Source organism: Actinotalea sp. JY-7876 (assembly GCF_014042015.1).
GTDB lineage: Bacteria > Actinomycetota > Actinomycetes > Actinomycetales > Cellulomonadaceae > Actinotalea.
The window spans coordinates 2,410,249-2,523,880 of the sequence record NZ_CP059493.1 but is presented as its reverse complement, the minus strand read 5'-3'; the positions used below and the strand labels follow the sequence as shown (position 1 = coordinate 2,523,880).

105 protein-coding genes, 2 tRNA genes, 1 riboswitch and 1 other annotated feature (2 of these 109 running past the window's edge) are annotated in these 113,632 nt (G+C 74.0%); of the genes, 46 read left to right on the top strand and 61 right to left on the bottom strand.

The window, feature by feature from the left end; genetic code table 11:
* The 3 genes in view from H2O74_RS11740 to H2O74_RS11730 are tightly spaced (at most 19 nt apart) and all read right to left on the bottom strand, a layout consistent with a single transcriptional unit that may run on beyond the window.
* Positions 1-51 carry the 5' portion of a hypothetical protein gene (locus H2O74_RS11740; RefSeq protein WP_182111754.1) on the bottom strand. 2,295 nt of this gene lie to the left of the window's left edge, so 51 of the gene's 2,346 nt are visible here — the first part of the coding sequence; its start codon is at positions 49-51; the stop codon falls past the left edge of the window.
* On the bottom strand, positions 48-992 hold the full coding sequence (locus H2O74_RS11735) for a glycosyltransferase family 2 protein (RefSeq protein WP_182111753.1): 945 nt from the start codon (positions 990-992) through the stop codon (positions 48-50). The genes H2O74_RS11740 and H2O74_RS11735 overlap by 4 nt, the downstream gene beginning before the upstream one ends.
* A gap of 19 nt (positions 993-1,011) precedes the next feature.
* Positions 1,012-1,512 carry a GtrA family protein gene (locus tag H2O74_RS11730; RefSeq protein ID WP_182111752.1) on the bottom strand — a complete coding sequence of 167 codons (501 nt, stop codon included), beginning with the start codon at positions 1,510-1,512 and terminating at the stop codon, positions 1,012-1,014.
* A gap of 50 nt (positions 1,513-1,562) precedes the next feature.
* Between H2O74_RS11730 and rffA the strand changes: the two genes are divergently transcribed.
* Together rffA and H2O74_RS16700 are read left to right on the top strand one after the other, a co-directional pair.
* Positions 1,563-2,711, top strand: a complete 1,149-nt coding sequence (rffA, locus tag H2O74_RS11725) for a dTDP-4-amino-4,6-dideoxygalactose transaminase (RefSeq protein WP_182111751.1) — start codon at positions 1,563-1,565, stop codon at positions 2,709-2,711.
* Positions 2,711-3,511: a GNAT family N-acetyltransferase gene (locus H2O74_RS16700; RefSeq protein WP_182111750.1), complete on the top strand. Its 801-nt coding sequence runs from the start codon at positions 2,711-2,713 to the stop codon at positions 3,509-3,511. The genes rffA and H2O74_RS16700 overlap by 1 nt, the downstream gene beginning before the upstream one ends.
* On the opposite strand, the gene H2O74_RS16695 is transcribed toward H2O74_RS16700, so the two are convergent.
* Positions 3,504-4,553, bottom strand: coding sequence for a hypothetical protein (locus H2O74_RS16695; RefSeq protein WP_182111749.1), 1,050 nt, complete (start codon positions 4,551-4,553; stop codon positions 3,504-3,506). The two genes, H2O74_RS16700 and H2O74_RS16695, sit on opposite strands and share 8 nt — an antisense overlap.
* A gap of 132 nt (positions 4,554-4,685) precedes the next feature.
* On the opposite strand from H2O74_RS16695, the gene H2O74_RS16690 reads away from it, so the two are divergent.
* Genes H2O74_RS16690 through H2O74_RS11700 form a run of 3 tightly spaced genes read left to right on the top strand, consistent with a single transcriptional unit; the run spans position 4,686 to position 7,391 of the window.
* On the top strand, positions 4,686-5,360 hold the full coding sequence (locus tag H2O74_RS16690) for a glycosyltransferase family 2 protein (protein WP_255491589.1): 675 nt from the start codon (positions 4,686-4,688) through the stop codon (positions 5,358-5,360).
* Between the two features lie 5 nt (positions 5,361-5,365).
* Positions 5,366-5,764 carry a DUF2304 domain-containing protein gene (locus H2O74_RS11705; RefSeq protein ID WP_182111748.1) on the top strand — a complete coding sequence of 133 codons (399 nt, stop codon included), beginning with the start codon at positions 5,366-5,368 and terminating at the stop codon, positions 5,762-5,764.
* Complete coding sequence (locus H2O74_RS11700) at positions 5,742-7,391, top strand: DUF2142 domain-containing protein (protein ID WP_182111747.1); 1,650 nt, start codon at positions 5,742-5,744, stop codon at positions 7,389-7,391. The genes H2O74_RS11705 and H2O74_RS11700 overlap by 23 nt, the downstream gene beginning before the upstream one ends.
* Here H2O74_RS11700 and rfbA read toward each other — a convergent pair.
* Together rfbA and H2O74_RS11690 are read right to left on the bottom strand one after the other, a co-directional pair.
* Positions 7,336-8,208 (bottom strand): glucose-1-phosphate thymidylyltransferase RfbA, encoded by an 873-nt coding sequence (gene rfbA, locus H2O74_RS11695; protein ID WP_182111746.1) that lies wholly within the window; start codon positions 8,206-8,208, stop codon positions 7,336-7,338. The genes H2O74_RS11700 and rfbA overlap by 56 nt on opposite strands.
* Before the next feature lie 55 nt (positions 8,209-8,263).
* Positions 8,264-9,235, bottom strand: a complete 972-nt coding sequence (locus H2O74_RS11690) for an FkbM family methyltransferase (protein ID WP_182111745.1) — start codon at positions 9,233-9,235, stop codon at positions 8,264-8,266.
* Between the two features lie 158 nt (positions 9,236-9,393).
* On the opposite strand from H2O74_RS11690, the gene manA reads away from it, so the two are divergent.
* Entirely contained in the window at positions 9,394-10,590 is a 1,197-nt protein-coding gene (gene manA, locus H2O74_RS11685) for a mannose-6-phosphate isomerase, class I (protein ID WP_182111744.1), read from the top strand.
* Between the two features lie 3 nt (positions 10,591-10,593).
* On the opposite strand, the gene H2O74_RS11680 is transcribed toward manA, so the two are convergent.
* Positions 10,594-11,382 carry a TIGR03089 family protein gene (locus H2O74_RS11680; RefSeq protein ID WP_182111743.1) on the bottom strand — a complete coding sequence of 263 codons (789 nt, stop codon included), beginning with the start codon at positions 11,380-11,382 and terminating at the stop codon, positions 10,594-10,596.
* A 198-nt stretch (positions 11,383-11,580) separates the two neighbouring features.
* On the opposite strand from H2O74_RS11680, the gene H2O74_RS11675 reads away from it, so the two are divergent.
* The 3 genes from H2O74_RS11675 to H2O74_RS11665 are packed head-to-tail and all read left to right on the top strand — an operon-like array spanning position 11,581 to position 16,974.
* Positions 11,581-11,922, top strand: a complete 342-nt coding sequence (locus tag H2O74_RS11675) for a WhiB family transcriptional regulator (protein WP_182114236.1) — start codon at positions 11,581-11,583, stop codon at positions 11,920-11,922.
* 46 nt (positions 11,923-11,968) lie between these two features.
* Positions 11,969-15,322 carry a glycosyltransferase gene (locus tag H2O74_RS11670; RefSeq protein WP_182111742.1) on the top strand — a complete coding sequence of 1,118 codons (3,354 nt, stop codon included), beginning with the start codon at positions 11,969-11,971 and terminating at the stop codon, positions 15,320-15,322.
* Positions 15,319-16,974: a DUF5719 family protein gene (locus H2O74_RS11665; RefSeq protein ID WP_182111741.1), complete on the top strand. Its 1,656-nt coding sequence runs from the start codon at positions 15,319-15,321 to the stop codon at positions 16,972-16,974. Before H2O74_RS11670 ends, H2O74_RS11665 begins: the two co-directional genes overlap by 4 nt.
* Before the next feature lie 4 nt (positions 16,975-16,978).
* On the opposite strand, the gene H2O74_RS11660 is transcribed toward H2O74_RS11665, so the two are convergent.
* Entirely contained in the window at positions 16,979-17,839 is an 861-nt protein-coding gene (locus H2O74_RS11660; RefSeq protein ID WP_182111740.1) for a glycosyltransferase family 2 protein, read from the bottom strand.
* A 41-nt stretch (positions 17,840-17,880) separates the two neighbouring features.
* On the bottom strand, positions 17,881-18,327 hold the full coding sequence (locus tag H2O74_RS11655) for a metallopeptidase family protein (RefSeq protein WP_255491588.1): 447 nt from the start codon (positions 18,325-18,327) through the stop codon (positions 17,881-17,883).
* 95 nt (positions 18,328-18,422) lie between these two features.
* Between H2O74_RS11655 and H2O74_RS11650 the strand changes: the two genes are divergently transcribed.
* The 4 genes from H2O74_RS11650 to H2O74_RS11635 are packed head-to-tail and all read left to right on the top strand — an operon-like array spanning position 18,423 to position 20,773.
* Positions 18,423-18,788 carry a DUF3499 domain-containing protein gene (locus H2O74_RS11650; protein ID WP_182111739.1) on the top strand — a complete coding sequence of 122 codons (366 nt, stop codon included), beginning with the start codon at positions 18,423-18,425 and terminating at the stop codon, positions 18,786-18,788.
* Between the two features lies 1 nt (position 18,789).
* The gene (locus H2O74_RS11645; RefSeq protein ID WP_182111738.1) at positions 18,790-19,041 is read left to right on the top strand and encodes a hypothetical protein; all 252 of its coding nucleotides are present in this window, start codon (positions 18,790-18,792) and stop codon (positions 19,039-19,041) included.
* Positions 19,042-19,079: 38 nt separating this feature from the next.
* The gene (locus tag H2O74_RS11640; RefSeq protein ID WP_182111737.1) at positions 19,080-20,570 is read left to right on the top strand and encodes a phosphomannomutase/phosphoglucomutase; all 1,491 of its coding nucleotides are present in this window, start codon (positions 19,080-19,082) and stop codon (positions 20,568-20,570) included.
* A complete protein-coding gene (locus H2O74_RS11635) occupies positions 20,567-20,773 on the top strand; it encodes a Trm112 family protein (protein ID WP_182111736.1) in 207 nt (68 codons plus the stop codon). The genes H2O74_RS11640 and H2O74_RS11635 overlap by 4 nt, the downstream gene beginning before the upstream one ends.
* A gap of 16 nt (positions 20,774-20,789) precedes the next feature.
* Here H2O74_RS11635 and H2O74_RS11630 read toward each other — a convergent pair whose 3' ends face one another.
* Genes H2O74_RS11630 through H2O74_RS11620 form a run of 3 tightly spaced genes read right to left on the bottom strand, consistent with a single transcriptional unit; the run spans position 20,790 to position 23,838 of the window.
* Positions 20,790-21,704, bottom strand: a complete 915-nt coding sequence (locus tag H2O74_RS11630; protein WP_182111735.1) for a glycine betaine ABC transporter substrate-binding protein — start codon at positions 21,702-21,704, stop codon at positions 20,790-20,792.
* Positions 21,705-21,757: 53 nt separating this feature from the next.
* Positions 21,758-22,627 carry a proline/glycine betaine ABC transporter permease gene (locus tag H2O74_RS11625; protein WP_182111734.1) on the bottom strand — a complete coding sequence of 290 codons (870 nt, stop codon included), beginning with the start codon at positions 22,625-22,627 and terminating at the stop codon, positions 21,758-21,760.
* The gene (locus H2O74_RS11620; protein WP_182111733.1) at positions 22,624-23,838 is read right to left on the bottom strand and encodes a glycine betaine/L-proline ABC transporter ATP-binding protein; all 1,215 of its coding nucleotides are present in this window, start codon (positions 23,836-23,838) and stop codon (positions 22,624-22,626) included. The genes H2O74_RS11625 and H2O74_RS11620 overlap by 4 nt, the downstream gene beginning before the upstream one ends.
* Positions 23,839-24,461: 623 nt before the next feature.
* On the opposite strand from H2O74_RS11620, the gene ahcY reads away from it, so the two are divergent.
* Both ahcY and H2O74_RS11610 read left to right on the top strand, forming a co-directional pair.
* A complete protein-coding gene (gene ahcY, locus H2O74_RS11615) occupies positions 24,462-25,967 on the top strand; it encodes an adenosylhomocysteinase (RefSeq protein ID WP_182111732.1) in 1,506 nt (501 codons plus the stop codon).
* 132 nt (positions 25,968-26,099) lie between these two features.
* Positions 26,100-26,666, top strand: a complete 567-nt coding sequence (locus H2O74_RS11610; protein WP_182111731.1) for a dihydrofolate reductase family protein — start codon at positions 26,100-26,102, stop codon at positions 26,664-26,666.
* A 36-nt stretch (positions 26,667-26,702) separates the two neighbouring features.
* On the opposite strand, the gene H2O74_RS11605 is transcribed toward H2O74_RS11610, so the two are convergent.
* Entirely contained in the window at positions 26,703-27,521 is an 819-nt protein-coding gene (locus H2O74_RS11605) for an RDD family protein (protein ID WP_182111730.1), read from the bottom strand.
* 74 nt (positions 27,522-27,595) lie between these two features.
* On the opposite strand from H2O74_RS11605, the gene H2O74_RS11600 reads away from it, so the two are divergent.
* Complete coding sequence (locus H2O74_RS11600) at positions 27,596-28,591, top strand: stage II sporulation protein M (RefSeq protein WP_182111729.1); 996 nt, start codon at positions 27,596-27,598, stop codon at positions 28,589-28,591.
* A gap of 265 nt (positions 28,592-28,856) precedes the next feature.
* Entirely contained in the window at positions 28,857-30,302 is a 1,446-nt protein-coding gene (locus H2O74_RS11595) for an HNH endonuclease signature motif containing protein (RefSeq protein WP_182111728.1), read from the top strand.
* On the opposite strand, the gene H2O74_RS11590 is transcribed toward H2O74_RS11595, so the two are convergent.
* From H2O74_RS11590 to H2O74_RS11570, 5 genes are read right to left on the bottom strand one after another with little or no spacing between them, the layout of a single operon-like run.
* Positions 30,269-31,561 (bottom strand): DUF58 domain-containing protein, encoded by a 1,293-nt coding sequence (locus tag H2O74_RS11590; RefSeq protein WP_182111727.1) that lies wholly within the window; start codon positions 31,559-31,561, stop codon positions 30,269-30,271. The two genes, H2O74_RS11595 and H2O74_RS11590, sit on opposite strands and share 34 nt — an antisense overlap.
* 20 nt (positions 31,562-31,581) lie before the next feature.
* Positions 31,582-32,649: a MoxR family ATPase gene (locus H2O74_RS11585; RefSeq protein WP_255491587.1), complete on the bottom strand. Its 1,068-nt coding sequence runs from the start codon at positions 32,647-32,649 to the stop codon at positions 31,582-31,584.
* Positions 32,646-33,914 (bottom strand): DUF4350 domain-containing protein, encoded by a 1,269-nt coding sequence (locus H2O74_RS11580; protein ID WP_182111726.1) that lies wholly within the window; start codon positions 33,912-33,914, stop codon positions 32,646-32,648. Before H2O74_RS11580 ends, H2O74_RS11585 begins: the two co-directional genes overlap by 4 nt.
* A complete protein-coding gene (locus H2O74_RS11575) occupies positions 33,911-34,597 on the bottom strand; it encodes a DUF4129 domain-containing protein (RefSeq protein ID WP_182111725.1) in 687 nt (228 codons plus the stop codon). The genes H2O74_RS11580 and H2O74_RS11575 overlap by 4 nt, the downstream gene beginning before the upstream one ends.
* A gap of 1 nt (position 34,598) precedes the next feature.
* Positions 34,599-35,897, bottom strand: coding sequence for a hypothetical protein (locus H2O74_RS11570; protein WP_182111724.1), 1,299 nt, complete (start codon positions 35,895-35,897; stop codon positions 34,599-34,601).
* A 136-nt stretch (positions 35,898-36,033) separates the two neighbouring features.
* Between H2O74_RS11570 and mtrA the strand changes: the two genes are divergently transcribed.
* The 7 genes from mtrA (at position 36,034) to secA (ending at position 46,304) form a co-directional block, all read left to right on the top strand.
* Positions 36,034-36,717 (top strand): MtrAB system response regulator MtrA, encoded by a 684-nt coding sequence (gene mtrA / locus H2O74_RS11565; RefSeq protein ID WP_182111723.1) that lies wholly within the window; start codon positions 36,034-36,036, stop codon positions 36,715-36,717.
* 7 nt (positions 36,718-36,724) lie between these two features.
* Positions 36,725-38,452: an MtrAB system histidine kinase MtrB gene (gene mtrB, locus H2O74_RS11560; protein ID WP_182111722.1), complete on the top strand. Its 1,728-nt coding sequence runs from the start codon at positions 36,725-36,727 to the stop codon at positions 38,450-38,452.
* On the top strand, positions 38,452-40,161 hold the full coding sequence (locus tag H2O74_RS11555; protein WP_182111721.1) for an LpqB family beta-propeller domain-containing protein: 1,710 nt from the start codon (positions 38,452-38,454) through the stop codon (positions 40,159-40,161). Before mtrB ends, H2O74_RS11555 begins: the two co-directional genes overlap by 1 nt.
* 46 nt (positions 40,162-40,207) lie before the next feature.
* Positions 40,208-40,984: a ComF family protein gene (locus tag H2O74_RS11550; protein ID WP_255491586.1), complete on the top strand. Its 777-nt coding sequence runs from the start codon at positions 40,208-40,210 to the stop codon at positions 40,982-40,984.
* 285 nt (positions 40,985-41,269) lie between these two features.
* On the top strand, positions 41,270-41,905 hold the full coding sequence (gene hpf, locus H2O74_RS11545) for a ribosome hibernation-promoting factor, HPF/YfiA family (RefSeq protein WP_182111720.1): 636 nt from the start codon (positions 41,270-41,272) through the stop codon (positions 41,903-41,905).
* A gap of 45 nt (positions 41,906-41,950) precedes the next feature.
* Positions 41,951-43,201, top strand: coding sequence for a winged helix-turn-helix domain-containing protein (locus H2O74_RS11540; protein ID WP_182111719.1), 1,251 nt, complete (start codon positions 41,951-41,953; stop codon positions 43,199-43,201).
* A gap of 154 nt (positions 43,202-43,355) precedes the next feature.
* Positions 43,356-46,304, top strand: coding sequence for a preprotein translocase subunit SecA (secA, locus tag H2O74_RS11535; RefSeq protein ID WP_182111718.1), 2,949 nt, complete (start codon positions 43,356-43,358; stop codon positions 46,302-46,304).
* Between the two features lie 50 nt (positions 46,305-46,354).
* On the opposite strand, the gene H2O74_RS11530 is transcribed toward secA, so the two are convergent.
* The gene (locus H2O74_RS11530) at positions 46,355-46,885 is read right to left on the bottom strand and encodes an Rv3235 family protein (RefSeq protein ID WP_182111717.1); all 531 of its coding nucleotides are present in this window, start codon (positions 46,883-46,885) and stop codon (positions 46,355-46,357) included.
* Positions 46,882-47,652 carry a LysM peptidoglycan-binding domain-containing protein gene (locus tag H2O74_RS11525; protein ID WP_182111716.1) on the bottom strand — a complete coding sequence of 257 codons (771 nt, stop codon included), beginning with the start codon at positions 47,650-47,652 and terminating at the stop codon, positions 46,882-46,884. The genes H2O74_RS11530 and H2O74_RS11525 overlap by 4 nt, the downstream gene beginning before the upstream one ends.
* A 143-nt stretch (positions 47,653-47,795) precedes the next feature.
* On the opposite strand from H2O74_RS11525, the gene H2O74_RS11520 reads away from it, so the two are divergent.
* Positions 47,796-48,326, top strand: a complete 531-nt coding sequence (locus tag H2O74_RS11520) for a hypothetical protein (protein WP_182111715.1) — start codon at positions 47,796-47,798, stop codon at positions 48,324-48,326.
* 30 nt (positions 48,327-48,356) lie between these two features.
* Here H2O74_RS11520 and H2O74_RS11515 read toward each other — a convergent pair whose 3' ends face one another.
* Together H2O74_RS11515 and H2O74_RS11510 are read right to left on the bottom strand one after the other, a co-directional pair.
* The gene (locus tag H2O74_RS11515) at positions 48,357-49,364 is read right to left on the bottom strand and encodes a cation diffusion facilitator family transporter (RefSeq protein WP_182111714.1); all 1,008 of its coding nucleotides are present in this window, start codon (positions 49,362-49,364) and stop codon (positions 48,357-48,359) included.
* 75 nt (positions 49,365-49,439) lie between these two features.
* Positions 49,440-49,670 carry a helix-turn-helix domain-containing protein gene (locus H2O74_RS11510; RefSeq protein ID WP_182111713.1) on the bottom strand — a complete coding sequence of 77 codons (231 nt, stop codon included), beginning with the start codon at positions 49,668-49,670 and terminating at the stop codon, positions 49,440-49,442.
* 158 nt (positions 49,671-49,828) lie between these two features.
* Here H2O74_RS11510 and H2O74_RS11505 point away from each other — a divergent pair, with 158 nt between their 5' ends.
* The 3 genes from H2O74_RS11505 to H2O74_RS11495 are packed head-to-tail and all read left to right on the top strand — an operon-like array spanning position 49,829 to position 52,302.
* Positions 49,829-50,530 carry a hypothetical protein gene (locus tag H2O74_RS11505; RefSeq protein ID WP_182111712.1) on the top strand — a complete coding sequence of 234 codons (702 nt, stop codon included), beginning with the start codon at positions 49,829-49,831 and terminating at the stop codon, positions 50,528-50,530.
* Positions 50,527-51,819: a hypothetical protein gene (locus H2O74_RS11500; protein ID WP_182111711.1), complete on the top strand. Its 1,293-nt coding sequence runs from the start codon at positions 50,527-50,529 to the stop codon at positions 51,817-51,819. Before H2O74_RS11505 ends, H2O74_RS11500 begins: the two co-directional genes overlap by 4 nt.
* A 15-nt stretch (positions 51,820-51,834) precedes the next feature.
* Positions 51,835-52,302 carry a hypothetical protein gene (locus H2O74_RS11495; protein ID WP_182111710.1) on the top strand — a complete coding sequence of 156 codons (468 nt, stop codon included), beginning with the start codon at positions 51,835-51,837 and terminating at the stop codon, positions 52,300-52,302.
* Positions 52,303-52,390: 88 nt separating this feature from the next.
* Here the strand turns inward: H2O74_RS11495 and hisN are convergent, their stop codons facing one another.
* From hisN to H2O74_RS11475, 4 genes are read right to left on the bottom strand one after another with little or no spacing between them, the layout of a single operon-like run.
* Complete coding sequence (gene hisN / locus H2O74_RS11490) at positions 52,391-53,188, bottom strand: histidinol-phosphatase (protein ID WP_182111709.1); 798 nt, start codon at positions 53,186-53,188, stop codon at positions 52,391-52,393.
* Between the two features lie 35 nt (positions 53,189-53,223).
* Positions 53,224-54,297, bottom strand: a complete 1,074-nt coding sequence (gene rsgA, locus H2O74_RS11485; RefSeq protein ID WP_182111708.1) for a ribosome small subunit-dependent GTPase A — start codon at positions 54,295-54,297, stop codon at positions 53,224-53,226.
* Between the two features lie 7 nt (positions 54,298-54,304).
* The gene (gene aroA / locus H2O74_RS11480) at positions 54,305-55,657 is read right to left on the bottom strand and encodes a 3-phosphoshikimate 1-carboxyvinyltransferase (protein WP_182111707.1); all 1,353 of its coding nucleotides are present in this window, start codon (positions 55,655-55,657) and stop codon (positions 54,305-54,307) included.
* Between the two features lie 50 nt (positions 55,658-55,707).
* Positions 55,708-56,295, bottom strand: coding sequence for a DoxX family membrane protein (locus H2O74_RS11475; protein WP_182111706.1), 588 nt, complete (start codon positions 56,293-56,295; stop codon positions 55,708-55,710).
* 81 nt (positions 56,296-56,376) lie between these two features.
* On the opposite strand from H2O74_RS11475, the gene H2O74_RS11470 reads away from it, so the two are divergent.
* On the top strand, positions 56,377-57,084 hold the full coding sequence (locus tag H2O74_RS11470; RefSeq protein ID WP_309232730.1) for a sigma-70 family RNA polymerase sigma factor: 708 nt from the start codon (positions 56,377-56,379) through the stop codon (positions 57,082-57,084).
* Positions 57,081-57,371 (top strand): mycothiol system anti-sigma-R factor, encoded by a 291-nt coding sequence (gene rsrA, locus H2O74_RS11465; RefSeq protein ID WP_255491584.1) that lies wholly within the window; start codon positions 57,081-57,083, stop codon positions 57,369-57,371. The genes H2O74_RS11470 and rsrA overlap by 4 nt, the downstream gene beginning before the upstream one ends.
* Before the next feature lie 51 nt (positions 57,372-57,422).
* Here rsrA and H2O74_RS16925 read toward each other — a convergent pair whose 3' ends face one another.
* Positions 57,423-57,497, bottom strand: coding sequence for a 50S ribosomal protein bL37 (locus H2O74_RS16925; protein ID WP_155859599.1), 75 nt, complete (start codon positions 57,495-57,497; stop codon positions 57,423-57,425).
* Positions 57,498-57,608: 111 nt separating this feature from the next.
* Between H2O74_RS16925 and H2O74_RS11460 the strand changes: the two genes are divergently transcribed.
* A complete protein-coding gene (locus H2O74_RS11460; RefSeq protein ID WP_182111704.1) occupies positions 57,609-58,697 on the top strand; it encodes a type IV pilus twitching motility protein PilT in 1,089 nt (362 codons plus the stop codon).
* Positions 58,698-58,707: 10 nt separating this feature from the next.
* Here H2O74_RS11460 and H2O74_RS11455 read toward each other — a convergent pair whose 3' ends face one another.
* Positions 58,708-59,313, bottom strand: coding sequence for a GDSL-type esterase/lipase family protein (locus H2O74_RS11455; protein WP_182111703.1), 606 nt, complete (start codon positions 59,311-59,313; stop codon positions 58,708-58,710).
* Positions 59,314-59,400: 87 nt separating this feature from the next.
* A complete protein-coding gene (locus tag H2O74_RS11450) occupies positions 59,401-59,565 on the bottom strand; it encodes a hypothetical protein (RefSeq protein WP_182111702.1) in 165 nt (54 codons plus the stop codon).
* A gap of 94 nt (positions 59,566-59,659) precedes the next feature.
* Between H2O74_RS11450 and H2O74_RS11445 the strand changes: the two genes are divergently transcribed.
* A complete protein-coding gene (locus H2O74_RS11445) occupies positions 59,660-60,631 on the top strand; it encodes a GlxA family transcriptional regulator (RefSeq protein WP_182111701.1) in 972 nt (323 codons plus the stop codon).
* A 57-nt stretch (positions 60,632-60,688) separates the two neighbouring features.
* Here the strand turns inward: H2O74_RS11445 and H2O74_RS11440 are convergent, their stop codons facing one another.
* From H2O74_RS11440 to H2O74_RS11420, 5 genes are all read right to left on the bottom strand, one after another.
* A complete protein-coding gene (locus tag H2O74_RS11440; RefSeq protein ID WP_182111700.1) occupies positions 60,689-64,549 on the bottom strand; it encodes a multifunctional oxoglutarate decarboxylase/oxoglutarate dehydrogenase thiamine pyrophosphate-binding subunit/dihydrolipoyllysine-residue succinyltransferase subunit in 3,861 nt (1,286 codons plus the stop codon).
* Between the two features lie 142 nt (positions 64,550-64,691).
* Positions 64,692-65,507: an ABC transporter permease gene (locus H2O74_RS11435; RefSeq protein ID WP_182111699.1), complete on the bottom strand. Its 816-nt coding sequence runs from the start codon at positions 65,505-65,507 to the stop codon at positions 64,692-64,694.
* Positions 65,504-66,448, bottom strand: a complete 945-nt coding sequence (locus H2O74_RS11430) for an ABC transporter ATP-binding protein (RefSeq protein WP_182111698.1) — start codon at positions 66,446-66,448, stop codon at positions 65,504-65,506. Before H2O74_RS11430 ends, H2O74_RS11435 begins: the two co-directional genes overlap by 4 nt.
* Before the next feature lie 36 nt (positions 66,449-66,484).
* A complete protein-coding gene (locus H2O74_RS11425) occupies positions 66,485-67,561 on the bottom strand; it encodes a HAMP domain-containing sensor histidine kinase (RefSeq protein ID WP_182111697.1) in 1,077 nt (358 codons plus the stop codon).
* A 1-nt stretch (position 67,562) separates the two neighbouring features.
* The gene (locus H2O74_RS11420; protein WP_182111696.1) at positions 67,563-68,291 is read right to left on the bottom strand and encodes a response regulator transcription factor; all 729 of its coding nucleotides are present in this window, start codon (positions 68,289-68,291) and stop codon (positions 67,563-67,565) included.
* Positions 68,292-68,428: 137 nt separating this feature from the next.
* Between H2O74_RS11420 and H2O74_RS11415 the strand changes: the two genes are divergently transcribed.
* From H2O74_RS11415 to H2O74_RS11405, 3 genes are all read left to right on the top strand, one after another.
* Positions 68,429-69,748, top strand: coding sequence for a hemolysin family protein (locus tag H2O74_RS11415; RefSeq protein WP_182111695.1), 1,320 nt, complete (start codon positions 68,429-68,431; stop codon positions 69,746-69,748).
* Positions 69,745-70,791: a hemolysin family protein gene (locus H2O74_RS11410; protein ID WP_182111694.1), complete on the top strand. Its 1,047-nt coding sequence runs from the start codon at positions 69,745-69,747 to the stop codon at positions 70,789-70,791. Before H2O74_RS11415 ends, H2O74_RS11410 begins: the two co-directional genes overlap by 4 nt.
* 275 nt (positions 70,792-71,066) lie before the next feature.
* On the top strand, positions 71,067-71,774 hold the full coding sequence (locus tag H2O74_RS11405; RefSeq protein ID WP_182111693.1) for a M15 family metallopeptidase: 708 nt from the start codon (positions 71,067-71,069) through the stop codon (positions 71,772-71,774).
* Positions 71,775-71,820: 46 nt separating this feature from the next.
* On the opposite strand, the gene H2O74_RS11400 is transcribed toward H2O74_RS11405, so the two are convergent.
* From H2O74_RS11400 to adhE, 3 genes are all read right to left on the bottom strand, one after another.
* Positions 71,821-72,774 (bottom strand): aldose 1-epimerase family protein, encoded by a 954-nt coding sequence (locus tag H2O74_RS11400; RefSeq protein ID WP_255491583.1) that lies wholly within the window; start codon positions 72,772-72,774, stop codon positions 71,821-71,823.
* Positions 72,775-72,825: 51 nt separating this feature from the next.
* Positions 72,826-73,272 carry a hypothetical protein gene (locus H2O74_RS11395; RefSeq protein WP_182111692.1) on the bottom strand — a complete coding sequence of 149 codons (447 nt, stop codon included), beginning with the start codon at positions 73,270-73,272 and terminating at the stop codon, positions 72,826-72,828.
* An 84-nt stretch (positions 73,273-73,356) separates the two neighbouring features.
* Positions 73,357-76,026, bottom strand: a complete 2,670-nt coding sequence (gene adhE, locus H2O74_RS11390; RefSeq protein ID WP_255491582.1) for a bifunctional acetaldehyde-CoA/alcohol dehydrogenase — start codon at positions 76,024-76,026, stop codon at positions 73,357-73,359.
* A 289-nt stretch (positions 76,027-76,315) separates the two neighbouring features.
* Here adhE and H2O74_RS11385 point away from each other — a divergent pair, with 289 nt between their 5' ends.
* Both H2O74_RS11385 and H2O74_RS11380 read left to right on the top strand, forming a co-directional pair.
* Positions 76,316-76,792, top strand: coding sequence for an Hsp20/alpha crystallin family protein (locus tag H2O74_RS11385; RefSeq protein ID WP_182111690.1), 477 nt, complete (start codon positions 76,316-76,318; stop codon positions 76,790-76,792).
* Positions 76,793-76,883: 91 nt separating this feature from the next.
* Positions 76,884-76,959, top strand: a riboswitch (cyclic di-GMP riboswitch).
* An 18-nt stretch (positions 76,960-76,977) separates the two neighbouring features.
* Positions 76,978-77,208, top strand: a complete 231-nt coding sequence (locus H2O74_RS11380) for a BldC family transcriptional regulator (protein ID WP_182111689.1) — start codon at positions 76,978-76,980, stop codon at positions 77,206-77,208.
* An 88-nt stretch (positions 77,209-77,296) separates the two neighbouring features.
* Here the strand turns inward: H2O74_RS11380 and H2O74_RS11375 are convergent, their stop codons facing one another.
* Positions 77,297-78,070: an SDR family NAD(P)-dependent oxidoreductase gene (locus H2O74_RS11375; RefSeq protein WP_182111688.1), complete on the bottom strand. Its 774-nt coding sequence runs from the start codon at positions 78,068-78,070 to the stop codon at positions 77,297-77,299.
* A 1,125-nt stretch (positions 78,071-79,195) separates the two neighbouring features.
* Between H2O74_RS11375 and H2O74_RS11370 the strand changes: the two genes are divergently transcribed.
* Genes H2O74_RS11370 through H2O74_RS11360 form a run of 3 tightly spaced genes read left to right on the top strand, consistent with a single transcriptional unit; the run spans position 79,196 to position 81,962 of the window.
* Positions 79,196-80,194 (top strand): hypothetical protein, encoded by a 999-nt coding sequence (locus H2O74_RS11370; protein WP_182111687.1) that lies wholly within the window; start codon positions 79,196-79,198, stop codon positions 80,192-80,194.
* Positions 80,195-80,202: 8 nt separating this feature from the next.
* Positions 80,203-81,279, top strand: a complete 1,077-nt coding sequence (locus H2O74_RS11365; protein ID WP_182111686.1) for a hypothetical protein — start codon at positions 80,203-80,205, stop codon at positions 81,277-81,279.
* On the top strand, positions 81,279-81,962 hold the full coding sequence (locus H2O74_RS11360; protein ID WP_182114231.1) for an ABC transporter ATP-binding protein: 684 nt from the start codon (positions 81,279-81,281) through the stop codon (positions 81,960-81,962). The genes H2O74_RS11365 and H2O74_RS11360 overlap by 1 nt, the downstream gene beginning before the upstream one ends.
* Positions 81,963-82,452: 490 nt before the next feature.
* On the opposite strand, the gene H2O74_RS11355 is transcribed toward H2O74_RS11360, so the two are convergent.
* From H2O74_RS11355 to H2O74_RS11335, 5 genes are all read right to left on the bottom strand, one after another.
* Positions 82,453-82,552: transfer RNA gene (locus H2O74_RS11355), tRNA-Arg, on the bottom strand.
* A gap of 250 nt (positions 82,553-82,802) precedes the next feature.
* Positions 82,803-83,075: a hypothetical protein gene (locus H2O74_RS11350; protein WP_182111685.1), complete on the bottom strand. Its 273-nt coding sequence runs from the start codon at positions 83,073-83,075 to the stop codon at positions 82,803-82,805.
* Positions 83,076-83,101: 26 nt separating this feature from the next.
* Complete coding sequence (locus H2O74_RS11345; protein ID WP_182111684.1) at positions 83,102-83,596, bottom strand: hypothetical protein; 495 nt, start codon at positions 83,594-83,596, stop codon at positions 83,102-83,104.
* Positions 83,597-83,607: 11 nt separating this feature from the next.
* Positions 83,608-83,712 (bottom strand) — a sequence feature (AL1L pseudoknot).
* Positions 83,673-83,939: a transposase gene (locus H2O74_RS11340; RefSeq protein WP_255491580.1), complete on the bottom strand. Its 267-nt coding sequence runs from the start codon at positions 83,937-83,939 to the stop codon at positions 83,673-83,675. Its footprint overlaps the feature before it by 40 nt.
* Positions 83,917-85,005 (bottom strand): EcsC family protein, encoded by a 1,089-nt coding sequence (locus tag H2O74_RS11335; RefSeq protein ID WP_182111682.1) that lies wholly within the window; start codon positions 85,003-85,005, stop codon positions 83,917-83,919. The genes H2O74_RS11340 and H2O74_RS11335 overlap by 23 nt, the downstream gene beginning before the upstream one ends.
* A 436-nt stretch (positions 85,006-85,441) precedes the next feature.
* Between H2O74_RS11335 and H2O74_RS11330 the strand changes: the two genes are divergently transcribed.
* Positions 85,442-85,714: a DUF3892 domain-containing protein gene (locus H2O74_RS11330; RefSeq protein ID WP_182111681.1), complete on the top strand. Its 273-nt coding sequence runs from the start codon at positions 85,442-85,444 to the stop codon at positions 85,712-85,714.
* Positions 85,715-86,629: 915 nt separating this feature from the next.
* Here the strand turns inward: H2O74_RS11330 and H2O74_RS11325 are convergent.
* The 6 genes from H2O74_RS11325 to H2O74_RS11300 all read right to left on the bottom strand — a co-directional run bounded on the left by H2O74_RS11325 (position 86,630) and on the right by H2O74_RS11300 (position 97,347).
* Positions 86,630-89,383, bottom strand: a complete 2,754-nt coding sequence (locus tag H2O74_RS11325) for a class I SAM-dependent DNA methyltransferase (protein WP_182111680.1) — start codon at positions 89,381-89,383, stop codon at positions 86,630-86,632.
* Positions 89,380-92,652 carry a helicase-related protein gene (locus H2O74_RS11320; protein ID WP_255491579.1) on the bottom strand — a complete coding sequence of 1,091 codons (3,273 nt, stop codon included), beginning with the start codon at positions 92,650-92,652 and terminating at the stop codon, positions 89,380-89,382. The genes H2O74_RS11325 and H2O74_RS11320 overlap by 4 nt, the downstream gene beginning before the upstream one ends.
* Positions 92,653-92,842: 190 nt before the next feature.
* A complete protein-coding gene (locus tag H2O74_RS11315) occupies positions 92,843-93,154 on the bottom strand; it encodes a helix-turn-helix transcriptional regulator (protein ID WP_182111679.1) in 312 nt (103 codons plus the stop codon).
* 9 nt (positions 93,155-93,163) lie between these two features.
* Entirely contained in the window at positions 93,164-93,397 is a 234-nt protein-coding gene (locus H2O74_RS11310; RefSeq protein WP_182111678.1) for a hypothetical protein, read from the bottom strand.
* A 67-nt stretch (positions 93,398-93,464) separates the two neighbouring features.
* Positions 93,465-96,533: a recombinase family protein gene (locus H2O74_RS11305; RefSeq protein ID WP_182111677.1), complete on the bottom strand. Its 3,069-nt coding sequence runs from the start codon at positions 96,531-96,533 to the stop codon at positions 93,465-93,467.
* A gap of 463 nt (positions 96,534-96,996) precedes the next feature.
* On the bottom strand, positions 96,997-97,347 hold the full coding sequence (locus H2O74_RS11300) for a hypothetical protein (RefSeq protein WP_182111676.1): 351 nt from the start codon (positions 97,345-97,347) through the stop codon (positions 96,997-96,999).
* A 414-nt stretch (positions 97,348-97,761) separates the two neighbouring features.
* Here H2O74_RS11300 and H2O74_RS11295 point away from each other — a divergent pair, with 414 nt between their 5' ends.
* Positions 97,762-97,917: a hypothetical protein gene (locus tag H2O74_RS11295; RefSeq protein ID WP_182111675.1), complete on the top strand. Its 156-nt coding sequence runs from the start codon at positions 97,762-97,764 to the stop codon at positions 97,915-97,917.
* A 200-nt stretch (positions 97,918-98,117) separates the two neighbouring features.
* Here the strand turns inward: H2O74_RS11295 and H2O74_RS11290 are convergent, their stop codons facing one another.
* The 12 genes from H2O74_RS11290 to H2O74_RS11235 form a co-directional block, all read right to left on the bottom strand.
* Positions 98,118-98,663 (bottom strand): SMI1/KNR4 family protein, encoded by a 546-nt coding sequence (locus H2O74_RS11290; RefSeq protein WP_182111674.1) that lies wholly within the window; start codon positions 98,661-98,663, stop codon positions 98,118-98,120.
* 31 nt (positions 98,664-98,694) lie between these two features.
* Positions 98,695-100,032, bottom strand: a complete 1,338-nt coding sequence (locus H2O74_RS11285; protein WP_182111673.1) for a WXG100 family type VII secretion target — start codon at positions 100,030-100,032, stop codon at positions 98,695-98,697.
* A complete protein-coding gene (locus tag H2O74_RS11280; RefSeq protein WP_182111672.1) occupies positions 100,029-100,355 on the bottom strand; it encodes a hypothetical protein in 327 nt (108 codons plus the stop codon). Before H2O74_RS11280 ends, H2O74_RS11285 begins: the two co-directional genes overlap by 4 nt.
* A 161-nt stretch (positions 100,356-100,516) precedes the next feature.
* Positions 100,517-100,807 carry a hypothetical protein gene (locus H2O74_RS11275; protein WP_182111671.1) on the bottom strand — a complete coding sequence of 97 codons (291 nt, stop codon included), beginning with the start codon at positions 100,805-100,807 and terminating at the stop codon, positions 100,517-100,519.
* Positions 100,808-101,176: 369 nt separating this feature from the next.
* Positions 101,177-101,809 (bottom strand): DUF4760 domain-containing protein, encoded by a 633-nt coding sequence (locus tag H2O74_RS11270; protein ID WP_182111670.1) that lies wholly within the window; start codon positions 101,807-101,809, stop codon positions 101,177-101,179.
* A gap of 934 nt (positions 101,810-102,743) precedes the next feature.
* Complete coding sequence (locus H2O74_RS11265) at positions 102,744-103,430, bottom strand: hypothetical protein (protein WP_182111669.1); 687 nt, start codon at positions 103,428-103,430, stop codon at positions 102,744-102,746.
* A gap of 353 nt (positions 103,431-103,783) precedes the next feature.
* Complete coding sequence (locus H2O74_RS11260) at positions 103,784-104,080, bottom strand: hypothetical protein (protein ID WP_182111668.1); 297 nt, start codon at positions 104,078-104,080, stop codon at positions 103,784-103,786.
* Between the two features lie 9 nt (positions 104,081-104,089).
* Positions 104,090-104,449, bottom strand: coding sequence for a hypothetical protein (locus tag H2O74_RS11255; RefSeq protein ID WP_182111667.1), 360 nt, complete (start codon positions 104,447-104,449; stop codon positions 104,090-104,092).
* Positions 104,450-104,704: 255 nt separating this feature from the next.
* A complete protein-coding gene (locus tag H2O74_RS11250) occupies positions 104,705-106,489 on the bottom strand; it encodes a site-specific integrase (RefSeq protein ID WP_182111666.1) in 1,785 nt (594 codons plus the stop codon).
* Positions 106,486-106,809 carry a hypothetical protein gene (locus H2O74_RS11245; RefSeq protein ID WP_182111665.1) on the bottom strand — a complete coding sequence of 108 codons (324 nt, stop codon included), beginning with the start codon at positions 106,807-106,809 and terminating at the stop codon, positions 106,486-106,488. The genes H2O74_RS11250 and H2O74_RS11245 overlap by 4 nt, the downstream gene beginning before the upstream one ends.
* 212 nt (positions 106,810-107,021) lie before the next feature.
* Positions 107,022-107,094 (bottom strand) — tRNA-Arg (locus tag H2O74_RS11240).
* A gap of 58 nt (positions 107,095-107,152) precedes the next feature.
* Positions 107,153-107,896 carry a FadR/GntR family transcriptional regulator gene (locus H2O74_RS11235; protein ID WP_182111664.1) on the bottom strand — a complete coding sequence of 248 codons (744 nt, stop codon included), beginning with the start codon at positions 107,894-107,896 and terminating at the stop codon, positions 107,153-107,155.
* 113 nt (positions 107,897-108,009) lie between these two features.
* On the opposite strand from H2O74_RS11235, the gene H2O74_RS11230 reads away from it, so the two are divergent.
* From H2O74_RS11230 to H2O74_RS11215, 4 genes are all read left to right on the top strand, one after another.
* Positions 108,010-109,344 carry an MFS transporter gene (locus tag H2O74_RS11230; protein WP_182111663.1) on the top strand — a complete coding sequence of 445 codons (1,335 nt, stop codon included), beginning with the start codon at positions 108,010-108,012 and terminating at the stop codon, positions 109,342-109,344.
* Positions 109,341-111,020 (top strand): arginine--tRNA ligase, encoded by a 1,680-nt coding sequence (gene argS / locus H2O74_RS11225; protein ID WP_182111662.1) that lies wholly within the window; start codon positions 109,341-109,343, stop codon positions 111,018-111,020. The genes H2O74_RS11230 and argS overlap by 4 nt, the downstream gene beginning before the upstream one ends.
* On the top strand, positions 111,017-112,390 hold the full coding sequence (lysA, locus tag H2O74_RS11220) for a diaminopimelate decarboxylase (protein ID WP_182111661.1): 1,374 nt from the start codon (positions 111,017-111,019) through the stop codon (positions 112,388-112,390). Before argS ends, lysA begins: the two co-directional genes overlap by 4 nt.
* A 106-nt stretch (positions 112,391-112,496) precedes the next feature.
* Positions 112,497-113,632 carry the 5' portion of a homoserine dehydrogenase gene (locus H2O74_RS11215; protein ID WP_182111660.1) on the top strand. 172 nt of this gene lie beyond the right edge of the window, so 1,136 of the gene's 1,308 nt are visible here — the first part of the coding sequence; its start codon is at positions 112,497-112,499; its stop codon lies off the right edge, out of view.

Here is a 113,632-nt window from a genome sequence, read left to right as displayed (position 1 = left end):
GACGGGGCCGGTGACTCGCCCCTCGACCGCTGCGCCCGCCGGCGCGCTCACCGCCGGTCCATGCCGGAGTCGGCGCGCACGAGGTACGTGGGCTTGCCCGTGCTGCGGGTGTGCAGGCGGCCGAGGTACTCCCCGATCACCCCGAGGGACAGCATCTGGGCGCCCGAGAAGACGGCCACCATGGCGGCGATCGTCGTGAAGCCGGCCACTGTCGTCTCGCCGGCCGCCCACTTCCAGAGCACGACGCCGCCGAGCACGACCCCCACCGCAGCGCAGAGTCCGCCGAGCCAGGCGACCGCGCGCAGCGGGATGTTGCTGTACCCGGTGATCATGTTGATGGAGTGACGCGCGAGCGATCGCAGGCTGTAGGACGACGTCCCGACCGTGCGCTGGTCCATGTGCACGGTGACGCGCACGACCGAGGTCGTCGCCCACGACAGCAGGACGTCCAGCGAGATGTACGGGTCGTCCACGCGCGCGAACCCGTCGCGCAGCTCGGTCCGGAAGGCGCGGAAGGCGCTGACGTCCTCGGCGTTGGGGACGCCGGCCAGCGCCAGCCCTCGCTTGACGGTCCGCGACGCCGCCGAGCGCACCGCGCCGTGCTCCTCGACACGCGCGACGCCGTAGACGAGGTCGGCGTCGCCGGCCGCGATCGGGGCGAGCAGCAACGGGATCTCGCCGGGCCGGTGCTGCAGGTCGTCGTCCATCGTGACGACCACGTCGCCCTGCGCCCGGGCGATCCCCGCGAGCAGGGCGTTGTGCTGCCCGTAGTTCCGCCGCAGCTCCACAGCGCGGACCTCGGGGTGGTCGGCCGCGAGAGAGCGGGCGACCGCCGCGGTCTCGTCGGGGCTGCCGTCGACGACCAGGATGATCTCGAGCCCGGCCACGCCGCTCCCGAGCTCACCCGCGCCGTGTGCGCCGAGGATCGCCGAGACGAGGGGGCCGAGGGTGGCCGCGGAGCGGTAGCAGGGGATGACGATCGTCAGGCGCACGCGAACAGGATGCCCTACTTCAGCCACGTTCCCGGAAGCTGACGAACTTGTGCCCGAGGAAGCTCAGCACCGCGACCCCGATCACGGCCAGCACCTGTGCCGCGAGCGGGTGCATCCCGGCGAGCTCGACGAGTGCCGGCGTCGCGACGAGCCCCGCGAGGAACCCGCCCGACCAGACGCTGACGAAGGCCGGCAGGTCTGCCTGCCAGCGGCCGGTCGAGCGGAAGATCAGGCGTCGGTAGACCGGGAACGCGACCGAGATCGTCACCACCTGCCCGACGAGGATGGCGACCATGTACGGGATCCCGGTCGCGAGCAGCCCGGCGAGCAGCACGAGGTAGCCGAGCGTGGTGGACCCCGCCACCACGAGGTAGCGCATCTCCTCGCGCTCCAGGGCCCGGCGGACGAGGCCGAGCATGCCCGGCGCCGACGAAGCCGGCGCCCGGTCCGCGGTCGGTGCGCGGTCAGCGGTCGGCGGCACTGGTGCGGGCGGGGTCGGGCGCACGTCGGGAGCCTCCACCGGACCAGGGTAGGCGACGGTCGACGCACCGCCGCCCTACCCTGGACCCCGTGACCGCGCCGTGGATCCCCTTCTCCAAGCCCTTCCGCGCCCCCCGCGAGACGCAGTACGTCGAGGAGGTGCTCCGTACCGGCCACACCCACGGGGACGGTCCCTTCACGGAGGTCGCGAGCGCCGCGTTGCAGCGGATCGCGCGCAGCGGCTCGGCCCTGCTGACCGGGTCCGGTACGCACGCCCTGGAGCTGGCGAGCTGGCTGCTCGAGCTCGGCCCCGGCGACGAGGTGGTGGTACCGAGCTTCACGTTCTCCACCACTGCGGCGTCCGTCGTCATGACGGGTGCCACGCCCGTCTTCGTCGACATCGACCCGCGCACGGGGAGCCTCGATGTCGACGCCGCGGAACGCGCGCTCACGCCGCGGACGAAGGCCGTCTACGTCGTGCACTACGGCGGGGTGGCGCCCGACATGGACCGGCTGACCGCCGTGACCGAGCGCGCCGGCGTCGCGCTCGTCGAGGACAACGCCCACGGCCTCGGCGCACGGTGGGGCGGCCGCTCGTGCGGCACGTTCGGCGTGCTGGCCGCGCAGAGCTTCCACGCGACCAAGAACATCCAGTGCGGTGAGGGCGGCGCGCTGCTGATCAACGACGAGACCCTGCGGGGCCGGGCGGAGATCCTGCGCGAGAAGGGCACCGACCGGTCCAAGTTCCTCCGCGGCGAGGTCGACAAGTACAGCTGGATCGACCGCGGCTCGAGCTACCTCCCGAGCGAGATCACCGTCGCGGTGCTCGCGGCGCAGCTCGAGGCCTTCGACGAGATCCAGGCCGCGCGGCACCGCATCTGGGACGCCTACGCGAGCACCCTCGTGACCTGGGCGCAGGAGACCGGCAGCGAGCTCATGTCACCGCCCCCCGCGGCCGACCACCCGGCGCACGTCTTCTACCTCCTCACGCCGACGCCGTCCATGCGCGACGACCTGCTCGCGCACCTGCGCTCACTCGGCGTCGGGGCGACGTTCCACTACATCCCGCTGCACTCGAGCGAGGCGGGCCGGCGGTTCGGTCGGACCCACGAGGGGTGCCCCGAGACGGACTCCTTCGCCGCCCGGCTCGTGCGCCTGCCGTTGTGGCCGGGTATGAGCGACTCGGAGGTCGAGCGTGTGGTCACCGCGGTCCGCACGTTCGTCCCGGTGCGGGTCTGATGGCCTGGGTCGACCTCGACCAGGTCGGCGTCACCGTCCGGTCCAGCGCGGTGGAGAGCGAGCGCTTCGGGCTCGCGGTCGACCGCGTGACCATCGGCACCGGCCCGATCGACCCCGCCCTCGCCGCGCGTCTCGACGACCGCCCGGCCGACGTCCTCGTCGTGCGGTACGACGCCGCGCGGCTCGACGTCGGCGCGGTCCTCGCGCAGGGACGCCGCGTCGTCCTGCCCGCCGGGGCCCTCACCTACTGGGACACGGCCGTCGAGGGCACGGCAACGGAGGCCGTCGTGCCCCCCGACGGTCTCGACGTGCGGGCGGGGGACAGCCCGGAGCTCGGCGACGTCGCGTCGGTGCTGCGCGATGTCGTGCGCGCGTCGTTCACGGGCTACGGGAACCACTACGCCGCGAACCCGTTGTTCGACCGCGCCGCGGCACTCGCCGGGTACGAGGACTGGGCCGTCCGCTCCGCCGTGGCCGCCCCCGAGGACGTGCTCGTCCTGCGCCAGGACGGACGGCCCATCGGCGCCGCCACGCTCGAGGACTCCGGCGCGGCGGTGGAGGTGCTGCTCGCGGGTCTCGTGCCCGAGGCTCAGGGGCGACGCCTGTACGACTGGCTCCTGCGCGCGTGCGTCGATGTCACGCGGGACCGCGGTGCCCGGCGCCTGGTCATCTCGACGCAGGTGCACAACGTGCGCGTGCAGCGGGCCTGGGCCCGAGCCGGGCTGCGTCCCTTCGCCGCCGTCGAGACGGTGCACCTCGTCGAGCCGGGGCTGCTCCGCTCGGCCGACGCCGTCAGCTGACGGGCCGCGGCGCCACGCGGCCCGGGTCGACCGTGCGCCCCAGGGGGCGCGGCAGGTAGGAGACCGCGCCCCGCAGCCAGGCGGCGGCCGACAGGGGCGCCGGCTCCGCGGCGTCGCGCTCCGGCGGGGGCGTCGTCGCCGACGAGCGCCGCCGGAGGTTGGTCACCGCGCGGTCCACCGGCGCACCCACCCAGTGGTCCCACCACGGGCCGACCCGGAACGTGCGGTCCCAGCCGAGGATCTCGCGCAGCTCTGCCGGCTCACGGATCGATGCGGCGCCGAGCTCCGCTGCCGCGACACGCCGCCGGTCCTCGAGCGAGGCCGACGGGTCGTGGAACTCGGGCCACGTCGAGGCGACCGCCTCCACGGCGGTGCGCTGCTCGCCGTCGAGGCGCATCGCGTCCCCGTGGACCAGGGTGTCGATCCCCAGGCCGGCTGCGTACACCAGCGGCGTCGAGAGGCGGTTGGAGACGACCCGTTCGGCGGAGGTCAGCAGGGTGTGCAGCCGGCTGAGGAATGCCGGGTCCGTGCGTTGGCCCAGCGTGACGCACCGGTGCCCGGCGGACCGGTACGCCGCAACCACGTGCGGGTCGTCGGCCTCCAGGTGGTACAGGCAGACGGTCGAGGGCCCCACGGTCCGTGCCCACTCCTGCGCGATCGCGGCGTGGTCGCCGTGCAGACGCTGCGTCGGGATGCCGTGGACGGGCATGATCACCGTGCCGGAGCGTCGCCCGGCGTCCCCCGCCGCCGCGTCTGCGCCGGTCGAGGCGACCAGGTAGAGCCACGGGGCGCCGATGGCGACCGTCCGGCGCGTCTCCCGGTCGGGGGACCAGGCGCGGGACGCGTGGCTCCAGACGAACAGCGACCTGTCCTGCGGACCGCCCGGAGCGCCGATGGTCGGGAAGTCGCGGAAGTGGGTCGTCACCGGCGAGGCCGGCGTCCACCCGTGCTGGACGAGCCCTCGCACGTGCCGGGGTCGGTCGAGCCCGACGTAGCGGGCGAAGGCGCTGCTGTGGCCGTAGTAGTGGTTCTGCGACTCCACGTCGGGCACTCTACGCGGGGCCGGTACCCTGGAGTGACGCGTGCGCGACCGACCGGTCGGACCCGCGTCTCGCGTCCTGCCGTCCAGCCTGCCCTGCCGTCGAACGGCCCCACGGAACCGGAGCATCCCCTCGTGGCGGACAACGCCGATGCCTGCCTGGTGGTCCCGTTGTACAACGAGGCCACCGTCATCCGCGACGTCGTGGCCGCCGCCCGGGTGAGGTTCCCCCGGGTCGTCGTGGTCGACGACGGCAGCTCCGACGGGTCCGCGGACCGGGCGCGCGAGGCCGGCGCGATCGTGGTCCAGCACCCGATCAACCTCGGCCAGGGGGCGGCGCTGCAGACGGGGATCGAGGTGGCGCTCCGGCTGCCCGGCGTCGAGTACCTGGTGACCTTCGACGCGGACGGCCAGCACCGGGTGGAGGACGCCGAGGCCATGGTGGCGCGCCTGCGGGCGGACGAGGCCGACATCGTCTTCGGCTCGCGGTTCCTCGACGCCCGCACCCAGCCCGGCGCGCTCAAGAAGGCGGTCCTGCGGCTCGCGATCGCGTACTCGAACGTCTCGACCGGGGTGCGCCTGACCGACACGCACAACGGCCTGCGTGCCCTCAACCGACGGGCGGCGTCGTCGCTGCGGATCCGGCAGAACCGCATGGCGCACGCCTCGGAGATCATCGACCAGCTGGGCCGGTCAGGGCTGCGGTGGGTCGAGCACCCGGTGCACATCGTCTACACGGAGTACTCGCGGTCCAAGGGCCAGTCGGTGCTCAACGCGGTCAACATCCTCACCGAGCTCATCTACAGGTAGGCCCAGTGCTGATCAAAGTCCTCCTCCTGCTGGGCGTCGGCGTCTTCGTCGCACTCGGGTTCCGCGCGCCCAGCGGGGCGCGCCACCTCGCGCTGCGGCGCATCGCGCTGGTGGGCTTCGCCGTCCTGGCGGTCCTCTCGGTCCTCTTCCCCGACGCGTGGAACGCGGTCGCGCAGATCGTCGGCGTCGGCCGCGGGACCGATCTGCTCCTGTACGGGACGATCATCGTGTTCCTGCTGACGCTGGTCACGACCTACCGCCGCTTCCGCGAGCTCGAGGCCCAGATCACGCTCCTCAGCCGCCGCCTCGCCATCGACGAGGCGATGGGGGCGCTGAGCACCGCACCCGCGCGGAGCACCGGCGAGGCGTCAGGGAGCACCGATGACGGCCGCACCGATGACTGAGGCGGCCCTCGCCGAGTCCGGGGAGCGGGCGCCCGGTACGCCGACGTGGCGCGACCGGGTCTCCGTGCGCGTGCGGCGCCGCGACCCGCGGCTGGTCTTCTGGGCGGCGTGGGCGGCGCTCCTCGCACTCACCGGCCTGTGGGCGGTCGGGAACCCGATGGGCGCCGCACCCGACGAGCCGAGCCACATCGTCAAGGCCGCGGCGCTCGTCCGCGAGGGCACGCTGGGCGTCGAGACGCGTCCCGGCGTGCGCGAGGCGCAGGTGCAGCGGCTCTACGCGATGACGCACGAGATGCCGGGGTGCTACGCGTTCCGGTCGTCGGAGCCCGCCACCTGCTGGCAGGGGGAGCTGGTCGACCTCGACCGGATGGAGACCGCCGTCACGACGGCCGGGAACTACAACCCGCTCTACTACCTCGTCGTCGGGCTGCCGACCCTTCTGCCGCCGTCGCTCGACACGCTCTACCTCATGCGGCTCGCGGGAGCGGCCTTCGCCTCGTTGCTGCTCGCGCTGGGGCTCCGGTCCGTGGCGGAGATGCCCGTCAACCGCTGGGTCGTCGGCGGTACCGCGGTGGCGATCACGCCCATGGTCGTGTTCATGAACAGCTCCGTGAACCCGAACGCCGTGGAGGCCTCGGCCGGTCTCGGGCTGTGGCTGACCCTCCTCGCCGCCTTGCGGCACCCGGACCCCGCGCTCGTGCGGCGGCGGTGGTGGCGGGCCGGGTTCCTCGTGGTGGTCCTCGTGAACGCGAAGGCCTTGTCGCCCTTGTTCCTCGCCCTCATCGTGCTGACGGTCGTCGCGCTCGCGCCCTGGCGCAACGTCACCGGGGCGCTCGGCGACCGCCGGGCATGGCCCGGGCTCGGGCTCGGCGTCGTCGGCTCGGCATTCGCGGTGTGGTGGACGCTGACCTCGGGCGGCGTCGCGGGAGCCGACACCGTCAGCTTCCCGGAGCTGACCCCGCCCACGGCGCTCAACACCGTGCTCCGCCTGACGACGGCGTACTACCACGGCCTGATCGGCCGGTTCGGCTGGCTGGACACCCGGCCGCCCGACCTCGTCTACTCCTGGGTCACCGCGGTCCTCGGGCTCCTGCTGATCCTCGCGCTGGCGGCCGCGCGCCGTCGGGACCGCTGGGTGCTCGTCGCCCTGGTCGTGGTGGTCGTGGCCACGCCGGTCGTGCTCCAGATCCCGCAGGCGCCGTTCGTCGGCCTGCCGTGGCAGGGGCGCTACCTCCAGGCGGTCGCCGTCGGCGTGCCGATCGTCGCCGGCCTGCTGTGCGACCGGTGGCTCGCGGACCTGCGTCCGCGGCTCGCGCGCGACGTCGTCCGCCTCGTGGTGGGGGCGACCGTCGTCGTGCAGGTGGTCAGCTTCGCGGCCAACCTGCGCCGCTACGTCGCCGGCACGGAGGCGCCCTGGTTCGACCCGGTCGACAACCCGTGGTTGCCGCCGGTGCCCGCCTCCCTGCTGCTCGTCGGGTCGTTGCTCGCTGCCGCCGCCGTCGGCGCCGTGTTGGTGTGGCTCGCGGGCGGGGCGCCCCGGGCCGCCGATGCGGACGGCCCGGGACCCGAGCTCAGTCCCGTCCGTGCTGCAGCAGACCCAGCAGGTAGTTCCCGTAACCGGACTTGACCAGCGCCTCGCCACGCACGCGCAGCTCGTCGTCGGACAGGAAGCCCCGGCGCCAGGCGACCTCCTCGGGCGAGCCGATCTTCAGGCCCTGCCGGTGCTCGATCGTGCGGACGTAGTCCGACGCCTCGAGCAGCGAGTCGAACGTGCCGGTGTCGAGCCACGCGGTCCCGCGCGGGAGCACCTCGACCTGGAGCCGACCCTGCTCGAGGTAGCGCCGGTTCACGTCCGTGATCTCGTACTCCCCGCGGGCGGAGGGCTCCAGGTCCCGCGCGATGGCGACGACGTCGTTGTCGTAGAAGTACAGCCCGGGGACCGCGTAGTTCGAGCGCGGCTGCGCCGGCTTCTCCTCGAGCGACAGCGCCCGGCCGGCCGCGTCGAACTCGACCACCCCGTAGCTGGTCGGGTCGGCGACCCGGTACGCGAACACGGCGCCGCCGTCGATGCTGTCGAAGCGCGACAGGGTGGCCCCCAGGCCGGGACCGTAGAAGATGTTGTCGCCGAGGACGAGGGCGGCGCTGTCGTCGCCGACGAAGTCCGCTCCGAGCACGAAGGCCTGGGCGAGGCCGTTGGGCACGGCCTGGACGGTGTACGAGATCGAGATGCCGAACTGCGAGCCGTCGCCCAGCAGCCGCTGGAACTGCTCTGCGTCATGCGGCGTCGTGATGACCAGGACGTCCCGGATGCCGGCCAGGATCAGCGTCGACAGCGGGTAGTAGATCATCGGCTTGTCGTAGACGGGGACCAGCTGCTTGCTGACCCCGAGGGTGATCGGATGGAGCCGGGTACCGGACCCGCCGGCAAGGATGATTCCGCGCATGGGGCCCTAGTGTGCCGCATGCGGGTCCGCGCCGACGCGGTCGGGGCCGCGCCGCTCAGCCCTGCGGGTGCGTGACCCGCAGGCCGAGCCGCGGCAGGAGCGCCAGGAGCGCCGCGAGCCGCTCCTGCGGCACGAACGCGTGGTTCCAGGCGAGGCCGTCGTGCACCACGGCCTGGCCCACGACGGCCTCCGTCGCGCCGAGGCGGACGTCCACGAGGTCGTGCCGGTCACGGAAGGCCTCGAGGTCGGCGAGGTGGGCCCCGGGCAGGACCTCGAGGAACATGACCGGTCGGTCTCGCCCGACCACCGCGTGGGCGCCCGCGAGCACGCGGTGCTCGGCGCCCTCGACGTCGACCTTGACGATCGTCACTGTGGGCGAGCCCTGGCGGCGCCAGTAGGCGTCGAGCGCGACCGTCGGCACGACGATCGGCTCGCTGCCGGGCTTGAAGCCCGCGTCGATCGAGCTGCTCGTCTCCACCAACCCGGACAGGGGCGGGACGAAGAGCTCGATGCTGCCCTCGGAGTCCGTCACGGCCGCCTCGACGACGGTGACCCGGCGCGAGGTCGGGTTCAGCGCGAGGTTCTCCCGCAGGAGGCGCGCGACCGGCGGGAACGCCTCGAAGGCGTGCACCGTCGCGCCGTGCACCGTCGACGCGATCAGCGAGTACACCCCCGTGTTGGCGCCGACGTCGAGCACGGCACCGGGTGCGGCGCGCAGGGCCGCCAGGAAGACGTCGGGCAGCGGGCGCTCGTAGCCCCGCCACCCCGCCTGGTGGAAGGCCTCGACGCACTGGTCGGCGCCCTGCCGGCGCAACGCCTTGACGCGCCGCGCGCGCAGGTCGTGCACCCCGGCCGGCAGGCGCAGCGCGACGATGTCCCCGCCCGAGCGCCGGCTGTCGAGCCGGTCGGCCAGCGTGTGGGCGCCGAGGGCCTCGACGGCGCGCACGCCCCGCTCCGACCCGGCGAAGGTCCGCGCGGCGAGCGCGCGTGCACGGCCGAGCGGCGACGGCGAGGCGTCCGGAGGCACCACCCCAGCGTGCCAGGGACGGAGCGAATCGGCAGGGGGTGGTCCGCACCGAGAGCCCCTTCGCTAGAGTGCGGACCGCACCGACGGGGTGCGGCTCCGAAGTGCGCGCTGTCCGCACTGTCCGCAGACAGGCCGTCAGGCGTCGAGGGGGTGGGGTGGTGCAGCGACTTCGGGGGCGGGTCCGCCACTACGCGTGGGGGTCCCACGCCGCGATCCCGCGCCTGCTGGGCCACCCGCCGCAGGACCTCCCGATCGCCGAGCTGTGGTTCGGGGCGCACGCCTCGACCCCGTCGTTGCTCGACGCGCCGACGGGCCAGGAGCCGCTCGACGCGGCGATCGCGGCGGACCCGGAGCGCATGCTCGGTCCAGGCGTCGTCGCCCGGTTCGGCACGAGGCTGCCCTACCTGCTCAAGATCATCGCTCCCGACGGGCCGCTCTCGCTCCAGGTCCACCCGAACCTCGAGCGGGCCGCGCGCGGCTTCGAGGCGGAGGAGGCGGCCGGCCTCGCCGTCGACGACCCGGCGCGCAACTACCGCGACCGCAACCACAAGCCCGAGCTGCTCTACGCGCTGACGCGGTTCGAGGCGCTGTGCGGGTTCCGCGCACCGCGCCGGGCGGCCGAGCTGGTGGCGGGCATCGACGCGCCGCTCGCCAAGACGCTGCACGAGGTGCTCACGGCCTCTCCCACCTACGAGGGCATGCGCGCCGCGTTCCGCGGACTCCTGGACCCCGCGGTCCGCCCGAGCCCCGACGACGTGCAGGTCGTGGCCGACGCATGCCGGCTGCGGCTGCTGGACGGCTCTCCGTCGCCGCGCGCGGACCGTACGGTCGTGCAGCTCGCCGAGGCGTACCCGGGGGACCCGGGTGCGGTGACGTCGCTCCTGCTCAACCCCGTGACCCTCGAGCCCGGTGACGCGCTCTTCGTGCCCGCGGGCGGCGTGCACGCGTACCTCAAGGGGCTCGGCGTCGAGATCATGGCCAACTCGGACAACGTGCTGCGTGCGGGGCTGACCGCCAAGCACATCGACATCCCCGAGCTGCTCGCGAACGTCGACTACGTCGCCGCGCCGCCGATCCGCGTCGCCCCCGAGGTGTTCTACGAGACGACCAAGGTCTTCTACGCGCCGGTCGACGACTTCGAGCTCTCGGTGACGACCGTGACCAGCGGCCGCGACCACCGGCTGCCGGGCCGCGGACCGCGCGTCCTGGTGTGCCTCGAGGGCGAGGTCACCCTGGACTCGCAGGCCGACGGCTCCCTGACGCTGCGTGCGGGCGAGGCCGCGTTCGTCCCCGCGCACGACGGCCCCCTGTCGGCGCGCGGTCGAGGTCGTCTCGTCCAGGCGGACGTGCCCTGAGGCTCAGCCCTCGCTCGTGACCCGCTCCGCGCTCACCAGCCGCTCGCGCCGCTCGCCGTCGACGGCGAGCTCGGCGCCCACCGCCGGGTCGCAGAGCACCACCGAGCCGTCGAGCGCCAGGACTCCGAGCACGTCCCGCACCGCGTCGGTGACGCGTCCGCCCACGGGCGGAGCGAGCAGCGCCCGGGGCGCGGGCGCCGCGCTGCGGGCCGCCGCGGGGCAGGCGGTCGCCCAGCCCACGAGGGCGCCGTGCGGCACCAGCGGGTCCGCGGCCCCGAGCGCCGGCTCGTCGCGGTCGACCGCCGGTGCCCAGGAGATCACGTCCCCGTACGTCATGACCGCCGTCGCGGCGTCCAGCGCCCGGGTGGGCAGGTCGCCGTCGAAGCGGCGCGCGAGCGCGGGGAGCGCGACGGCGACGAGCTCGGCCGCGTCGGGGTGGCGGTCCGGCGCGTCGGTCACGACCACGTCCGGCCGGCGCGGGGACGAGGAGGGTGCGCCCGGGTCGAGGAGGACGGTGGCGCCCGCCCGCCACGTCGCCAGGGCCCACACGACCGTCCGCCAGTGCACGGGCAGGTCGAGGAGCACCACCGTCCCGGGGCCGGCGTCGAGCTCCTCGACCAGGAGGTTCGTGGTCTTGGCGACCCAGTTGTCGAGCACGTGCCCGGACAGCTCGACGCGCTCGCCGTCCGGCCCGTACCAGGTCAGCCGCGGCCGGCCGGGGTCGCGCAGCAGGCGCGCCAGGACGTCGGCGACGGTGGCGGGCGCGTGGGGGTGCGCGTCGGGGGAGGCCATGGGCGTCAGCCTAGGTCGGGCCGCCGCCCCCGGCGGATCGGCGCGGGCCGCCCGAATGTCCGGATTGCGGTGGGCCGGGCGCGTGACCTACCACCCCGCGGCTTGACTCTGCGGCACGACACGCGTGTAATTCCACCAATGCACTTCTCGCAGGGCGAACGCCTGAGGGGCACCGACGCGGGCACGGAGGCTCTGGACATGTGGAACCTGCTCAATGACGACGCACCGTTCCCGACCGACCTCGGGCTCGAGCCGCCGGTCGAGGTCGCGACCGACGGGGCCGCGATCCTCCCGCTCTTCGGCGCCGCCGACGACGAGACGGTCCTGAGCTGGCAGGAGCGGGCCCTCTGCGCGCAGACGGATCCCGAGGCGTTCTTCCCCGAGAAGGGCGGTTCCACCCGCGAGGCGAAGAAGGTCTGCACGAGCTGCGAGGTGCGCGCCGAGTGCCTCGAGTACGCCCTCGCGCACGACGAGCGCTTCGGCATCTGGGGCGGGCTGTCCGAGCGCGAGCGACGCAAGCTCAAGAAGCGCGTCGTCTGAGCCCCCTGACCTCCTGCGCCGCTCGCGTGGCGCAGGATAGGACCCGATGACCCAGGCTCACCCCCAGCCCTCCGCGCCCCCGGCCCGGTCCCGCACCGTCGAGGTGACGGCGGTCCTCGTGACCCGCGGGACCACCGAGTACCTCGAGGAGACCCTCGCGGCACTCGGGGCGCAGACGCGCGCGCCGCAGCGCGTGCTCGTGGTGGACGCCGCACCCGCGGACCAGCCGGACGACGACGTCGCGGCGGTCGCGGGGCGCCTGCGCGCGCCCGAGGGCGGCGCGGGCCCCGTCGTACGCGTCGTCAGCGCCCGGGGCGCGCGCACCTTCGGTCACGCCGTGCGCGCGGCCCTCGCGGCCGACGCCGACCGCCCGACCGGCGCCGGCCCGGCGTGGGTCTGGCTCCTGCACGACGACAGCGCCCCGGCGCCGACCGCCCTGGCCGAGCTCGTGCGCGCGGTCGAGGTTGCGCCGTCCGTGGCGGTCGCGGGGTGCAAGCAGCGCACCTGGGCCCCGCCCGTCCGGGTGCTCGAGGTGGGGCTGACCACCTCGCGCTTCGGGCGCCGCATGACCGGGCTGGACGAGCCCGAGGTCGACCAGGGGCAGCACGACGGCCGTGACGACGTGCTGGCGGTCGGGCTCGCCGGCGCCCTCGTCCGGCGCGACGTCTGGGACGAGCTGGGCGGGCCCGACCCCGCGCTCGGTCCCTACGGCGACGGCCTGGACCTGTGCCGGCGCGCGCGCCTGGCCGGGCACCGCGTCGTCGTCGTGCCCGCGGCCGTGGTGCGCCACGCGCAGGCCTCGCTCGCCCGACCGGTCGCCGGCGCCGTCCTCAACCGGCCCGGCTGGGACGCACGCCGCTCCGCGCAGGCGCGCCGCGAGGCGTACCTGCACGCCCAGCTCACGGGCGTTCCGCTGGGGCTCGTGCCCGTCGTGGCCCTGCTCGCGGTGGCGAGCGGGGTCGTCCGGGCCCTGGGGCGTCTGCTCACCAAGGAGCCGCACCTCGTGGTCGCGGAGCTCGTCGCGCCCTGGGCGGTCCTCCTGCGGCCGGACCGGGTCGTCGCCGCGCGTCGCCGGGCGTCCCGGACTCGGCGGCTGGCGCGCCGCTCGCTGCGACCCCTGCAGGTGACGTGGCGCGACGTCGCCCGCGAGGAGCGGGACCGCCGGCTCGCCGCCGCGGAGCGCCGCCGGCTCCGCTCGACGCCGAGCGAGCTCGAGATGCGCGAGCTGGCGGCGCTGCGCACCCGTCGCCGCGCGACGCTGGCCGCGGTCGGCGTCCTCGCGGTGGCCGTGTCCGCCGTGGTCGTGGGTCCGCTGGTGACCCGGGTGTCGGCGGGGGAGCGGCTCGCGGGCGGCACGCTGGCCTACGGCGACGCCGGCCGCGGCGAGCTGTGGCGGGCCGCCACGGCGGCCTGGGTCGACCAGGGCTTCGGCGCCCCGGCGCCGGCCGACCCCTTCCTGCTCGTCCTCGCGCCCCTGACCGTGCTGACGGGCACGGTCGGCCTGGCCGCCGCGGCCCTGCTCCTCGGCTCGCTCGTGCTCTCCGCGGTGGGGGCCTGGTTCGCCGCCGGCGCGGCGACCCGCTCCGTCGCGCTGCGGGCGTGGGCGGCGCTGGTGTGGACGGCCGCGCCCGCGCTGCTCGTCGGGCTGACCCACGCCCGCCTCGGCGCCGTCGTGGCGCACGCGGCGCTGCCCTGGGTGGCGCTGGGTGTCGCGCGCGCCGTGGGCCTGGCCCGTGTCGACGTCGTCGACTCCGGCCTGGTGGGCGCCCAGCGCCTCGGGGGCACTCGAGGCGACGAGCCCGCCGCGTCGGCCCGCCACGCCGAGCCGTCGCTCGCCGCCGCGGCCGGCGCCGGCCTGGCGTTCGCCGTCGCCACGGCGGGCGCCCCGGTGCTGCTGCCCGTCGGCCTCCTCGCCCTGGTGGTCGTCGCGCTCGCCGTCCGCCGGCGCCGGCGCCTGGTCTGGGTCGCGCTGCCGGCGCTCGTGCTGCAGGCCCCGACCGTCGTGGCCGCGCTCACGCGGTGGTCCGACGGCGGCTGGCGCGCGCTCGTGGCGGAGCCGGGGGTCCCGGTGGCCGGTCCGGCGGCGGCCGCGCCGTGGCAGCAGCTGCTCGGGTGGCCGGTGGCACCGGGCTCGCTGCTCGGCGGGCTCGGCCTGCCCGAGGACCTGGAGTGGCTTCCCCTCGCGGCGACGGGCGTGGTCGCCGCCGTCGCGCTGGTGGGTCTCGTCGCCGCCGCCGGGCGCGGGCGCGCCGCGCGGGTCGGCTGGCTCCTCGCGGGGTGCGGCGTGCTCGCCGGCCTGGCCCTGGGCGCCGTCCACACGGGCGTCGCCGCGACCGAGGGGTCCACGAGCGCGCTCGTGACGGCGTGGGCCGGACCCGCGACGAGCCTGGTCCTGCTGGGACTGCTCGTGGCGGCGGTCGCCGGCGCGAGCGGCGTGCGCGCCGCCGTCGGGCGCCACGCCTTCGGCTGGCGGCAGGTCGCCGCGGGCGTGCTCGCCCTGGTCGCGGTCGTCGGACCCGCCGCCGTGCTCGGCGGGTGGGCGTGGGACGCGCGCGGCGGCCGGACGCTCGCCGCCACGACGTCGGACGTGCCGGTGGTGCCCGCGGCCGGGCGCCAGCTCCAGGCGTCGCCGGACGCGGTCCGGGTGCTCAGCCTCGCGCCCGGCCCCGAGGGGGAGGGCACCACCGTCCGGGCCGTCGTGCTGCGGCACGACGGCGTCCAGCTCACCGACCTCTCCCGGACCGTCACCTCGCGCGCCGTGACGGGCCCGGTCGACGCCCCGTCGTCGGCGGTCCTCGACACCGCCGACGCCGAGCTCGCGGACGCCGCAGCCCGGCTCGCGGCGGGGGCGACCGACGACGTCGCGGTCCGGCTCGCCCACCTGGGCGTCGGGGCCGTGCTCGTGCCGCCGGCGCAGGACGCGGCCACGTCGGAGCGCGCTGTCGTGGTCGGCCGCATCGACGCGACGCGGGGCCTCGAGCGCGTCACCGAGACCGAGTCCGGGATCATCTGGCGCGTCGCGGCGGGCCAGGTGGGCACCACGTCCGCGTGGGCGCGCGTGACCGTGCCGGACGCCGCCGACGGCGAGCCCGACGCGCAGGCCGTGCCGGCGCGGGCCGGGCGGGTCGACGCGCGGGTCGCGGACGGCGCCTCCGCGCGCGCGCTCGTGCTCGCCGAGCGCGCCGACCCGGGGTGGCGCGCGTGGCTCGACGGGCGCCCGCTGCGCGCCGTCGACGGTGCCTGGCAGCAGACCTTCGAGCTCGGCGCCGACGGCGGCCGGCTCGTGGTCGCCTACGACCCGGCCGGGCGCACCCCGTGGCTCGCCCTGCAGGCGCTCACCCTGCTGGTGACGGTGCTCCTGGCGATCCCGGTCCGACGCCGACGAGGAGCATCCCGATGAGCGACGACGCGACGGCCCCGGCGGCCCCGGCCACGGCCGGCCTCACGGCCGCGACCCGGGTGCGACGCGCCGCGCTGCGGGCGCTCACCGGCGTCGGCGTCCTGGCGGTGGTGGCGGCTCTCGTGCTCGCCCCCGTGCTCGAGCCGCGGCTCGCGGCGACCGAGACGCTCGTGGGGGCCCCGGCGACCGTCGAGGTGCCGGCGCCGCCGACGGCGCTCGTCTGCCCCGGACCGCTGCGCCTGGCGACCGAGCCGGAGCCGGGCCAGGACGCGCTCTACGACCCGCAGTTCGACCCGTCCCCGGGGGAGTCGGTGACGCGGCTCGCCGCCGTGAGCGTCGCCCCGACCGGGGGCGTGCCGGCCACCACGGCGTCCGGCGAGGTGGGGCCGGTCGCCGGGGGCGAGGCCGTCGCGGACCTCGCGCCCGCGGCCGGCGCGGCGGTGGCGACGACGACGCCCGCGGAGGCGCTCGTCGTGCGGACCGGCGCCGCGGGCGACGGGCCCGCGTGGTCGGCCGGCGCCGTCGGCGCGCTGACCGCGGCGGGCGACCTGCGCGGCGTCGCGGCGACGTCGTGCCAGCAGCCGGCCGCCGACGTGTGGCTCGTGGGAGGCGGGACGTCGCTGGGCACCAGTGCGCGCCTCGTCCTGCAGAACCCGGGCTCGACGCCGGCGACGGTCGACGTCGAGCTGTGGGGGCCCGCGGGTCCCGTCGACCTCGCCGGGGCGCCCGAGTACCTCGTCCCGCCCGGCGCCGAGCGCGTGGTCCTCCTCGAGGGCGTCGCCGCCGAGCAGCGACGCATCGTGGTGCACCTGCGCGCCGCCGGCGGTCTGGTCACCGCCTACCTGCAGGACAGCGAGCTGCGCGGGCTCCTGCCCGCGGGCGTGGACTACGTCGCCGCCGGCCGCGCGCCGTCCCAGCGCCAGGTGGTCCCCGGGCTGTCCGTCACGGCCTCGGAGATCGACGGCACCGACACCGCGGCCGTGCGCCTGCTCGCCCCGGGCGAGGAGGGCGGGACGGCCACCCTCACGCTGCTCGGGCCCGACGGCGACGTGTCGCTGCCCGGCGCCGAGGAGGTCGAGCTGGCCGCGGGGGAGGTGCTCGACGTGCCGCTCGCCGGTCTGCCGGCGGGCACGTACACCGTGGTCGTCGAGAGCGAGGTCCCCGTGGTGGCGTCGGCGCTCCTGACCCGGGGAGCCGGCGTCGGCCGGCCCGGCGCGGGCACGCTGGCGCTGTCGCCGGTCGACCGGGCCTGGGCCCCGTCGGTGCGCGGGGGCACGACGGGACCGCTGGCGCTGCCGGCCCTGCCGGGCACCAGCCCGACCCTCTCGCTGGGCGTCGCGCCCCTCCCGGACGTCAGGGGTGCCGCCGAGGTCGAGGTCGAGGTGCTCGACGCCTCGGGCGCCGTCGTCGCGTCCCGGGACGTGAGCCTGCGCGCCGGCACGACGACGGAGCTGGCGCTCGCCGACCTGGTGGACGAGGCGGACGGCGCGGACACCGCGGTGCCCGCGGCCGTCGTCGTGCGCACGCAGGACCCCCGGGTCGCGTGGGCCGTGGTGCTCGTGCACGACGACGAGAGCGGCCAGATGGTCTCCGTGCTCGCCCCGGTGGCGCCCACGCGGGACCGCCCCGCGGTGGACGTGCTGGTCGGCTGAGGCCTCAGCGCGCGGCGCGCAGCTCGAGCGCCTGCCGCACGGCGAGCCCGGCCCGGATCGCCACCCGCACGGGCCACTGGTACCAGCGGTGGTAGCGCCGCGTCAGGTAGCGCGCCGCGGAGGCGTGATGGGCCCGGATCATCCGCGCCGGTCGCTCGCGCCAGGACGTGCCGCCGATGTGCGTCACGGTGACGTCGGGGACGTAGACGTTCTCCCAGCCGGCCAGCCCGAGCCGCTCGCCCAGGTCCAGGTCCTCGAAGAACATGAAGTAGCCCTCGTCGAAGCCGCCGACCGCGCGGAACGCCTCCGTGCGCAGCAGGAGGCACGAGCCCGACAGCCAGCCCGCGGTGCGCTCCACGGAGGCGGTGTCCTCCTGGCGCCGCTGGTAGGCGCGCGTCCACGGGTTGCCGGGCCACACGCGCCCGAGGACGGCGTGACCGGCGCCCTGGGTGAGCGAGGGCAGGGCGCGCGCCGAGGGGTACCGCGTGCCGTCGGTGTTGAGGATGCCGGGCCCGAGCGCGCCGGCCCGCGGGTGACGGGCCCCCGCCGCCAGCAGGGCGTCGAGGCTCCCGGGGTGCCACACGACGTCGGGGTTGGCGACGACGAGCCACTCCTGCGTCGCGTCCTGGGCGCCGAGGTTCGCGGCCCGGCCGTACCCGAGGTTGCCGCCCGCCGGCAGGACGCGGCCCCCGTGCTCGCGCGCGACGCGCTCGCCCACCGTGTGGTCGCTGCCGTTGTCGACGAGCACGAGCTCGACCGGACCGGTGGTCGCCTCGTGCAGCGACCGGGCGAAGGCGTCGAGCTCGTCACCGGGGTGGAAGGTCACGCACACGACGCGGACGGACGGGGGCGTGGGGGCTGCCATGGTGGCGTCCAGCCTAGACGCAGCCGCCGGGCGCTCTGCGCTCAGCTGCGGTACTCCGGGTCGACGTCCTCCGGTGCGCGCGCGAGCAGGTGCGCCACCTGCTCGACCAGGACGTCGCGGACCAGGTCCATGAGGTCCGCCTCGTCCACGGCGCGCGTCTCGAGCGGGCGCCGGTAGACGACGATGCGCGAGGGCAGGCCGGCGTCGGCGGGGAAGCACCGGCCGAGCGGCACGCCGCCGTGCTCCCAGGGAGCCGGGCCCGACGGGGGCACGTCCTCGACCGCGAACTCGGTGCCCTCGAGCTGGGCCGACCAGCGCCGCTCGATCCGCTCGACGGCGGCCAGCACGTGCTCGTCGAAGCGCTCGGCGCGCGTGCGGTAGCCCGGCAGGTTCATCGGCATCAGCGGGCCGCGCAGGCCGCGTCCCCGGCGGTCCCGTCGCCGCGCCGCCACCACCGGCCCCGCAGGACCGCGACGCAGGGTGCTCACGGGCCCACTGTACGTCGGGGCACCGGCGCGCCCGAGTGTCGCCGACGCGGCGTGGTGGCCGCCCGTGCGCGGGACGCCCCGGGTAGTCTCCTCGCGTGAGATCAGGCCGCCAGTGCTCCCGCAGTGCCTGCGGCCGTGCCGCCGTCGCGACGCTCACGTACGTCTACTCGGACTCCACGGCGGTCCTCGGACCGCTCGCCCAGCTCGCCGAGCCGCACTCCTACGACCTGTGCGGCGAGCACGCCGGGCGCCTGACGGCGCCGCGGGGCTGGGAGGTCGTCCGGCTCACGCCCGAGTTCGTCCCGAGCGGTCCGACGCCCGACGACCTCGTGGCGCTCGCGGACGCGGTGCGCGAGGCGGGGCGACGGCGTCCCGAGGCGGCCCCCGAGGCGCCGCAGGTGCCCCCCGGTACCGAGGTCAGCCGTCGCGGCCACCTGCGCGTCCTGCGCGGGGAGGGCTGACGTGGCACGGGCCTCGGTGCCCCCGCCGGGCGGCCTGCCCGGCCCGGGCGTCCCGCCGCCGGAGCGCTGCTCGTCGTGCAGCGGCCCGGACCTGACCCGCCTGCCGCTGGTCCTGACGGACGGCACCGACGTCACGTTCGTCTCCTGCAACCGCTGCGAGCGGCGCGAGTGGATCACCCTCGACGACGCGGGAGCGTGGCAGAGCCTGCCGATCGACACCATCATCCAGCGCTCGGCCCGCAAGCCGCGCTGACGCGGTCCTCGGGCGCCGCGCGCCACTAGGCTGCCGCCGTGACCACAGCACCACGGCCCGACCTCAGCGCGCTCATCAAGGCCTACGACGTCCGCGGCGTCGTGCCGGAGCAGTTCAGCCCCGACGTCGCGCGGGCCATCGGCGCCGCGTTCGCCGACGTCGTCGTGCTGCGGGGAGCGGACGCCACGGGCGACGCCCGGCCGCGCGCCGTCATCGGCCGCGACATGCGACCCTCGGGCCCGGAGCTCGTCGGCGCGTTCGCGGAGGGCCTGACCCGGCGCGGGGTCGACGTCGTGCTCATCGGGCTGTGCTCGACCGACGGGCTCTACCACGCCTCGGGCGCGCTGGACGTGCCGGGCGCGATGTTCACCGCGAGCCACAACCCCGCGCAGTACAACGGCATCAAGATGTGCTGGGCAGGTGCGCGGCCGGTGGGCGAGGACTCGGGGCTCGGCGAGATCCGCGAGCTCGCCGCGCGGTACCTGGTCGAGCCGCCGGCCGACGCCGCCGTGCCCGGTGAGGTCACCGAGCGCGAGATGCTGGGGGAGTACGCGGCGTTCCTGCGCTCGCTCGTCGACCTCGCCGGCCTGCGCCGGCTCAAGGTCGTCGTCGACGCCGGGAACGGGATGGGCGGGCTCACGGTGCCCGCCGTGCTCGGGGACGCCGCGGGCCTGCCCGCGCTGCCGTTCGACGTCGTGCCGCTGTACTTCGAGCTCGACGGCACGTTCCCGAACCACGAGGCGAACCCGCTCGAGCCCGAGAACCTGCGCGACCTGCAGGCGGCCGTCGTCGAGCACGGCGCCGACATCGGCCTGGCCTTCGACGGCGACGCCGACCGCTGCTTCGTCATCGACGAGCGGGGCGAGCCCGTGACGCCGTCGGCGATCACGGCGCTGGTCGGGCTGCGCGAGGTCGCGCGCGAGCGCGCCGCCGGCCGCACGCCGACGGTCATCTACAACCTCATCTCCTCCAAGGTCGTCCCCGACCTGCTCGAGGCGGCGGGTGCCCGCACGGTGCGCACGCGCGTGGGCCACTCCTTCATCAAGGCGGAGATGGCCCGCAACGACGCCGTCTTCGGCGGCGAGCACAGCGCGCACTACTACTTCCGCGACTTCTTCTTCGCCGACACCGGCATGCTCGCGGCCATGCACGTGCTGTCCGCGCTCGGCCAGGCGACGGCGCCCGACGGCCGCCCGCTGACGCTCAGCGAGCTGTCCGAGGCGTACGAGCCCTACGTGGCCTCGGGCGAGATCAACTCGCGCGTCGCCGACGTCGCCGCGGCGCGCGCCCGGGTGGTCGAGGCGTACGTGACGCAGCAGGGCGCCGGGCCCGTCGAGGTGGACGAGCTCGACGGGCTGACGGTCTCGCACTGGGACGAGCACCCGCGCTGGTGGTTCAACCTGCGCGCCTCGAACACCGAGCCGCTCCTGCGGCTCAACGTCGAGGCGGCCGACGAGGACATCATGGTCAAGGTGCGCGACGACGTGCTGTCGATCGTGCGCGCCGACGCGACGGAGGAGACGCGATGAGCGACCGGCAGCCGATGGAGCCCTGGGTGCGGGACCTGCTGCGCTGTCCCGTGTGCGGGTCGACGCTCGCCGACGGCACGGCCGTCGACGGCTCGCCGCAGCTGGTGTGCGAGGGCCAGGCGTGCGCCCTGGCCTACCCCGTGCGGGACGGCATCCCCGTCCTGCTCGTCGACGAGGCGGTGCCGGCGAGCGGCACCGCCTGACGTCGACGTCGCGGTCTCAGACCTCGCCGGCCGCGTCCTTGATGCCCGGGAAGACGTCCGGGTTCTCCTCGAGCCACCGCTCGACGGCGGCCTCGTTGTCCTTGCCGCCCAGCTCGTTGAACATGATGTTCTCGAGCGAGAAGAGCTGCTCGTCCGTCAGCGTGAACTCGGCGAGCCACGCGGCCAGCTGCGGGAAGTCCTCCGCGAAGCCCGTGCGCCCGACGCTCTCGATCCGCTCGGCCTCGCCCAGGGCGCCCTCGGGGTCCTCGAGGTCGCGGATGGGGAACGCGTCGTAGGCCCAGTGCGGCCGCCACAGCGTGACGGCGATGTCGCGGCCGGCGTCCGTGGCACCCGTGAGCTCGGCGAGCATCGCGGGCGTCGACGACTCGACGAAGTCCATGCCCTCGAGGCCGTAGGTCGGGATGACCTCGTCCTTGGTGATGCGCGTCAGGCCGGCGCCGGGCTCGATGCCGACCAGGCGGCCACCGAAGACGTCGGCGTTCTGGCCGAGCTCGGCGAGCGAGGTGAGGGGGGCGTCCTCGTTGACCGCGATCGTCAGCACGGCGTCGTCGTACCACGCGCCGAGCAGCTCGAGGTCGTCGCCGTACTCCTCGAGGTAGTCGCCGTGGGTCAGCGGGAGCCAGGTGTCGACGTTGACGTCGAACTGGCCGCCCGCGATCCCCGTGTAGACGGGGCCGGCGTCGGCCATCTCGAGCTCGACGTCGTACCCCTCGGACTCGAGGAGCTCGGCCCACAGGTGCGAGACGGCGATGCCCTCGTCCCAGCCGTTGTGGACCGCGATCGTGACGTCCTTCTGGTCGCCGGTGGCGGTCTGCCCGCCGTCGGTGTCGCCGCCGGTGCAGGCGGTCAGGGCCAGGGTGGCGGCGACGAGCGAGGCCGCGGCGGCGGTGGTGCGTCGGAGGTGGGTCATGGTTCCTTCCGTGGCGGCGTGCCGCCGGGTCGTCGGCCCGGGTGGGCCGTGGGTCAGGCCGAGGTGGCGCGCAGGGCGCGCGCCACGGGGGACCGGTCGGCCAGGCCGGAGGTCAGGCGGTCGAGGTAGATCGCGAGGATGACGACGGCGAGCCCGGCCTCGAAGCCCAGCGCCACGTCGACGCGCGACAGCGCGGAGACGACGTCCCGCCCGAGGCCGTCGGCGCCGACCATGCCCGCGATGACCACCATGGACAGCGAGAGCATGATCACCTGGTTGACGCCCGCCATGATCGTCGGCAGGGCGAGGGGCAGCTGGATCTGGCGCAGGATGCGACCGGGCGTCGAGCCGAAGGCGTGCCCGGCCTCGACCACCTCGCGGTCGACCTGCCGGATGCCGAGCTCGGTGAAGCGGACCCCGGGCGCCAGCGCGAAGACGATCGTCGCCACGATGCCCGGGACCGCGCCCGTGAGGAAGATGATCACCACGGGGATGAGGTAGACGAACGCCGGCATCGTCTGCATGAAGTCCAGCACGGGCCGCAGCACGGCCGAGACGCGGTCGTCGCGGGCGGCCCAGATGCCCAGCGGGACGCCGATCGCCAGCGCGATCACGCTCGCGACGAGCACGAGGGCCAGGGTCGCCATCGCGTTGTCCCACTGGTCCACTCCCGCGATGACGAGGAGTCCGACCAGGGTGCCCAGCGCGAGCCGCCACCCCTTCGCGAGCAAGGCGACGGCGGCGAGCACGAGGGCGACCACGGCCATGGGCGGTGCGGTCAGGACCAGCTCGAGCGACTCGAAGCAGGCCAGCAGGACCGTGCGGATGACGTCGAAGAGGCCCCCGAAGGTGTCGATGACGGCGTCGACGCCGGACTCGACCCAGTCGCCGAGGGGCAGGCGGAACATCGGCTCGGCGCTCATGCCGGCACCTCCGTGGGGTCGGCGGACTCGGTCTCGGCCTGCTGGGGCGCCATCGCCTCGAGCAGCGTCACGCGGGGGATCACGCCCACCAGGCGGCCCCGGTCGTCCACCACGGGGACCGGCAGCGGTGTCTCCGCCGACGGCGCGAAGACGTCGGCCAGCGGGGCGTCGACGGTCACGGGCGTCACCTCGTCGAGGGTGAGGTCCAGCAGCGACTCGTCACCGGCGCGCTGCGCGGCCACGACGTCCGCGTCGCGCAGGACGCCGCGCAGGGTGCGGTCCCGGTCCACGAGGTAGGCCGCCGACGTCTGCGCGTCGCGCATCTGGCGCAGGGCGCCGCGCGGTCCGGCGCCGGTCGTGACGACGGCCGCCGGCCGGACCATGACGGAGCCCGCGGTCAGGACCCGCGTCCGGTCGACGTCCGCGACGAACTGGGCGACGTAGTCGTCCGCCGGGTCGGAGAGGATCTGCTCGGACGTGCCGATCTGGACGATGCGCCCGTCGCGCATCACCGCGATGCGGTCGCCGAGGTGCATCGCCTCGTTGAGGTCGTGGGTGATGAAGACGATCGTCTTGCCGAGGGTCTGCTGGAGCTCGAGGAGCTGCTCCTGCATCTCGCGGCGGATCAGCGGGTCGAGCGCGGAGAACGCCTCGTCCATGAGCAGCACGTCGGTGTCGGCGGCGAGCGCGCGCGCCAGGCCGACGCGCTGGCGCATGCCGCCCGACAGCTGCGAGGGCAGGTGGTCCTCCCAGCCCGCCAGGCCGACGAGCTCGAGCGCCTCGCCGGCGCGGCGCCGGCGCTCGGTGCGGTCCACGTCCTGCAGCGCGAGGGGGTAGGCGGCGTTGTCGAGGATGGTGCGGTGGGGCAGCAGCGCGAAGTGCTGGAACACCATGGACACCCGGCGCTGGCGCAGCGCGCGCAGGTCGCGGGCGGAGATCGTCGACAGGTCCGCGTCACCGAGCAGGACCCGCCCCGAGGTCGGCCGCCACAGACCGTTGAGCATCCGGATGAGCGTCGACTTCCCGGACCCGGACAGGCCCATGACGACGAACGTCTCGCCCGCGGCCACCTCGAAGGTCGCGTCGATGACAGCCGCGGTGCCGAGGCCCTTGACCTCGTCGCGGTGGGCACCCGCCTCGAGCCGCCGGACGGCCTCCGCCGGCCGGCGGCCGAACACCTTGTACACGTTCTCGGCGCGTAGTGCGCTCACTCATCCCTCGTCTCCGTCGGCGCGCGCGACCGTCGGCCCTGCCCCCGGGGCGCGGCCACGCGCGGCTGGTCGACGCCTGCGGCGTCGGGTGCGGGCCCGGTGGCGGGAGGCCGCGAGAGCGACCTCACCGGCCGTCGCGTCCGGAGGCGGCGTCCGCCTCCCGGTGGCATGTGCCTGGCGGGGCGCGGCGCGCGGTGGACGCGGCGCTGGGGCACCGGCACCGACCGGCCGGCGGTCCGGCCGATCGGTCCCACCATCACCCGGGCGACGCATCATCGCCAAACCCGCCGTCCGCCGAGAGGCCCGTGGCGAGCCGTTAGGGCGCGCCGCGCGTCGCGCTGACCTGCGCCTTTACGTGCTCCTGGGTGTTATCAAACTGTGACGTGAACTCCGTCGTGGCCGGCCCGCGGCGGCCCGCTCGCCGGGGGAGCCCGTGCCGCGACTGGACAGCCTCCGTAGGATGGGAGCGCTTGGCGTCGGTGATGCCGTCGGCCCGGAGGGGCCGCGCCGGGCACGAGGTCCCGCCGCCGCGGCACGAACCGCGGGGGTCGCGCTCCGCGCGACCGCGGGCCTCGCCCCTGACCGAGACCCAGCGCGCCACGCGCGACCCACCCGAGGTGACCATGACCACGACGCCCGTCCCCACGTCCGCCGGCTTCGACGAGAAGCCCGGCGTCTACAAGGTCCGCGACCTCGGCCTCGCCGAGGCCGGACGCCACCAGATCCGCCTGGCCGAGCACGAGATGCCCGGCCTCATGGCGCTCCGCGCGGAGTTCGGCGCGACGCAGCCGCTCGCGGGCGCCCGCGTCGCCGGCTCCCTGCACATGACCGTGCAGACGGCCGTCCTCATCGAGACGCTCGTCGCCCTGGGGGCCGAGGTCCGCTGGGCGTCCTGCAACATCTTCTCGACGCAGGACGAGGCGGCGGCCGCGGTCGCCGTCGGCCCGCACGGCACGCCCCAGGACCCGCAGGGCGTCCCGGTCTTCGCCTGGAAGGGCGAGACCCTGGCCGAGTACTGGGAGTGCACCCAGCAGATCCTCGTGTGGCCCGGCGACGAGGGCCCGAACATGATCCTGGACGACGGCGGCGACGCGAGCCTGCTCGTGCACCAGGGCGTCCAGTACGAGGCCACCGGCGCGGTCCCGGCCGACGCCGCACCCGGCGAGCCCGGCTACTCGGAGGAGGCCAACCTCGTCCTGGCCCTGCTGCGCCGCTCGCTCGCCGAGGACCCGCAGCGCTGGACCCGCACGGCCGCGGGCATCCTCGGGGTCAGCGAGGAGACGACGACGGGCGTGCACCGCCTGTACCAGCTGCACGAGGCGGGCGCGCTGCTCTTCCCGGCGATCAACGTCAACGACTCGGTCACCAAGTCCAAGTTCGACAACAAGTACGGCATCCGCCACTCCCTGCCTGACGGCATCAACCGCGCCACCGACATCCTCATGGGTGGCAAGGTCGCGTTCGTGGCGGGCTACGGCGACGTCGGCAAGGGTGCGGCCGAGGCGTTCCGCGGCCAGGGCTCGCGCGTCGTGGTCAGCGAGGTCGACCCGATCTGCGCCCTCCAGGCGGCCATGGACGGCTACCAGGTCGTGCGGATCGAGGACGTCCTGGACGAGGCGGACTTCTTCATCACGACCACGGGCAACCGCGACGTCATCACCGCGGAGCACATGGCCGCGATGAAGGACAAGGCCGTCGTGGGCAACATCGGCCACTTCGACAACGAGATCGACATCGCCGGGCTCGCGGCGATCCCCGGCGTCACGCGCACGGAGATCAAGCCGCAGGTCCACGAGTGGACGTTCCCGGCCGACGGCGACCGCCCGGAGCACTCGATCATCGTGCTCTCCGAGGGCCGCCTGCTGAACCTCGGCAACGCGACCGGTCACCCGTCCTTCGTCATGAGCAACTCGTTCACCAACCAGGTCATGGCGCAGATCGAGCTGTTCACCAAGCGCGACGAGTACCCGGTCGGCGTGTACCGCCTCCCCAAGGTGCTCGACGAGAAGGTGGCGCGCCTGCACCTCGACGCGCTCGGCGTCCGGCTCACCGAGCTGACGAAGGCGCAGGCCGAGTACATCGGCATCGACGTCGCCGGCCCGTACAAGCCGGAGCACTACCGCTACTGAGCCGGCACGACACCGCAGGGGTCCGCGCGCATCGCGCGGGCCCCTGCGGCGCGTCCGGCACCACCGCCCGCGGGGCTTGTCGGCGCCCGTGGCGCGCTGCACCCTGGAGCCCTCGTCCCGACGGAGGGCACCATGGGCAAGCTCATCTACGCGGCCAACGTCTCGCTCGACGGCTTCCTGGAGGACGAGCAGGGGGCGTTCGACTGGTCCGTCCCCGACGAGGACGTGCACGCGTTCTGGAACGAGCACGAGCGGGGCATCGGCACCTCGCTCTACGGGCGACGCATGTACGAGACGATGCGCGTCTGGGAGAGCGACGACTGGCTGGCGGACGCCCCCGCCGTCGTCCGCGAGTACGCCGACATCTGGCGCACCGGCGACAAGGTCGTCTACTCGTCGTCGCTGGCGGACGTCTCGACGGCGCGCACGACGATCGAGCGGACCTTCGACCCCGAGGCGGTGCGGCGGCTCAAGGAGGAGGCGGCCACGGACCTGAGCATCGGCGGCGCGGGGATCGCGGCGGAGGCCTTCCGGCACGGTCTGGTCGACGAGTGCGTGCTGCTGCTCTGCCCGGTCGCGGTGGGCGGCGGCAAGCCGGCGCTGCCCCGCGGCCGGCGACTCGCCCTCGAGCTCCTGGACCACGGGCGGTTCGCCAACGGCGTGGTCTACGTGCGCCACGCGGTTCGGGCCTCCGCCTGACGCCGCGGGCCGGTCGCGGCCCGAGGGGCCGCCGGCTCAGACCGCGGGGTCGGGGACCGCGTGGGGGAGGCGGTGGAGCAGCACGGCCTCCGCGGCGGCGGTGCGGGCCGCAGCCGAGGCGTGCGCGAACTCCCGGTCCCGGCGCTCGGCGAGCACGGCGGCGATGAAGCGCTCGGGGTGGGTGCCGAGCGGCGGGCCGGGCGCGACGTAGCGCTCCATCTCGCCGGCGAGCTGGTTGCCGAGCCGGACCCGCGAGGCGATGTGGAGGCGGTCCGCCCGGCCCAGGAACTGCCGGGCGGAGAGCGCGAGCCCGTCCGGCAACCGCCGGATGTCGGCGTTGCGGGCCCAGCCGGCGAGCTCGTGCGGCATGACGAGCGGGGGCAGGGGCCGCTGGCCGCCGCGCACCCGGACGGCGTACGTGCCCGCGAGCATGTCGCCCAGCCGCTTGCCCTGCGGGTGGACGAGGGAGGCGATGAGCGCGACGCCGCCCGCGCTGAACCAGATCTCGAGCACGCCGGTCAGGGCCCGGATGACCGCGTGGCGCACCCGGATGGGGCCGCCGTCGTCGCGGACGATCCGGATGCCCATGGCGAGCTTGCCGAGCGAGCGCCCGCGCGTGAGCGTCTCCACGGTGGCGGGGATGACGACGAGCACCATGACGACGAGCGTGATGAGCAGCGCCGCGAAGGCCGCCTCGTCGAGGCCCCGCCCCGCGGCGCCGCCGGCGACGAGCAGGAGGAACCCGAGGAACCCGAGGGTGGCGACGTCGATGAGGGCGCCGAGCATGCGGGTCGCGAACGAGGCCGGGCGCGCGTCGAGGACCACGCCCTCACCGATGACGATCTCGTCCTGCACGCGCACCCCTCCGCCGTCCGTCGCTGGCCGCAGGTTACCCGTGCCCGACGGCGGTGTGTGGCAGGCTACCGGCCGTGGACCTGGACGCGTTCTCCGCCGTGCACGCGCCGACCTGGGCGAGGCTCGACGAGCTGTCGCGCCGGTCGGGTCTGTCGGGTGCCGAGGCGGACGAGCTGGTCCGGCTCTACCAGGAGGTCGCGACGCACCTGTCGACCGTGCGGTCCGTGGCGCCGGACCCCTCGGTGGTCTCCCGGCTCTCGGAGATCCTCGGCCGCGCGCGGGCGGCGATCGCCGGCTCGCACGACCCGTCCTGGTCGGACGTCGTGCGGTTCCTCGTCATCGTGCTGCCCGCGGCCTTCTACCGCATCCGCTGGTGGACCGTCGGGGTGATGGTCGCCTTCTGCGCGATCGCGGTCGTGGCGGGCGTCAACGTGTACAACGACCCCGAGGCGCTCGCCGCGATGGGCACCCCGAGCCAGCTCAAGCAGTACGCGGAGGAGGAGTTCGCCAACTACTACTCCAACTACCCGGGCCAGAGCTTCGCGGCCCAGGTGTGGACGAACAACGCGTGGATCGCGGCGCAGTGCGTCGCCTTCGGCATCACGGGCATCCTGCCGCTGTACGTCCTGTTCCAGAACGCGGTCGGCGTCGGGGCCGCGGGCGGCGTGATGGCCGTGCACGACGGGCTCGGCGTCTTCTTCAGCCTGATCCTCCCGCACGGCCTCATGGAGCTGACCGCGATCTTCGTCGCGGGGGCCGCGGGGCTGAAGATCTTCTGGACGGTGATCGACCCGGGCGGGCGCCCGCGGGGGCGCGCGCTGTCCGAGGAGGGGCGCTCGCTGTTCACGGTGGCCATCGGCCTCGTCGGCGTGCTGGGCATCTCCGGGCTCGTCGAGGGCTTCGTGACGCCGTCCCAGCTCCCGTGGTGGCTCAAGATCGTCATCGGGGCCCTGGTGCTGGCGGCGTACTGGGTCTACACGATCGTCCTCGGGCGGCGCGCCGTCGCCGACGGCGAGACGGGCGACCTGCGGGCCGACCACAACGTGGACCAGCTGCCGCTCGCGGCGTAGACCCACGGGCCGCGAGGCGGCCTGAAGGGCGAGGTGCCGGCTACTGCTCGCCGGGGCGATGGCGAGGGTGTCACGTCCGTGGACGAGCGTGAGGCCGACGGCGACGACGCGGTGTTCGGCGTTCGCGGCTGCCGGTGGCCTGGCCTGGCTCGGGCTGGCCTGCTCCGTGACGTGACAGGCCCGACGCGGCGCCGCGCACCCCTTGTCCGTCCTGTCCGGATCCGGTAGCATTCGAACAGACGTTCGAGTGATCCTGGAGGCGGTCATGGCGGTGTTGGCGGCGGTGGAGCCCTTCGGGGTCGCCGCGCCGGCGCGCGTGGTCGCGGATGTGCGCGGGTTGGTGGAGCGGGTCAAGGGTGCGGGTGGTGCGGCGGGTGACTGGTCGGCGCTGGAGCGGCGTGAGGTGCTGGCGGCGCTGGACGCGGCGGTCGGTGCGTTGACGGTGGTGCGGGGCGAGGTGCTGCTGGCCGAGCGGGACAGTGGGACGTGGCGGGCGTCGGGTGATCCGAGCTTCGAGGCGTGGCGCGGTCGCACGTCGCGGTCGGGGGCGCGGGCGGTGCTGACCCAGGTCCGCCAGGCCGACGCCGCCACCCGGCTGCCCGCCCTGGGCGAGGCCGCCCGCGAGGGCGCGGTCACCGTGGACCACATGGACGCGCTCGGCCGCGTGGTCGCCGGGGCGTCGGGGGCGGTCAAGGACGCGTTGGCCACGCCCGAGCGGCAGGCCCAGCTGCTGGAGACCGCGCGGCGGGTCGACGCCGGGACGTTCGCGCGGGCCGCGGCGCAGCTCGCCGCCGAGCTCGATCCCCTCGCGCACGAGCGCGGGCACCAGGCCCAGCGCGCCGCACGGTTCCTGACCCTGGCCGACACCCCCGAGGGCACCCGCATCAAAGGGCTGGTGGACCGGATGGCCGGGCACCGGCTGCGGTTGGCGCTGGAGGCCGTCTCCCCGCGGCCGGGCAAGGACGACGACCGCTCCCACGAGCAACGCCGCGCCGACGCCCTGGACACCATCGCCGAGAAGATCCTGGCCCTGCCCGAGACCGGCAGCGGCGCCGCGGTGCGACCCCACGTGTCCTTCCTCATGGACGCCGGCACCTGGGCCGGGCTGCGCGCCCTGCGCGCTGCAGGGGACGACGGCCCGCGCGGCGACGGTGCGACGGAGGACGAGCCGGCAGCACACGGCGCGGCGAGCGACCGGCACCAGGCGGCCCCGTCGTTCCCGCCGGTCACACTCGAGGACGGGACCCCGGTGCCCATCAGCGAGGTCGCCCGCGCCCTGTGCGACTGCGACCTGACCCGCGTGGTCATGGACGCCGACACGATGCCCCTGGACATCGGACGCACCCAACGCACCTACACCGGCGCGCAACGCCGCGCGGTGATCGCCCGGGACCGCGGGTGCTCGTGGCCCGACTGCGGCGCCGAAGCCCGCTGGGGCGAGGTCCACCACATCCGCTGGTGGGAACGCGACAACGGACCCACCTCCCTGACCAACGGCGTGCTCCTGTGCGTCTTCCACCACCACGAGGTCCACCGACGCGACCTGACCATCACCCGACAACCCGGACCACCCGGACCAGGACGCCGACCCCGGTACACCTTCCGTGACCAGCGCGGACGACCCGTCGCCGCGCCTCGCGAGCCCGCGGAGGCCACGGCGGTCGGAGTGGCACCGCCTCAGAGGCGGCCGGCGGCCTTGAGGGCGAGGTAGGTGTCCGCGAGGCGGGGGGCGAGGTCGTCGGGGAGGGCGTCGACGACCTCGACGCCGCGCTGACGCAGGCGCACGGTGACGGCCGCGCGCTCCAGGTCGGTGCGCTCGGCGGCGGCGGCGTCGTACACGTCCGACGACGTCTCGCGTGAGGTGCGCAGCGCGGCGACCTCCGGGTCGGCCACCGAGGCGAGCACCACGGTGTGGTCCTTGGCCAGCGGCGCGAGCACCGGGAGCAGGCCGTTCTCGACCGCCGCCGGCTCGAGGGCCGTGAGGAGCACGACGAGCGCGCGCTGGGACAGGCGCTGCTGGACGGCCGCCACGACCCCCGGCCAGTCGGTCTCGACCAGTGTCGGGTCGATGGGCGCGAGGGCGTCCGCGAGGGCGGGCAGCAGGCGCGGGCCGCTGGCCCCGGCGACCTGCGCCCGGACGCGGCGGTCGAAGGCGACGAGGTCGACGCGGTCCCCGGCGCGTGACGCCAGTGCCGACAGCAGGAGGGCCGCCTCGATCGAGGCGTCGATCCGGGGCAGGTCGCCGATGCGCGCCGCGGACGTCCGCGCGGTGTCGATCACGATCATCACGCGCCGGTCGCGCTCGGGACGCCACGTGCGCACGACGACCTCCGACCGGCGCGCCGTCGCGCGCCAGTCGATCGAGCGCACGTCGTCGCCGATGACGTACTCGCGCAGGGAGTCGAACTCCGTGCCGGCGCCCCGGACCTGGACGGCCGTCCGCCCGTCGAGCTCGCGCAGGCGCGCGAGCCGGCTGGGCAGGTGGCGCCGGGAGGCGAACTCCGGCAGGACGCGCAGCCGCCCCGGCACCGCCAGGGAGAGCTGACGCCCCGCGAGGCCGAGCGGGCCCCACGTGCGGATGGTGACCCGGTCGGCGAGCCGGTCCCCGCGGCGCGTGGGCGCGAGGGACGTGACGACCCGCACCGCCTCGCCGTCCGGCAGGTCCACCCGGTGGCGGTTGGTGCCGGTGCCGGCCGAGGGCTGCCACGCGTCGCGGACCACGCCGCGCAGGCGACGGCCCGAGCGGTTCGTCAGGGTGAGCGTCGAACGCGTCGTCTCCGTCAGCCGCACCGAGCCGGGCACGCGACGGGTCACGGCGACGCGCCGTGGGGACGCCGCGAGCGCGACGTCCACCGCGCACAGGACCACCACGAGCAGCGCCCACAGCAGCGCGGTCCCGGTCGCGGGCACGAGCAGCACGGGCACGACGCCCACGGCGGTGAGGACCACCGCCCGCCAGGTGAGAGCCATCCGTCAGCCGGCCGCCGCGCTCAGCGGGGGACCGGCACGGCGGCGAGCACCGTGTCGAGCACGCTCTCCGCGGTGACGCCCTCGAGCTCGGCCTCGGCCCGCAGCTGCACGCGGTGGCGCAGCGTCGGGTGCGCGAGCGCCTTGACGTCGTCGGGCGTGACGTAGCCCCGGCCCGACAGCCAGGCCCACGCCCGCGACGTCCCGAGCAGCGCCGTCGCACCACGGGGCGAGACGCCCAGGGAGAGGGAGGGCGACTGCCGCGTGGCACGGCACACGTCGACGGCGTACCCGAGCACCTCGGGGCTGACCTGGACGCGCGCCACCTCGGCGCGGGCCCGCGCGAGCTGCTCGGGGTCCGTGACCCGCTGCACGCCCGCCGCCGCCAGGTTGCGCGGGTCGAACCCGGTCGCGTGCCGGCGCAGGACCTCGATCTCCTGGTCCCGCTCGGGCAGCGGCAGCGTGAGCTTGAGCAGGAATCGGTCCAGCTGGGCCTCGGGCAGGGGGTAGGTCCCCTCGTACTCGACCGGGTTCTGGGTCGCGATGACGAGGAAGGGGTCCGGCAGCGGGCGCGGCACGCCGTCGACGGAGACCTGCCGCTCCTCCATGGCCTCCAGCAGGGACGCCTGGGTCTTGGGAGGCGTGCGGTTGATCTCGTCGGCGAGCAGCAGGTTCGTGAAGACCGGCCCCTCCCGGAACGAGAACTCCGCCGTGCGGGCGTCGTAGACCAGCGAGCCCGTGACGTCGCCGGGCATGAGGTCGGGCGTGAACTGCACGCGCTTGGTGTCGAGCGCCAGCGCCGCGCTCAGCGTGCGCACCAGCAGCGTCTTGGCCACGCCGGGCACGCCCTCGAGCAGCACGTGGCCGCGGCACAGCAGCGCGATGACCAGGCCGGTGACGGCGGCGTCCTGGCCGACGACGGCCTTGCCGACCTCGGTGCGCAGGGTCGCCAGGCTCCCGCGCAGGTCCGCGGACGGCGTGAGCTGCGCGCCCGCGGCGAACCGGGAGTCGGCCGCTGGCGGCGCCGGGGGAGTCGGGGGTGCGGGCGGTGCGGTGGTGCCGCCGTGCGGCTGCCAGGTGGGTTCGGTCACGTGCGATGAACCTCGCTCTCGAGCTCGTCCAGCTGACGGGCCAGCAGGAGCAGCCCGGCGTCGTCGTGGGGTGGTGGACCGTACAGCAGGCCGGCGACCTGCTCCGTGGAGCGCCCGGTGGCGCGGGCGAGTGCGTCGATGACCTCGGGGGCACCGGCCGAGCGGGGCAGGCCGAGGCGGAGGGCCGCGCGGCGCGCCATGCCGGCGCGCAGGGAGGCGGCGGCGTGCCCGCGGGACCGGCCGCGGCGGTAGAGCCGCCCGCGGCCGAGCGTCGTCTCCGCCGCCCGGACGGTGACGGGCAGGGGCTCCGTGACCACCGGTCCCAGGCGTCGTCCGCGCCACAGCGCCAGCACGACGACGAGGAAGCCGGCGAGGAGCCCGACGGGGCCGGTCCAGTCGGGCAGGAGGCTCCCGGCGGGAGCCTCGGCCTCGCCACCCGTGTCGTTGAGGCTCGGCACGTACCAGACCAGGTCCTCGTGGTGGCCCAGGGCGCGGAGCATCAGCGCGGCGTGGCCCTCGTCGAGGATGCTGCGGTTCGTCATCAGCTCGGGGTCGTCCACGAGCACGACGCGCCGCCCGTCGACCTCGACGCTCGCGTAGGCGCCGGACTTCTTGGTGTCGGGTCCCGGGAAGCAGACCGTCGCGTCGCCGCTCTCGGCCGTGAACCCGTACCCGGTGGCGTCGATGGAGCCGGCCGCCGCGGCGTCCGGGTCGGAGCACTCGGCGGAGCGGGTCCCCGGGCTCGCCTCGTAGGAGTCGTCGACCGCGCCGTCGGTCAGGGGTCCGACGTGCCAGCCCTCCGGGCCGACGACGACCAGGTCGGCGTCGGTCGCGGTGAGGTCCTCGACCTGGTCGTTCGACAGCAGGTACGTGCCCGCGACGAGCAGCGTGGTGCCCTCCCGCGCGGCGGCCGCGGCCTGCCCCGACGTGCGGACGTACTGGATCCGCACCCCCTGGTCCTCGAGCACCTGGGCCAGCGCGCGGGCGCCCTGCTCGCTGGCGTTGTCCGGCGCGAGCGGCGTGATCGAGGTCTCCGGCCGCAGCAGGGCGGTCACCAGTCCCGCCACCACCAGCAGGCCGATGCAGATCAGCGGGCCACGGGCGGCGCGCCAGCGTGAGCGGGCCCGCGAGCCCGTCGTCGTGCCGTCACCCATGACCTCGGGTCCGGTGGTGAGGACCGCGGCGCTCGTGCCGGTGAGGTCGGCAGCCGGCACGGCCCCGGCCGGGGGAGCGGGCGTGGCGGGTGCCGGGGTCGTCGAGGTCATCGCGGCACCGCCATGGCGTCGGGTGCCGGCTCGGCGGGCGTCACCGGGCGGGTCGCGGCCACGCGCCGGTCGAGATCGCGCAGCCACGCGTCGTCCTCGCCGGTCGCGGCGACGTCGCCGTAGCAGACGTCGTCGAACAGGCGTGAGGCGCGCACGAGGTCGTCGCCGCAGGTCGGCAGGCGGTGCGCCGCCGCCACGGCGCCCTCGTGGGCGGTGCGGCCCGGGCGCGGCTCGAGGACGGTGCGGTCCTCCAGGGAGCGCAGGACGGCGCGGAAGCGGTCGAGGACCGCCTCGCTCCAGCGGCCCTGCGCCGCCGCGGCGTCCGCGGCCGCGCGCAGCTCCACCGCGGACCGCTGGTCGTCGCCGAAGGCGTCGACGGACTCGCGGCGGCCGCGTCGCGCCCGCCGGACCGGTCCCGCGACCAGCAGCGCGATCAGGCCGCCCACGACCACCACACCCACGACGAGGAGTGCCGCGGCGCGGCTGTCCATCCCGCTCAGCGCGACCTCCATGCCGTCCAGCTGCTCGAGCAGCCACTCCCAGGCGCGCTGGAGGAGGCTGGGGCGCTGGTGGTAGATCGGGTCGGCGAGCTCCCGGCGCAGCCAGTCGCGCGCGGTCTCGGCGTCCGGGTCCACGGGGATGCCCGCGCGCACGGCACCCGCGAGTGCTCCGGTGGCCGACACCTCAGCGGGCTCCGGGTGCGGCGTCGGCGGCCGCCTCGGCGGCCCGCGCGAGCTCGACGTCCAGACCCTCGCGCCGGATCCGCACGTCCACGTAGAGCAGGGCGTTGACGCCGGCCGTGAACACGATCGAGGGGATGAGGACGACGCCGTACATGATGTTGGTCGCGGCCACGAACACGGCCTGCGGCGCCATCACCAGGGTGAGCCCGATCACGAGGCCGAGCGGCGCGGAGATGAGCTGCGCCAGCAGGCTCACGATGAGCTGGGCGAGCAGGTAGATCCCGAACAGGCGCCAGAAGCTGCCGCGCGTCAGGCGCCAGCCGCGCCGCACGGCCGCCCAGGCCGGGCCGCCCTCCAGCACCAGCACGGCCGGCACGAGGAGCAGGCGGACCGTGAGCCACACGGCCGCGACGCCCAGCCCGAGGCCGCCGACCAGGCCGAACGCGACGGCGGCCCCCGCCAGCCCGTTCGTTCCGAGGGCGACGATCCCCGCCACGTACAAGCCCCCGACCAGCAGCGCCGCGACCCCGTAGAGCACGCTGAGTCCGAGCAGGGTGAGCACGCGGCGCCAGTGCGCCGACCAGACCTCCGCGAGGGTGACCTTCTGCCCGATGACGGACCGGCTGACGGAGACCGTGAGGATGCCGGTGAGGACGATCTGCGCGAGCGTCATCCACGGCAGGATCCCGACCATCGACAGGGACAGCGCGGTGGACTCCTGCGCCAGGCCCGTGCCGTAGGGGTCGAGGTCGCCCGACGTGCTCGAGCCGATGAGTCCCGCGATGTAGGGGACGAGGATGAACTGGGTGAGCGATCCCAGGACCGCGACCACCGCCGCGACCATGGCGGTGAAGCCGAACATCACCCGGGGGTTCGCGCGCACCGCGCGGAACGCGCCGTCGAAGATCTCGCCGAGGCCCAGGGGGCGCAGCGGCACGATGCCGGGCTGCACGGGTGCCGGGCGGTAGCCGACGGGTGCACCGGGCGCCCCGTACTGCGCCTGGCCGTACTGGCCCTGGCCGTACCCGGGGGCGTCCTGGGGCTGGCCGTACTGCGGCTGGCCGTAGCCCGGTTGGCCGTACTGGGGTTGGCCGTACTGGGGCTGCCCGTACCCCGGTTGGCCGTACTGGGGCTGGCCGTACTGGGGCTGCCCGTAGCCCGGTTGGCCGTACTGCGGCTGCCCGTAACCCGGCTGCTGCGGCTGCGCGGGGGCGGTCGGCTGCTGCGCGGGCGCGCCGTACCCCGGGGGCTGGGCCGACGGCGGGCCCCAGCCGTGACCGGCGTCGTGCGGTTCGCTCACGTGTCTTCCCCTGTGTCCGTGCCGGCGACGTCGTCCGCGGCTGCGCGCGCCCATCGTGCCACGGACGCCACCGCCCGCGGGGGGACGCGCGGGGGCCGGTGCACGGGTCCGGGCCGCGGGGTGACACCATGTGCCCATGAAGGGTCGGATCCTGGTGGTGGACGACGACGTCGCGCTGGCCGAGATGATCGGCATCGTGCTGCGCTCGGAGGGCTTCGAGCCCCTGTTCTGCTCGCACGGCGACGAGGCGGTCGCGGCGTTCCACGCCGGGCAGCCGGACCTCGTGCTGCTCGACCTCATGCTCCCCGGCAAGGACGGCACCGAGATCTGCCGGCTGATCCGGGCGGAGTCCGGCGTCCCCATCGTCATGCTCACGGCCAAGAGCGACACGGTCGACGTCGTCCTGGGCCTCGAGTCGGGTGCCGACGACTACATCTCCAAGCCGTTCAAGCCCAAGGAGCTCGTCGCGCGCGTCCGTGCACGCCTGCGCCGTAGCGACGAGCCGACGCCGGAGCACCTGAGCATCGGCGACCTCGAGATCGACGTCACCGGTCACCGCGTCACGCGCGACGGCGTCGTCATCTCGTTGACGCCGCTCGAGTTCGACCTCCTGGTCGCCCTCGCCCGCAAGCCGTGGCAGGTCTTCACGCGGGAGGTGCTCCTCGAGCGCGTCTGGGGCTACCGGCACGCCGCCGACACCCGCCTGGTCAACGTCCACGTCCAGCGCCTGCGGTCGAAGATCGAGCACGACCCGGAGCACCCCGAGATCGTCGTGACCGTCCGCGGCGTCGGCTACAAGGCGGGCTCCGGCCCGGCGTGAGACGGCCATGACGGACGCCGTGACCGGCCCCGCGGCCCGGGCTCCGCGATTCGCGGTCGCCCGACGGCGCCTGCGCCTCGCGCGCCGCGTGGTCGCGCGCATGGTGCGGCGGATCGTCCACCGCTGGCGGTCCTCGCTCCAGGTCCGCGTCGTCACCACCACGCTCCTGGCGGGCGTGGCGGCGGTGGGGCTCCTCGGCGGGTACCTCTCGGACGAGATCCGGGACGGCCTCTACGAGCAGCGCCTCGAGGAGGTGCTCGAGGCGAGCGCGATCGCGACGCAGCGCGCCCAGGAGACGTTCGACAGCGCGGTGCCGTCCACGCCCACCGAGCTCAACGGCCTGTTCGGCCAGACCGTCGGGGCCCTGCGGCAGGGGAGCACGAGCGACCAGGCGTTCCTGCGCCGCTCCCCGGGGGCGTCGGTGCCCGTGTTCGTCAACGACCACTCCACGACGGCGGACCCCGCGCTCATCGGGCTCGTGTCCCTCGAGCTCCGCTCGGCCGTGCAGGGCTCCAGCGAGCAGCACTGGGTGCCGGTCGCGATCCCGGGCGAGGGCGGCACCGACCCGGGGATCGTCGTGGGGTCGGCCGTCACGGCGCCGGTGGTCGGGCAGGTCGAGCTGTACTTCCTCTACAGCCTCGCGAGCGAGCAGCAGACCCTCGCCTTCGTGCAGCGCGTCCTGGCGATCGGCGGGCTCGGCCTCGTGGCGCTGCTCGGTGGCATGACGTGGATGGTCACGCGCCAGACGGTCCAGCCGGTGCGCAGTGCCGCGCAGGTCGCCGAGCGGCTGGCCGACGGGCACCTCACCGAGCGCATGCCGGTCCGGGGCGTCGACGAGATGGCGACCCTCGCGCGCTCCTTCAACGAGATGGCGGAGAGCCTGCAGGACCAGATCCGCCGGATGGAGGAGCTGTCGCACCTGCAGCGGCGCTTCGTCTCCGACGTCTCCCACGAGCTGCGCACCCCGCTGACCACGGTGCGGATGGCCGCCGAGGTGATCCACGCCGCGCGCGACGAGCTCGACCCCGCGGCGGCGCGCTCGGCCGAGCTCCTCACCGCGCAGCTCGACCGCTTCGAGGACCTGCTCGCGGACCTGCTGGAGATCAGCCGATTCGACGCCGGTGCGGCGATGCTCGACGCGGAGAGCCGCGACGTCCGTGACGTCGTGATGGCGGCCGTCGAGCAGACCGTCCCGCTCGCCGAGCGGCGCGGCGTGTGGCTCGCGGTCGAGATGCCCGGCGAGCCGGTCGTCGCGGACATCGACCCGCGACGGATCGAGCGCGTGCTGCGCAACCTGCTCGTCAACGCCGTCGAGCACGCCGAGGGCAGGCCGGTCGAGGTCTTCGTGGCCGCCGACGCCCGGGCGGTCGCCGTCGTCGTGCGCGACCACGGCGTGGGGATGACCGCGCAGGAGGCGGAGCACGTCTTCGACCGCTTCTGGCGTGCGGACCCGGCCCGCGCGCGCACCACGGGCGGCACGGGCCTCGGGCTCGCGATCTCCATCGAGGACGCCCACCTGCACGGCGGCCGCCTGGAGGCGTGGGGTCGACCGGGTCGCGGGGCCAGCTTCCGGCTCACCGTCCCGCGCCGGGCGGGCATCGTCCTGGACGGGTCCCCGGCGCCGCTGGTGCCCCCGGACGACGACCCGCACGTCGGCGTCTCGTACGCCTCGCACGAGGGCCGCCCGGACCTCGACCCGGCGGCCGTGCCCGACCTGGACCGGCTGGAGGCCTGATGACGCGTCGACCGAGGGCCGCTCGCTCGGCCCTGGCCGTGACGGCCGTCGCCACCCTGATCGCGCTCGCGGGCTGCGCCGCCATCCCCTCGTCCGGGCCGGTGCGCACGGGTGACGCCGTGGCTCCCGAGGAGCCGGGGCTCGCCCTGCAGCTCCCGAGCGACCCGTTGGTCGACGCCGACCCGGCCGAGCTCGTGCGCGGGTTCCTGCTCGCGGGCGCGGCCGGCCTCCAGGACGAGTTCGCGGTCGCGCGCAAGTTCCTCACGGTCGGCGGCTCGGGGGAGTGGGACCCGCGCGCGCGGGTCCTGATCTACCCGCGCCAGGGGAGCGAGCCCCAGGTCGATCCCCAGGAGGACGGCTCCGTGGTGGTCAGCGTGCCGCTCGAGGCGATCGTCGACGACGCGGGCCGGTACACGGAGGCCGCGCCGGACGCGCTCGACCAGGAGCTCACGTTCGAGCTCCAGCGCGACGCCGCGGGGCAGTGGCGGATCTCCGAGCTGGCCGACGGCGTGCTCATGGACGCCGCCGCGTTCGAGGCGGTGTACCGGCCGACGCCCGTCTACTTCGCGAGCACCGACCGCACGCAGCTGGTGCCCGACCTGCGCTGGTTCGCCACCTCCAAGACCCCGACGCTCGCCGTCAGCGCCCTGCTCGGCGGCCCGTCGGCCTGGCTGCGTGACGCCGTCGTCTCGGGGGCGCCCGAGGGCGCCAGGCTGAGCACCGAGACGGTGACGCTGGCGGAGGACCGCGTCGCGCGCGTGGACCTGGCCGAGGCGCCCGCGCTGCCCGACCAGGCCGACCGCAACCTCCTGCACCTGCAGCTGACCGAGACGCTGCGCCGGGTGCCGGTCACCGACGTGGAGGTCTCCGTCGGGGGCCTGGCCTGGGACGAGACCGACGTGCCCATCCTGGAGCGCGACGTCGCGCCCGGCTCCGGCCCCTACGCGATCGTGGGCGAGGAGCTGGTCGTGGTGAGCGACGACGTGCCGGTGCCGCTCGACGACGTCGCGCCGCTCGCCGGCCTGGACGCGCGGCACCCCGCTCTCGCCGTCGACGGGTCGGTCCGGGTGGTCCTGTCGGGTCCGGGCAGGCTGCTCCTCCTGCCGGCCGACGGCGCCGCACCCGCGACGCTGGCCACCGGCACCGCGCTGGTCGCGCCCTCGGTCGACCGGTACGGCTGGGTGTGGACGGGCGAGCAGGCGTCCACCGGTCGGCTCCTCGTCGTGGACCAGGCCGGGCAGCAGGTGGACATCGAGGCGCCGTGGCTCGACGGGCGCACCGTGCGCTCCCTGCGCGTCTCGCGCGACGGCGCGCGCGTCGCGATCGTCTCGGCGGGCTCCGCCGCGGGCGACGTCGCGATCCTGGTCGCGGGGATCTCCCGCGACGACGACGGGCGACCCACGCTGGTGAGCGCCGAGCCGCTCGCGGTGGGCGCGGCGCTCGTCGACGCCCTGGAGCTGGCGTGGGTCGACGAGGTGACGCTCGCCGTCCTGGGCCGCGGCCAGGACCTCGGCTTCCCCAGCACCTACCTGGTGCCGCTCGGCGGGCCGACGCAGTCGCTCACGGTCCTGGAGGCGACCGGGATCGCCGCCGGCCGGGGGCCGCAGTCGATCCACGTCGTCGACGGCGACGGCACGCTCCTGACCCGTCGCGGCAACCAGTGGCGCACGGTGGCGGACGGCGTGCGGGACCCGGTCTTCCCCGGGTAGCTGGGGACGGCGGTCACGGGGCCCGTCCGCGCGCGACGATGCGGGCGTGGACACGCTCGCGCGCCTGGGTCCGGTCGCCCGCGACCTCGTGCGGTGGGTGCTGCCGGTGGAGTGCCCGGGGTGCGGGACCTGGGACGTGCCCCTGTGCCGCACGTGCGCGGCGACGGTGGCCGGCCCGCCGGTGCGCTGCGAGGACGCGGTGCCCCGGCTCGACCGGGCGGACGGCAGCCCGCCGACGCCGGTCTGGTGCCTCGCGTCGTACGCCGGGCCGGTGCGCGGCCTGGTGGTGGCGTGGAAGGACCGCGGGCGCGCGGACCTGTCGCCGGTGCTCCGCGGCGCGCTCGCGGACGCGGGGACCCGTCTGGCCCCCGAGCTCCGCGCCGCGACGCGCGGCGCACCGCTCCTCGTCGTGCCGGCGCCGACCACGGCGGCGGCGCGACGCCGGCGCGGGGCCGACCTCGTCGACGGCCTGGCCCACGGGGCGGCGCGAGGGCTGCGCTCGGGCGGTGCGGCGGCCGCCGTCGGCGGCGTGCTGACCCGCGCCCGGCGGCGCGACCAGGTAGGCCTGGGCGCGCGGGCGCGCCGCGCCAACACGGCCGGGGCGGTGCGCGTGCGCCCCGGCGCGCTCGAGCGTCACGCCGGCGGGCCGGCCTGGGTCCTGCTCGTCGACGACGTCGTGACGACCGGGGCGACGCTGCGCGCGTGCGCGGACGCGCTGACGACGGCGGGTGCGCTCGTCGTGGGAGCGCTGGTCCTCGCCGCCACGCCGCCGCCCCGCGGGGCCGGTGCCGCGGTGGCCTCGACGCCCGCGGCGACCTCCTGACGGGGCATCTCGGGACGATCCGTACCAGGACGCCGCGGGCCCGCGCACCGGGACCTCCGTCGGTTCACGTCCTGGTCACAGGAGGACTAACGTCAGTACATGGAGCCGTTCCCGCCCGGCGCGCAGGCCCACCCACCGGGGTGGTGCGCTCGCCGAGGGCGGACGTGGCCCCCTGCCACGCCCGCCGGAGCACGAGGGAGGTGGTGCGCGCCGTCCGCCCGATGAGGGCGTCCCCCGCAGTCCGCCGGGCGGTGCACGCACCGCCCCGTTTCCAGGAGGTTCACCATGGAGATCGTCGTCGTCGGTCGCCACACCGAGGTGCCCGAGCGTTTCCGCCGCCACGTCGAGGACAAGCTGGCCAAGATCACCCAGCTGGCCCCGCGTGCGATGCGCGTGGACGTCGAGGTCACCCACGAGAAGAACCCGCGCCAGGCCGAGGTGGCCGAGCGGGTGGAGCTCACGGTGCTCGGCAAGGGGCCCGTCATCCGTGCCGAGGCGTGCGCGGACGACCCCTATGCGGCGCTGGACGCGGCGACCACCAAGCTCATGGAGCGGCTGCGCAGGGCACGTGACCGGCGCAAGGACCACCACAAGTCCGTCCCGGCGGTGCCGGTCGACGTGCGCCCGATCGAGGAGGAGCCGCCCGTCGAGGAGCCGGAGCAGCCGGCTCCCGCGCCCGGCGAGGTCGTCGAGACGACGTGGGGCGACTCGCCCGTCGTCATCCGGGAGAAGCTGCACCAGGCCGAGCCGATGACCCTCGACGACGCCCTCTACGAGATGGAGATGGTGGGTCACGACTTCTACCTGTTCATCGACGCCGAGACGGCCCTGCCGTCCGTCGCCTACCGGCGCCGGGGGTGGAGCTACGGCGTCATCCGGCTCGACGCCCCCGTGAACGCCCCGGCGGTCCAGGCCGTCTAGCGCGTCGACGCCGGCGTGTCGGTGCGGGGCGCGAGGATGGCCACCATGCCCACCTCGCGCCCCGTCGCACGTCCGGAACGGCTCACGCTCGCCCAGGCGCGTCGGGTCGCCCTGCGCGCGCAGGGTCTCGACCGACGTCGGCCCGAGCCCGGCTCTCCCGTGACGATGCGGGCCTTCCAGGGCGTCGTCGACCGGCTCGGCCTGCTGCAGATCGACTCGGTCAACGTGGTCGCGCGCGCGCACCTGATGCCCGCGTTCTCCCGGCTGGGCGCGTACGACGTCGGCCTCCTGGACCGGGCCTCGTCCCGGCCGCCGCGCCGCCTCGTCGAGTGCTGGGCGCACGAGGCCTCGTTCGTGCCCCCGACGACCTACCGCCTGCACGGCTGGCGCCAACGGGGCTACCTGAACCAGGCCTGGGGGACCATCCAGGAGGTGCCGCTGCGCCACTCCGGCGTGGTCGAGGAGATCCGCGCCCTCGTCCGCGAGCGGGGGCCGGTCACGGCGCGCGAGGTCCACGAGCTCCACGCCTCGGGCGTCGCGGTGGCGCGCACGGAGTGGGGCTGGAACTGGACCGTGGCCAAGCGGGTGCTGGAGTTCCTCTTCTTCACCGGGGAGATCACCTCCGCGCGCCGCAACGCCGCCTTCGAGCGGTGCTACGACTTCACGGAGCGCGTCCTGCCGCCGGCGGTGCTCGCGAGCCCCGAGCCGGACGAGGCCGACGCCGTGCGCGAGCTGCTCGCGATCGGGGCCAGGGCGCACGGCATCGGCACGGCCCGCTGCTTCGCCGACTACTTCCGCATCCGGCGGCCGGAGGCGGTGCGCGCCGGGGTCGCCGAGCTCGTGGAGGAGGGCGTCCTCGTGCCCGTGCGGGTCGACGGCTGGGACCGGCCGACCTACCTGCACCGGGACGCGGAGCTGCCCCGCCGGGCGACCGGGCGTGCGCTGCTGAGCCCCTTCGACCCCCTGGTCTTCGAGCGACGACGGCTCGAGGAGCTGTTCGGCATGCGGTACCGGATCGAGATCTACGTCCCCGCGGCCCAGCGGGTGCACGGCTACTACGTGCTGCCCTTCCTGCTCGACGACCGCTTCGCGGCCCGCGTCGACCTCAAGGCCGACCGCGCCCGCGGCACTCTGCTGGTGCAGGCCGCGCACCTCGAGCCGGGCGCGCCGCCGCAGACCGCCACGGAGCTCGCGACGGAGCTGCGGGCGCTCGCGGCCTGGCTGGGGCTGGACGCCGTGCGGGTCCCCGAGGGCGCGCCGGGGGACCTCGCGGGGGCGCTGCGGGCGCTCGCGTGAGCCGGCCGCGACCGGTCCCGGGACGGCCCGCCACGCTCACCGGGTGGCGTCGTGCCCGGCGAGGCGCCGCCCTCGCCTACGATGGACGTCGGTCTGTCTCGACCATCGGCTCGTCGCCGCCCGGCACGGGTCTCTGAGAAGTCTGGAGCAACGCGTGCCGTCGATCCTCGACAAGGTCCTGCGGATGGGCGAAGGCCGGATCGTCAAGCGGCTGAGCGGCCTCGCCGACCAGGTCAACGCCCTCGAGGACAGCTTCAGCGCCCTCAGCGACGCCGAGCTGCGCGAGGAGACCGACCGCTTCAAGGCGCGCCTGGCCGACGGCGAGACGCTCGACGACCTGCTGCCCGAGGCGTTCGCCGCGGTGCGCGAGGCCGCGAAGCGGACGCTCGGCCACCGGCCCTACGACGTCCAGCTCATGGGTGGGGCGGCGCTGCACCTCGGCAACATCGCCGAGATGAAGACCGGTGAGGGCAAGACCCTCGTCGCGACGCTGCCGGCGTACCTCAACGCGCTGACCGGCAAGGGCGTCCACGTCGTCACGGTCAACGACTACCTCGCGAGCTACCAGAGCGACCTCATGGGCCGCGTGTTCCGGTTCCTGGGCCTGACGACGGGCTGCATCATCGCGGGCCAGAAGCCGGCCGAGCGGCGCGAGCAGTACGCGGCGGACATCACGTACGGCACGAACAACGAGTTCGGCTTCGACTACCTGCGCGACAACATGGCGTGGAAGCCGGAGGAGCTCGTCCAGCGCGGCCACCACTTCGCGATCGTCGACGAGGTCGACTCGATCCTCGTGGACGAGGCGCGCACGCCGCTCATCATCTCCGGGCCCGCCTCGGGCGACTCGAACAAGTGGTACGGCGAGTTCGCCAAGGTCGCGCGGCGCCTGACGGCGGACGTCGACTACGAGGTCGACGAGAAGAAGCGCACCGTGGGCGTCCTCGAGCCGGGCATCGCCAAGGTCGAGGACTACCTGGGGATCGAGAACCTCTACGAGTCGCTCAACACGCCGCTCATCGGGTTCCTCAACAACGCCCTCAAGGCCAAGGAGCTCTTCAAGAAGGACAAGGACTACGTCGTCATGAACGGCGAGGTCCTCATCGTCGACGAGCACACCGGACGCATGCTGCCCGGCCGTCGCTACAACGAGGGCATGCACCAGGCCATCGAGGCCAAGGAGGGCGTGGCGATCAAGGCCGAGAACCAGACGCTCGCCACGATCACGCTCCAGAACTACTTCCGCCTGTACGACAAGCTCTCCGGCATGACCGGCACCGCCCAGACCGAGGCGGCGGAGTTCCAGAGCACGTACAAGCTCGGGGTGGTGCCCATCCCGACGAACCGGCCGATGCAGCGCGTCGACCAGCCCGACCTCGTCTACAAGAACGAGGAGGGCAAGTTCAAGGCCGTCGTCGACGACATCGTCGAGCGCCACGCCGCGGGCCAGCCCGTGCTCGTCGGTACGACGAGCGTCGAGAAGAGCGAGCTCCTCTCGCGGCTCCTGCGCAAGCAGGGCGTCCCCCACGAGGTCCTCAACGCCAAGCAGCACGCGCGCGAGGCCGCGATCGTCGCCCAGGCGGGCCGCAAGGGCGCCGTCACCGTCGCGACGAACATGGCCGGCCGCGGCACCGACATCATGCTCGGCGGCAACGCCGAGTTCATGGCCGTCGCGGCGCTCGCCGAGAAGGGCCTGAATCCCGCGGACCAGCCGGAGGAGTACGAGGCCGCGTGGCCCGCGGCCCTCGAGGCCGCCACCTCCGCCGTCGCGGCGGAGCACGAGGAGGTCGTCGAGCTCGGCGGGCTGTACGTGCTGGGTACCGAGCGTCACGAGTCGCGGCGCATCGACAACCAGCTGCGCGGGCGATCCGGCCGCCAGGGCGACCCGGGCGAGTCCCGGTTCTACCTCTCGATGACCGACGACCTCATGCGGCTGTTCAACGCCGGCCTGGCCGAGTCGATGATGAACCGCGCCGGCTTCCCCGACGACATGCCGCTCGAGTCGAAGATGGTCTCCCGCGGCATCCAGAGCGCCCAGGCGCAGGTCGAGGCGCGCAACTTCGAGATCCGCAAGAACGTCCTGAAGTACGACGACGTCCTCTCGCGCCAGCGCACGGTCATCTACGACGAGCGTCGCCGCGTCCTGCAGGGCGAGGACATGCAGGACCAGATCCAGCACTTCGTGACGGACGTCGTGACCGCGTACGTCGACGGGGCGACGGCCGAGGGCACGCCCGAGTCGTGGGACCTCGAGGCGCTGTGGACCGCGCTCAGGGTCGTGTTCCCCGTCTCGATCACGTCCGAGGAGGTCGTCGAGGAGGCCGGTGGTGCCACGCGGCTCACGCGCGACCTGCTGCTCGAGGAGCTGCTGTCCGACGCGCGGCACGCGTACGAGCAGCGCGAGGAGCAGCTCGGCTCGGCGAACATGCGCCAGCTCGAGCGGCGCGTCGTGCTCTCGGTGCTCGACCGCAAGTGGCGCGAGCACCTCTACGAGATGGACTACCTCAAGGACGGCATCGGCCTGCGGGCGATGGCGCAGCGCGACCCGCTGGTCGAGTACCAGCGCGAGGGCTTCCAGCTCTTCAACGCGATGACCGAGGGCATCAAGGAGGAGTCGGTCACCTACCTGTACAACCTCGAGGTCAAGGTCGCCGACCCGGCCGCGAGCGTGGGCGCCCAGCCCGGCGGCCCGCAGCTCGTGGGTGCGGCCGCCGCGGCGCCGGCCACCGGCGACGCCCCGCTCGAGGTGCAGGACAGCGCGGCGGCCGACGGCGTGCCGCAGGACGATGTGCCGCAGGACGACGTCCCCGGCGACGACGCCCCGGTCCCCGCCGCGCGTCGCCGGACCAGGGCGGCCGCCGGCGCGACCTCGTCGCCGGCTCAGACGCTGATCGCCAAGGGCCTCGACGGCCCGGAGCGCCGGGTCCCGCTGCAGTACTCCGCGCCCAGCGTGGACGGCGACGCCACCGCGGTGGTGACGGCCGAGGCGGGGCCGAGCGAGAAGGACGGCCAGACGTACCCCGGCACGCCGCGCAACGGGCAGTGCCCGTGCGGGTCCGGCAAGAAGTACAAGGCCTGCCACGGGAAGAACGAGGTCGCCTGACCCGCGTCGCCTGAGCTGAGCCGCTCGACCCGTGTGCCGGGTCGGGCGGCTCAGCCGATCTGGAGCACCGTCGCGCGCCACGCGCCGCGGCGCAGCTCCATGCGGACCGCCGCGGCGCGGACCCGGGTGCCGTCGTGCACGACCACGCTCGCCTCGGCGACCGTCCGGCTCACGCGCGAGACCACGGTGCTGCGCACGGTGGGGCGCCGGGCGGGCGGTGCGACGGCGGCGGGGCAGCGCCGGCTGAGCTGCTCGAAGACCGCGGGGCTGACCCAGCGCGCGAGCTGGAGCACGGGCCGGCCGCCGGCGAGCGACTCGACGGCCGCCAGGACGACCGCGCCGCACAACCGCGCGGGGTCGGACGGCGAGGCCTCGACCGGCGCCGGGGCAGCGACGGGCCACAGCGACTCCGTGACGGGCGACGTCACGCACCGCAGCAGCGGCGCGACGGCCTCGGCGGCTCGTGCGGCGGCCTGCGGGGCGGGCTCGGGGGAGGGCGGCAGCAGCAGCCGCAGGCCTCCGCCGCCGCGGTGCGGCGGCCGGGCGGGGCGGGCGGGGCGTGTCAGGGCTGTGGCGCTCATGGCTGCTCCTCGTGGGTGGTGGTCGGCCCGGCCGGCGCCCGCAGGTGCTGGCCCGGGTGGATCAGGTCGGGGTCGGTGCCGACGACGTCCGTGTTCGCGGCGTGCCAGGCCGGCCAGGCGGCGGCGACGTCGGCGGCGGACGACCCCGCGGGCAGGTGGTCCCGTGCGATCGCCCAGAGCGTGTCCCCGGGCGCCACGACGTGGACGGGCGCCGCGACCGCGCTCGGCTCCGGCGCCGCCGGCACAAGGGCGGCGGCGGTCAGGGGCGCCGCCGCGGCAGGCACGGGCGCCGCGCCGGTCGGGGCGGACGCGATCGGCGACGAGCCCGGTGCCGGCGCCGGCTCGGCGACCGAGGTCGTGACGGTCCAGCCGAGGTCGGTCCCGGGATCGGACGGCCCGCCCGTCGCCGCCGCGGCCGGCGTGGCGACCAGGACGCCGCCCACGCCGACCGCGAGCACCCGCCGGAGGATCGCGGGCGTCAGCCGGGAGCCGAGGCGCTCGACCGTGGCCGCGCGGCGGCCGAGCGCCTGCGAGGCGAGCGAGACGACGAGCAGGCCGCACCCGAGCGCGAGCACCGCCGCGGCGAGCGCCCCGCCGGCCAGGACGACGACCAGGACGCCGGCCTCCACCCCGCCCGGCGTGGCGAGGTTCGTCTGCGCGGCACGGTCGACGGCCAGCGTCGCGAGCAGGGCGGCGCCGCCCGCCGCGGCCGCGCAGGCCGCGCCCGAGCGCACCAGCCCCGCGCCGAACCGCCACCGTGAGGTCATCTCGCCACCGTTCATCGCGTTTGATGTCGTTTGATGCATCTGAAGCATGTTGGGTGCGCAATGGTCTGTCCAGGGGTCGGGTGCCGTTGTGGACAACTAGCCCCGCCGCGTCGGCCGGAACCCTCACGCCCTACGGTGGGCCGGTGAGATGGGACGCCCTGTTCGCGGACATGGAGCTGCAGCTCGCGGCGGCCGAGGTGGCCGACCTCCAGGCGGAGGTCGCGGAGCTGACGCGGGCCGAGCGCGGGGCGGTCACGCTGGCCGACCGCCTGCGCGGCGGTCTCGGCGAGGTGGTGACCCTGTGGCTCGCCTCCGACCGCGTGCGGGGCCGGCTGACCGACGTCGGGCCGGTGTGGGCGCTGGTCACGGACGCCGGGCACGAGCACCTGGTGCCGCTGTCGGCGGTGACCTCGGCGTCCGGCGTCGGGCGCGCGAGCGCGGTTCCCGAGTCGGCGGCCGTCCGGCGCCTCGGACTCGGTCACGCGCTGCGCGCCGTCTCGCGCGACCGCAGCGTGGTGCGGGTCGTCACGACCGGCGGAGCGCTCACCGGGCGGATCGACGAGGTGGGGGCGGACCACCTCGGCGTCGCCCTCGTCCACCCCGACGGGCCGCGCCCCACGGGCGAGGTCCGCCTCGTGCCGTTCGGCTCGATCCAGGTGGTCAGCAGCCTCTGACGGGCGCCGGGGCGCCCCAGCGGACGTGGCTCAGCCGGCGGCCCCACCGGCGTCGGGCGGCACCAGGGAGGGCTCCTCGGGCTCGGCCAGCGAGAGCACGACGCCGACGACGCCCGGCCGGGCGCGCAGCGCCGCCTCGACCTCGGCGAGCCGGTGCGCGGCGGTGGTCTCGTCCGGGTCGCCCGCGAGGTCCACGGCGCCGCTGAGGAAGACGCGCCGGGCGCCGACGACCTCCAGCCGGAGCTGCGTGACGCGCGCGACCTGGGGCATCGCCAGGAGCATGCGCAGCGCGGCGGCCTGGAGCGCCGGGTCCACCGTCTCGCCCACGAGCGAGCGCAGGTTCCGCCAGATGAGGACGACGGCCACGGCGCCGAGCAGGAGGCCGACGAGGATCGAGCCGACGGCGTCGGGCACGGGGGAGCCCGTGACCTGGTTGGCCACGATGCCGACGGCGGCCAGCACCAGGCCGACGAGCGCGGCCGCGTCCTCGAAGAACACGGCGCGCACGGTCGGGTCCGAGGTCGCGAGGACCTGCTCCAGCAGGCCGCGCCGGCGGCGCTCGGCCTCCGCGCGGCTCTGGCGCCACGCCTGGAGGAACGACACGCCCTCGAGCACGAAGGCGACCCCCAGGACGACGTAGGCCACGGCGAAGTCCGTCGCCGGCTCGGGGTCCGTCAGCTCGTGGATGCCGTGGGTGACCGAGACGCCGGCCCCGACGGCGAAGAGACCGATGGCCGCGAACAGCGACCAGACGTAGACCTCGCGGCCGTACCCGAACGGGTGCGAGGCGTCCGCCGGGCGAGCGCCGCGGCGCTGCGCGATGACGAGGAACACCTCGTTGCCCGTGTCCGCCCACGAGTGGGCAGCCTCGGCGAGCATCGCCGCGGCCCCGGTGACGACGGCGGCCACCGTCTTGGCGATCGCGACGAGCAGGTTCGACAGCAGCGCGAGGACCACCGTGCGGGTCGACTCGCCGCCGCCCTCGGCGTCCGGACGCGCCGGGGCCGTGTCGGGGGCCGGCGTCCGGTCCGTGGCCATGGTCCGGCGTAGCACGCCGACCCGCCGGGCGCGACACGAGCGGGGCGGGGTGCCGCGCTCGGCGCGGCCCGGGTCTCAGGCCGACGGACCGCCGTCGTGCGCGGCCGCGCCCTCGGTGCGCGCGCGGGACTGCGCGTACATGCGCTCGATGTACGCCTCGAGCTCGCTCGCCTCGACGCGCCAGACGCCCCTGCCGCCGATCTGGATCGCGGGCAGCTCGCCGGACTTGACGAGCGAGTACGCCTGCGGCGCGGAGATGTTCAGGATCTCCCTCACGTCGGCGAGCGTGAGGAACCGGGGTGCCATGGCGGCAGTGTGCCACGCGCCTCGCGCCGGGACCGTTCGTCCACAGGAGTGACGCCGGGGCCCGTTCGCCGGGCAGAATCCCCACGAACGCGGGCGGAACGGCATGATTCGCACCACGCCGGCCGCGCGGCGGCGGCCCCCGACGACGAGGCAGGCAGATGGAACCCACGGACCAGGCGGTACTGACCGCGGAGCGTCCCGTCCTCGCGCGTCCCGTGGCGACGCGCCTGCGGCGACCGGGGTGGCGCGACCCGCGGCTGCTGCTCGGGCTCGTGCTCGTCGCCCTGTCCGTCGCGCTCGGCGCCTGGGCGGTGGGGGCCGCGGGCCGCACCGTACCCGTCTACGTGGCGCAGCAGGCGCTCGTGCCGGGCCAGGTGCTCGACGCCTCCGTGCTCGTGGTCCGTGACGTCCGCCTCGACGCGGCGGCCGGCGCCTACCTCGGCGCGGGGGAGCCGCTGCCGGACGACCTGGTGGTGCAGCGGCCCGTGGCGCAGGGGGAGCTCGTGCCGCGTGGTGCGCTGGCGCAGGAGGACGACCTCGGGCTGCGTCCGGTGGCGGTCGGCGTGCCCGCGGGGCTCCCGTCCGGCCTGGCGCCGGGGGCGGCCGTGGACCTGTGGTTCGTCCCCGCGGCCGCGGACGGCCTCGACGCCTCGGGCGCCGGCGAGGCGACCGAGCCCTACGAGGTCGCGGCCGGACTCACCGTCGCGGAGGTCGCCGAGCCCGAGGGCGCGTTCTCCGTCGGTGCGACGACGACCGTGCACGTCCTGGTCCCGGTGGACCGGCTCTCCGAGGTCCTCGCGGTGACCGCGGCGGAGGGCAGCCTGCACGTCGTCGTCGTGCCCGGCCTGGGGACGTCGTGACGACCGGCGTCCTGTGCGCCGTCCGCGGCCCGGCGGAGACGGTCGTGGTCCGCGACCTGACCGCGGCGCGCGGGCGGTTCGAGGTGACGCGCCGCTGCGCCGACCTCGCCGAGCTGCTCGGCGCCGCGGCCGCCGGGCTTGGCACTGTCGCCGTCGTCTCGGCCGACCTGCCCGGGCTCGACCGCGAGGCGGTCGACCATCTCCGCGGGTCCGGCGCGCGTGTGGTCGTGCTCGCCGGGGACCGCGACGCGGGGCTCGCGCACCTGGGTGCCGACGCCGTCGTGGCGGCCGGTGGCGACGTCGCGCAGGCGATCTCGGCCGCGCTCGCCGCGCCCGACCGCACGTCCGCGCGCGACGCGCGCCTGGGTGCGCGCCTCGAGGCCCGCGCGGAGCCCGTCCAGCCCGCCCCGCGGGCGCCGGCCGGGGGAACGGCCCCGCCCGGGCGCCTGGTCGCCGTGTGGGGCCCCACCGGTGCGCCCGGACGCACCACGCTCGCCGTCACGCTCGCCGCCGAGCTCGCCGCCGAGCTCGCCGGCGCCCCGGACGCGGCCGCGCAGGACGGCCGGGACGTCCTGCTGGTCGACGCGGACACCTACGGCGGCACGGTCGCCCAGGCGCTGGGCCTGCTCGACGAGTCGCCCGGGCTCGCGGCGGCGTCGCGCGCGGCGACGACCGGGCGGCTGGACGTGGCGGCCCTCGCGGCGCTGACTCCCGCCGTCGGCGCCGGGCTGCGCGTGCTGACGGGCCTCAGCCGGGCCGAGCGCTGGCCCGAGGTGCCCGGCCCGAGCCTGGATCTGGTGTGGCGCGCGGCGCGCGACCTCGCCCGGTGGACGGTCGTCGACACGGGGTTCTCCCTCGAACAGGACGAGGCGCTGAGCTACGACACGCGCGCGCCCCGGCGCAACGCCGCCACGCTCTCGGCGCTGGCGGAGGCCGACGTCGTGGTGGTGGTGGGCGGCGGCGACCCGATCGGGCTCCAGCGTCTCGTCCGCGCCCTGGGGGATCTCGCCGAGGCGGGCGTGGCGCCGGGGCGCCGCGTCGTCGTGGTCAACCGGCTCCGCGCGTCGGCGAGCGGCCCGCGGCCCGGCGACGCCGTCCGCGGCGCCCTGCACCGCTACGCCGGCGTGGAGGACGCGCTGCTGGTCCCCGAGGACCGTGCCGCCTGCGACGGGGCGCTGCTCGCGGGCCGCACGCTCGTCGAGCACGCGCCGTCGTCGCCCGTGCGGCGGGCGGTCCGGCACGTCGCCGAGCACGTCGGGCGCGTGCTGGCGCCGGTGGCGAGCGGCTGAGGGCACACTGGTCCCGTGCGCATCTACCTGCCGTCGAGCCTGGCCGAGCTGGCCTCCCGGGGACCGCTCGCGCCGCGCGTGGTCCACGCCGTGACACCCGCCCTGCGGGCCGCCCTGGCGGACGAGGACGACGAGGGCCTCGAGTACGCGGCCCAGCTGCTGGCGGCCGACGACAGCCTCGACGCGCTCGACACGAGCACGCGCGCGGGCCGCCGCCGCGTGGTCGTCGCCGCCGACGTCCCGGACGCGGTGGTCGACGCCCTGGACGGCGACGAGGCGCACGCGCCCAGCGCGGTCCGGCTGACGAGCGCGGTGGGCTGGGACGACGTCGCCTGCGCGCACGTCGACGAGGCCGCCGCCGAGGACGACGTCGTGGCGGCTGCCGCGGGCGACGACGACGCGACCGAGCGCCTGGCCGAGCGCGACCTGCTCTGGTACGACGTCAGCGAGCTCGGGCGCCTCGCGGCGGGCGTCAAGGGCTGAGCGCTCCTCGCACCGGCGCACCGGCGCACCGGCGTGCCAGTGCGATGAGGGTGCCCGGCGACCGCGGGTCCCCGGCGTCGCGGGAGCCTCAGCCGTCGGTGCGGTCGAGCCGGGCGAGCACCTGATCGTGGAGCGCGCCGTTCGTCACGACGGCGGAGCCGCCGAACGGGCCGGGCGTCCCCGCGAGGTCCGTGAACCGGCCGCCGGCCTCCGTGACGATCGGCACCAGCGCCGCCATGTCGTGCAGCGCGAGCTCGGGCTCGGTCGCGACGTCCACGGCGCCCTCGGCGACCAGGACGTACGACCAGAAGTCGCCGTAGGCGCGCGTGCGCCACACCGCCCGGGTCAGGTCGAGGAACGCGTCGAGCCGTCCCTCGTCCTCCCAGCCGCTCAGGCTCGAGTACGACAGCGACGCGTCCTCGAGCCGCGTGACCTGCGAGACGTGCAGCCGGCTGGCGGCGGCCAGCGACTTGCCGGTCCAGGCGCCGGAGCCGAGCGCCGCCCACCAGCGCTTGCCGAGCGCGGGCGCGCTGACGACGCCGAGCACCACCTCGCCCTGGTCCACGAGCGCGATGAGGGTCGCCCAGACCGGCACGCCGCGCACGAAGTTCTTGGTGCCGTCGATGGGGTCGATGACCCACCGCCGCGGGCCGTGGCCGGTGTCCGCCATCTCCTCGCCGACGACGGCGTCGCGCGGTCGGGTGCGGGCGAGCTGCGAGCGCACGATCTCCTCGGCACGCCGGTCGGCGTCGGTCACGGGGGTCGTGTCGGGCTTCGTGTCGACCTGCAGGTCCTGCGCCTTGAACCGCGACATCGTCAGGGCGTCGACCTGGTCGGCGATCACGTGGGCGAGGCGGAGGTCGTCGTCGTAGCCCGAGCGCGTCATGGCTGCACCGTACCGGGCGTCCCGCCCGCCGGGGCTCAGGCCGGGTCGGCGCCCGTGCGCGCCGCCAGGAGCCGCCGCATGGAGTCGACCCGGACGGCGCGCTGCTCGTGCTCGGCGCCCTCGGCCTGCGCGGCCCACTCGTCCAGCGCGCAGTCCGGCGCGTCCGCCGCGTGCGTGCAGCCCCGCGGGCAGCGCTCGGCGGCCACGGCGGACAGGTCCGCGAAGGCGCCCAGGAGGCTGTCCGGCTGGACGTGCGCGAGGCCGAAGGACCGCACGCCCGGGGTGTCGATCACCCAGCCGGAGCGGTCCGGCAGGCGCAGCGCGACGGCGGACGACGACGTGTGGCGCCCGCGCCCCGTGACGTCGTTGACCCTGCCGGTGGCCCGGCGCGCGTCGGGCACCAGCGCGTTGACGAGCGTCGACTTCCCGACGCCCGAGTGGCCCACGAGCACCGAGGTGCGCCCGGCCAGCCTGGCCCGCACCTCGTCCAGCCCGGTCCACTCCCCGGGCGCGCCCTCGTGCCCGGCGGCGACGGTCCCGTCGCCGTGGGAGCGCGCCGTGACGACGACGTCGACGCCGATGGGCCGGTAGAGCGCGGCGAGCGGCTCGGGGTCGGCCAGGTCGGCCTTGGTGAGGCACAGCAGCGCGTCCATCCCCGCGTCGTAGGCGGCGACGACGCACCGGTCGATCATGCGCGTGCGCGGCTCGGGGTCGGCCAGCGCCGTGACGATGACGAGCTGGGAGGCGTTCGCGACGATGACCCGCTCGACCGGGTCCGTGTCGTCGGCGGTGCGCCGCAGCACGGTCGACCGCTCGCCGATGCGCACGATGCGGGCGAGCGAGCCCGGCGCGCCGCTCGTGTCCCCGACGACGTCCACCCGGTCGCCGCACACGACGCGCTCGCGGCCGAGCTCGCGCGCCTTCATCGCGAGCACGACCCGCTCGTCCGGCGCGCCCGGCGCGACGAGCAGGTGGTACCGGCCCCGGTCCACGCCCGTGACCAGGCCCTCCACGGCGTCGTCGTGGTCCGGCCGCTGCTTGGTCCGCGGGCGCGAGCCCCGCGGGTTGGGCCGCGTGCGGACGTCGCTCTCGTCGTAGCGGCGGGTCACGCGCGCCTCACGCCGTCGTGCCGGTGGGCGGGGTGCCGAGCATCGCCGTCCACATGCCGACGAAGTCGGGCAGCGTCTTGCGCGTGGTGGCGACGTCGACCACCCGGATGCCGGGTACCCGCAGCCCGATGAGGGCGGCGGCCGTCGCCATGCGGTGGTCCCGGTACGTCTGCACGGTCGCGCCGTGGAGGGGACGCGGCGTGATGACCAGCCCGTCCGCCGTCTGCTCGGCCTGACCGCCGAGGCGGCCGATCTCGGTGGCGAGCGCGGCGAGACGGTCGGTCTCGTGGTTGCGGACGTGCGCGATCCCGCGCAGGCGCGTGGGGGAGACGGCGAGGGTGGCCAGCGCCGCGATCGTCGGTGCGATCTCACCCGCCGCGTGCAGGTCGACGTCGATGCCGCGGACCTCGCCCGTGCCGGTCACGGTGAGCACGTCGCCGTCCAGCGACGCGGCGCCGCCCATTGCCGTGAGGAGCTCGGGGAGCATCGCGCCCGGCTGCGTCGTGTCCGTGGGCCAGCCCGGCACCCGGACGGTGCCGCCGACGGCGAGGGCGGCGCACAGGAACGGCGCGGCGTTGGAGAGGTCCGGCTCCACGCGGACGTCGCGGGCGGCGACGGGCCCGGCCTGCACCTGCCAGATGTCGGGCCGGGAGTCGTCGACGACCACGCCGGCCGCGCGCAGCACCTCGACCGTCATCCGGATGTGCGGCAGGCTCGGCAGCGTCCGGCCGGTGTGCCGGACGGTCAGGCCGCGGGGGAGCAGCGCGCCCACCAGCAGCAGCCCGGAGACGAACTGGGACGAGCTGCTGGCGTCGACGTCGACCATGCCGCCGGTCACCGCCGGCCCACCGGTCACGGTGAAGGGCAGCGTGCCGCGAGCACCGTCGTCCACCCGCGCGCCGAGCGCCCGCAGGGCCGCCAGCACCGGCGCCATGGGGCGCACCCGCGCCTCGGCGTCGCCGTCGAACCGCACGGTCCGGCCGGTCAGGGCGGCCACCGGCGGCAGGAAGCGCATGACCGTCCCGGCGAGGCCGCAGTCGACCTCGACCGGCTCGCCTCCGGGGGCCGGCGCGGGCGCGCCGAGCTCGAGGGGCTCCACGGCCCAGTCGGTGCCGTCGCGCTGGACCCGGGCGCCCAGCTGCTCGAGCGCGGCCGCCATCAGCAGCGTGTCCCGCGAGGCGAGGGCCCCGCGCAGGACGCCGGGCCCGTCGGCGAGCGCGGCGAGCACGAGGTAGCGGTTCATGAGCGACTTCGAGCCCGGCACGTCGACGAGCGCGTCCAGCGGGCCGGTCGCCGTGGGCGCCGCCCACAGCTCGTCGACGGCGTGGTCGGTGCTGGGCGGCGCGGGCGCGGGCGTCATGCTGCCGAGGCTACCGGCGCGCGCGGCGCCGGTGCTGGCGCCGTCCGGCGTCAGGCGGCGCGGCGGGCCTCGCGCACGGCGCTGCGGGCCGCCCGGGCCTGCTCGACGCGCCAGGCGAGCCCGGGGCGCCCCTGCGTGTCGGCGGCGGCCAGGAGGGCGCCGCCGATCATCGTGAGGTTGCGCAGGAAGCGCTCGCGGATCACGGCCCGGTCAGCGCCGCCCGGTCGCACGGACGACCCGACGCCGCCCGTCGCGCCGATCGGCCGCCCGAACCGCTTGCGGCCCGCCGACGTCGCCTCGGCGGCCTCGGACGCGGTCGCGACCACGCGTGCGGGCCGGCCGAAGGGCTGGTTCACGACGGCGAGCGGCACGGTCAGGCCGGCGAGGACCAGCCCGGAGGTGCGCGGGGCCCGGCCGACGGCCAGGAGGAACGCCGCGACCGCCATCAGCACGCCGTGCGCGCGCACGAGCTGGCGCAGGCGGTGCTCGTCGACAGGGTCGGGCAGGCGCCCGCCGCCCAGGCTCTGCCAGGCGGCCGTGGTGCGTGCGACGTGCGGGTCCGGTCGGCGTGCCGCGTCCAGCCCTTCCGAGACGAACCATGCGGCGAACAGGGGCCTGGCGATCCGACGGACCATCATCGACGTCTCCTAGCGCTCGGCGTAGCCCTCGCACGCTAACGTGCCGGGAATGCCTCCCGCGACCGCGGCGTTGCGCACGGCATGAGCACCGTCCTCCTGGCCCCGCCGCGCGGGGTGGGCGTGCGCCTGTCGGCGCCGAGCCGAGGACCCGTGCTGGCACTAGGCTCGGTGACGATGAGCGAGGACACCCAGCGCGCGCCGGAGGAGGATGCCGACACCCGCGCCGCGCGGTTCGAGGCCGAAGCCCTGGTCCATGTCGACCAGCTCTACTCGGCCGCCCTGCGGATGACGCGCAACCCGACCGACGCCGAGGACCTGGTCCAGGAGACGATCCTCAAGGCGTTCGCGGCGTTCCACCAGTACCGGCCCGGGACCAACCTCAAGGCGTGGCTGTACCGGATCCTGACGAACACGTTCATCAACACGTACCGCAAGAAGCAGCGCGAGCCGCAGAAGTCCGCCACCGAGGACATCGAGGACTGGCAGATCGCGCGGGCGGCCTCCCACACGTCCGCCGGCCTGCGGTCGGCGGAGGCCGAGGCGCTGGACGCGCTCGCGGACGCGGACGTCAAGGACGCGCTCCGGGCGATCGGCGAGGACTTCCGGATGGCCGTGTACCTCGCCGACGTCGAGGGGTTCTCCTACAAGGAGATCGCGGAGATCATGGGCACGCCGATCGGCACCGTGATGTCCCGCCTGCACCGGGGGCGCCGCCAGCTGCGCGAGCTCCTCACCGACTACGCCCGCGAGCGCGGGCTCGTCCCTGCCGCCGAGGGAGGCTCCCAGTGACGGACGAGACCACTCAGGAGGGGCAGGCGGTCGGGCCGGGCGGCCTGGACTGCGCCGAGGCCCTGCGCAAGCTCTTCGTGTTCCTGGACGCCGAGATCGGCGAGGCCGAGGGCGACCAGATCCGCGCGCACCTGGCGGACTGCGAGCCTTGCCTGGCCCAGTACGACATCGAGGACCACGTCAAGCGCCTGGTCAAGCGGTCCTGCTCCGACTGCGCGCCGCCGGAGCTGCACCTGCGCATCCGGGAGCAGCTGAGCGTGCTGCGGACCCGCACGCTGGGCGGGTAGCGCGCCGGCTGAACCGGGCGGTGGGGGCCGGGGCCGCCCACCGCCGACGGCTCAGGCGTTGGGGCGGTTGCCGTGGTTGGCTGCGCTGCCCTTGCGGGAACGGCGCTTGCGTCCGCGCTTGCTCATCGCGTGCTCCTTGCTGTCATTCGCAGGACCCGAACGGGCTCCCGGCGGCCTCCATGGTCCCACACCCACGCGAGGCTCAAGTTCGCGCGCCCGCGATCCGATCCACCTCAGGTGAGTGAAGCGCCGGAGTCCGTCATCCCCCTCCTGCACGCCCTGGTCGCGAGCGACGGCTCGGACCTGCACTGCAAGGTCGGGTCCGCCCCGCGCGTGCGCGTGGACGGGCGCCTGCGGCGTCTCCAGGTACGCGACCTGCGCCCGGCGGACACCGCGCACATGGTCTCCGAGGTGATCCCGCCGGAGATGGTCGACGCCTTCGCGACGTCGCACGAGGCGGACTTCGCCTTCTCCTTGCCCGGCGTGGGCCGGTTCCGCGTCAACGCCTACCAGGCCCGCGGCACGCTCGGCCTCGTCTTCCGGCGGGTGGCGTTCGGTGCCCAGTCGCTCGCCGAGCTCGCGCTGCCCTCCGTGCTGGGCGAGCTCGCGCTGGAGCCGCGCGGCCTGGTGCTCGTCACGGGGCCGACCGGCTCGGGCAAGACGACGACGCTCGCCTCGATGGTGGACCTCGTGAACACCGTCAAGGAGTGCAACATCGTCACGATCGAGGACCCGATCGAGATCCTGCACCCCGACAAGAAGGCGATCGTCTCCCAGCGCGAGGTCCGGTTCGACACGGCCGACTTCACCGTCGCGCTGCGCGCCGCGATGCGTCAGGACCCGGACGTCATCCTGGTGGGGGAGATGCGTGACGTCGAGACGGTGCGCGCGGCCCTGTCGGCGGCCGAGACCGGCCACCTCGTCATGTCGACCCTCCACACGATCGACGCGCAGGAGACCGTCAACCGCGTCGTCGACTTCTTCCCGCCGCACGAGCAGAAGCAGGTGCGCCACGCGCTCGCCCAGGCGCTGCGGGGGATCGTCTCCCAGCGCCTCGTGCGCAAGGCCGACGGCACGGGGCGCGTCGCTGTGGTCGAGGTCCTGGTCAACACGGGACGCACGGCGGACGCGATCGCCGACCCGTACGACGCCCCGCCCCTCCACGACCTGATCAAGGAGGGGGAGTACTACCAGATGCAGACGTTCGACCAGCACCTCTTCCGCCTCGTGCGGGACGGGGTGGTGACCTACGAGGACGCGTGCCTGGTCTCGACCAACCCGCAGGACCTGACGATCGAGCTCCGCGGCGCCGGGGTCGTGCGCTGAGGGCGGTGCCTCAGACGGCGTCCTCGGGCAGGCCGAGCCACCGGAGCCACCCGGTGTGCAGGACCAGCCACGCCATGAGGCCGTAGCCCGCCTGGCCCGGCATCGTGCCGTCCGACGCGGCGAGGTCGGCGAGCCACTGCTCGTGGCGGGCCAGGGGCGTGTACGTGTCGACGTAGGGCACCCGCCGCCGGGCCGCGACGTCGGCGAAGGCCGCCGACAGCTCCGCCTGGCGGTCGGCGTCCAGCCGCGCGCTCGGCGGCGGCCCCACGACGAACGTGGCCAGGCGCTGGGAGTCCGCCACGTCGAGGATGTTCGCCAGGTTCAGCCGGCTGCGCGCCAGCGAGAGGCCGGCCGTCAGGTCGGCGTGGCCGAGGCCGATCACGAGGTGGTGCTGACCCTGCTCGGGCGGGGCGCCGAAGCGGGGCGCCGTCTCCGCCTGCCACCGGCCCGACAGCGCGGTGGTCGTCTCGTACGGGACCGCGAGCGTCAGGACGTGCGGGCGGGGCTCCAGGGGGGTGCGCGCGGCGACGCGTCCCACCCAGCCGAGGGCCTTGGGGTCGCCGGTGCCGGCGACGAGCTCGTCGCCGATCACGCAGATGCGCCGGGCGGGGTTCACCTCTGTCCTCCTGTCAGGTCGGTGCCTGCCAGTCTGGCCGAGGAGCCGCGTCAGTCGGCGCGCGACGCGCGGCAGAGGGTCGACCGCTCAGCCGGGGCGCGGCGCCCAGCGGTCCGACGCCGCCAGGAGGTCGGCCGCGCGCGACCGCGGGGGCGGGCGGTGGCCGTACCCGTCGCGGCGGACGGCGCGCACGACGGCGACGAGGAGCGCCGTGAGCAGGAGGGTCGAGGCGAGGAGCAGCAGCGCGGTCATGGCAGAAAGTCTGCGAGCTAAGAAATCGCGCCACGAGTGGCAGAAGAGCCGTAGTTCGTCGACTTCCGGACACAACCCGTGGGAGGCTGCGGCCATGCTCCGCTCCGTCGCAGCCGTCGTCCTGCCGGGGGTCGCCCCGTTCGAGCTCGGGGTCGTGTGCGAGATCTTCGGCATCGACCGCCGCGACACGGGTGGCCCGGCCTTCGACCTGACGCTGTGCACCCCGGTGCCCGGCGTGGTCCCCACGAAGGTCGGGATGGACCTCGTGATCCGCGACGGCCTCGACGCCGCGGCCGCCGCCGACCTCGTCGTGGTGCCCGCGTACGGCTCCGACCGCGAGGTGCACGAGGACGTGCTCGACGTGCTGCGTGCCGCGGAGCGCCGGGGCGCGTGGCTGCTGAGCGTCTGCAGCGGCGCGTTCGCGCTCGCCCGCGCCGGCCTGCTCGACGGGCGGCGCTGCACCACGCACTGGATGTACGCGGCGCAGCTGGCGCGCGAGCACCCCGCGGCGGTGGTGGACCCGGCCGTGCTGTACGTCGAGGACCGCAGGGTGGTCACCAGCGCCGGGACCGCGGCCGGGATCGACGCCGGCCTGCACCTCGTGCGGCAGGAGCGCGGCGCGGCGGCCGCCGCCGCGATCGCGCGCCGCATGGTGGTCCCGCCGCACCGCGACGGCGGCCAGGCGCAGTACGTCGACCACGCCGTCCCGACGCCCGAGGGCGACCTCGCCCCGCTGCTCGCCTGGGTGGAGCAGCACCTCGACGAGGAGATCACGGTGCCCGGCCTCGCACGCCGGGCGCAGATGTCCGAGCGCACGTTCGCGCGCCGGTTCCGCGCCGCGACGGGCACGACGCCGGCGTCGTGGACCGCCCGGCAGCGCCTCCTGCGGGCCCAGGAGCTGCTCGAGCGCACCGACCTCGCGATCGAGGAGGTCGGCCGTCGCGCCGGCTTCGGGGGGGCGGCGGGTATGCGGCACCACTTCGCCCGCGAGCTCGGCACGACGCCGGCCGCCTACCGGCGGACCTTCGGCACGCGGACCGCCGCGGAGCGCGACCGAGCGTCCTGACGCGGGCGCAGCGACGACGACGGCGGGCGCCCCGTCGGGCACCCGCCGTCGTCCTGCTCAGCGTGCGAAGGCCTCCTGGACCAGGGCCGCCTGCTCGCTCGCGTGCTTCTTGCTCGAACCGGCGGCCGGGGAGGCCGACGCGGGCCGCGAGACGCGCCGTGCCGGGCGCCCGAGGACCTCCTCGAGCTGGGGCGCCAGGAAGGTCCAGGCACCCTGGTTGGCCGGCTCCTCCTGGACCCAGACGACCTCGGCGTCGCCGAACGGCCGCACGGCCTCGGCGAGCGCCGCCCCCTCGAGCGGGTAGAGCTGCTCGAGGCGCACGATCGCGGTGCGGTCGTCCTCGGCCTTGACCCGCTGCGCGAGCAGGTCGTAGTAGACCTTGCCCGAGCACAGCAGGACGCGGTCCACGCGGCCCGGGTCGCCGAGGTGCTCCTCGCCGACGACGGGACGGAACGTGCCCGACGTGAAGTCCTCCACGGCCGAGGCGGCGGCCTTGAGCCGCAGCATCGACTTGGGCGTCGCCACGACGAGCGGGCGCCGCGGGCGGTCGTACGCCTGGCGGCGCAGCAGGTGGAAGTAGGACGCCGGCGTGCTCGGCGCCGCGACGGTCATGTTGTCCTCGGCGCACAGCTGCAGGAACCGCTCGATGCGGGCGGACGAGTGGTCGGGGCCCTGGCCCTCGAACCCGTGGGGGAGCAGCAGCACCACGGAGGACCGCTGACCCCACTTCTGCTCCGCGGACGAGATGAACTCGTCGATGATCGTCTGCGCGCCGTTGACGAAGTCCCCGAACTGGGCCTCCCAGAGCACCAGGGCGTCCGGGCGCTCGACGGAGTAGCCGTACTCGAAGCCGAGCGCGGCGAACTCCGAGAGCGAGGAGTCGTAGACCCAGAACTTCGCCTGGTCGCTCGAGAGGTAGACGAGCGGCGTCCACTCGGCGCCGGTCCGGCGGTCGTGCAGCACCGCGTGGCGCTGCACGAAGGTGCCGCGACGCGAGTCCTGCCCGGCGAGCCGGACGGGCGTGCCCTCGAGCAGCAGGGAGCCGAAGGCGAGCAGCTCGCCGAAGCCCCAGTCGATGCCGCCCTCGCGGGACATCTGCTCCCGCTTGTTGAGCAGCTGCTCGAGCTTGGGGTGCACCGTGAACCCGGCGGGCGGGCGGACGTGGGCCCGCCCGATGCGGTGCAGCACCTCGACGTCGACAGCGGTGCGCCAGCCGACCATGCGCCCGGCGTCCTCGAGCTGCGACTCGGGCTTCTCCAGGCCCGACACCGGCTCGGTCGAGGCGGCCGGGGTGTAGGCGCCGTCCCGCGTCTCGGTGAAGACGCGCTCGAGCTGGCTCTGGTAGTCCTGCAGCACCTGCGACGCCTCGTCCACCGTGATGTCGCCGCGGCTGACGAGCGACTCGGTGTAGAGCTTGCGGGCGGACCGCTTGCCCTCGATGAGGTTGTACATGAGCGGCTGCGTCATCGAGGGGTCGTCACCCTCGTTGTGGCCGCGCCGGCGGTAGCAGATCATGTCGATGATCACGTCGCGGTCGAACTGCTCGCGGTACTCGAACGCGAGCTCGGCCACCCGCACGCACGCCTCGGGGTCGTCCCCGTTGACGTGGAAGATCGGGACCTGCAGGCCCTTGGCCACGTCGGTGGCGTACTGGGACGAGCGGGACGAGGAGGGCCCGGTCGTGAACCCGACCTGGTTGTTGACGATGACGTGGATGGTGCCGCCGGTGCGGTACCCGCGCAGCTGCGCCAGGTTCAGCGTCTCGACGACCACGCCCTGGCCCGCGAACGCCGCGTCGCCGTGGATGAGGATCGGCAGCACGGAGAAGCCGTCGCCGCCCAGGTCGATGCGGTCCTGCTTGGCCCGCACGATGCCCTCGAGGACCGGGTCGACGGCCTCGAGGTGCGACGGGTTGGCCGCGAGGTACACCTTGGTCGTGGCGCCGGACTCGGCGGTGAAGGTGCCCTCGGTGCCGAGGTGGTACTTCACGTCGCCCGAGCCCTGGACGCTCTTGGGGTCCTGGTTGCCCTCGAACTCCGCGAAGATCTGCCCGTAGCTCTTGCCGGCGAGGTTGGCGAGCACGTTCAGCCGGCCGCGGTGCGACATGCCGACGCAGACCTCGTCCAGCCCGTTCTCGGCGGCGCGCGACAGCACGGCGTCGAGCAGCGGGATGAGCGACTCGCCGCCCTCGAGGGAGAAGCGCTTCTGCCCGACGAACTTCGTCTGCAGGAACGTCTCGAACGCCTCGGCGGCGTTGAGCCGGCGCAGGATCCGCAGCTGGTCCTCCCGCGGCGTGCGGGCGTAGCCGGACTCGAGCCGCTCCTGGAGCCAGCGCCGCTGCCGCGGGTCCTGCAGGTGCATGTACTCGACGCCGATGGTCCGGCAGTACGAGTCGCGCAGCAGGCCGAGGATGTCGCGCAGGGTCGCCTTGGGCTTGCCGGTGAAGCCGGCCGTCGGGAACACCCGGTCCAGGTCCCACAGCGTCAGGCCGTGGCTCTGGATGTCCAGGTCGGGGTGCTTGCGCTGGCGGTAGGCCAGCGGGTCCGTCTCGGCCAGGAGGTGCCCACGTGAGCGGTGGGCGTGGATGAGCTCGGCGATGCGCGCGGGCTTGGCGAGCTCGGTGTCCTGGTCGACGGTGTTGTCGCGCACCCAGCGGACGGGCTCGTACGGCACCCGCATCGCGGTGAAGACGCGGTCGTAGAACCCGCCCTCGCCGAGGAGCTTCGCGCCGACGATCCGCAGGAAGTCGCCGGACTGCGCGCCCTGGATGATGCGGTGGTCGTACGTCGACGTCAGCGTGAGCACCTTGGACACGCCGAGGCGCGCCAGCTGCTCGTCGGAGGCGCCCTGGAACTCGGCCGGGTAGTCCATGGCCCCGACGCCGATGATCGTGCCCTGCCCGGTCATGAGGCGCGGCACGGAGTGCACCGTCCCGAGCGTGCCCGGGTTCGTCAGCGAGATCGTCGTGCCCGCGAAGTCCTCGACCGTGAGCTTGTTCTGACGCGCACGGCGGACGACGTCCTCGTACGCGGCGACGAACTGCCCGAAGTCCATGCGGTCCGCGCCCTTGATGGCCGGCACGAGCAGCTGGCGGGTGCCGTCCGGCTTGGCGAGGTCGATCGCGAGCCCGAAGTTCACGGCGCCCGGGCGCTTGATCCCCGGCTTGCCGTCGATCTCGGCGTAGGCGGCGTTCATCGCCGGCATGTCGCCGAGCGCCTCGACGACGGCCCACCCGATGAGGTGGGTGAAGGAGACCTTGCCGCCGCGGCTGCGCGCGAGGTGGTTGTTGATGACGATGCGGTTGTCGACCATGAGCTTGGCCGGCACCGCGCGCACCGAGGTCGCCGTCGGGACCTCGAGGCTGGCCTCCATGTTCACCACGACGCGCGCGGCCGGGCCGCGCAGCTTCTCCACGGTGGCCTCGGGCGGCGCCTCGGGCGCGTTCGGCTTCGCCGCCGCGACGGCGGCGTACGGGGCCGTCGCAGGGGTGGCCGACGCCTCGGGGGGCGTCGTCGGCTCGGCGTCGGGCTCCCGGGGGGTGCGCGAGGTCGCCTGGGCCGGCGAGCGCTTGGCCTGCGGCGCCGGCGCCGGACGCTCGTCGGCCGTCGTCGGCGCGGGCGTCGGGCTCTCCGCGTCGTCGGACCCGGCACGCCGCGCGGGCGCGGCGCCGTTGCGCCCGGAGGACGCCTCGGGCGCCTCGCGCCGCGTGGCCGCACCGTCGGCGCCGTCCGACGCCGCGGGCCGCTGCCCGTCGGGCGCCGGTTGGTCACCCCGTGGGCGGTAGTCCTCGAAGAAGTCCCACCACGCCGGGTCGACGGCGTCCTTGTCGGTCAGGTACTGCTCGTAGAGCTCGTCCACCAGCCACTGGTTGGCACCGAACGCTGCGCGCACGGCATCGTGCTCCGCCTTCTGGGACACGCCAGGATCGCCCACTTCCGCCACGGGACCTCAGACCGTTGACACCGGTCATCTCGGCATCCACCCTAGGCGATTTCCGCGAGCCCGGCCGTCAGCCGCGCGCGGGGCGGCCCCATCGGGGACGTGACGTCCGCCCCACTCGTCAGGTGATGTCCCTGCGGAAGGCGGTGAACCGGCCCAGGACGGCGAAGGCGAGGCCGTAGGCGACCAGCGCCAGGAGCCCCTGCCACCAGGGGACCAGGTCGCTGATGCCGCTGGCCGCGTAGAAGCTCGATCCGGTCACCGCCTCGCCCGCCGCTCCGGGCAGCCAGCGCACCACGCCCTCCGTCGGCTCGAAGGCCCCCAGGAACAGGCGGAGCATCGGCTCGACGAACTGCGTGAAGGCGAGCAGCACGACGATGGCGGCGACCTGGTTGGTCAGTGCCGCGCCGAAGCCGACGCCGACCATCGCCCAGACCGCGAGCACCAGGACCGAGCGGCCGAGCGTGAGCAGCACGTCGGGATCGCCGAGGAGTGTCGGCTCGCCCCGCAGCGCGAGCACCGCGGCGCCCGTCGCCACCGTCGCCCCGGTGCCCACGAGGCCGAACACCGCACCGACCGGCAGGCTCGCGAGGAGCTTCGCGCCGAGGACGAGCGAGCGGCGGGGCTCGGTCAGCAGGGTCGGCGTGATGGTCATGTGCCGGAACTCGTTGGTCACGGCGAGCGCGCCGACGATCACGGGGAAGACGTACCCGACCGACGGGGCGAGCGTGTAGACGGTCTGCACGAGGTCCGCGGCCGGTAGCTCCGGGGTCGGCTCACCGGTCATGCCGGCGCCGGCCGCGCCGTCGCCGAGCGTGAGGACGAAGGCCATGAACCCGCCGAGGAACGCCATGTAGAACGCCATGCAGAGCAGCAGGACCCACCACATCCGGGTGGTGACGAGCTTGCGGTACTCGGTCTTGAGCGCGGCGATCACGCGGCACCCCTCTCGGTCGTCGGACCGGTGGTCAGCTGGAGGAAGAGGTCCTCGAGGCCGACGTCGCGCGCACTGAGCTCGTGGAGCTCGACGCCCGCCGCGAAGGCGGCGGCGCCCACGGTGGCCGGGTCGACGTCGTCGAGCAGCAGCGTGCCCGGTGCGGGCCCGGGCTCGGCCGCGACGCCGAGGCGGTCGGCGAGCCGGCGCAGGCCGTCGACGTCGGGCGAGGCGACGCGCACGGTGCGCCGCGCGAGGCGGGCGAGCTCGGCCAGCGGCGAGGCGTGCACCAGGCGGCCGCGGGCGATGATGACGACGTCGTCGACCGTCTGCTGGACCTCGGAGAGCACGTGGCTCGAGACGAGGACGGTGCGGCCCTCGCCGGCGAGGTGGCGCAGGAAGGAGCGCAGCCACGCGATGCCCTCGGGGTCGAGGCCGTTGGCCGGCTCGTCGAGCACGAGGACCTGCGGGTCGCCCAGCAGGGTCGTGGCCAGGCCGAGGCGCTGGCGCATGCCGAGGGAGAACCCGCCCGCGCGGCGCCGGGCGACCGCACCGAGGCCGACGATGTCCAGGACCTCGTCGCACCGGGAGTCCGGCACGCCGACCTGCGGCGCGAGCACCCGCAGGTGGTCGCGCGCGGTCCGGCCGGGGTGGAAGCTCGCGGCCTCCAGGGCCGCGCCGACGACCCGCGCCGGGCGGGGGAGGGTGGCGTACGTGCCGCCCGAGATCGTCGCGCTGCCGGCCGACGGGCGGACGAGCCCGAGGAGCATCCGCAGCGTCGTCGTCTTGCCCGCGCCGTTGGGCCCGAGGAAGCCGGTCACCCGCCCGGGGTGCACGTCGAAGGTCAGGTCGTCCACGGCGAGGACCGACCCGAACCGCTTGGTGAGGTTCCGGACCGAGACGACGCCCTGCTCGCCCGGGGGCGCGGTCGCTGCGTGTGTCATGTCCATCACCCTATTGTTCCAACGGGACTAGAACAACTATCGGGGCGTGGGCTGCCGCTTCGCCGGCAGCGTCACGCGCATCACGCAGCCCTTCGCCGAGTCGGCGACGTGCACCGTGCCGCCGTGGAGCTGGACCGCCCAGCGCACGATCGCCAGGCCCAGGCCCGTGCCGCCGGTGCTCTCGCTCCCGGTCTGCGCGGGGGCGTTGCCGCGGCTGAACCGTACGAAGACCTGCTCGCGGTCGCCCCGCGGGATGCCCGGGCCCTCGTCCGCGACGTCGATCACCACCGACCCGCCGGAGCGCCCCGCCGCCACCGTGATGCGGCCGCCGACGGGGGAGTGCCGGACCGCGTTGTGCAGGAGGTTGGCCACGACCTGGTGCAGCCGCTCGGCGTCGGCGGGGACCGTCAGGCCCGCCGGGTGGACCACCGTCTCGAGCCGCAGCTGCTTCTCGGCGGCGAGCGGCTCCGCGGCGGCCACGGCGTCGCGCAGGAAGTCCTCCAGCGGCACGTCGTCGACGTCCAGGCCCACGGCGCCCGCCTCGATGCGGGACAGGTCGAGCAGGTAGGCGACGAGCCGCCCGAGCCGCTCGGTCTGGGTCAGCGCGGCCTGGAGCGCCTCGGGGTCGGGCTCGCTGACGCCGTCGACCATGTTCTCGAGCTGCGCGCGCAGCGCCGTCACCGGCGTCCGCAGCTCGTGGGAGACGTTGGCCACCATCTCGCGGCGCAGCACGTCGACGTGCTCGAGGTCGCGCGCCATGGTGTTGAACGCCTCGGCGAGCTGGCCGACCTCGTCGCGGCTGGTGGCGCGCACGCGCTGGGAGTAGTCGCCGCCGGCCATCGCGCGGGCGGCGGCCGTCATCTCCCGCAGCGGCGACGTCATGCCGCGCGCGAGGACCTGCACGGCCAGCAGGGCGACCACGACGGCCAGCGGGAGGGTCCGCGTCGGGCCGAGGTGGTTGTAGAGCCCGAGCCAGGTGATGAAGGCGGCCACCACGACGCTCGCCGCGACGAGGACGCCCAGCTTGATCTTGATCGTCGAGAGCCGGTCCAGCGGCCGGACGTCCGGCAGCCGGCCGCGTCCGGGGTGCCCGACGTGGCGTGGTGTCGGCACGTCAGCCGCTCGTGGGTCGGCCGGTCGGCTCGAACGCGTAGCCCACGCCGTGCACGGTGCGGATGAGGTCCGGTCCGAGCTTGCGACGCAGGGCCTTGACGTGCGAGTCGACGGTGCGGGTCCCCGACGCGTCGACCCAGTCCCACACCTCCGCGAGGAGGCGCTCGCGGGTCAGGACCGTGCGGGGGGTCCGGGCGAGCGTCACCAGCAGGTCGAACTCCGTGGGTGTCAGGTGCACGACCTCGCCGTCGCGCGAGACCCGGCGCTGCGCCCGGTCGATGACGACGTCGCCCACCACGATGGCCGGTTCCGCGGGCGCCTGCTCGGCGAGCTGGGTCGCCCGGTCGACGCGGCGCAGCAGCGCCTTGGTGCGCGCCACGAGCTCGCGCATCGAGAACGGCTTGGTCATGTAGTCGTCGGCGCCGACGCCGAGGCCCACCAGCATGTCCGTCTCGTCGTCGCGCGCGGTGAGCATGATCACCGGCACGGGGCGCTCGCGCTGGATCCGGCGGCACACCTCGAGCCCGTCGAGCCCCGGGAGCATGACGTCCAGCACGACGACGTCCGGGTTCAGGCGCGCCGCCGCGGCGACACCGCTCGGGCCGTCGCCCGCGATCTCGACGCGCCAGCCCTCGGCGGTCATCCGGTGCGCGATGGCGGTGGCGATGGCCGGCTCGTCCTCGACGACGAGGACGGTCACGGGGTCGGCGTCGGGCCTGCTGGCTGCCATGGGGCCTAGCGTGGCACACGCCGTTATGCTGACCGCACGATGACGAGCTCAAGTCCGAGCCGGCCCTGGGTCGCCCCCGGTGCCGGCTCCTCCCGACTCCGCCCGCCCCTCGCGACGCACCCCGCCCGGCGCCCACGGTGACCGAGTGGTTGCTCGTCCTGCTCGGCGTCGCCCTCACGGCCGGCACCGCGGTCTTCGTCGCCGCCGAGTTCGCGCTCGTGACGCTCGACCCGGCGCTCGTGGACCAGGAGGTCCAGCGGACCCCCGACCGGCGCTCGCGGTCGGTCCGCCGCGCGCTCGCCGAGCTGTCGACCCAGCTGTCGGGCGCCCAGGTCGGCATCACGGTCACGACCATCCTGCTCGGGTACACGACGCAGCCGGCGATCACCGACCTGCTCGCGGGCGCCCTGGGGCGCAACCCGCGGACCGAGGGGATCGCGACGGCGCTCGCGGCCGTCGGGGCGATCCTCCTCGTCAACGGGTTCTCCATGCTCTTCGGCGAGCTCGTCCCCAAGAACCTCGCGCTGAGCCGGCCGCTGGCGACCGCACGCGCCGTCGCGCCGCTGCAGCGCGGCTTCACCACGGCCCTGCGGCCGGTGATCGTGGTGCTCAACGACAGCGCCAACGGCCTGCTGCGCCGCATGGGCGTGGAGCCGCGCGAGGAGCTCTCGGGCGGGCGGTCGGCCCAGGAGCTCGCCTCGCTCGTCCGGCGGTCGGCGGAGGTCGGCACGCTCGACGAGGGCACCGCCACGCTCCTGACGAACTCGATCGAGCTCGACACGCTCACGGCCGTCGACGTGATGACAGACCGCACGCGCATGGAGGTCGTCCGGCGCGACCACACGGCGGCCGACGTGGTGGCCCGCGCCCGGGCGACCGGGCACTCGCGCTTCCCCGTGATCGACACCTCGCACGACGACGTCGTCGGGCTGGTGCACCTGCGCCGCGCGATCGCCGTCCCGTACGACCGGCGCGCCGACGTGCCCGCCGCCGCCCTCATGGACGACGCGCCGCGCGTGCCGGAGACCGTGCGCCTGGGTCCGCTGCTGGTCGAGCTCCGTGAGCACGGCATGCAGATGGCCGTCGTCGTCGACGAGTACGGCGGGACGGCGGGTGTCGTGACGCTCGAGGACGTCGTCGAGGAGCTCGTCGGCGAGGTGGCGGACGAGCACGACCCGCGCCGCGCGGGCGTGCACCGCACGGCCGACGACTCGTGGAGCGTCCCGGGCCTGCTGCGGCCGGACGAGCTCGAGGAGGCGACCGGCGTCGTCGTGCCGGACGAGGGGGCGTACGAGACGCTCGGCGGCCTGGTCATGGCGCTCCTGGGCCGCGTGCCCCACGCGGGCGACGTCGTGCAGGTGCCAGGGGTGCTGCTGCAGGTCGAGCAGATGGACGGCCGGCGCGTCGAGCGGCTGCGCGTGCGCCCGCACGCCCCGGCGGACGGGGCCGGCGCATGAGCACCGGTGTCGCGATCACGCTCGGGATCGTCCTGCTCGCGGCCAACGCGTTCTTCGTCGGGGCGGAGTTCGCCATCATCTCGGCCCGCCGCAGCGCGATCGAGCCGCTCGCGCAGGCGGGGTCCCGCCGCGCCCGCGTCGTGCTGTGGGCCATGGAGCACGTCTCCCTCATGCTGGCGTGCGCGCAGCTCGGCATCACGGTCTGCTCGACGTCGCTCGGCGTCGTCGCCGAGCCCGCCCTCGCGCACCTGCTGGAGGTCCCGTTCGCGGCCGTCGGCCTGCCGGCGGCCGCGGTGCACCCCGCGGCCTTCGTCGTGGCGCTCCTCGTGGTCGTCTACCTGCACGTCGTCCTCGGCGAGATGGTGCCGAAGAACCTCGCCGTGGCCGGCCCGGACCGCGCCGTGATGTGGTTCGGCCCGCCGCTCGTGTGGGTCGCGCGCGTCGTGGGACCGGTGATCACCGCGCTCAACTGGCTCGCGAACCACATCCTGCGGCTGTTCGGCGTCGAGCCCAAGGACGAGGTCGCCTCGGCGTTCACGGCGCAGGAGGTCCAGTCGATCGTCGAGCGCTCCCAGGCGGAGGGTCTGCTCGTCGACGCCCAGGGGCTGCTGACCGGGGCCATCGAGTTCAGCGACCGCACGGCGGCGGACGTCATGGTGCCCGTGGCGGACCTGGTGCAGGTGCCGCGCGGCTGCTCCGTGGCGGACGTCGAGCGGCTCGTCGCGCGCACGGGCTTCAGTCGGTTCGTCGTCACCGGCGAGGGCGGGCAGCCCGTCGGCTACCTGCACCTCAAGGACGTCCTGTACGCCGGACCGGGGGAGCGGGACCTGCCCGTGCCCGAGTGGCGCGTGCGCGCGCTCGCCGAGGTCCGTCCGGCGGACGAGGTCGAGGACGCGCTCGCGGCCATGCAGCGCACGGGCACGCACCTGGCGCGCGTCGTGGCCGCCGACGGGTCGGTGGTGGGCGTCGTCTTCCTGGAGGACATCCTCGAGGAGCTCGTGGGCGAGGTCCGGGACGCGATGCAGCGCGGTCAGCTCCACTGAGCCCGGGGTGGGTGGCCAGGGACCAAGGGCCGCTTGGAACCTCGAGACCGAACCGTTACTGTCGGGTCATCACCTCGCCCGCCGGGTCCCCCACGATCTCCGGCCCGGCGAGGTCGCGCTCCCACCGCATCTGCGTCCGGGGCGTGCCGTGTTCCGAGCCCGGAGGTGTCGTGCAGCCAGCGCAGGCAAGTTCGCCGGCGGCGTCCACGACCCCGGTGGCCTCGCGTCGCGCGCGGCGTGCGGCGCGGCCGGCACGGCGCGTCGACCGCGCGGCGATGCGTCGCGTCCTGCCGCGTGCCGGCGTCCTGACGGCGCTCGCCGCGGTGACGATCGCCGTCCCGCTCGCCTCGCACGTCTCGCCGACGGCGACCGTGGCCGCCGAGGCCGTCACCGTCGCCGAGCCGGGCTACCCGACCGCGCTCGAGGTCCTCGCCGGCGGGGACCAGCCCACGACCGCGACGTCGGTGCTGGCGGCCGTGCGCGGCGCGGACCGCTCAACCCTCGCGGCGAGCCGGTCGTATGAGCGCGAGCCGCTGCCCGGGTGCGACGGCGAGACGCGTCCCACGGGCTCCAACGGCCTCATCCCGGCGTCGGACATGTGCTCGCTGTGGGTCTCCGGCCACCTGCTGCGGGGCGACGCCGCCGTCGCGCTCGCCGAGCTCAACGTGAACTTCCGCGCCGCCTTCGGTCGCGACCTGTGCCTCACGGACTCCTACCGCTCGCTGGCCGACCAGCGGCGCGTCGCGGCGATCAAGCCCGGCCTCGCGGCCTCGCCGGGGACGTCCAACCACGGCTGGGGCCTGGCGATCGACCTGTGCACGTCCGAGACCCGCTCGTCGCAGGTCTTCTCGTGGCTCCAGAGCAACGGGCCCACGTTCGGCTGGGACAACCCGGAGTGGGCCCGCAAGGGCGGCTCGGGGGCGTTCGAGCCGTGGCACTGGGAGTTCGTCCCCGGCACGGCGGAGATGGGCACCAACTACTGACGTCGCGCCCCGCGGGGCACGACGTCGTGCGGACAGCCGCCGCTGCTCAGAGCAGCGTGGCGCCCCAGGTCACCTCGTGGCTCTCGCCCGGCGCGAGGTGCACCAGCCGGTCGCCCGTGCGGAACGCGTCGGCGATGCAGCTCATCGGCTCCGCCGCGACGCCGGTCCGGCGCACGGACTCCGGGCTGATGTGGTCGCCGGTGCAGATCTGCCACGCGTCCATGGACTCGTCCATCCAGACGGCGGCCGTCCGGCCGTCCGGGGCGGCGACCTGGATCCACGAGAGGCCCTGCTCGTCGCGGATCACGTCGAGGTAGGCGTCGTCGAGGTCCAGCCCGCGCAGGGACCGCGGCTCGCGCAGGTCGTACTCGCCGCTGACCGGCTCGGTGCCCGTGGGCAGCAGGCGGTCGTCGACCGTCACGCGGGTCGCGGCGTCCAGCCGGACGGTGCACTCGTCGAGGGAGGCGGCGCCGGGGGACAGCCACGGGTGGAAGCCCACCCCGTAGGGCGCGGTCCGCGTCCCGAGGTTGGTCGCGGTCGTCTGCACGTGCAGCCCGGCCGCCGTGAGGCGGTAGGTGACCCGGAGCAGCAGGTCGAACGGGTAGCCGGGGCTGGGCGCGAGCCGCAGGCGCAGGGTCGCGGCATGACCGGCGGCGTGCGCCTCGTCGACGTTGCCGAGCACCTCCCAGCGCTGCCACATGACCAGGCCGTGCAGGGCGGTGGAGAGCGCGGGCTCGGTGATGTCGAGCTGGAGCTCCTCGCCGTCGACCGTGTAGCGGCCGTCGCGGATGCGGTTGGGCCAGGGCGCGAGGATCGCCCCGTGGCCGGCGGGGGCCACCTCGTCCGCGCCGAACGGCGTGAAGACGTCACGCCCGCCGACGGCGTACCGGCGCACCTTGGCGCCGACGTCGGTGAGGGTCACCTCCTGGTCGTCGAGGACCAGCTCGACCTGGTGACCGGACAGGGGGGACGGGCGCGTGGCAGCGCTGGCGAGACTCACCCGGCCACGCTAGCGGAGCCCGCCTCGGTCGCGCACCGGGCGGGCCCGCGATCAGGCCAGGTCCTCGCGCAGCGACTCGATCTCGGCCCGGAGCGTCTCGAGCGCGGCCTCGACGGCGGGGCCCGCGTCCGCCGCGGCCTCGTCCAGGTGGTGCTCGGCCTCGTCGAGCGCCTCGACCACGTCCGCCTCGTCCGCCGCGGTCCGCGCCCGGTCCATCGCGTCGCCGGCGGCCGCCACCGCCTCGTCCACGCGGGCCCGCGTGTCCTCGTCCAGGGTCGCCTCGTCGAGGGTCTGCTCGAGGTCCTCGAGCGAGCGGCGGGCGCCGTCGACGCCCTCCTGGACGTCGTCGCCGAGGCGCTCGACGTCGACGTCGGGCAGGTCCTCGGTCGCGCTGCAGCCGGTCAGGGCGCCACCGGCCAGCACGGCGGCGAGGGCGGCGGCAGCAGCCCGGGAGAGCAGGGGGCGGCGCGCTGCGTGGGTGACGGGGGTCGTGCGCACGGTGTCCTCCGAGGGTCTGGGGAGGTCCAGTGTGCCCCGGCAGGGGTGTGCCCGCCCGCGCGACCGGGCGGGCACACCGGCGGGTCAGGCCTCGGAGCGCACCTCCTCCTGGGCGGAGGGCTCCGTCGTGCCTGCCTCCGTGCGCCGTGAGCGCACGTCCTGCAGCGACGTCCCGTAGTACGCCGCGGTCATGAGGTCCTTCATGTCGGCCAGCATCGGCATCCGCGGGTTCGCGGGCGCGCACTGGTCCTCGTAGGAGCGCATCGCCAGGTCGTCCAGCTTGCTCATGAACGCCTGCTCGGACACGCCCTGCGCCGCGAACGACGAGGGGATGCCGACCGCGTCGCGCAGCCGCTCGACCGCCCGGGCGTAGGACTCCACGCCCTCCGCCGGCGTCGAGGCCGGCAGCCCCAGCGTCTTGGCGATCTCCTGGAACCGCTCCGGGGCGACGTAGTGCTCGTACTTCGGCCAGCTCGTGAGCTTGGTCGGCACCGTGCCGTTGTAGCGGATCACGTGCGGCAGGAGCGTCGCGTTGGTCCGGCCGTGGACGAGGTGGAAGGTGGAGCCGATGGTGTGCGCCATCGAGTGCACGATGCCCAGGAAGGCGTTGCCGAACGCCATGCCCGCGATCGTGCCGGCGTTGTGCATCTTCTCCCGGGCGACCACCGCCGCCTCGCCGCCCGTCACGGACGCCTCGAGGTTCTCGAAGATCAGGCGGATCGCCTGCAGCGCCATGCCGTCCGTGAAGTCGTTCGCGTAGACCGAGACGTACGCCTCCGTCGCGTGCGTCAGCGCGTCGAAGCCGGAGTCGGCCGCGAGCGAGGCCGGCATCTTGCCCGTGAGCGCGGGGTCGATGATCGCGACGGTCGGCGTGAGCGCGTAGTCCGCGAGCGGGTACTTGACGCCCGTCTTCTGGTCCGTGATCACCGCGAACGGCGTCACCTCCGCGCCCGTGCCCGACGTCGTCGGGATGCAGACGAGCTTGGCGCGCTCGCCCAGCGTCGGGAACTTGAAGGCACGCTTACGGACGTCGAAGAACTTCTCGCGCATGTCCGCGAACACGATCTCCGGGTGCTCGTAGCGCAGCCACATGACCTTCGCGGCGTCCATGGGGGAGCCGCCACCGAGCGCGATGATCGTGTCCGGGTTGAAGTGGCGCATCGCCTCCGCGCCCCGGTCGACCGTCGCGATGCTGGGCTCGGGCTCGATGTCGTCCAGGATCTGCAGCGCGATCTTCTCCGGGCGACGACCGAGCACGTCCAGGACCTTGTCCACGAACCCGAGCTTGGTCATCGTCGCGTCGGTCACGATGGTGACGCGGTGCACGTCCGGCATGTCGGCCAGGTAGCGGATGGCGTTCGGCTCGAAGTACGTCTTGGCCGGGACCTTGAACCACTGCAGGTTGTTGTTGCGACGGCCGATCCGCTTGATGTTCACGAGGTTGACCGCCGAGACGTTGTTCGAGACGGAGTTGGCGCCGTACGAGCCGCAGCCGAGCGTGAGGGACGGGATGAACGCGTTGTAGATGTCGCCGATGCCACCGAGCGACGACGGCGAGTTCCAGATGATGCGGATCGCCTTGACGCGGCTGCCGAACTCCTCCGAGAGCTCCTTGTCCTCGGTGTGGATCGCGGCGCTGTGCCCGAGACCGTCGAACTCGACCATCTGCTCGGCGAGGCGGATGCCGTGCTCGCGCGAGTCGGCGCGCAGGACCGCCAGGACCGGGCAGAGCTTCTCGCGCGTGAGCGGCTCGGCGGGACCGACCTGACCGACCTCGGCCAGGATGATCGAGGTCTCCTCGGGCACCGTGAACCCGGCCTGCTGGGCGATCCACTGCGGGCTCTGCCCGACGACGGAGGCGTTGAGCTTGGCGCCGCCGCAGTTGGCCGAGTCCGCCTCGACGCCGAAGATGAAGCGCTCGAGCATGGCCTTCTCGGCCGGCGTGGCGCGGTAGGCGTGCAGGATGTCGAACTCGGCCATGGCGGCGTCGTAGATCTCCGCGTCGAGGATGACGGCCTGCTCCGAGGCGCACACCATGCCGTTGTCGAACGCCTTGGACAGCACGACGTCGTTGACGGCGCGCTTGAGCTTGGCCGTCGCCTCGATGTAGGCGGGCACGTTGCCGGCGCCGACGCCGAGCGCGGGCTTGCCGCACGAGTACGCGGCCTTGACCATCGCGTTGCCGCCCGTGGCGAGGATCAGCGCCACGCCGGGGTGGTTCATGAGCTCGTGGGTCGCGGCGATCGACGGCTCGGAGACCCACTGGATGCAGTGCTCCGGGGCGCCGGCCGCGACGGCGGCGTCGCGCACCACGCGGGCCGCCGCGACGGAGGACTCCTGCGCGGAGGGGTGGAACGCGAAGATGATCGGGTTGCGCGTCTTCAGCGCCACGAGCGCCTTGAAGATCGCCGTCGACGTCGGGTTGGTCACCGGCGTGATGCCGGCGACGACGCCCACGGGCTCGGCGATCTCCACGATGCCGTGGAGGTCGTCGCGCGAGACGATGCCGACCGTCTTGAGCTCGGCCATCGAGTTGGTGACGTGCTCGCACGCGAAGATGTTCTTCACGGCCTTGTCCTCGAACACGCCGCGGCGGGTCTCGGCGACCGCGTGGCGCGCGAGCTCGCCGTGCTGGTTCAGCGCGGCGACCGACGCCTTCTTCACGATGTGGTCGACGTCGGCCTGGGTGAACGACGCGTACTGCGCGAGCGCCTTGGTGGCGCCGGCGACGAGGGCGTCGATCGGGGACGCCACGGCGCGGGGCGCAGCGTCAGGCTCAGGGGCGGGACGGGGTGCGGAGCGAGCGGCCACGGGACTCTCCCGGTATTGGTGCGGATGGGGCGGATCGCCCTTGATCCACGTCCCACGGTACGAGCCCGTCGCGGCTCCGGGCTGTGCCAAAGGTCCCCGGGACAGTGGTCCCTGTCCCCTGGCACTCCCCGGGGGCGAGTGCTAGAACCGGAGGTAGCCGCCCGGTGCGAGCGAACGCCCCGGGCGGGTCGGACCCCGGATGGTCCGGGGTGTGTCCGAGGGGAGGACTCACATGGCTGCTCGACTGGAACCGATCGACCCGACGCGCTGGATGGACCAGCTGCTGGGCTCCGTGCGCGAGGCGGCGCAGGCGCCGCAGACCGCCGCGATGCCGCTCGACCTCTACCGCGCGGGCGACCACTACGTGCTGCAGGTGGACCTGCCGGGCGTCGACCCGGGCTCGGTGGACGTCAACGTCGAGGACCGCACGCTCACCATCCGGGCCGAGCGCACGGCACCCACCGACGCGGACGTGCAGTGGCTCGCGCGGGAGCGGGCCTCGGGCACGTACGTCCGCCAGCTCACGGTGGGTCGCGGCCTCGCCCTCGACCGGGTGCAGGCCGCCTACGCCGACGGCGTCCTGACCCTGACCATCCCGGTGGCGGAGGAGTCGCGCTCGCGCCGGATCGAGGTCCAGCACGGCTCGCCCGCGACCACGATCGGCGGGGGGCGGGGCGCCGAGGCGTCGGGGGGCTCGGCGGGGAGCTGAGCCGGCCCGGAGGGCTGGACGCGGGTGAAAGATGGGGTGCGGCCGACACGCGCTTTGCGTCGATGTCCGGAATGTGGGAACCTGTCCCCGTCAGCGACAAGGGCAAACCCACCGCGAGGTGGGGACGCAAAGTCACGGGACCCTCGAGGTCGGCCGGACGCACCGAACGACGAAGGAGTTGCACCATGTCCCCTCAGGGATCCCCCTCCGGCACCCGCAATGACGCCCCGGACTCGCTCCTGACCCCCTCCGAGGTCGCGAGCATGTTCCGCGTCGACCCCAAGACGGTCACGCGCTGGGCGAAGGCGGGCAAGCTCTCCGCCATCCGCACGCTGGGCGGCCACCGCCGCTACAGCGAGGCCGAGGTCCGCGGGCTGCTCAACGGCGTGCCGCAGCCGCGCACCAGCGAGGACTGAGGACCCCAGCGCTCCCACGACGGCCCCACCGGTGACGACCGGTGGGGCCGTCGTCGTCCGTGCCGTCCTCGTCCGTGCCGCAGGCGGCTCAGCGGGGGAGCTCGACCCCGGTGAGCGCGGCGAGCCGGGCGAGCAGGCCATCCTGGAGGGCGGTGTCGCGGGCCTCGGGGTTCGCGACCTGGACCTCGTGGCGCTTGAGGTACGCGCCGGTCACCCGCGCGGCGTCGTCGTCCGACGTGGCGAGCCAGACCTGCGTCGCGGCGCCCTCGTCCACCTCGTCCCACGCGCCCGGGCCGCCCAGCTTCGTCTTGATCCAGCCGGGGTCGACCGCGGTGACGACCACCTCGGGCCACAGGCGCGCGACGGCGAACGCGAGCGTGACGTCGAGCAGCTTGGAGTCCGAGTACGCCTGCATCCCGTCCCACGCGCGCGCCTCGAACTGCAGGTCGTCGAGGTGCGTGCGGCCCTGGGACTCCAGGCCGGAGGTCAGGTAGACGAGCCGGCGGGGACGGGGCATCAGCGCGGTGAGCAGGTACGGGGCGACCACGTTGACCTGGAGGATGCGCTCCAGGCCGTCCTCGGTCACCGTGCGCTCGCTGACCCCGCCGCCGATGCCCGCGTTGTGGATCACCACGTCGAACGGGCCCGCGGCGGTCGCCGCCCCGGCCAGGGCGCGCGTCTCGGCGAGCGAGGCCAGGTCCCCGACGACGACGTCGCTCACCCCGGGCTGGGCGGCGCGCAGGTCACGCGCACGCGCGGCGTCGCGCGCGTGGCCGACGACGTCGTGCCCGGCGGCGAGCAGCTGACGGACGGTCTCCAGGCCGATGCCGTCGCTCGAGCCGGTGACGAGGATGCGGGACACGGGGGACTCCTTCGGCCGGGACGGGGCCCCACATCCTCGCGCGGACCGCACGCACCGGTCGAACCGGTCCGTGCCGGTGCGGCGGTAGGCGCCCGACGATCGTCCATGCGGCCTCGAGCAGGACCGGCCCGCTCCTCGGGGTCAGGGTCTCCACCCACTCCTGCGCCGGGCTGCTGACCCCTGCGTCACCCCCGACGTCGAACGGCCCGTTCAGTGCGAGGTCCTCGAACGTCGCCACTGCACGCTGGCGTGCTCCTGGGGTGCCGTCAAAGCGTCCGACGTCGTCGACGTCCGCGCGGTCTTGGGGCTTACCGGGGCGCGACCTGGGTCGCCTGCTGACGGCTCCCCGCGGTCGGCTCGGCGCCCGAGGCGGTCGACGGATTGCAAGCCGTAGGAGAACTCCTGGCGGCGGGCGCTGGTCCTGCGGTTGTGCCACCAGGAGTCGGTGCTGAGGCGGTCGAGGACTACGGGTCCTTTCGCATCGACCCACTCCGCCGCAGGCTGGCCGGCTCCGTCGCGGTTCAGGGGTCCCGGCCGGCGGCAACCCGGACTCGAGTCACTCGGCGGTCCGGACCAGCTCTTGGCGGATCTGACTGCCGAGTACGACGCGCTATGGGCCCAGGGCGCCCCCCGCCGACCGGCGTCTTGGAGCAGTTCGCGAGCCGTGAGCGGTCGCTCGCCGCGACGGACTTCGGATGCCGCGAGGCGTCCAACCTTCCGTCGACAGTCGCGGAGGTGCGCACGGAGCTGGAGGACGCGTTCTTCACTGCGCACGTCACCGAGCTCGAAGCGATCCGAACCGCACTGGTCGAGGCGGCCGACGACTAAGTCCGCGGAGCTCGAAGCGAAATTCCCGCGTCCAAGGCGAGGGAGCCGGGGCGCGAATCCGCGCGCCCGTGACGGATAGAGAAGGAAGGGAAACCCGTATGCGCAAACAGCTGCACGCCGCCGCCGCGGTTGTCGCCTTCGCCTGCTGCCGGGAAACGCGACCCGCTTCTACTACGGTCACACCTACGTCCCGTGGGCGCCTGGTGACCTTCCCCACTTGCGGGCGGGGTTGAGCACCGGCGTCCGCCCGGCGGGGTGACGCCCGCCGGCCGGACGCCGTCCGACGAAGGAGGCGGTGTGCGTTCACGGTGGACCGGGTTGCTGGCCGGCGTCAGTGCGCTGCTCGGAGTCCTGATGACGGTGTCGGTGGCTTACGGACTGACGCTCGCCGACGGGTGGGCGCGCGGGCACCTGGGCCTGCCAGCGAGCTTCGTCGGCTACAGCGTCACGTCCGCTGGACGCGAGGTTCAGGCGGACGCCGCGGGGCAGGTGCTGGTCGCCATCGGCGATGCGTCCGCGACACTTGTGGTGACACCTGCTGCGGGTATGGGCGCTGCAGCTGTGGGCGTCATGGACACGACCGGTGCGGTACCGCTGCTGCGCGATGTGGGCTCGGCGGGCGCTCAGCCGGCCAGGGCGCCCGAGGCGCCCGGTGCGAGCACCAAGCCGTGGGTAGTCCTTGTCGAGGGCTCCTACACCGCTGGCCAGGTCGTGCGCTCCGGCACGGCGACATTCCTGCCGCCGGGATCGACGGTCATCGGCACAACCGGGTACCCGATGCTGCCGAGGGACACCCAGTACTTGTACGCCCTCGGTGGAGCGCCCTTGCCCAGCGGGGATTATTTCATCGACGCGTCGAAGGGAGTGGAGACGGCGATCGTGACGGCGCTGACCGACGCGGGGTTCCAGGTCGAGCCGATTGAGCGACCGCCGCTGGCGCAGGTGGTGGCATCGGACCCGTTCACGACAGTCTTCGCCATACTCCTTGCCGGCGCCTTCGTTTGCGTCGCGCTGCTGGTCGTCAACCAGTTCACCTTTCACCGGTCGCGCGTGGACGTGCACCGCCTGCACGGAGCGCACACGGGTGCCCTGCTTCGCCTGCTTGCTCCCGTCGGCATCGCGACGACGTCGACCGGGACCTTGGTGGGTAGTGCCCTGACCCTGCTGCTGGGCCGGCGTCACCTCGATGTGGTCTCGGCCGGGATGGGTTGGTTCGGCGCCACCTGCCTGACACTGGCCGCTGCCGCGCTCGGCGTGGCGATCGGGTCCCGCCGCACGCGGGAGGCTGCCAGGTGAGGGTTCAGATGAGCGCAGGGCTCCGTGATGCGTGGCGGGTGCGGGGCAGGACGGCACTGTTCGCTGCGATGGTCACGATTGGCACCGTCCTCACGGCCACCGGCCTGAGCGAGCTGGGCTCAAGCGTGGCTGACGTACGCGTCGCGGAGGACCTCGGTCGCCGCGGCGCGACGTTCTTCCGGGTGCACTACCTCACCGACGAGCCGTTCGAACCGACAACTGAGCTGGCCGAGCTGCTCGACCAGGAGCTGCGCCACGGTGGCGCCGCGTTCACGACCGTTCGCTTCAACCATGGCGTGCGCGAGACGTTCCCGTACCCGGTGCTGCTGGTCCTCGGGGACTTTGAGGACGCCTTCGGTCTGCCTGAGATCCCGGACGGCTCGGCGGTAGTCGGTGAGGACGTGGCCCTGTACGGCGTGGGCGACACCGTCGACCTCGGTGTGACCACCGTCGAGGTGAGCGGCCGGCTTGCCCCTGGGGCGGTGTTCCTCGACCCCTGGCAGTCCAGGGAGACCTTGGCACGGACCGTCGTCGTGAAGGTGGGTCTGGACGACCTGATGGCCCTCGGGTGGCCCGCTCAGGAGGAGGCCGTCGCCCGCACCGTGCTGCTGGCGCCGACCACCACCGTGGTGGACCGCCTTGTCGATGAGTCGTGGAGCTCGGGCCTACAGCTCGTCCCGGCTACGGTTGCGGACGCAGGCGGACAGACCTTCGCATCTCACCAGCGCGACAGTCTGCTCTACACGGCCATGTACACGGCCTTTCTGCTCTTGGTGGTCGTCGCAGTGGGATCGTCGGCGGCCGCGACCGCGCGCCGCGCACAGCGCTCGCTCGCGATCCAGCGGCTGCACGGCGCGCGGATCGGGGACGTGGTGCTTCGCCTGGCGACCTACCTCGCACTTGTCGTGCTGGTGCCGGTCCTGGGCGTGCTGGGCCTTGCCGCCTTGGCCTTGCCCGACCTGGTCAGCGTCGTGCCGTGGGCGATCGCCGCTGTGACTGCCGTGTACGCCGGGCTGGTCGCCCGTGTCTCGTCCGTCGTTGCCCGCAACGACCTTGCGGCTCAGCTTGGAGGAAGCAATCTGTGATGCCAGCCCTGCACCTCAACGCGGTCGTCAAGACGTTCGGTACCGGAACGGCACGCGTTGACGCTCTCAAGGGAGTGACCTTGACCATTGGCGCGGGGGAGCTGGTGGCGGTCATGGGACCCTCCGGCTGTGGGAAGTCCACGCTCCTGAACGTCATGGGTCTGGTGGTCCCGGCGAGCGCGGGAACCGTCACGGTCGAGGGAGAGGAGGTCACCCGGAGCTCGGATCGCAGCCTCGCCCGGTTGCGGAACCGCACTTTCGGCTACGTGCGGCAGGACTTCGCCCTCATCGACGAGGACACGATCAGGCAGAACGTCGAGGTGCCGCTGCTATACGGCGGACGCCGCTTGCGACGCAAGCTCCGCAGCCAGATGTGCGCCGAGAGCGTGGGCGCGGCGCAGCTCGACGTGCCTCTGAGGCGCACGGTGCGGACCTTGTCGGGTGGTGAGCGTCAGCGGGTGGCGATTGCGCGCGCACTCGTCGGTTCCCCGCGCATCGTGCTCGCGGACGAGCCGACTGGTGCGCTCGACAGCGCCACGAGCAAAGCGGTCATTGACCTTCTCGTGTCGGTCGCAGAGCGGGGCAGCTCAGTCGTCATCGCGACGCACGACGAGCAGGTCGCTGCGCGTTGCGGCCGCATCGTGCAGATGCACGACGGCTCCCTGGTTGACATCGGTGAGTGACGGGGCCGAATGGAGATCGGGGGACTGACCCAGCAGGTGCTGCGCCGAGGGACGCGGGAGTCGTATGTGGCTGCCGATGCCTTCGGGAGCCTCGCCGATCCAAAGCAAGGCATCGCGCCGGTCACCGTCGTGCCTGGCGGCTGGCCGAGCCGCCATGCCCGCGCGAGATCGCACTTGGGGCCCTTGTTTCGGAGGCAGACGGTAGGTGTGTTGCTCGGGTCGTTCGGTGCGGTCCATGGCCGCGAGTACGCGATGAGCGGCGCCTCGGCGTCGTCGGGGTGAGCTCACGGCCGCTGGCCGTGATGTGGGACCGCGCCGTGAACCAATGGCACGGTCACGCACCGTTGTGCCTGAGCCGGACCCGCAGAGTGGCGGGATCGCTGACGGAGCTCTGACCCGTCCGACATCGCGATGATCTCCGCGATCTCCGCGCAGCGATGCGGGGACGACGGAGCCCCGGCCACCATGGGTGGACCGGGGCTCTGATCGGTGCCCGCGGCAGGAATCGAACCTGCGGCCTTCTGCTCCGGAGGCAGACGGTAGGTGTGTTGCTCGTTCCGGACGATGCGGTCCATGGCGCTGACCTCGGCGTCGAGGCGGGTAGGGCCTTCGACGCTACGGCGACCGGGTGTGTCAGCACCAGCAGCATCGTCGGCAGAGCGCCAAGCCGTACGGCGCGTGCGACGGCGGCAGCCGCACGGTGGTTGATGCTGCTTCGCCGTGGGTGTGGCGTGGTGAGCTTGCACCGGTGAGCAGTTTGCTGCCCTTCCGCGTGGACGCGGAGAAGGCGGCAGGTGAGATGGAGAACGTCGCGGAGGTCACCGGTCCGGCCCGGGCCGCTCAGAGCTTCATGCCCTGGTCGACCCAGGCGTACCCGCGTGCGGGAGTCGCGAGGTTCGGCTCGACGTCGTCGTCGCGGTCGCTCACCGGGAAGACGGCGTCCTCCTCGACGGACCAGGCGAGGGACCAGAACGTCTCTCGGGGACCGAGCACCCGCAGGAGTGCATCAGCGACGACGGGGGCACGGGAGGCAGCGAGCTGCACGACGATGTCGTGCGGGTCGTCGACTTCTGCCCCGAGGTGGTGCCGTTCGGCCAGGCGTCCGGCGGCCACTGGCCTGACCCGCGGTTCCGGGCCAGTCAGGTCGGCGTGCCCGAGTGCGTCCAGGCCGTCGCCGGGGGAGCCTTCGTCGGCTGCGTACACGTAGAACTCGCGTGCAAGCAGGGACAGGGCGGCGGGTCGACGACCCTCATGGCTGGGTCGTCGCCGTCGGGCAGGGCGGCACGGCGCACTGCGGCCATCGCGTACCCGGCCCACTGGACCTCGCATGACGACGTCCAGGTGTCGAAGAGCTCGGCTGCGAGCGGCAGCAGCGGTCCGAGCTCAGCTGCCCAGTCCCGAGCCGGCGCAGTCACCTCAAGCGCACTGTCGTCGTCGTCCTCCGCACCGTCGACGTCCGACTCGGTGGCGCCGAGCGGCCCGTCGGGCTGGTTCGGGTTGTTGCGGTCTGCCGCGGTGGCGCCAGTCTCGCTCGGGCGGCAACCGTGGTCCTGGTTCTCGCGCTGGTCCCTGGTGTCGGGGTGGGTGAGCGCGGCGACGTGCCGGTGGACGAGGTCGTGACCTTCCGGCGTCACGACGATGTGCTTGGCGAGCAGCTGCCTGCAGATCGGCTCGACCCCAAACTCCTGTGCTCGTCGATGAACTCCACGATCACCGTTGTGGGCGGTCGAGCTCCGCCGCGAAGAAAGCCGACGCGCTCTTCAGGATCGCGTTGGCCCGACGCAGCTCGCGGTTCTCCCGCTCGAGCTCAGCCAGGCGCAGCGCGTCGCTGGTGGTCGTGCCGGGCCGGTCACCGGCATCGACCTCGGCCTGGGTCACCCAGTTCCGCAACGTCTCTGGGTTGATCCCGAGCTGGTCGGCTATCCGACGCAGGGCCCCGACCCGGGTCGCCGGGTCACGACGCGCGTCGACCGCCATCCTGATCGCCCGCTCGCGGAGCTCGTCGGGGTACTTCCTCGGTGCTGCCATGACTCTCATCCTCCGTGGGTTGAGAGCCTCCATGGAAGCCGGGGCGGTTCAGGGAGACGGGAACCTTGCCGCCCTGGTACCAGCGGGCCATGAACTTCTCCAGGGCGGCGACGAGCTCGTGGTCGCCTCGCAGCTTCGCCGACCAATTCTGGCGACCGAAGGTGGCCTGGGCGGCGCGGGCGGTGTCCTTGACGGGCTTGGCCTTGGCCGCCTGCTTGAGGAACGTGCGCGCGACGAGCCGGTCGACGAACGCGCGCTCGTCGGGGTCTTGTACGTCGAACCCGTAGGAGTAAGCGATCCGGGACGCGATCGCGGTGGTCAGGACCTGGATAACGATGACGTCGAGGCCGATGGACAGGGGTATGCCGGCGACGGGCACGAGGGCCAGGGCGCCCATCGCGCCGCCTTCGAGCGCGCCGGTGGTGCGCCACTTGAGGGTGTTGCGGGTCAGGAGCCGCTCGCAGTCGCGCAGCTCGACGGTGCGCAGGGCCATGAACGTGTCGATGTTCAGGCCGTGCTTGTGCGCGATGGCGACGACGGTCTCGGGGTCGGTGAGCTCGACCGCCCACGCGTCGACCAGGCGCAGCAACTCGATCACGGCGTGTGCGGTCGGCTGCAGGGTTCGGTCCAGAACAAACCCCCCGGTCTTGGCAATCCCGTCGCGTACGGGCTCGGGCAGTGCGTCGCCGACGGCGCGGACGACCTTCCCAGCCTGCTGGGTGGCGGCGTCGGTGAAGTCGTTCAGCCAGTTCGGCAGGCCGCGGGCGTTGTCGCGTGCGGCCCAGTGGGCGTTCAGCTTCTCCCAGCGGGCCTGCTCGTAGGGGTCACGGGATGTCTCCGATCGTCGCCGACCATGGTGTCCGGTTCGCCCCGTGCGGCGCGTGGGGCGTCCGGGTGGCGCGGGGGCGAGCAGACCACGATCGGCGTGGTCGGGGGTTGAGCCGGCGAGGGCGGCTGGCGGTGCTGGGGGAACGAATGGCCGTCTCCGCGATCGAACTGCCCCGCGTTCAAGCATGTCCCGTCGTCCGCTGGCGCGCCCGATTTTGCCCATAGCGAACGTAATCTGTGGATTCGCCTGTGGATGGTGTCGCCTGCGCTTGTGTACGACGACTGCCTGAACTACACGCGTGTGATCCCGGCGGCGCCTTCGCCCTGGTCAGCGGCTCGAGGACGGCACTACACCATGTAACCGACATGCGCAAGCGCCTGTGTGAACGCGCAGGTCAGGCGCGTGCGTGCCCGTACTGCGTGTCGGGCACGGGGTGTACCGTCGTGGACGCACGAAGACCCCGGATTGGAAGTGCCAACCGAGGTCAGCGGCTCCACCGGGGTCGACGAGGTTCTTCGCAGGAACTCGGCCGACCCTACGCCTGTCCGGGTGCTGCGCGCCATCCTCCGGCGCGTCGCGGGCGATGCAGGGGAGCCGTCGTGCAGGGCTCCCAGGAGGGGCCATGCCGATGAACACCTACCAGGTGACGCACGTCAGCAAGGACCGCAACGGCGACATCACGGAGATCGGCCGGAAGGCCACCGCTACCGACAACGGGTGGCGGCTCTCCACGGCGACCTCCATTTCGAGGATCGAGGCCCGGACGGAGGGCTACTACGTCCTCCTGCCGATGCGTGCCGACATCATCGTCGAGCGGGGCCCCTACCGGAAGTACCTCCGGACGACCGCGGACTCCACGACCAAGAACAACCTGGACTCCCTGCCGCTGCTCTGACGCCTCTACGGGAGACCTCCGGTGCGCACCTCGGCGCCGGGGGTCTCTCGCTGTCAAGGAGGAGCGCTGCCCGCAGCCGAAGCGCCAGCGGACCCAACCACGCAGCGTCTGGGGTTGATCCTGTTCTCCGAGACGAAGGAGAAATACACGAGGTTGGCCATCGCCTGGGTCCTCCTCACAGGTCTTGGGCAGCCCGCTGGGCTGGTGGCGGGGTCGGTCCGCGCCATGAGGTCAGACAGTGAGGGAGACCCGGCCGGACGCAATGGGCTTCACGCGGCCGGACGGCTGCAGTCGTGCGTCACACGGTGAGGGGTGAGCGCTACCGTCGGACGGAGGCCGCCCCACGGGTGCCGGGGACGGGAGGTCGCGCCGATTTCAGGACGCCGTCGATGTCGAGCGCGATGACGGGCCGCGGGCAGGTGGTCATGGCGTCAGTGTGCCGCGCGCCGGCCAGAGGGCCTTGCGGGCCGCGGGTCGTTGCGCGTGCGGCGGCCGCGGGCGCGGTCGCGGTCATCGACCACCAAGGGAAACGACTATGAGCGTGACCACGCCCACAAACCAGATGCCGTCCGCCGTGGCGACGGCGATCGACGCGATGGACACCGACGACCTGCTGCGTGCGGTCGTCGCCGAGATCAACTGAGCCTCGCCCCAGAACGCCCTGCAGAACCACATGCTCCAGGTGTCGGTCCTGGCCGGCGGGGTGGAGGTCAGCCGCCCCGAGTGGCAGTAGCGGCTGGAGATGGTCCTGACGATCACCCCGGGCTCGACGCTGCGCGAGGCGCTGCTGCGCATGATGCGGGCCATCTGGTCCAGTGAGCTACGGCCGATCCGTCCTCTCGAGGACTGAGCCCGAACGACCGAGAGGGCGCCACCACCAGGTGGCGCCCTCTCGCGCTGCCCCGGAGCGGGGCGTCAGACCGGCAAGCCGGCGGTCATCTTCGCGTATCGACTCAGCAGCAGTCGCTGACGCCCCAGGTCGGTGCGGTCGGTGCAGGCGAACACCGCATCGACAGCCGAGTCCAGCTGCGCATGCGCCTCCTCCAACGCAGCAGAGAGGCGCCCGCCCTCGTACAGCTCCTCCAGGGAGAGCCCGGGTTCCTGCGCACGAGCGCGCTGGACGGCCAGGGCGCCGTCCACGACGGCTGCGCGCTGCGCCGAGCTGACGCGCGGCAAGGGGAAGGAGTTGTAGTTGAACGTCTTGGAGAAGCGCGGGTCGGACTTCAGGCGGCCCCCAATCGCGCACATCCAGGCCATGAACATCGACGACGACAGGACCCCGAAGGCGAAGCTGTCGGGGTCTGCGGCGCAGAACACCAGGTTGCTGGTGACGACGCCGCCGTCGAAGTGCCCGACGGTCAAGAAGCGCCGCTTCTCCATGGCCAGTCCGGGGATCACAAGGACAGGGCCGGGAGGCTGGGTGCGCTGGGCGAACAGGTGCGGGGTTGCGGCGAGCTTGCGGGTCTCGGCGGCCCTGGACAGGAGCCGCTCGTTCCTCGAGCCCGTGACTCGCGCGGTCAGGACGGGGCTCGCGTCGATCTCGGCCTGCGTGACCCCAGGCAGCCACAGGCACCACCGCGCGTCCCCGCTGACCAGTTCGTCCGTCCCGAGGTAGGGCCGCACGTACTGGGCGGCGATCGGGTCGGCCACCACGTCCGTGTAGTCCTCGGCCTCGACGACCAGGCTCTTGCACCGAGGCATGTTGCCCATCATCACCTCGGGCAGGTCGGGCGACAGGGGCTTCTCGTGAGTTCGGACCAGGACGTCGGGGGCGTCCAGCAGGTACGGGTTGATGTGCGCGACGCCTGAGACGGTCCCTGGGCCTTTGCCGCCCGGTGCGTACGTCCACAGCTGCGGTGCGGGTGTGCTCGCGCGGTCGAAGCCGACGATCGACACGTGGACCTTGGCGCCCCGCCCTTCGGCCTCGGTGAGCCACTCGAAGGAGCGGTGCGCGAAGCGGCAGCGCCACCCGGCGCGAAGCAGTGGCTGCCACAGCTCGATGACCTGCTCGCCCTGGGAGACGCTGTTCGTCGAGACGAACGCCCACTTGCCCGGCAGATCGCCGTAGTACGCGGCGGCCTTGGCGTACCAGCCGGTGACGTAGTCCAGGTGCTTGAGGGTCTCGCGTCCCCAGGCGCGACGCAGGTCCCCCTTCTGGTCGCTCGTGGCCAGGCGGTCACCGCTGAAGGGAGGGTTGCCGACGATGACGACGTCAGCGCTCGCGGGCACGACGGTCTGCCAGTCGATCCGCAGCGCGTTGTCGAGGTGGATCTTCGGGGCGAGCCGGATCGGGAGCCGGTCGGGCGCGAGACCGAACTCCTCCTCCATGTTCTGGTTCGCGAGGTGGTCCACGAGCAGCATCGCGGTCCCTGCGATGCGCGCGGGCCACTCGTCGATCTCGATCCCGAAGAAGTGGTCGAGCGTCACGCGCACGTGCTCGGTGACGTCCAGGGTCATCTGCGAGCGATTGATGCCACCTGTGTGGATGCCGGACAGCAGGTCCAGGTCGCGGCGCCGGATGAGTGCGCGGAGCTCGAGGGCACGAAGCTCGCGGTAGGCGACGACGAGGAAGTTCCCGCAGCCGCACGCGGGGTCCAGGATCCGGATCTTGCTGAGGTCGTTGATGAACCTGGTCAGCTGAGCCTTGTCGTCCATCGCGCGGTCGAGTCGGTCGTTCAGCTCGTCCAGGAACAACGGGCCGATCGTCTTGAGGATGTTCTGCTCGGTCGTGTAGTGCTCGCCGCCGGCCCGGCGCGCTTCGGGCTGCTTGACGGTCTGGAACATGGACCCGAACACGGCCGGGGAGATCGTCGCCCAGTCGAAGTTGCAAGCCTCGAGCAGCTTGTCGCGGAACGCCGCCGGGAGCGCGGGCAACGCGAGGAGCTCACCGAACAGGCCGCCGTTGACGTAGCGGAAGATTGCGTACGGCGAACCGGCGGGAAGGTGCCGGTCCTGGTCGGCGGTGTTGAGGACGTCGAAGAGCGCGTGCAGGTTGGTGTGGAGGGTGGCGCTCGTGGTGTGGTTCTCGAGGAAGGACTTGAACAGGTCCGGCTTGACCTTCCACATGCCGGTGTCGTCGGCGAACAGCAGGAACAGCAGTCTGGCCAGGAGCAGCGTCGCGGCGTCCTCGGTGAGCCGAGCGCCCTTGAGCTGCGTGTACAGCTCCTTCATCAGACGCGCCGCCCGGACGGCGGCCGTCTCGGCCTCCGCGTCGAACGCGGCCCGCATCCGTGTCATGAGCTCGACGAGGCTCGGGTCCTCGTCGTAGCCGATGGTGATCGCGTGGAGCTTCTCGGTCAGGTGCGGGTTGGTGTCCCCGACGTGGTGCGCATGCGTGAGCAGCGACGCGTTGGCGACCGAGGCCCGGCCGCGTCGCGGCCAGCGCCAGTGCTGCTCGGATCCGTCGGTGAAGATCACGAGCCGCTCGTGGTTGTCCCTGCCGACGACGGCGTCGATGGCCCTCTGGACCGCGGGGTCCGGCAGGGTCGCGCAGGCCCACACGCGCATCCCTTTGTACCCGGCGACCTGGGTCAGGGTGTAGGTCGAGCCGTCGGCGAGGGTCACAGGCAGCGGTCGCCGATCGGGGTTGGACCAGCCGAGCTCCTCGATGAACAGGCTCTCGAAGTCTCCGGTGTCGACACGCTTGAGCAGGGCCGAGCTGGTGGTCACGGGCGCACTCCCATGCTGGAGACGATGCGGACGGGGTCGGACCCGGCGCGGGCTCCGATGACGAGCTGGTTGTCGCGGTGGAGCAGGGACACGCGGGTCGCGAGGTCGTCGTCGTTGACGCCGTCGCGGACGGCCTTGCGCAGGCGCCGCTCGGCCTCGGAGGTCAGCGGGTGGTCATACAGCGCGCCGAGCGCCTCACTGGTCTCGGGGTCCTGAAGGGTGTTGCCCAGACGGTGCCAGATGGCGCGGCGCACCCCGGTCAGGGCGCCGGAGGACCCGGGTGGCGCGGCGAGCGGCCCGCGCACGAGCGCCAGCAGCAGCTGGTCGTGGTCCTCGCGCAGCGGCAGGCCGGCCTCGTCTGGGTGGGCTTCGAATACGCGCAGCGCTTCCTGGCCGGTGATGAGACGCGTCGTGCCGTTGGGCAGGGCGAACCCGAACCCGTCGAGGTTGGACGTGGTGCGCACGAAGCACGCGACGCCCTCGTCGCTCTCGGTGACGCGACGTGCCCGGGTGGCGTCGACGAGGTCGGGCAGCGTGGATATGCGCTCGGCGAGCTCGGGGTCGTCCTTGGTCGCGGCGACCCAGTACTGATACGCCAGGGACGCCGCGTCGACCTCGCCTTCGTCGTCGGGGTCCTCGAGCGTCCCGTTGTACAGCTCGCCGAGCCTGTGTGCGTCCTCGTCGGTGCCGAAGCCGGTCTCGTCGCCGAAGAACTGCTCGTCGGAGCCGAACGCCGCGGCGCTGGCCTTGAGCCGGTCAGCGATGCGCCGGCGCAGGTCAATGACTGCGTCGACGGAGTCGTGGAAGAAGGAGTAGACGATGACCTCGTCCGAGGCCTGCCCGATGCGGTCCACACGCCCGGCGCGCTGGATGAGGCGGATGATCGCCCACGGCAGGTCGAAGTTGATGACGATGTGGGCGTCCTGGAGGTTCTGCCCTTCGGACAGGACGTCCGTTGCAACCAGGACGCGCAGCTCGTCCTCGGGCGGCAGCGGGTCAGCTCCCGGCAGCCGGTTGGAGTGCGGGGAGAACCGGTGGGCGAGGCGGGTCGGGTGGGCGCTGGAGCCGGTCGCGACGCCGACGCCCGTGATGCCGGCGTCGAGCAGCGCCTGGCCGACGTAGTCCGCGGTGTCCTTGTACTCGGTGAAGATCAGGACCTTCTCGTCCGGGTGGGTGACGGTGAGCAGCTCGACGAGAGCGGCGAGCTTGGAGTCTGCGGCCGTCGACCAGGTGCCGTACTGCTCGAGGAGCCCGCGAATGACGTCGGTGTCGTGCTGGAGGTCCTCGGTCAGGGCGTCGGTAAACAGGGCGGGGCGCACCCACGTCAGGCCGCGGGGGTTAGCGCGCTCGAGCTCGGCGTAGCGCGTCGCGGCGTCGGTCGCGGCGCTGGCGCCGTCCAGGTCTGCCTCGGTCGGGTCGGCGTCGCCGAGGTGAAGGTCGGCGATGGACCCGGTCGGGATCGGCAGGCCCTGGGCGATCGCATACAGGAACAGCTCGTTGCGGGCCACGTGCCGGCGCAGGGACAGGATGAAGGAGTACCCGCTGGAGGACAGGCGCTTGAACAGGGTCGTGCGGACGAACCCGGCGACCTGCCCGCCGCCGGCCACGACGTTCTCGACGTACTTGCGTTCGGAGACGGTGTGGACGACGTCGCCGGCGAGGTAGGCGCCGAGCTCGTACCGTGGCAGCTCCAGGGATCGGATGGCGTCCAGGGTCGTGTCCGCGGCCATGAGGGTCGCTGGGTCGTCCGGCCCGAAGGAGTGCGTGACGGGTCGCGGCACGCGGGTGGGGAACGTGAAGCGGCGCCCGTCGCGGAACTCCAGGTACTGCTTGCCGTCGCGGCCGGGCTTGGCGAAGTTGCGCTGGATGAACGAGCGGGTGCGGCGCACCAGGTGCTCGCTCATCAGGCGCTTCCAGTCCTCGGGGGAGTCCGAGCGGCGGAACGCCTCCAGGGTGGTGATCTTGCCGTTGACCTTGCGTCGAAGGTCGGGGTCGGCGGCCAGGGCGGCGGTCGGGGACAGGCCCAGGTCGTCGTCGGGTCCGATGTAGAGGCCGAGCTGGTTCGCGACGTCGGTGAAGCGGATGTTGTACGGGGTCGCGGTCAGAAGCAGGACGCGGCAGTCGTTGACGGTCAGGTAGTCCTTGAGGGCTGCGTACGCGCGGGTCTCCTCGTGGCGCAGCGTGTGGGACTCGTCGACGATGACCAGGCCGTACCGCCCGCGGAGGTTGTCCAGGTCGGTGTGGGCGCGCGAGTAGGACACGACCGTGCCGCCGTGGAGACCGTACGCCTCCAGGTGCTCGGTCCACATGGACATGAGGTTCTTCGGGCAGACGATCAGGGGCCGGAACCCGTGCTCGTCGCGCAGCATCAGGGCGACGGCGACGGCGGTCAGGGTCTTGCCGAGGCCGACGACGTCCCCGAGCATCGTCCCGCGTCGCGACATGACGCGTCGCGCGAGGGTGCGCACCGCGGTCGCCTGGAACTCCAGGAGCTTGCCGGAGACCTCGCTGGGCACGGAGTACTCCGCGAGCCCTTCGCGCACGTCGCGTGACAGGTCGTAGCAGACCTTGAGGAAGACGTCGTAGGGCCGCCTGGGCGTGGGCGCTGCCCAGGACTGCTCGAGCAGCTCGAGGATGTCGTCGGTGACGGGGATGGAGCGGGTGTCGTCCCACAGGTCGGTGAACCAGTTGGCGACATCCTTGGCTGCGACGCCGTCGACGACGTCGACGTTCAGCTCGAGGTTCGTCGTCAGCCCTGGCCCGGTCAGGTTCGACGAGCCGACGAACCCGACGATGGGGTTGGTCAGGTCGTTGCGGTGGAAGACGTAGGCCTTGCCGTGGAGCGGCTTGCGGGTGAAGACCTTGATCTGGACGGCGCCGGCGGCGATGAGGTCGCGCAGGGACCCGAGGGTGGCGCGGTCGGCCGCGGTCGGCACGCCCCTCATGAGCTGCTCACGCAGGTGCTCGACGATCTGGGCCTTGCGCTCGACCGCCATGGCGCGGTCCGCGTCGGGGTCGGGGGTGCCGTCGAGGGTGCGCTGGAGCTCCGCGAGGGTGGCGTCCTGCGGGGTCGGCATGACCATCCCGATGAGGATCCGCACGGTCGCAGTGCCGGGGATGACGGGCTTGGCCGCGACGAGGTCGTCGAAGGTGCGCCAGCCGCGCAGGTTGAAGTAGCCGACGGCGACGTCCATCCGGTCGAACTCGGCCAGCGTCTGGCGCAGGTGCGGACCGAGCTCGATGCGGATGTTGTCGAAGATCCGAGTCACGCCAACATCCTTCTGGTTCGACCGACATGTTCGGGCTGTTCATCGGCTTGGCGGGGCCGGTCCGTTAGCCGCTGGGACGACCGGATGGTGGTGTTCTTCCCCACCAGAGCGCCGGAGGACACCACCGGTGCGAGCCGCGGCGCGTGGGTCCCCGGCCGCCGTAGCACCACGGCGAGGCGCATCCCAGGAATCAGCTGCGAAGCGGTGGGACCGGGTGGTCCGGCCACAGCCGCGTCTGGAGGGCCTGCTCCAGCTGGGCGATCGTCACGGCGTCGGGCCAGCTACGGCCTGCCAGGACGTCGTAGAGGGTCGAACGCTCAAGGTTGGCCTCGCGCGCGAGTGCCGCCTTCGACCGGGTCCCGAGGCTGCGCTCCAGCCGACGCGCGATTTCTACCGCGTACGCGACCGCGGTGGGCGAGTCGGGCTCGAAGGTGCCCTCCGGCCACTCGCCGTCGGCCAGCCACTCCCGAGGCGTGCGGTACGAGTTCGATCTCCGAGGCACGTCGGCAGGCTACAGGCGCTCACCGGCCGGATGGGATCCGCTCCCATCGGGGTGTTCGCCGGTGGTGCGGGGTGGGGCGACCAGGCGGAAGACCGCAGACGGCAGCGCGACGTCTGGCGCGTCTGCGCTGGCCAGGCGGAAGACCGCAGACGGCAGCGCGACGTCTGGCGCGTCTGCGCTGGCGAGTGCGAGGAGCGCGCGAGCCAGCTCCGGGCAGGTGTAGGTGATCGGTGTCTGCGGCATGCCAGCGACCGTGCACGGCGCCCCCCGGTGTGCAATGAGCGCACGGAGGGCGCCGCGTCGATCAGAACTACGCCGTGGGCCGTCGGCGCCACGACCTCGCAAGGACGGTCGCCACATCCTCGGGTGCCACCAGCTCGAAGCGCGCCGGACGCCCGGTGCTGCGTACGAACTCCCGGCGGCGGAGCTGGTTGAGGTTCCACTGGCACGTCTGGGCGCTCATCCCGCAGACCGGGGCCAGGTCGACGGCGCGCCAGTCTCTCCGCACGTCGGACCTCATCGTCTGCAGGATGCTGGCCTGGCGAACGGAGACCTCGCTGAGCTCGTCGTGGAGGGGACCGCAGGTGCGGCGCAGGTCCAGCATCCACTGGTCGCGGGTGACCCGCAGCGTGCGGTACGCGTCGGGGAACCTGACGCCGTCGGCGGTCGACCCCGGATCGGCGTCGACCGTGAGCCCGCATTCGCACATCAGGCTCCCGGTGATTTCTGGGGCGTGCACCACGAACAGCGCGGCCTTCCCGCAGCGGCAGAAGCGGTTGGTCAGCGACCACGTGCCGTCCGCTGCAATCTCGCGGTTGACCACCGGGCCGCGTCTCCGGCTGGCGTCCTGGTGCCACCGGGCAAAGACCCACATCTCGTTGGCGTCGACGCCCGGCATCACGTCGCGGTACCCGGCGAGAGTGAGGCGCCCGGCGGTCGCGGTGCAGTCGACCACCGCCTGAGCGCGCGGCAACCGTCGCCCGTAGAGGCTCGGGCCGGTCCACGAACTTGGGTTGGCGCCGTATGTGGCGGCGACGTGGGCCATGAACTTGGGCTCGCGCCACGGCTCGTCGAGCCACGCCGGGAGGGCCCTGCCGGTGCGCGCGTGCAGAACCAGTTGCGCCAGCTCCGGGAACGGAGCGGCCGTCAGCAGACGGGCGGCCTCGGGTGCGATCCCGGCGTCATGCTCGAGGCGGTAGCGGGCCTCGGCTCGGGACTCAGCGGTCTGCGGCGCCGCGCGCCGCGCCGCCCGCATCGAGGGCACACCGACACCGGACCTGGCCACCTGCCATTGGATGGGACCGAGCTCGGCGACACCGTCGGCGACCGGCATACGAACGGTCGCCTCCGCCGTCCACGCGCCGTGCGGGTCACGGGCCAGCCGAACATCGGGAACCAGGATCCGAAGCGCGGCGTGCTCCTCGGGCGTCAGGCGCGTCCCCCGGACGAGCGTCGCCATCGCCGCCAGAAGAACATCGGTGGCGCTCTCGAAGGTCGGAGGCGGGCCGCCAGCGGGCTGCTGGTCCAGATCGCACAGCTCTCGATCGAGGTCCTCGACCTCCACCGCATACGCGTCCGCGAAGGCAACGTACTGCGCACGCAGGGTTTCGGACGTCGCGTCGAGAGACGATCGCTTGGCGTTGCTCAGACGGAGCCGGGCGGTGTGCAGCTCCCGTAAGAGGCGTTCGCGGGCGAGCGATCGCTCGTCGATGAGGTGACTGCGGTCCTCGAGCCGGTACGCGCGAACGTTCTCGCGCAGCTCGACCGGCACCCCGGACGCGCACGCCTCCGCGAACGCCCGGACGAAGCCTCGCATCATCGACGCCTCGTCGACGTAAGCCAGCGTCACACTCGGTGCGGGCCGGACTGGGCGGGTTGCTGCGCCACCCGCGGCCACGGCCGACCCAGTCGCGGGCGGCAACGGAGCACGCTCCACAATCTTGTAGCGCCCGTGCGGGGCGACCAAGAGCTCGTAGGCGTTGTTGCCTTCCTGCCAGCCGTACCCGGAGAACGCGGCCAGGGTCTTCGTGCCGCGCCGGCGCGGGTTGTGGACGGCGGGGCGGCGGTGCTCGTTGTTCGGGCCGAGGACGGCCTCGTGCAGGTCCCCAGCCATGGAGCCGGCCCTGACGGCGTCGGCCAGCGGGCGGTCGGGCGAGCGTTCCTGCGCGTGGACCTGATCGGCGAATCGGCGTCGTGCGACCTCCGCGACGCGTTCCAAGAGGGCCTGCTCGGCCCATCCGCCCTCGGGAACTCCGGGAGTCATCAGGACCTGCACCTCGCCCCTGGCGAGCGGGTTCGCGTCGTCGTACACGACCGGGGCGCCGGCGAAGGTCTCGATGCCCTTGAGCGGCGAGGAGAACCGCCACACGTACTCGCCGGTCACCCACAGCGGTACCCACGCCAGGAAGGAGTCGACGAGGGCGCGCGGGTTGTTGCGGGCGCGGGCCGACTCCCCGACGGTCCGATCGTCTCGCGGCCGCTTCATCGGCACGGCGTCCTCTGCGAGGCGACGGACGGTCAGCGCGGGCGACACGTCATCTCCCAGGACGAGCAGGAGTTGCCGGACGCGGCCGGCGAGCTCCGGCACGGGCACGAGCCGCTTGCCGTCGAGTCGGTAGCCGAAAGGCACGGTCGTCTTGCCGAAGAGCCATTCCCCGCGGCGTCCTGCTGCGATCCGACCGGTCATCAGGCGCGTGACGATCCAGTTGCGTTCCATCGACGCCATCGCTCCGAGGACAGCGAACTGCATGCGCCCGTACTCGCTGTTCTCGCCGACCAGCTTCATGGTCAATGGGCCGGCGCAGATCTGGTCGACGTGGTCGGGCAGCACCTTCAGGAGGAGGCCGCCTTCTTGGTCGGATCGCACCAGGCGACTGACGTTCGCTGCGACAAGGGTCTGCGGGCGTGCCTGGCGGACCTCGTCGAGAAGGACCTGCGTGAAGTCGTTGTCGCCGGCGGCGTTCGCCTTCGCGGCGGAAGCCATGGACCACAGGTGCAGGAAGGGACCGACCTGGAACCGGATCACCGTCGTCCGGCCGCGCACGAGCCGCTGGATGAGCACGACCAGCTCAAGCACTTCTCCGCTGGGGAAGCGCACCCGGAACGTGTACGACCCCTTCGCGTGCATGGGTGCCATGCCGGCGTCCAGGACCGCAGCGACCCAAGGGTTGCTCTGGTACGGCTGGTAGGTCTGCTCGCGCATCGCGTCGAACAGCAGCTCGTTGCTCTCGTCTGACTCCCGCACCTCGAAGAGCGCACGGATCCTCCCGTTGACCGGGACGGGGTCATCCGGTCCGAGCGGGATCGACCAGGCGCCAGTGGGTAGCGCCTCCATCATCAGTGGGTTCATCGCCATCGCATCCTTCGAGTACAGCGGCATGCGCGGTGCGTGCTCGCGGGTAGCGTGAGGCGAGCACGAGCCATGCGTGCCCAACCTGCTCCGCCATGACGCTGTCTCTGGTCAGACGAACCACCGTGCCGTACTCCATGCCCAAGTGTAGGTTCTAACCTACGCATAGCACGAGTCCCAGAGGGCGGGTAGCGGACGACCGGCCGCTTCCGTCCCGTCGTTCGCTGACCATCAGCTGCGTCGACGGGCACCGTCCGCGCTCGGGGCTTGGACGCAACCTCCCGCACCGAGCCGCGTGGGCATGGCCGCCCAACGGCTCGGAGGTCCCGGGCCGTGCTCGCTGCGAGCGGTGATCGGGCAGGGGCGGCGTCGTCTGTCCGTCGGCCGCCGGAGATGGGCGCGAGGAGCAGCCAGCCCCGTGTGGCTCTGCCCCTGTGACCGCATGGTCAGCGCGGACGCATCCGGCCGTGTGGAGGCTCCGGCCTTCGGCGCGTCAGCCGCCGTTGAGCCAGCTCTCGTAGTCGGCAGCGGCCTGCATCAGTTCCGCTTCCGTCACGAAGGAGTCGTCCGCCAGGAGGTACGGTCGGTCGAAGTGCGTGCCGTCAGAGCACATCACGTCGTTGTGCCAGTCGTAGTCGATCGTCGCCTCACACCAGCATTCCCACGTTTGGACCGCGGGCGGGAGCGGCGTGTCATCGGAGGGCGGCGCGTTCGTGGGCAAGGATCCGAATAGGCGAGGTTCTGGTTCGGTCGTGTGTGCGCTCGTTCCCTCCGACCCGCTGGCGCTCTCAGGGGTTGTGTCTGCCGAGTAGTACCAGCAGTCGAGTTCGTCGTTGTGGCTCAACCCGCGCTCGTCGCAGGGGATCACCCCACCGGTTGCTGGTGAGCCAGGAGCCGATGGCGCTGGGGGATCGACACGTGGCGATGTGCTGGTGCACCCAGCAAGGACGATGAGCGGGAACAGGGCCACCGCTTCCCACCGACGCGTCCTCTGACGGTACCCGCGGTTAGGTGCCGCCGTCGTGGTGCGCGCGGGCGAATCCGAGGTTCACGATCGCGCCGTCCGCCAGTGACGGCTCCCCGGTTGATGTTCCTTCCCTTTCGTCACCGTCGAGCACCCGCCACGGGAAGCGCGGCATCCCTCCGGCGCGCCGGCGCTCAGATGGAGGACTGCGTCGCGCGGACGTCCAGCACGGTAGCCGCAAGGTCCGGGCGGTAGCCTGAGGACGCACAGAGGGCAGCGCGAGGGGATGAGCAGATGGCGCGCAAAGTGGTGCCCGCGTCGACGCTGCGCAAGGTCGCGCTGAAGTCGCGGCGCGCCTCGGCGCGCCTCGAGCGGCGCGAGGTCCCCGAGGGCTTCCGCCGCACCGTCCAGGTCGAGAACTTCGTCGCGAAGCGCCAGAAGCAGGGGTGACCCCGTTCGAGCCGGACTACGTAGAGACCCACGCGGGAGCCTCTGGCGTGGCGCAGACGCCCCGATGGCACTCGTCGCTGTGACGGGCCGGGCGCGGTCCGCGACAGGCGCGCATGTGCGTCCCTGTTGAACGGCCGACACATCACACCCGCGCGCAAAGATGGCGACGGAGCCAGGCCGCACCGGCCTGGGAGGCGCCGCTACGGCCGTTCGGCAGCGGCGCGCAGCCGGTCCAGTCGCCGTTCGGTGTACTGGATGATCGCGCCGAGCCACTCATAGACGTTGTCCTGAGTCTCGACGAGCTCGCTGGCGAACCAGATGACCGGGTGCCCGCCGTCGGTGAGCTGGCCGCCGCGCCACACGGCAAACACGTCCTCCTGGGACTGGGACACCGCGATGATGTCGAGCTCTTCGCGTGGCGGCAGCCCCGGCGGCGGCTCGCCGTATAGGTAGCCGAGAAGCATGTCCCCGGTGCGCCACAGGTCCGAGCGGCCCAGGTGGTCCAGGGAGAGCAGGCTGATGTCGCCGAACATCGAGTCCCACCCGTTGATGAAGGTGAGGAGCTCGGCGTGCTGGGCGTCCAGCGGCCGGCCGAGGCGCTGCTCGGTCGCGGCGACGTCCGCGGGGGTCGCGGCGAGCTTGGGGACCGTCAGCGGGTACAGCGGGCTAACGGTGTCGAGGCGCATGCGCAGCTCGGCGAGCTGGCCGATCTTCGCGGCCCAGAGTCGAGCGGTGGCCTGGCTCACGGGTGACTCCTTCCGGCGGGTGGGACGGCGGTCATCGTGCCACGTGTGATCCGTCGGGCATTACCGCTTCGAACACGGTGGGGATGTGACCGACGGGGTACTGCGGCGCCTTGCCGCCCAGTGAGGTGTTCACCAGCGGGGACTGGTCGTGCCACTCATAGGCCTCGGGGCGCCCTGTCCAGGTGGTGTCGGGGGCGTGCCCGACGTGCCCCTGGTAGGGGGTGCCGGCGGCGGCCGCTCGAGCGCGTTCGGCTGCGGCCGCGTCGCTCGCCGCTTCACGCAGTTCCCCGCCGGTGCCGACCCGGCCGGTCTCTGACAGGGCGCCGTCCAGGCGGGCGGCGTTGGCGGTGTCGACGTACCGCAGGACCTGGGTGACCTCCTCGGCGGACATGTCCTCCCGGATGCGGAACGTCACCGGTCCATCGCCCGGCGTCGGGGTTGCGAGCTCGTCGGCGGTGTACCTGGCGGCGCCCGTCGCTTGTGTCGCTGCGTCGGTGAGCTCGTCGGCGCGGCGCGCGCCGGCACCGGCGGCCGCCTCGGCGACGTCGCGCGCGGTACGGGCGACCACAGACGTCGCACGGGCGGTGCGCGTCACGGCGGCAGCTGTGCCACCGGAGGCAAGGCCGGCGATGAGGTCCGGCACCAGGTTCCCCGCCCACCGGGCTGGGCTGGTCATCAGGGTGTCGTACCCGATGAGGTCCTTGCCGAACTGGGCCGGGTCGGCCGCGATCCGCCCGGGCAGCGAAAGGTAGGCGCTGGCGCTGGTGCCCCAGCCGGAGGGATCGATGATGAGCCGCGGCAGGGACGTGTCCCAGACCAGGGAGATGAGCCCGTCGACGGACTCCACGACGCCGTGCCACAGCTCGGAGGCGTGGTACCCGACGTGGTTCCAGAAGGTGGGCCGGTACTCGGTCTGAGCGGCAAGCTCGTTCAGGGTCCGCGCGGTGGCGAGTGTCGAGGACCATGAGCCTTCCTGGGCCTCGTCCACGATCGAATAGGCGCGCGAGTGCTCCTCTGGCGGGAAGCCACCGTCGAGGTTCGGCGGCACCGAGCGGTACAGGTCCAGGGCAGTCTGGGCGCGGCGCAGCGCCCACTTCAGCGCCCACGCGTGCTGGCGCAGCGCCGAGGCGGCGGCGGTCATCGCGTCGACGACCTTGAAAATGTCGGCCCGGGTTCCGCGGATCGCCTCGAGGTACGCATCGTGCGCTTCGCCGTCCCACGGCCCCACGTCGGTTGCGACAGCGGCTTCCGCCAGGCCCTCGAGAGCTGTCCCGGTCGCCTCGAGGTTGTCCGCGTCGGCGAACAGGGACTCAGGGTCCCCTTCGATGAGGTCGCGTGCGGTCGCGGCGGCCGACAGGTCGACGATCACCTGCGCGCTCCTGGGTCGGCCAGGCACACGTCGACCGTCGTGTCGGTCTCGTCGTACCGGTTGGCGGCGGCGATCAGGTTCTGCCCGTGCTCGTCAAGCGCGGCCGTGGCGCGTTCGATCGCGTACGCGTACCGGTCGGCGAAGTTGTTCGCTGCGCTGGCCAGGTGCCCGTCGTAGGCGCTCCGGCCCTCGAGCAGATCGGTCGCGCCCGACCCGGCGAGGGCGTCGGACAGTGCAGTGAGGCGGTGCGCCGCTGACCGCAGTACGTCGACGTCGACCTCGAACCCGTGGCTCAATGCGTTCCCCCGTCCGTGCACGGCCATGTTGCGGCAGCGTTCCCTATCAGGTCCACCCGTGACAATGCTGGTCCGCCGGGTCCCGCGGAATACTCGGGCGCTCGTGCGGGCGCGGGGGACCGGTCCGGGGTCTTCACGTACTCACGGGAGTTGAACAGCGCAGAGCACGGCGGCGGCGGCGCCGTCCTTCACAGTGCCAGGCGCAGGGTGGCGAACTGCGCGCTGCGCCACGTCCCGGTCATCTCGGCCGCGTGCTCGAGTGCCACCACGATCTCGCGTTCGGGCAGTCCAGTGAGCTTGAGGTCCAAGAGGAAATCGGCGACGTCGTCCACGTCCGCGTCGATCGGGGACACCGCGTGCGCCATGCACCAGGAGCCCCAATGCTGCGCCGGCGTCGGTGCCCGGGGCGGTTCGTCGTGAGGCGTCTTCTCCACATGACGGATCACACCACCCAGCGGCCACGGAGATCCGATGTCCACAGACGATTGGTTGGCGCGCGTGGTCGAACGGGTGCGCGTTTCTCAGTCCGCCGAAGCCCGGACCGACCGCCGTCCGAACATCGGGCCTCACTCCGTGACCGCGTGCATGCGGGTTCCAGCTTGATGACGCTCGGTTCGCCATCGATCGCCGCGGCCGCCCGGACCTGGACGCTGCGTCGTCGTGGGGAGGCCGGTCGGCGTGACCAGGCGGCGAACCGGCTTATGCGATGCGTGCGGCACTCGCAGCAACGCACGTGGAGCTACAGCGCCACAGAGACGCGAGGGGCGTACCATGCCCTGGTGACCGTCAACGAAGGGCGCCGAGTCATGACCACGTTCGAGGACGAAGACGAGGAGTAGCCTGCCTCCTCACTTGAGGTGATTGAGGCGCTCCGTGTCCACGTCGCGGCGTCGGCGAAGTTCTCTTGCCAAGCCGTCAAGAGCTACGTACGCGCGCTCTTGGCGCAGTTCCTTGACCTCGGTGCGGCGCAGAATGTCGATGTAGGGGTCGAATCGCTCATGGCTGCGCACGATAGTTGTACCGCCAAGCCTCGCAAGTGTGCCCAAGTCGTAAACGCCGACAGCGACTCCGTTCGCCAGGCGCTCCAGCCCGTTGAGCACCAGCGTGACGCTGTGCTTCAGTTCGAGCCGCGTGTCGGCCGTGAGTGGCTGCCCCGACTGATCGGTGAGCGCCATGCCCTTTTGAAGGAGCGCCGCGGCCTGCTGTGCTGAGACCTGCTTCCTTCCCAGGTGCAGGGTGATCATTTTGCGGGCATCGGCTGTGCTTTCTGACCAGGCCGCCCAAGCGTCAATCGTCGACTCCCGCTTGTTCCGCCTCCAGCTCGCGAGCGTCGATGTGGCGGCGGTGACCAGGGAGGCCAGCGCGATGACGGCGCCCACCATCGCCGCCAGCCGGGCACCGACCTCGATTTTTCCGTCGTCGATCGACGGGATCTCCACGCGGTTCGCGACGATGAGCGCCAAGACGACGCACAGCGCCACGACGACCCACGCTCGGTTAGACCATTCCCTTGGACTGCGCACGGTGACATCCAACCGCAGGGGATGGGCCCAGGACAGGGTTCACCGCTCGTCGCCTCGCCTGAACGGATCACCGGTCGGACGCTCTAATGCGGCGACCTCAATGCCAGGCACGTGTGGATCCAGTCATGCCCGGTCACCGGCGCGGTGCCTTCGAGCGCTCGAGGTACGTGCGGGTCATTTCTCTGGGTAGGGCGGCCCTCAGTCAGCCAATCAAAGGAGTCCCGAGGTGCCCCATCGGGGACTCCGGGGAAGATCACGCCCCTCGGCGGCCGCGCGGTGTGTTGATGACTGCACGTTTGGTCCTCTTCGGTAGGGCTCCTCACAGCTGCGGCACGGCGGAGCCCGCCACCGCCCTCAAGTCCGCGAAAGCCGCCGCGCGGCGGACGGAGGCGAGGGTGAGGTCAGCCCCGGCGCGGAGGCGCTTGAAGCCCGGTGTGCGGCCCTGAGGTCACGAGCTCCCAGGCTCCCAGGGTCCGACCGCCTCGATCGCGGTGACGGCGCGTTGGATTCACCAGATGAGGTCACCCGGGCCTCCTGGATCGGGTCCAGCGTGTACAGGTGCCTTCGGTCGACCTGCACGACGCCCTGCGTCGGCGGACTCGATGCTGACCAGGTGGACCCACAGGCCGTCGGACGGTCCGGTCGCAGAGCCGGGGCCCGGAGCCCGCAGCAGCCTGCCGGCGTCCAGGTCGAGGTAGTACACCGTCGGCGACGTGGACCGGACCGCCCACCGGCCACCGTCCCCAAGGCCGAGGCGCCGTCGGCCCGGACCGTGGCCAGCCGGATCGGACCCCGGGGACGACCTCGGCGCGCCGCGCGGCGGCGCTTGCCCCGGACCGGCTCCTGTGACGGTCGGGTGCGCCCACCGGGCCTTCGTCCGCGGGGGCGGCGCTCATGCCGGCTCCAGCGCGGCCAGGACGGCGAACCCGGCGGTGGTCAGCCGGACCTCGAAGTCGTCGTTCTCGCGGATGAGTCCGGAGCGGTCGCAGACGTGGCGGTACCACTCGAGCTCCTCGGAGTCGGCCATGACGAGGTGGAGCAGGAGGCGGTGGGCGTCGTGTCGCCAGGCGCCGACGGTGTGCAGGTAGGTCCGCAGCGTCAGGCGCGGGTGGTCCATCGGCCCGCGCCGCTCCTCGAGCCGGTCCAGAGCGGTGGCCAAGTCGCGCCCGGTGCTCGTGCGCCGGCGCCGTCCGAGCCTGGTGCGGCCCAGTCGCGTCAGGATCCGCTGCTGCGGACCGGGTGGCGTGCTCATCGGGTTCGCCTCCTGGTCGGTCGATGTGTTGCTGTCGTTGACCGACGTGCGCCGGTCCGGTCGGTTCCGATCCCGCCGGGTTGGCCGGCGGGGTGAGCGGCGCACCGTGTCCCAACCGGCCGGAGTGAGGTGCCACCGCTGGTCGATCAGGTCCGAGGCGAGAGCGACGTCGCGGTAGGCCTCGTAGGTGTCGGGGAAGGTACCGCCGGCCCCCAGGTACAGCAGCGCGCTGTGCGCCCGGGCACCCCACAGCGCCACGGCCAGGAGGTACGTGCGCAGGGACAACGTCACCGACGTCGGGCTGAGCGAGTCGAGCGGCCGAGCCACCTCGGCAGGATCGTCCTGGCCAGCGGCGGCACACTCGACCGGGCAGCCCGCCGCCGCGCAACGCAGCTTCTCCGGCCCGCCGCTGTTCTCCCACCGTTCCCACGCGCTGCGGCGGGCCTCCTGGTCGCTGCGGTGGATCGACTCCACAAGAGTGGGCGAGGGGCCCTTGCCCCGTCGATCCCCGTCGGTCGCCACCCGCCGGACGGCGGCGGTCAGCCACCGGCGCGAGCGCGCCCCGAACGGCTTGGCCGGCTCCGCGGAGCGGTCGCTGAGGTCTCCTGAGCCCAGCGGGTCCGGCAGGCCGCGCTCTCGGCCCGCGTCCCGTCGCGTTCGTCTGTCTCGTCGGGGTCTCATCAGCCGACCCGTTCGATGGCCTGGACCGCAGTGGTCTGCCGCACGGTCAGGGGCGCGGTGGCGGGGTCGCCGAGCACGATCAGCACGGTCATCGACGCGCCGATCCGGCAGTCCAGGACGGCGGCGAGCGTGACTGGCTCGTGGTCACGTCGCAGGTCCGCCGGCGCGGGGAACTGCAGTGGCGCGGACACTGCGGGGTGCCGCTCGAGCGTCGCCGCGTCCAGGTCCACGACGTAGGCCGCGGTAAGGGTCCGCACCAGGTAGGTGCCCTGCGCGCCTGGACCGAGGGACTCCACAGCCGACTCCTACGCCGTGGGCCGCGCGCCGACGAGATCTGCCTGCGGCGGCAGCGGGCTGATGGACAGCACGGGTGCGGAGATCGCGGCGGTGGCGGTGCCGTCCGGGGTGAGGGGCTCGGTAATGAACAGCAGGCTCTCACCGAGGCTGATCCCCTCGCGGACCCCGGTCAGGACGTCGTAGCTGGCCCAGGCGATCAGCTCATGAACGACCGGCCGTGCGGGGGCGCCGCTGGCCGTTTCCGGGGCGGTGGCTGTGGCCCAGCGAGCGCGTCCGTCCGGCGGGACGTCCAGCAGGTGGACGGCCCCGGCGATGGTCCTGATGAGCCAGCGCCCGGTGGTGCTCGCGCGGATCTCGGTGAGCTCCATCGCGTCCCTCCGTCCGTGCGTCGTGCGGGTGGACGCCTGGCCCTACCGGGCACGCTCCACTGACCGGCGCAGCGCCTTTGCGCCGTTTAGAGTTCGCCGGCCGCTCGGGGTGTCTGGCCGCTGTCGGCCGGTCAGTCGGCGGCGTCGGCGGCGGTGTGATCGACGGTAGGCCGCCTCGTTGTGTCACCGCGAGACGCAACCTGGGCAGATGCGCCGCCGATGCGGGGGGTCGCTGCCGCGGCCCGGACGCGGGGGTCAGACGAGCTCGGTCTCCTGCACCGCCCACGCCCAGGCGTCGTCCCAGGTCGTGAAGAGGTGCCGCTGGCTGTGGCTGTGCACGACGCCGGCGTAGTGGGTGGTCAGCACGTTCACGGAGTGTCCGGCGATCTCGGCCACTTTGGTCGGGTGCAGCCCGGCCCGCAGCATCCAGGTGAGGGCGGCCTTGCGCAGCCACCGGAACTCCAGCTCGCGCAGCTGGCGGACGCTGGACTGGCCGAACACCGCGGACACCGCCGGGCGCCAGTGGGTGGCGGTGATGTTCCCGAAGTTCACCGGGCCGCCGTCGTGGCCGGTGAACAGCGTGTGCTTGCTCGCGTACCCGGCGGCGATGTGCTCGTCCAGGGCGTCGGCCACCGCCCGGGGGATCGGGACCTCCCGCACGCCGCCGGCCTGGCGCCCCTTGGGCCCCTCGCTCACGAACGTCCCGCTGCCGTCGTTCAGGGCCGCCGGCACGTGGGTCAGCGAACGGTAAACCCGCAGCCGAGGCTCCTCCCCGCGCAGGTAGTCCCCGGGCCCCAGGCCGAACAGCTCGGAGGGACGCAAGGCACTGGTGCTGGCCACCACCAGGGCCCTGAACCGGGCACCGGTGCGGCACCCTCGGACCGGGTCGGCCGGTCCGGTGGCGGCGATCGCCTCGGCGAGCTCGGCGACCAGCCCGATCGCCGGCACGACCCGCTCGTTGATCAGCAGCAGCCGTGGGACCCGGTACCCCTTGGTCCGGGACGGGTCGTGGGCGAACCCGTCCCACGGGTTGGGTCCCACCAGGGCGCCGCGGGAGTGGGCAATGGCCAGCACCGCGCCCAGCTGCTGGGCGAACAGCTGCTCGGTGCGGGCCTTCACCTGCTCCGGGTGCTCGCGCAGCTCGACGTGCTCCGGCGGGCGCTGCGGCAGGCGGCCGCCGCGCCAGGTGCCCCGCGCCTTGGCGTCCAGGGCGCGCAGGTGCCGCTCCCACTGCGCCTGGTGGCGCACCACCGCCTGCTCGTTGAACCTCTCCACCCGGAAGTCCACGTGCCGACGGAAGGCGATCGCGTCATCCAGGTCGCGCACCAGGAGCAGGCGCACGTGCATCGAGGCGCCGAGCTCGACCCCCGGCAGGTCCAGCCGGGCCAGCTTCCACGCCGCGATCTCCTCCGGGTCGTCCGGGAGCGGTTCGCGGTAGGTCATGACGTGCTTGAGGATGCTCAGCACGCTGGAGATGTTGCCCCGGTTCTTCGCCTCGGAGCGTGCGTACCGGGCGGCCTTGAGGTCCTCGGCGAGCTCGGCGACGGTCGGTCCGAGGTCCAGGGCGCCGGCCGCGACCTGGACCAGGATCGGGTTGTGCGGGCTGGCCCAGACCCGTCCCTCGACGTGGACGGCGCCGGGCAGCGCCGGGGTCGCAACCGGCGGGGGAGTGCTGTGCTCCCCGGGGCGCTCCCCGGCGGCGGAGCCAGGTGCGATGGTGGTGGTCCGCGCCCGTCCTCCAGTGGCGCGCACCGGCCGCCCGCGTTCGTCCGGGCGCCAGCCCACCCCGGCGTCGGCGTGGGCGGCGAGGACGTCCCGGAGCAGGTCGGCCCACCCGGGGTGGGCCACCCACAAGGTCGCGTGCCGGGGGTTGGTGAACCCCGGCGCCCGCCAGCGCAGCACCAGCTTCGCTCCGACCGGCAGGCCCAGGGCCATGGGGTCGGGTTCACCCGCCGGCAACCCGCCGGCCGGCACCGACCACGGCACCGGCGAGCCGTCGGCCGCGAGCACCGTGACGTAGGGCCGGCTCCACACGCTCATCGCCGCGCCTCCAGGTCGGCCAGGGCGAAGCACGGCTCGCCGTCCACGAGCCGGAACGGCGGCAGCAGGTCCGGTGCGGTCCGGGCCAGGCCGCGCAGCACCGGCTCGGGGATCGCCAGCCGGCGGGCGGCGGTGGTCGCGTCGACGGTCCCCGCCGGCACGGCGCTGGCCACCGGGCGCGGCGCGGATGCCAGGGTGCGCACACGCCGGCGCACCGGCAGCGGGTCGGGCCGGTAGCCGGCCAGCAGGGGGTGGCCGGACGGGACGGGGGAGTCAGGGGTCAGCCGGACCCGCAGGGTCGGGCGCATCAGTCGGGGCATGCCCAGCACCCGTGCGGGACTCTCCGGTTCGCGCACTGACGACACACATCGTGTGTCAGCGGTGAGCGCCTCCGCACAGCCGGTGCTCCTCGACGGCGCCGCAGGCCGGCCACGCTCGAACGGCGACGGGACACCTGGCGGGCCGTCTGAACTGGGTCGATGCGGGGACGACGAAGCCCCGGCCACCATGGGTGGACCGGGGCTCTGATCGGTGCCCGCGGCAGGAATCGAACCTGCGGCCTTCTGCTCCGGAGGCAGACGCTCTATCCCCTGAGCTACGCGGGCGGGGCGGTGCGAAACATTACCAGCCGCCGGGGCGTGCGCGGTGCCGCCGCCCGTCCGGTCAGGCGGGGCGCTCGGCGTCGGGGGCGTTCAGGCGCTCGCCGGGGGCGAAGAGCCCTTCGGGGCTGCCCCCACCCGTCTCCGCCGGCCGCAGCTCCTCGCCGATGAGCTCGGACAGGTAGCGGTCGATCTCACGCATCGCCGCCTCGGGGTCGGCGGCCGCCACGGCCTCGACGAGCACGTGGTGCGAGTCGTCGTCGTGCACCGGGTGCTCGAAGTTGAAGCGGATGTTCTCGCCGATCGCGTCCTGGAGGTTCTCGTACAGCGCCAGGAGAACCGGGTTGTGCGAGGCCACGGCGATGGTGCGGTGCAGCGCCAGGTCGGCCTCGACCATCCGGTCGAGCTCGCCGCTCTCGAACGCCTCGCGGCGGCTGTCGCGCAGCGCGCGCAGCTCGGCGACCTGCTCGTCGGTCCGGCGGAGCGCCGCCAGCCGCGCCGCCTCGACCTCGAGGCTGCGCCGGACCTCCAGGACGTCGCGCTGGTGGGCACCGGCGATCTGGCGACCCATCGCGTTGCCCAGCTCGGAGTTCGACAGGACGTAGGTGCCCGATCCCTGCCGGCGCTCGAGCATGCCCGCGTGGACGAGGGACTGCACGGCCTCGCGGACCGTGTTGCGGCCGACGCCGATCAGCTCGGTGAGCTCGGGCTCCGCGGGGATGCGCGAGCCGACCTCCCAGGTGCCGGACGTGATCTGCTGGCGCAGTCGCCCGACCGCGAGGTCGATGAGGTTGGTGCGGCGCGTCATCCCGGCTCCGGACGTAGGGGTGGTGTGGGGCAGTCAACACCGCCGGACGGGTCGAGCGCACGTCGCCCCCTGCCGTACAGTCGCGCCGACCCCACCACGAGCGACAGGCAGGCATGCCCGCACCACCCGAGCCGAACGCCGGGCAGCGTCCCGGCGCGGCCGCCCCGCACCCGTGGCGAGGGCGCCTCCTCGTCCTGGTGGGCATCCTCGTCGTCGCGCTCAACCTGCGGATCGCGATCGCCTCGGTCTCGCCGATCCTCGACCGGCTCGAGGGGGACCTCGGGCTCACGGCGGCCCAGGCCGGCGTGCTGGGGACGGTCCCCGTCGCCTCGTTCGCCCTGTTCGGCTCGATCACCCCGGCGCTCGCCCGCAGGGTCGGCCTCGAGCCGCTCCTCGTGGCGGCGATGGTGCTCTCGGCCGTGGGGGAGGTCGTCCGGTCGACCGTGACGACGCCGCCCGCGTTCGTCGCGTGGTCGCTCATCGCCCTCGCGGGCATGGGCATGGGCAACGTCCTGCTGCCGCCCCTGGTCAAGCGGTACTTCCCCGACCGCATCGGGCCCGTGACCGCGGCGTACTCGGTCGCCATGGCGTTCAGCGCCGCGCTGCCGCCGCTGCTCGCCGTGCCCGCCGCGGCCCGGCTCGGCTGGCGCGCGTCGCTGGCTTCGTGGGCGGTCGTCGGGCTCGTGGCCGTCGTGCCGTGGCTGGTCGTCATCGCGCGCTCCGCGGCGGCCCGGACACACCTGCGCGAGGTGCTGCGCCGCGCGCCGTCGGCCACGCCGCGGCTCGACTCGCGCCACCGCAATGCCGGTCGGGTGTGGCGCGTGCCGCTCGCGTGGGGCCTCGCGGGCGCGTTCGCGATGAACTCGCTCAACTCGTACGTGGTGTTCGCCTGGCTCCCGGCGCGGCTCGTCGACGCCGGTCACGACCCCGCGGCCGCGGGACGCTGGCTCGCGCTCGTGGCGATCCTCGGGCTGGTCCCCGCCCTGGTCGCACCGCCGCTGGCCGTGCGGCTGCGCAACCCGTACCCGGTCGTGGTCGCCTTCGTCGCGCTGTACGTCGTCGGCTGGGCCGGGACGCTGTGGCTGCCCGCGTACCCGCTGCCGTGGATGATCGGGCTCGGGCTGGGGGTCGGCACGTTCCCGCTGCTGCTGACGCTCATCAACCTGCGCACGCGGACGTCCGCCGGCGCCGCCTCGCTCTCCGGGTTCACGCAGGGGGTCGGCTACGCGGTCTCCGGCGTCGGCCCGTTGCTCGTCGGCGTGCTGTACGGCGCCAGCGGCGGCTGGGAGCTGCCCTCGGTCGTCCTGGCCGTCTCGAGCGCGGTGCTGCTGGTGGCGGGGGCCGTGGCGTGCCGCCCCGGGATGCTCGAGGACGCGTGGGGCCCTCGCGGCGGCGGGCCGGACACGGCGCAGGGCCGACCGGCCGGTCTCGATACCCTGGGACCGTGACCCCCGCCGAGCTGTCCGAGGCGCTGCGCGCCGTCCTGCTGTCCGCCGTCGCCGACGGCACCCTGCCGCTGCCCGCCGACGCCGTGCCGGCGACGATCACGGTGGAGCGACCCCGCTCCCGCGAGCACGGGGACTGGGCGACCAACGTGGCGCTGCAGCTCGCCAAGAAGGCCGGCATGGCGCCGCGCGCGTTCGCCGAGGTGCTGGCGGCGCGGCTCGCGGAGGCGCCAGGGGTGGCGCAGGTCGAGATCGCCGGTCCCGGCTTCCTCAACATCACCCTCGACACGGCCGCGGCGGGCGAGCTCGCCCGCACGGTGGTGGAGGCCGGGGAGGCCTTCGGCCGCTCGCAGGTGCTGGCGGGCGAGCGGATCAACCTCGAGTTCGTCTCGGCCAACCCGACCGGGCCGCTGCACATCGGCGGGGTGCGCTGGGCGGCGGTCGGCGACTCGCTGGCCCGCATGCTCCAGGCCAGCGGTGCCGAGGTGGCGCGCGAGTACTACTTCAACGACCACGGTGCCCAGATCGACAGGTTCGCGCGGTCGCTGCTGGCGCGCGCCCGGGGCCTGGAGGCGCCCGAGGACGGCTACGGCGGCCAGTACATCGCCGACATCGCGGACCGGGTGATCGCCGACGCCGCCGCGGCGGGCGAGCCGGACCCGCTGTCCCTGCCCGACGACGCGGCCCAGGAGGCGTTCCGGGCCCGGGGCGTCGAGCTGATGTTCGGCGAGATCAAGCAGGCGCTGCACGACTTCCGCGTCGACTTCGACGTCTACTTCCACGAGGACTCCCTGCACCGCTCGGGCGCGGTCGAGAGGGCGATCACGCGCCTGCGCGACCTCGGCCACGTCTACGAGGCCGACGGCGCCGTGTGGCTGCGCACCACGGAGTTCGGCGACGACCGGGACCGCGTCATCGTCCGGTCGGACGGCATGCCCGCGTACATCGCCGGTGACCTGGCCTACTACCTCGACAAGCGCGAGCGGGGCTTCGACCGCGTCGTGATCATGCTCGGCGCCGACCACCACGGCTACATCGGCCGCATGATGGCGATGTGCGCCGCGTTCGGGGACACCCCGGGCGTGAACCTCGAGATCCTCATCGGGCAGATGGTGAACCTGCTGCGCGACGGCGAGCCGCTGCGCATGAGCAAGCGCGCGGGCACGATCGTGACGATCGACGACCTCGTGGGCGCCGTCGGCGTGGACGCCGCGCGCTACGCGCTGGCGCGCTCCTCGACGGACCAGTCGATCGACCTGGACCTCGACCTGCTCAGCCGGTCGACGAACGACAACCCGGTCTTCTACGTCCAGTACGCCCACGCCCGCACGGCGAACGTCGCGCGCAACGCGGCGGACCTCGGCGTGCGTCGCGAGGACGGCTTCGACCCCTCGCTGCTCGACCACGTCAGCGAGTCGACGCTGCTGGCCAAGCTGGGCGAGTTCCCGCGCGTGGTGGCCCAGGCCGCCGAGCTGCGCGAGCCGCACCGCGTCGCCCGGCACCTCGAGGAGGTCGCCGGGGCGTACCACAAGTGGTACGACCAGCGGCGCGTCACGCCGTTCGGCGACGAGGCGGTCAGCGACGTCCACCGCACGCGCCTGTGGCTCAACGACGCGACCCGGCAGGTCCTCGCCAACGGCCTCGGCCTGCTCGGGGTCAGCGCGCCGGAGCGGATGTGAGCTCGACCGGCCACCTGGTCCCGCCGACGCTGGACCCGGCCGTCTGGCCGGCGTCGGCCGCGGTGGGGCCGGACGGCGCGGTGAGCGTGGGGGGAGTGGACCTGCGCGCGCTCGCGGCCGAGCACGGCACGCCCGCCTACGTGCTCGACGAGGCGGACTTCCGGAGCCGCGCGCGCCGCTTCCGGACGGCGTTCGAGGCCGCGTTCGCGCCGCTCGGCGTCGGCGTCGACGTCTACTACGCGGGTAAGGCCTTCCTCAGCGTCGCCGTCGCGCGGTGGGCGCACGAGGAGGGGCTCCGCATCGACACCGCGACGGGCGGCGAGCTGGCGGTCGCCCTGCGTGCGGGCGTCCCGGGCGTCGACATCGGGCTGCACGGCAACAACAAGTCCGACGCGGAGCTCGAGCGCGCGCTCGCGGCCGGCGTCGGCCGGATCGTCCTCGACTCCCTCGGCGAGGTGGGCCGCGTGGCGGACGCCGCCGCGCGCGCCGGCGTCCGGGCGCCGGTCATGGTGCGCGTGACCACGGGCGTGCACGCCGGCGGGCACGAGTACATCTCCACCGCGCACGAGGACCAGAAGTTCGGCCTGTCGGTGACGGGCGGGCAGGCGCTCGCCGCGCTGCGGGCCGTCCTGGCCCGGCCCGAGCTCGAGCTGCTGGGCATCCACTCGCACATCGGCTCGCAGATCCTCGACCCGTCCGGCTTCGAGGCGGCGGCGCGGCGCGTCATGGAGCTGCGCGCCGAGCTGGCCGCGCTCACGGACCACCTGGTGCCCGAGGTGGACCTCGGCGGCGGCTTCGGGATCGCGTACCTGCCCGGTGAGGTCCCGCTGGACCCCGACCGCGTCGCCAAGGACACGGCCGCGGCGGTCGCCGACGCCTGCGCCCGGCTCGGCACGGCCGTCCCCCGGATCTCCATCGAGCCCGGGCGGGCCGTCGTCGGGCCGACGGCGCTGACGCTCTACACGGTCGGCACCGTCAAGCCCGTGACGGTGGGTGGCGACGAGGACCTCGTCCGGACGTACGTCTCGGTGGACGGCGGGATGAGCGACAACCTGCGGCCCGCCCTGTACGGGGCGAGCTACACGGCCGCCGTCGTCTCGCGTCCCGCCGACGCCGCGACGGTGCCCGCCCGCGTGGTGGGCAAGCACTGCGAGAGCGGCGACATCGTCGTGCGCGACGTCGCCCTCCCGGCCGACGTCGCGCGCGGCGACCTGCTGGCGGTCCCCGCCACGGGCGCGTACGGACGCTCGATGGCGTCGAACTACAACCACGTCCCGCGGCCGCCGGTCGTCGCGGTGCGTGACGGCGTGGCGCGCGTGATCGTGCGCCGCGAGACCGAGGACGACCTGCTCGCCCTGGACGTGGGCTGAGGTCGACGTCCACGGACGGGTCGCGGCGTCCCGCCGCCGGTGGCCGCCCCTATCCTGGGCAGCGCCCGGCGGCACGTGTCGCGCGGAACGAGGAGAGGTGGCCCCGGTGGCAGTCCCCGACGGCGCGGTGCGCGTCGCCCTGCTCGGCTGCGGCGTGGTGGGCACGGAGGTGGCCCGGCTCCTGCTCACGCAGGGCGACGAGCTCGCCGCACGTGTCGGTGCCCGGCTCGAGCTCGTGGGCGTGGCGGTGCGTGACGCCTCGGCGCCCCGGGACCCCGTGGTCGACCCCGCGCTCCTGACCACCGACGCGGCCGAGCTCGTGACCCGGGCCGACGTCGTCGTCGAGGTGATGGGCGGGATCGAGCCCGCGCGCGGCCTGCTGCTGCGCGCGATCGAGCACGGTGCCGGGGTCGTCACGGCCAACAAGGCCCTGCTCGGCCAGGACGGGCCCACCCTCTACGCGGCCGCCGACGCCGCCGGTGCCGACCTCTACTTCGAGGCCGCCGTCGCCGGGGCCATCCCGCTGGTCCGCCCCGTGCGCGAGTCGCTCGCCGGGGACCGCGTCACGCGCGTGCTCGGCATCGTCAACGGCACCACGAACTACGTGCTCGACCAGATGACGACGACGGGCCTCGACCTCGACCAGGCCGTGAAGCAGGCCCAGGACCTCGGCTACGCGGAGGCGGACCCGACGGCCGACGTCGAGGGGTACGACGCGGCGGCGAAGGCCGCGATCCTCGCCTCCCTCGCCTTCCACACCCGCGTCGGCGTCGACGACGTCCACCGCGAGGGCATCCTCGCCGTCACGGCCGAGGACGTCGCCTGGGCGCAGCGGACCGGCCACGTCATCAAGCTGCTCGCGATCGCGGAGCGCGTGAGCGCCGACGGCGTCCCGGGCGTCGTCGCGCGGGTCCACCCCGCGCTCGTGCCGGTGGACCACCCGCTCGCGGGCGTCCACGGCGGCTTCAACGCGGTGTTCGTCGAGGCCGAGGCCGCCGGCGAGCTGATGTTCTACGGCCGCGGCGCGGGCGGCGCGCCGACCGCGAGCGCCGTCCTGGGCGACGTCGTCACGGTGGCGCGCCACCGCGTGCTGGGCGGCCGCGGCCCGGTCGAGTCGCGGTACGCGGACCTGCCGGTCCACGACGTCGCGCACGCCCGCACGCGCTACCAGGTCCACCTGCGCGTGGCGGACCGGCCGGGCGTCCTCGCCCAGGTCGCCCAGGTGTTCGCGGGCCACGGCGT

Bases quoted from the DNA above. Each gene is read 5' to 3' on its own strand.
- H2O74_RS11530 (WP_182111717.1), bottom strand. From the start codon at position 46,885: ATGAGCGCCACAGCCCTGACACGCCCCGCCCGCCCCGCCCGGCCGCCG.
- H2O74_RS11510 (WP_182111713.1), bottom strand. From the start codon at position 49,670: ATGGCACCCCGGTTCCTCACGCTCGCCGACGTGAGGGAGATCCTGAAC.
- H2O74_RS11310 (WP_182111678.1), bottom strand. From the start codon at position 93,397: ATGCCGCAGACACCGATCACCTACACCTGCCCGGAGCTGGCTCGCGCG.
- H2O74_RS11295 (WP_182111675.1), top strand. From the start codon at position 97,762: ATGGCGCGCAAAGTGGTGCCCGCGTCGACGCTGCGCAAGGTCGCGCTG.
- H2O74_RS11595 (WP_182111728.1), top strand. From the start codon at position 28,857: ATGGCGGTGTTGGCGGCGGTGGAGCCCTTCGGGGTCGCCGCGCCGGCG.
- rfbA (WP_182111746.1), bottom strand. From the start codon at position 8,208: ATGCGCGGAATCATCCTTGCCGGCGGGTCCGGTACCCGGCTCCATCCG.
- H2O74_RS16700 (WP_182111750.1), top strand. From the start codon at position 2,711: ATGGCCTGGGTCGACCTCGACCAGGTCGGCGTCACCGTCCGGTCCAGC.
- H2O74_RS11470 (WP_309232730.1), top strand. From the start codon at position 56,377: ATGAGCACCGTCCTCCTGGCCCCGCCGCGCGGGGTGGGCGTGCGCCTG.
- H2O74_RS11365 (WP_182111686.1), top strand. From the start codon at position 80,203: ATGAGCGCAGGGCTCCGTGATGCGTGGCGGGTGCGGGGCAGGACGGCA.
- H2O74_RS11660 (WP_182111740.1), bottom strand. From the start codon at position 17,839: ATGGCAGCCCCCACGCCCCCGTCCGTCCGCGTCGTGTGCGTGACCTTC.
- H2O74_RS11540 (WP_182111719.1), top strand. From the start codon at position 41,951: ATGCCCACCTCGCGCCCCGTCGCACGTCCGGAACGGCTCACGCTCGCC.
- H2O74_RS11590 (WP_182111727.1), bottom strand. From the start codon at position 31,561: ATGGCTCTCACCTGGCGGGCGGTGGTCCTCACCGCCGTGGGCGTCGTG.
- H2O74_RS11525 (WP_182111716.1), bottom strand. From the start codon at position 47,652: ATGACCTCACGGTGGCGGTTCGGCGCGGGGCTGGTGCGCTCGGGCGCG.
- H2O74_RS11420 (WP_182111696.1), bottom strand. From the start codon at position 68,291: ATGGCAGCCAGCAGGCCCGACGCCGACCCCGTGACCGTCCTCGTCGTC.
- H2O74_RS11430 (WP_182111698.1), bottom strand. From the start codon at position 66,448: ATGACACACGCAGCGACCGCGCCCCCGGGCGAGCAGGGCGTCGTCTCG.
- H2O74_RS11335 (WP_182111682.1), bottom strand. From the start codon at position 85,005: ATGCTTGAACGCGGGGCAGTTCGATCGCGGAGACGGCCATTCGTTCCC.
- aroA (WP_182111707.1), bottom strand. From the start codon at position 55,657: ATGACGCCCGCGCCCGCGCCGCCCAGCACCGACCACGCCGTCGACGAG.
- H2O74_RS11410 (WP_182111694.1), top strand. From the start codon at position 69,745: ATGAGCACCGGTGTCGCGATCACGCTCGGGATCGTCCTGCTCGCGGCC.
- H2O74_RS11630 (WP_182111735.1), bottom strand. From the start codon at position 21,704: ATGACCCACCTCCGACGCACCACCGCCGCCGCGGCCTCGCTCGTCGCC.
- H2O74_RS11445 (WP_182111701.1), top strand. From the start codon at position 59,660: ATGCTCCGCTCCGTCGCAGCCGTCGTCCTGCCGGGGGTCGCCCCGTTC.
- H2O74_RS11555 (WP_182111721.1), top strand. From the start codon at position 38,452: ATGACGCGTCGACCGAGGGCCGCTCGCTCGGCCCTGGCCGTGACGGCC.
- ahcY (WP_182111732.1), top strand. From the start codon at position 24,462: ATGACCACGACGCCCGTCCCCACGTCCGCCGGCTTCGACGAGAAGCCC.
- mtrA (WP_182111723.1), top strand. From the start codon at position 36,034: ATGAAGGGTCGGATCCTGGTGGTGGACGACGACGTCGCGCTGGCCGAG.
- H2O74_RS11515 (WP_182111714.1), bottom strand. From the start codon at position 49,364: ATGGCCACGGACCGGACGCCGGCCCCCGACACGGCCCCGGCGCGTCCG.
- H2O74_RS11405 (WP_182111693.1), top strand. From the start codon at position 71,067: ATGCGTCGCGTCCTGCCGCGTGCCGGCGTCCTGACGGCGCTCGCCGCG.
- H2O74_RS11360 (WP_182114231.1), top strand. From the start codon at position 81,279: ATGCCAGCCCTGCACCTCAACGCGGTCGTCAAGACGTTCGGTACCGGA.
- H2O74_RS11670 (WP_182111742.1), top strand. From the start codon at position 11,969: ATGACCCAGGCTCACCCCCAGCCCTCCGCGCCCCCGGCCCGGTCCCGC.
- H2O74_RS11385 (WP_182111690.1), top strand. From the start codon at position 76,316: ATGGCTGCTCGACTGGAACCGATCGACCCGACGCGCTGGATGGACCAG.
- H2O74_RS11625 (WP_182111734.1), bottom strand. From the start codon at position 22,627: ATGAGCGCCGAGCCGATGTTCCGCCTGCCCCTCGGCGACTGGGTCGAG.
- H2O74_RS11610 (WP_182111731.1), top strand. From the start codon at position 26,100: ATGGGCAAGCTCATCTACGCGGCCAACGTCTCGCTCGACGGCTTCCTG.
- H2O74_RS11235 (WP_182111664.1), bottom strand. From the start codon at position 107,896: ATGACGCGCCGCACCAACCTCATCGACCTCGCGGTCGGGCGACTGCGC.
- H2O74_RS11665 (WP_182111741.1), top strand. From the start codon at position 15,319: ATGAGCGACGACGCGACGGCCCCGGCGGCCCCGGCCACGGCCGGCCTC.
- H2O74_RS11305 (WP_182111677.1), bottom strand. From the start codon at position 96,533: ATGCCGCTGTACTCGAAGGATGCGATGGCGATGAACCCACTGATGATG.
- H2O74_RS11380 (WP_182111689.1), top strand. From the start codon at position 76,978: ATGTCCCCTCAGGGATCCCCCTCCGGCACCCGCAATGACGCCCCGGAC.
- H2O74_RS11680 (WP_182111743.1), bottom strand. From the start codon at position 11,382: ATGGCCTCCCCCGACGCGCACCCCCACGCGCCCGCCACCGTCGCCGAC.
- hisN (WP_182111709.1), bottom strand. From the start codon at position 53,188: ATGACGCGCTCGGGCTACGACGACGACCTCCGCCTCGCCCACGTGATC.
- H2O74_RS11280 (WP_182111672.1), bottom strand. From the start codon at position 100,355: ATGGCCGTGCACGGACGGGGGAACGCATTGAGCCACGGGTTCGAGGTC.
- H2O74_RS11340 (WP_255491580.1), bottom strand. From the start codon at position 83,939: ATGGCGGTCGACGCGCGTCGTGACCCGGCGACCCGGGTCGGGGCCCTG.
- H2O74_RS11245 (WP_182111665.1), bottom strand. From the start codon at position 106,809: ATGCCCCGACTGATGCGCCCGACCCTGCGGGTCCGGCTGACCCCTGAC.
- H2O74_RS11255 (WP_182111667.1), bottom strand. From the start codon at position 104,449: ATGGAGCTCACCGAGATCCGCGCGAGCACCACCGGGCGCTGGCTCATC.
- H2O74_RS11230 (WP_182111663.1), top strand. From the start codon at position 108,010: ATGCCCGCACCACCCGAGCCGAACGCCGGGCAGCGTCCCGGCGCGGCC.
- mtrB (WP_182111722.1), top strand. From the start codon at position 36,725: ATGACGGACGCCGTGACCGGCCCCGCGGCCCGGGCTCCGCGATTCGCG.
- H2O74_RS11700 (WP_182111747.1), top strand. From the start codon at position 5,742: ATGACGGCCGCACCGATGACTGAGGCGGCCCTCGCCGAGTCCGGGGAG.
- H2O74_RS11505 (WP_182111712.1), top strand. From the start codon at position 49,829: ATGGAACCCACGGACCAGGCGGTACTGACCGCGGAGCGTCCCGTCCTC.
- H2O74_RS11580 (WP_182111726.1), bottom strand. From the start codon at position 33,914: ATGACCTCGACGACCCCGGCACCCGCCACGCCCGCTCCCCCGGCCGGG.
- H2O74_RS11635 (WP_182111736.1), top strand. From the start codon at position 20,567: ATGAGCGACCGGCAGCCGATGGAGCCCTGGGTGCGGGACCTGCTGCGC.
- H2O74_RS11475 (WP_182111706.1), bottom strand. From the start codon at position 56,295: ATGATGGTCCGTCGGATCGCCAGGCCCCTGTTCGCCGCATGGTTCGTC.
- H2O74_RS11675 (WP_182114236.1), top strand. From the start codon at position 11,581: ATGTGGAACCTGCTCAATGACGACGCACCGTTCCCGACCGACCTCGGG.
- H2O74_RS11250 (WP_182111666.1), bottom strand. From the start codon at position 106,489: ATGAGCGTGTGGAGCCGGCCCTACGTCACGGTGCTCGCGGCCGACGGC.
- hpf (WP_182111720.1), top strand. From the start codon at position 41,270: ATGGAGATCGTCGTCGTCGGTCGCCACACCGAGGTGCCCGAGCGTTTC.
- H2O74_RS11330 (WP_182111681.1), top strand. From the start codon at position 85,442: ATGCCGATGAACACCTACCAGGTGACGCACGTCAGCAAGGACCGCAAC.
- H2O74_RS11450 (WP_182111702.1), bottom strand. From the start codon at position 59,565: ATGACCGCGCTGCTGCTCCTCGCCTCGACCCTCCTGCTCACGGCGCTC.